The 115343-nt window shown below is 40.4% G+C and carries 103 protein-coding genes, 2 pseudogenes and 1 riboswitch (1 of these 106 only partly in view); of the genes and pseudogenes, 56 read left to right on the forward strand and 49 right to left on the reverse strand.

Annotated elements, in window-relative coordinates; genetic code table 11:
- Positions 1–106: 106 nt before the first annotated feature.
- Positions 107–1579 carry a D-alanyl-D-alanine carboxypeptidase/D-alanyl-D-alanine endopeptidase gene (gene dacB / locus I8751_RS17130; protein ID WP_404800436.1) on the reverse strand — a complete coding sequence of 491 codons (1473 nt, stop codon included), beginning with the start codon at positions 1577–1579 and terminating at the stop codon, positions 107–109.
- Positions 1580–2103: 524 nt separating this feature from the next.
- Between dacB and I8751_RS17135 the strand changes: the two are divergent.
- The 10 genes and pseudogenes from I8751_RS17135 to I8751_RS17180 form a co-directional block, all read left to right on the forward strand.
- Positions 2104–2235: pseudogene (locus I8751_RS17135) on the forward strand (transporter substrate-binding protein); the annotation flags it as partial.
- 746 nt (positions 2236–2981) lie between these two features.
- Positions 2982–3341 (forward strand): VOC family protein, encoded by a 360-nt coding sequence (locus tag I8751_RS17140; RefSeq protein ID WP_214440336.1) that lies wholly within the window; start codon positions 2982–2984, stop codon positions 3339–3341.
- Positions 3342–3849: 508 nt separating this feature from the next.
- Positions 3850–4452, forward strand: a complete 603-nt coding sequence (locus I8751_RS17145) for an acyl-CoA dehydrogenase family protein (protein ID WP_214440337.1) — start codon at positions 3850–3852, stop codon at positions 4450–4452.
- Between the two features lie 5 nt (positions 4453–4457).
- Positions 4458–4994 carry an acyl-CoA dehydrogenase family protein gene (locus tag I8751_RS17150; RefSeq protein WP_214440338.1) on the forward strand — a complete coding sequence of 179 codons (537 nt, stop codon included), beginning with the start codon at positions 4458–4460 and terminating at the stop codon, positions 4992–4994.
- Positions 4991–6034: an AMP-binding protein gene (locus tag I8751_RS17155; RefSeq protein WP_214440339.1), complete on the forward strand. Its 1044-nt coding sequence runs from the start codon at positions 4991–4993 to the stop codon at positions 6032–6034. The genes I8751_RS17150 and I8751_RS17155 overlap by 4 nt, the downstream gene beginning before the upstream one ends.
- 9 nt (positions 6035–6043) lie before the next feature.
- A complete protein-coding gene (locus I8751_RS30460) occupies positions 6044–6202 on the forward strand; it encodes an AMP-binding protein (protein WP_214440340.1) in 159 nt (52 codons plus the stop codon).
- Positions 6189–6470, forward strand: a complete 282-nt coding sequence (locus I8751_RS17165) for an AMP-binding enzyme (protein ID WP_214440341.1) — start codon at positions 6189–6191, stop codon at positions 6468–6470. The genes I8751_RS30460 and I8751_RS17165 overlap by 14 nt, the downstream gene beginning before the upstream one ends.
- A gap of 58 nt (positions 6471–6528) precedes the next feature.
- Entirely contained in the window at positions 6529–7350 is an 822-nt protein-coding gene (locus I8751_RS17170) for an alpha/beta fold hydrolase (RefSeq protein WP_214440342.1), read from the forward strand.
- A 6-nt stretch (positions 7351–7356) separates the two neighbouring features.
- Positions 7357–7653, forward strand: coding sequence for an alpha/beta fold hydrolase (locus I8751_RS17175; protein ID WP_214440430.1), 297 nt, complete (start codon positions 7357–7359; stop codon positions 7651–7653).
- A 5-nt stretch (positions 7654–7658) separates the two neighbouring features.
- The gene (locus I8751_RS17180) at positions 7659–8060 is read left to right on the forward strand and encodes a class I SAM-dependent methyltransferase (RefSeq protein ID WP_214440343.1); all 402 of its coding nucleotides are present in this window, start codon (positions 7659–7661) and stop codon (positions 8058–8060) included.
- Here I8751_RS17180 and I8751_RS30465 read toward each other — a convergent pair.
- Complete coding sequence (locus I8751_RS30465) at positions 7954–8268, reverse strand: carboxymuconolactone decarboxylase family protein (RefSeq protein WP_214440344.1); 315 nt, start codon at positions 8266–8268, stop codon at positions 7954–7956. The two genes, I8751_RS17180 and I8751_RS30465, sit on opposite strands and share 107 nt — an antisense overlap.
- A gap of 1374 nt (positions 8269–9642) precedes the next feature.
- Here I8751_RS30465 and I8751_RS17190 point away from each other — a divergent pair.
- The 8 genes from I8751_RS17190 (at position 9643) to I8751_RS17225 (ending at position 20025) form a co-directional block, all read left to right on the forward strand.
- On the forward strand, positions 9643–10878 hold the full coding sequence (locus I8751_RS17190) for a sedoheptulose 7-phosphate cyclase (protein ID WP_214440345.1): 1236 nt from the start codon (positions 9643–9645) through the stop codon (positions 10876–10878).
- Positions 10878–11711, forward strand: coding sequence for an O-methyltransferase (locus I8751_RS17195; protein WP_214440346.1), 834 nt, complete (start codon positions 10878–10880; stop codon positions 11709–11711). The genes I8751_RS17190 and I8751_RS17195 overlap by 1 nt, the downstream gene beginning before the upstream one ends.
- 7 nt (positions 11712–11718) lie before the next feature.
- Complete coding sequence (locus I8751_RS17200) at positions 11719–13110, forward strand: ATP-grasp domain-containing protein (RefSeq protein WP_214440347.1); 1392 nt, start codon at positions 11719–11721, stop codon at positions 13108–13110.
- A 903-nt stretch (positions 13111–14013) separates the two neighbouring features.
- Positions 14014–15726, forward strand: coding sequence for a putative bifunctional diguanylate cyclase/phosphodiesterase (locus I8751_RS17205; protein WP_214440348.1), 1713 nt, complete (start codon positions 14014–14016; stop codon positions 15724–15726).
- An 85-nt stretch (positions 15727–15811) separates the two neighbouring features.
- Complete coding sequence (locus tag I8751_RS17210) at positions 15812–17257, forward strand: cytochrome ubiquinol oxidase subunit I (protein ID WP_214440349.1); 1446 nt, start codon at positions 15812–15814, stop codon at positions 17255–17257.
- 8 nt (positions 17258–17265) lie between these two features.
- Positions 17266–18279, forward strand: coding sequence for a cytochrome d ubiquinol oxidase subunit II (gene cydB, locus I8751_RS17215; RefSeq protein ID WP_214440350.1), 1014 nt, complete (start codon positions 17266–17268; stop codon positions 18277–18279).
- Positions 18280–18311: 32 nt separating this feature from the next.
- A complete protein-coding gene (locus tag I8751_RS17220; protein ID WP_214440351.1) occupies positions 18312–18464 on the forward strand; it encodes a hypothetical protein in 153 nt (50 codons plus the stop codon).
- A 583-nt stretch (positions 18465–19047) separates the two neighbouring features.
- On the forward strand, positions 19048–20025 hold the full coding sequence (locus I8751_RS17225; protein ID WP_214440352.1) for a sucrase ferredoxin: 978 nt from the start codon (positions 19048–19050) through the stop codon (positions 20023–20025).
- Positions 20026–20227: 202 nt separating this feature from the next.
- On the opposite strand, the gene I8751_RS17230 is transcribed toward I8751_RS17225, so the two are convergent.
- Positions 20228–22108: an ABC transporter ATP-binding protein gene (locus tag I8751_RS17230; protein ID WP_214440353.1), complete on the reverse strand. Its 1881-nt coding sequence runs from the start codon at positions 22106–22108 to the stop codon at positions 20228–20230.
- 77 nt (positions 22109–22185) lie between these two features.
- Between I8751_RS17230 and I8751_RS17235 the strand changes: the two genes are divergently transcribed.
- The 5 genes from I8751_RS17235 (at position 22186) to I8751_RS17255 (ending at position 26395) form a co-directional block, all read left to right on the forward strand.
- Positions 22186–22704 (forward strand): GNAT family N-acetyltransferase, encoded by a 519-nt coding sequence (locus I8751_RS17235; protein WP_214440354.1) that lies wholly within the window; start codon positions 22186–22188, stop codon positions 22702–22704.
- Between the two features lie 364 nt (positions 22705–23068).
- Positions 23069–23446, forward strand: a complete 378-nt coding sequence (locus tag I8751_RS17240) for a sensory rhodopsin transducer (protein ID WP_214440355.1) — start codon at positions 23069–23071, stop codon at positions 23444–23446.
- 201 nt (positions 23447–23647) lie between these two features.
- Positions 23648–23998, forward strand: coding sequence for a phage holin family protein (locus tag I8751_RS17245; protein ID WP_214440356.1), 351 nt, complete (start codon positions 23648–23650; stop codon positions 23996–23998).
- Between the two features lie 49 nt (positions 23999–24047).
- Positions 24048–24869, forward strand: coding sequence for a superoxide dismutase (locus I8751_RS17250; RefSeq protein WP_318780343.1), 822 nt, complete (start codon positions 24048–24050; stop codon positions 24867–24869).
- 197 nt (positions 24870–25066) lie between these two features.
- On the forward strand, positions 25067–26395 hold the full coding sequence (locus tag I8751_RS17255; RefSeq protein ID WP_214440357.1) for a ferredoxin reductase family protein: 1329 nt from the start codon (positions 25067–25069) through the stop codon (positions 26393–26395).
- Between the two features lie 393 nt (positions 26396–26788).
- Here I8751_RS17255 and aroF read toward each other — a convergent pair whose 3' ends face one another.
- From aroF to scyA, 22 genes are all read right to left on the reverse strand, one after another.
- Positions 26789–27865: a 3-deoxy-7-phosphoheptulonate synthase gene (gene aroF, locus I8751_RS17260; protein WP_214440358.1), complete on the reverse strand. Its 1077-nt coding sequence runs from the start codon at positions 27863–27865 to the stop codon at positions 26789–26791.
- A 71-nt stretch (positions 27866–27936) separates the two neighbouring features.
- Entirely contained in the window at positions 27937–29034 is a 1098-nt protein-coding gene (trpD, locus tag I8751_RS17265) for an anthranilate phosphoribosyltransferase (protein WP_214440359.1), read from the reverse strand.
- 13 nt (positions 29035–29047) lie between these two features.
- Positions 29048–30274: a tryptophan synthase subunit beta gene (gene trpB / locus I8751_RS17270; RefSeq protein WP_214440360.1), complete on the reverse strand. Its 1227-nt coding sequence runs from the start codon at positions 30272–30274 to the stop codon at positions 29048–29050.
- Between the two features lie 170 nt (positions 30275–30444).
- A complete protein-coding gene (trpA, locus tag I8751_RS17275) occupies positions 30445–31272 on the reverse strand; it encodes a tryptophan synthase subunit alpha (RefSeq protein ID WP_214440361.1) in 828 nt (275 codons plus the stop codon).
- A 47-nt stretch (positions 31273–31319) separates the two neighbouring features.
- Entirely contained in the window at positions 31320–31505 is a 186-nt protein-coding gene (locus I8751_RS17280; protein WP_214440362.1) for a hypothetical protein, read from the reverse strand.
- Between the two features lie 35 nt (positions 31506–31540).
- Positions 31541–32368, reverse strand: a complete 828-nt coding sequence (gene trpC / locus I8751_RS17285; protein ID WP_214440363.1) for an indole-3-glycerol phosphate synthase TrpC — start codon at positions 32366–32368, stop codon at positions 31541–31543.
- Positions 32369–32468: 100 nt separating this feature from the next.
- Positions 32469–34688: an anthranilate synthase gene (locus tag I8751_RS17290; protein WP_214440364.1), complete on the reverse strand. Its 2220-nt coding sequence runs from the start codon at positions 34686–34688 to the stop codon at positions 32469–32471.
- Between the two features lie 374 nt (positions 34689–35062).
- A complete protein-coding gene (locus I8751_RS17295) occupies positions 35063–36448 on the reverse strand; it encodes an alkaline phosphatase family protein (protein ID WP_214440365.1) in 1386 nt (461 codons plus the stop codon).
- 93 nt (positions 36449–36541) lie between these two features.
- On the reverse strand, positions 36542–37786 hold the full coding sequence (gene eboE, locus I8751_RS17300; protein ID WP_214440366.1) for a metabolite traffic protein EboE: 1245 nt from the start codon (positions 37784–37786) through the stop codon (positions 36542–36544).
- Between the two features lie 85 nt (positions 37787–37871).
- Positions 37872–39047, reverse strand: a complete 1176-nt coding sequence (locus I8751_RS17305; protein WP_214440367.1) for a 3-dehydroquinate synthase — start codon at positions 39045–39047, stop codon at positions 37872–37874.
- Positions 39044–39682: a DsbA family oxidoreductase gene (locus I8751_RS17310; RefSeq protein ID WP_214440368.1), complete on the reverse strand. Its 639-nt coding sequence runs from the start codon at positions 39680–39682 to the stop codon at positions 39044–39046. The genes I8751_RS17305 and I8751_RS17310 overlap by 4 nt, the downstream gene beginning before the upstream one ends.
- 167 nt (positions 39683–39849) lie before the next feature.
- Positions 39850–40668: a bifunctional chorismate mutase/prephenate dehydrogenase gene (gene tyrA / locus I8751_RS17315; protein WP_214440369.1), complete on the reverse strand. Its 819-nt coding sequence runs from the start codon at positions 40666–40668 to the stop codon at positions 39850–39852.
- A gap of 18 nt (positions 40669–40686) precedes the next feature.
- Positions 40687–41976, reverse strand: coding sequence for a glycosyltransferase family 4 protein (locus I8751_RS17320; RefSeq protein ID WP_214440370.1), 1290 nt, complete (start codon positions 41974–41976; stop codon positions 40687–40689).
- 268 nt (positions 41977–42244) lie between these two features.
- A complete protein-coding gene (eboC, locus tag I8751_RS17325; RefSeq protein ID WP_214440371.1) occupies positions 42245–43153 on the reverse strand; it encodes a UbiA-like protein EboC in 909 nt (302 codons plus the stop codon).
- A 5-nt stretch (positions 43154–43158) separates the two neighbouring features.
- Positions 43159–44067 (reverse strand): TatD family hydrolase, encoded by a 909-nt coding sequence (locus I8751_RS17330; RefSeq protein WP_225894212.1) that lies wholly within the window; start codon positions 44065–44067, stop codon positions 43159–43161.
- An 83-nt stretch (positions 44068–44150) separates the two neighbouring features.
- Positions 44151–44843 (reverse strand): EboA family metabolite traffic protein, encoded by a 693-nt coding sequence (locus I8751_RS17335; protein ID WP_214440372.1) that lies wholly within the window; start codon positions 44841–44843, stop codon positions 44151–44153.
- A gap of 241 nt (positions 44844–45084) precedes the next feature.
- Entirely contained in the window at positions 45085–46266 is a 1182-nt protein-coding gene (scyF, locus tag I8751_RS17340) for a scytonemin biosynthesis PEP-CTERM protein ScyF (protein WP_214440373.1), read from the reverse strand.
- A gap of 173 nt (positions 46267–46439) precedes the next feature.
- A complete protein-coding gene (locus I8751_RS17345) occupies positions 46440–47846 on the reverse strand; it encodes a ScyD/ScyE family protein (RefSeq protein WP_214440374.1) in 1407 nt (468 codons plus the stop codon).
- Between the two features lie 93 nt (positions 47847–47939).
- Positions 47940–49223, reverse strand: a complete 1284-nt coding sequence (locus I8751_RS17350) for a ScyD/ScyE family protein (protein WP_214440375.1) — start codon at positions 49221–49223, stop codon at positions 47940–47942.
- Between the two features lie 67 nt (positions 49224–49290).
- Positions 49291–50262, reverse strand: coding sequence for a scytonemin biosynthesis cyclase/decarboxylase ScyC (scyC, locus tag I8751_RS17355; protein WP_214440376.1), 972 nt, complete (start codon positions 50260–50262; stop codon positions 49291–49293).
- A gap of 25 nt (positions 50263–50287) precedes the next feature.
- Positions 50288–51349: a tryptophan dehydrogenase ScyB gene (gene scyB / locus I8751_RS17360; protein WP_214440377.1), complete on the reverse strand. Its 1062-nt coding sequence runs from the start codon at positions 51347–51349 to the stop codon at positions 50288–50290.
- A 191-nt stretch (positions 51350–51540) separates the two neighbouring features.
- Positions 51541–53409, reverse strand: a complete 1869-nt coding sequence (gene scyA, locus I8751_RS17365) for a scytonemin biosynthesis protein ScyA (protein ID WP_214440378.1) — start codon at positions 53407–53409, stop codon at positions 51541–51543.
- A 1351-nt stretch (positions 53410–54760) separates the two neighbouring features.
- Between scyA and I8751_RS17370 the strand changes: the two genes are divergently transcribed.
- Entirely contained in the window at positions 54761–56716 is a 1956-nt protein-coding gene (locus I8751_RS17370; RefSeq protein WP_214440379.1) for a scytonemin biosynthesis sensor histidine kinase, read from the forward strand.
- An 86-nt stretch (positions 56717–56802) separates the two neighbouring features.
- A complete protein-coding gene (locus I8751_RS17375; protein WP_214440380.1) occupies positions 56803–57645 on the forward strand; it encodes a response regulator transcription factor in 843 nt (280 codons plus the stop codon).
- Between the two features lie 131 nt (positions 57646–57776).
- Here the strand turns inward: I8751_RS17375 and I8751_RS17380 are convergent, their stop codons facing one another.
- From I8751_RS17380 to I8751_RS17390, 3 genes are all read right to left on the reverse strand, one after another.
- Positions 57777–58070: a hypothetical protein gene (locus I8751_RS17380; protein ID WP_214440381.1), complete on the reverse strand. Its 294-nt coding sequence runs from the start codon at positions 58068–58070 to the stop codon at positions 57777–57779.
- Positions 58071–58463: 393 nt separating this feature from the next.
- On the reverse strand, positions 58464–59324 hold the full coding sequence (locus tag I8751_RS17385; protein WP_214440382.1) for a class I SAM-dependent methyltransferase: 861 nt from the start codon (positions 59322–59324) through the stop codon (positions 58464–58466).
- An 18-nt stretch (positions 59325–59342) separates the two neighbouring features.
- On the reverse strand, positions 59343–59849 hold the full coding sequence (locus I8751_RS17390; RefSeq protein ID WP_214440383.1) for a hypothetical protein: 507 nt from the start codon (positions 59847–59849) through the stop codon (positions 59343–59345).
- Between the two features lie 314 nt (positions 59850–60163).
- Positions 60164–60306, reverse strand: a riboswitch (cobalamin riboswitch).
- Positions 60307–60729: 423 nt separating this feature from the next.
- Between I8751_RS17390 and I8751_RS17395 the strand changes: the two genes are divergently transcribed.
- Both I8751_RS17395 and I8751_RS17400 read left to right on the forward strand, forming a co-directional pair.
- Positions 60730–61131: a phage holin family protein gene (locus tag I8751_RS17395; protein WP_214440384.1), complete on the forward strand. Its 402-nt coding sequence runs from the start codon at positions 60730–60732 to the stop codon at positions 61129–61131.
- Positions 61132–61279: 148 nt separating this feature from the next.
- Positions 61280–61471, forward strand: coding sequence for a YqaE/Pmp3 family membrane protein (locus I8751_RS17400; RefSeq protein WP_214440385.1), 192 nt, complete (start codon positions 61280–61282; stop codon positions 61469–61471).
- Positions 61472–61857: 386 nt separating this feature from the next.
- Here I8751_RS17400 and I8751_RS17405 read toward each other — a convergent pair whose 3' ends face one another.
- Complete coding sequence (locus I8751_RS17405; RefSeq protein ID WP_214440386.1) at positions 61858–62658, reverse strand: GumC domain-containing protein; 801 nt, start codon at positions 62656–62658, stop codon at positions 61858–61860.
- 263 nt (positions 62659–62921) lie between these two features.
- On the opposite strand from I8751_RS17405, the gene I8751_RS17410 reads away from it, so the two are divergent.
- The 4 genes and pseudogenes from I8751_RS17410 to I8751_RS17425 all read left to right on the forward strand — a co-directional run bounded on the left by I8751_RS17410 (position 62922) and on the right by I8751_RS17425 (position 64295).
- On the forward strand, positions 62922–63146 hold the full coding sequence (locus I8751_RS17410) for a hypothetical protein (RefSeq protein ID WP_214440387.1): 225 nt from the start codon (positions 62922–62924) through the stop codon (positions 63144–63146).
- Between the two features lie 39 nt (positions 63147–63185).
- Positions 63186–63521: a cytochrome c6 PetJ gene (gene petJ, locus I8751_RS17415; RefSeq protein ID WP_214440388.1), complete on the forward strand. Its 336-nt coding sequence runs from the start codon at positions 63186–63188 to the stop codon at positions 63519–63521.
- Positions 63522–63618: 97 nt separating this feature from the next.
- A pseudogene (locus tag I8751_RS17420) lies at positions 63619–63869 on the forward strand (aldo/keto reductase); the annotation flags it as partial.
- A 234-nt stretch (positions 63870–64103) separates the two neighbouring features.
- Entirely contained in the window at positions 64104–64295 is a 192-nt protein-coding gene (locus tag I8751_RS17425) for a hypothetical protein (RefSeq protein ID WP_214440389.1), read from the forward strand.
- Positions 64296–64492: 197 nt separating this feature from the next.
- On the opposite strand, the gene I8751_RS30265 is transcribed toward I8751_RS17425, so the two are convergent.
- Both I8751_RS30265 and I8751_RS17435 read right to left on the reverse strand, forming a co-directional pair.
- Complete coding sequence (locus tag I8751_RS30265) at positions 64493–65884, reverse strand: calcium-binding protein (protein ID WP_318780341.1); 1392 nt, start codon at positions 65882–65884, stop codon at positions 64493–64495.
- A gap of 107 nt (positions 65885–65991) precedes the next feature.
- Positions 65992–66792 (reverse strand): PhzF family phenazine biosynthesis protein, encoded by an 801-nt coding sequence (locus tag I8751_RS17435; protein WP_214440390.1) that lies wholly within the window; start codon positions 66790–66792, stop codon positions 65992–65994.
- A 165-nt stretch (positions 66793–66957) separates the two neighbouring features.
- On the opposite strand from I8751_RS17435, the gene I8751_RS17440 reads away from it, so the two are divergent.
- From I8751_RS17440 to pstB, 5 genes are all read left to right on the forward strand, one after another.
- Positions 66958–67179 carry a hypothetical protein gene (locus I8751_RS17440; RefSeq protein WP_214440391.1) on the forward strand — a complete coding sequence of 74 codons (222 nt, stop codon included), beginning with the start codon at positions 66958–66960 and terminating at the stop codon, positions 67177–67179.
- Between the two features lie 44 nt (positions 67180–67223).
- Positions 67224–68606 (forward strand): aminopeptidase P family protein, encoded by a 1383-nt coding sequence (locus tag I8751_RS17445; protein WP_214440392.1) that lies wholly within the window; start codon positions 67224–67226, stop codon positions 68604–68606.
- Positions 68607–69093: 487 nt separating this feature from the next.
- On the forward strand, positions 69094–70050 hold the full coding sequence (gene pstC, locus I8751_RS17450) for a phosphate ABC transporter permease subunit PstC (protein ID WP_214440393.1): 957 nt from the start codon (positions 69094–69096) through the stop codon (positions 70048–70050).
- Between the two features lie 45 nt (positions 70051–70095).
- A complete protein-coding gene (gene pstA, locus I8751_RS17455) occupies positions 70096–70986 on the forward strand; it encodes a phosphate ABC transporter permease PstA (protein ID WP_214440394.1) in 891 nt (296 codons plus the stop codon).
- Between the two features lie 81 nt (positions 70987–71067).
- Complete coding sequence (pstB, locus tag I8751_RS17460; RefSeq protein WP_214440395.1) at positions 71068–71898, forward strand: phosphate ABC transporter ATP-binding protein PstB; 831 nt, start codon at positions 71068–71070, stop codon at positions 71896–71898.
- Between the two features lie 113 nt (positions 71899–72011).
- On the opposite strand, the gene recJ is transcribed toward pstB, so the two are convergent.
- Positions 72012–74324: a single-stranded-DNA-specific exonuclease RecJ gene (recJ, locus tag I8751_RS17465; protein ID WP_214440396.1), complete on the reverse strand. Its 2313-nt coding sequence runs from the start codon at positions 74322–74324 to the stop codon at positions 72012–72014.
- A 339-nt stretch (positions 74325–74663) separates the two neighbouring features.
- Here recJ and I8751_RS17470 point away from each other — a divergent pair, with 339 nt between their 5' ends.
- The 4 genes from I8751_RS17470 (at position 74664) to I8751_RS17485 (ending at position 77836) form a co-directional block, all read left to right on the forward strand.
- On the forward strand, positions 74664–76193 hold the full coding sequence (locus I8751_RS17470) for a sensor histidine kinase (RefSeq protein ID WP_225894213.1): 1530 nt from the start codon (positions 74664–74666) through the stop codon (positions 76191–76193).
- A gap of 354 nt (positions 76194–76547) precedes the next feature.
- A complete protein-coding gene (locus tag I8751_RS17475; protein ID WP_214440398.1) occupies positions 76548–76775 on the forward strand; it encodes a hypothetical protein in 228 nt (75 codons plus the stop codon).
- On the forward strand, positions 76772–77056 hold the full coding sequence (locus tag I8751_RS17480) for a type II toxin-antitoxin system RelE/ParE family toxin (protein WP_214440399.1): 285 nt from the start codon (positions 76772–76774) through the stop codon (positions 77054–77056). Before I8751_RS17475 ends, I8751_RS17480 begins: the two co-directional genes overlap by 4 nt.
- Before the next feature lie 99 nt (positions 77057–77155).
- Positions 77156–77836: a M41 family metallopeptidase gene (locus I8751_RS17485; protein ID WP_214440400.1), complete on the forward strand. Its 681-nt coding sequence runs from the start codon at positions 77156–77158 to the stop codon at positions 77834–77836.
- Positions 77837–78065: 229 nt separating this feature from the next.
- On the opposite strand, the gene I8751_RS17490 is transcribed toward I8751_RS17485, so the two are convergent.
- A complete protein-coding gene (locus I8751_RS17490; RefSeq protein WP_214440401.1) occupies positions 78066–79247 on the reverse strand; it encodes an MFS transporter in 1182 nt (393 codons plus the stop codon).
- Positions 79248–79333: 86 nt separating this feature from the next.
- Between I8751_RS17490 and I8751_RS17495 the strand changes: the two genes are divergently transcribed.
- The gene (locus tag I8751_RS17495) at positions 79334–80266 is read left to right on the forward strand and encodes an ion channel (RefSeq protein ID WP_214440402.1); all 933 of its coding nucleotides are present in this window, start codon (positions 79334–79336) and stop codon (positions 80264–80266) included.
- 58 nt (positions 80267–80324) lie between these two features.
- Here I8751_RS17495 and I8751_RS17500 read toward each other — a convergent pair whose 3' ends face one another.
- Complete coding sequence (locus I8751_RS17500; protein WP_214440403.1) at positions 80325–82592, reverse strand: RelA/SpoT family protein; 2268 nt, start codon at positions 82590–82592, stop codon at positions 80325–80327.
- A gap of 227 nt (positions 82593–82819) precedes the next feature.
- Between I8751_RS17500 and patD the strand changes: the two genes are divergently transcribed.
- The 3 genes from patD to I8751_RS17515 all read left to right on the forward strand — a co-directional run bounded on the left by patD (position 82820) and on the right by I8751_RS17515 (position 86954).
- Positions 82820–83158 (forward strand): heterocyst frequency control protein PatD, encoded by a 339-nt coding sequence (gene patD / locus I8751_RS17505; RefSeq protein WP_214440404.1) that lies wholly within the window; start codon positions 82820–82822, stop codon positions 83156–83158.
- Positions 83159–83558: 400 nt separating this feature from the next.
- On the forward strand, positions 83559–86102 hold the full coding sequence (locus tag I8751_RS17510; protein ID WP_214440405.1) for a penicillin acylase family protein: 2544 nt from the start codon (positions 83559–83561) through the stop codon (positions 86100–86102).
- Positions 86103–86510: 408 nt separating this feature from the next.
- Positions 86511–86954 (forward strand): hypothetical protein, encoded by a 444-nt coding sequence (locus I8751_RS17515; protein ID WP_214440406.1) that lies wholly within the window; start codon positions 86511–86513, stop codon positions 86952–86954.
- A 173-nt stretch (positions 86955–87127) separates the two neighbouring features.
- Here the strand turns inward: I8751_RS17515 and I8751_RS17520 are convergent, their stop codons facing one another.
- Positions 87128–87706, reverse strand: a complete 579-nt coding sequence (locus I8751_RS17520) for a hypothetical protein (protein ID WP_214440407.1) — start codon at positions 87704–87706, stop codon at positions 87128–87130.
- 533 nt (positions 87707–88239) lie between these two features.
- On the opposite strand from I8751_RS17520, the gene I8751_RS17525 reads away from it, so the two are divergent.
- Positions 88240–89121 carry an SDR family NAD(P)-dependent oxidoreductase gene (locus I8751_RS17525; protein WP_214440408.1) on the forward strand — a complete coding sequence of 294 codons (882 nt, stop codon included), beginning with the start codon at positions 88240–88242 and terminating at the stop codon, positions 89119–89121.
- On the opposite strand, the gene I8751_RS17530 is transcribed toward I8751_RS17525, so the two are convergent.
- A complete protein-coding gene (locus I8751_RS17530; protein ID WP_214440409.1) occupies positions 89118–89273 on the reverse strand; it encodes a hypothetical protein in 156 nt (51 codons plus the stop codon). The genes I8751_RS17525 and I8751_RS17530 overlap by 4 nt on opposite strands.
- On the opposite strand from I8751_RS17530, the gene I8751_RS17535 reads away from it, so the two are divergent.
- The 3 genes from I8751_RS17535 (at position 89264) to I8751_RS17545 (ending at position 92041) form a co-directional block, all read left to right on the forward strand.
- The gene (locus tag I8751_RS17535) at positions 89264–90727 is read left to right on the forward strand and encodes a glycosyl hydrolase family 57 (protein ID WP_214440410.1); all 1464 of its coding nucleotides are present in this window, start codon (positions 89264–89266) and stop codon (positions 90725–90727) included. The genes I8751_RS17530 and I8751_RS17535 overlap by 10 nt on opposite strands.
- A 5-nt stretch (positions 90728–90732) precedes the next feature.
- Entirely contained in the window at positions 90733–91266 is a 534-nt protein-coding gene (locus I8751_RS17540) for a GNAT family N-acetyltransferase (protein ID WP_318780342.1), read from the forward strand.
- A gap of 190 nt (positions 91267–91456) precedes the next feature.
- Positions 91457–92041 (forward strand): YdeI/OmpD-associated family protein, encoded by a 585-nt coding sequence (locus I8751_RS17545; protein WP_214440411.1) that lies wholly within the window; start codon positions 91457–91459, stop codon positions 92039–92041.
- 55 nt (positions 92042–92096) lie between these two features.
- Here the strand turns inward: I8751_RS17545 and I8751_RS17550 are convergent, their stop codons facing one another.
- Positions 92097–92333: a ribbon-helix-helix protein, CopG family gene (locus I8751_RS17550; protein WP_214440412.1), complete on the reverse strand. Its 237-nt coding sequence runs from the start codon at positions 92331–92333 to the stop codon at positions 92097–92099.
- A 118-nt stretch (positions 92334–92451) separates the two neighbouring features.
- On the opposite strand from I8751_RS17550, the gene I8751_RS17555 reads away from it, so the two are divergent.
- Both I8751_RS17555 and I8751_RS17560 read left to right on the forward strand, forming a co-directional pair.
- Positions 92452–93804, forward strand: a complete 1353-nt coding sequence (locus tag I8751_RS17555; RefSeq protein ID WP_214440413.1) for a histidine phosphatase family protein — start codon at positions 92452–92454, stop codon at positions 93802–93804.
- Between the two features lie 140 nt (positions 93805–93944).
- Complete coding sequence (locus I8751_RS17560) at positions 93945–95210, forward strand: dihydroorotase (RefSeq protein WP_214440414.1); 1266 nt, start codon at positions 93945–93947, stop codon at positions 95208–95210.
- Between the two features lie 2 nt (positions 95211–95212).
- Here I8751_RS17560 and I8751_RS17565 read toward each other — a convergent pair whose 3' ends face one another.
- The 4 genes from I8751_RS17565 to I8751_RS17580 form a co-directional block, all read right to left on the reverse strand.
- Positions 95213–95473, reverse strand: coding sequence for an OmpP1/FadL family transporter (locus I8751_RS17565; RefSeq protein ID WP_214440435.1), 261 nt, complete (start codon positions 95471–95473; stop codon positions 95213–95215).
- A gap of 206 nt (positions 95474–95679) precedes the next feature.
- Positions 95680–96180 carry a peptide-methionine (R)-S-oxide reductase MsrB gene (gene msrB, locus I8751_RS17570; RefSeq protein ID WP_214440415.1) on the reverse strand — a complete coding sequence of 167 codons (501 nt, stop codon included), beginning with the start codon at positions 96178–96180 and terminating at the stop codon, positions 95680–95682.
- Positions 96181–96263: 83 nt separating this feature from the next.
- Positions 96264–97319 (reverse strand): tRNA dihydrouridine synthase DusB, encoded by a 1056-nt coding sequence (gene dusB, locus I8751_RS17575; protein ID WP_214440416.1) that lies wholly within the window; start codon positions 97317–97319, stop codon positions 96264–96266.
- 202 nt (positions 97320–97521) lie between these two features.
- Positions 97522–98298, reverse strand: a complete 777-nt coding sequence (locus tag I8751_RS17580) for an Rpn family recombination-promoting nuclease/putative transposase (RefSeq protein WP_214440436.1) — start codon at positions 98296–98298, stop codon at positions 97522–97524.
- 244 nt (positions 98299–98542) lie between these two features.
- Between I8751_RS17580 and I8751_RS17585 the strand changes: the two genes are divergently transcribed.
- From I8751_RS17585 to I8751_RS17595, 3 genes are all read left to right on the forward strand, one after another.
- Entirely contained in the window at positions 98543–98767 is a 225-nt protein-coding gene (locus I8751_RS17585; protein ID WP_214440417.1) for a hypothetical protein, read from the forward strand.
- Between the two features lie 92 nt (positions 98768–98859).
- Positions 98860–100767 carry a molecular chaperone DnaK gene (gene dnaK, locus I8751_RS17590; protein ID WP_214440418.1) on the forward strand — a complete coding sequence of 636 codons (1908 nt, stop codon included), beginning with the start codon at positions 98860–98862 and terminating at the stop codon, positions 100765–100767.
- 168 nt (positions 100768–100935) lie between these two features.
- Positions 100936–101565 carry an acetoacetate decarboxylase family protein gene (locus I8751_RS17595; protein ID WP_214440419.1) on the forward strand — a complete coding sequence of 210 codons (630 nt, stop codon included), beginning with the start codon at positions 100936–100938 and terminating at the stop codon, positions 101563–101565.
- A 262-nt stretch (positions 101566–101827) separates the two neighbouring features.
- On the opposite strand, the gene I8751_RS17600 is transcribed toward I8751_RS17595, so the two are convergent.
- Positions 101828–102655 carry an SDR family NAD(P)-dependent oxidoreductase gene (locus I8751_RS17600; protein ID WP_214440420.1) on the reverse strand — a complete coding sequence of 276 codons (828 nt, stop codon included), beginning with the start codon at positions 102653–102655 and terminating at the stop codon, positions 101828–101830.
- A gap of 382 nt (positions 102656–103037) precedes the next feature.
- On the opposite strand from I8751_RS17600, the gene I8751_RS17605 reads away from it, so the two are divergent.
- Positions 103038–104228, forward strand: coding sequence for a pyridoxal phosphate-dependent aminotransferase (locus I8751_RS17605; RefSeq protein WP_214440421.1), 1191 nt, complete (start codon positions 103038–103040; stop codon positions 104226–104228).
- Between the two features lie 214 nt (positions 104229–104442).
- Here I8751_RS17605 and gor read toward each other — a convergent pair whose 3' ends face one another.
- Both gor and I8751_RS17615 read right to left on the reverse strand, forming a co-directional pair.
- Complete coding sequence (gene gor, locus I8751_RS17610; protein WP_214440437.1) at positions 104443–105795, reverse strand: glutathione-disulfide reductase; 1353 nt, start codon at positions 105793–105795, stop codon at positions 104443–104445.
- A gap of 94 nt (positions 105796–105889) precedes the next feature.
- Positions 105890–106438 (reverse strand): peroxiredoxin, encoded by a 549-nt coding sequence (locus tag I8751_RS17615; RefSeq protein ID WP_214440438.1) that lies wholly within the window; start codon positions 106436–106438, stop codon positions 105890–105892.
- 191 nt (positions 106439–106629) lie between these two features.
- Between I8751_RS17615 and I8751_RS17620 the strand changes: the two genes are divergently transcribed.
- Positions 106630–107052: a Fur family transcriptional regulator gene (locus I8751_RS17620; protein WP_214440422.1), complete on the forward strand. Its 423-nt coding sequence runs from the start codon at positions 106630–106632 to the stop codon at positions 107050–107052.
- A gap of 212 nt (positions 107053–107264) precedes the next feature.
- Here I8751_RS17620 and I8751_RS17625 read toward each other — a convergent pair whose 3' ends face one another.
- The 4 genes from I8751_RS17625 to hisG form a co-directional block, all read right to left on the reverse strand.
- The gene (locus tag I8751_RS17625; RefSeq protein ID WP_214440423.1) at positions 107265–109553 is read right to left on the reverse strand and encodes a hybrid sensor histidine kinase/response regulator; all 2289 of its coding nucleotides are present in this window, start codon (positions 109551–109553) and stop codon (positions 107265–107267) included.
- A gap of 5 nt (positions 109554–109558) precedes the next feature.
- Entirely contained in the window at positions 109559–109984 is a 426-nt protein-coding gene (locus tag I8751_RS17630) for a response regulator (RefSeq protein ID WP_214440424.1), read from the reverse strand.
- A gap of 202 nt (positions 109985–110186) precedes the next feature.
- Entirely contained in the window at positions 110187–112790 is a 2604-nt protein-coding gene (locus tag I8751_RS17635; protein WP_214440425.1) for a GAF domain-containing protein, read from the reverse strand.
- A 493-nt stretch (positions 112791–113283) separates the two neighbouring features.
- A complete protein-coding gene (hisG, locus tag I8751_RS17640) occupies positions 113284–113928 on the reverse strand; it encodes an ATP phosphoribosyltransferase (RefSeq protein ID WP_214440426.1) in 645 nt (214 codons plus the stop codon).
- Positions 113929–114051: 123 nt separating this feature from the next.
- Between hisG and rppA the strand changes: the two genes are divergently transcribed.
- Positions 114052–114750 (forward strand): two-component system response regulator RppA, encoded by a 699-nt coding sequence (gene rppA / locus I8751_RS17645; RefSeq protein ID WP_214440427.1) that lies wholly within the window; start codon positions 114052–114054, stop codon positions 114748–114750.
- Between the two features lie 68 nt (positions 114751–114818).
- Here the strand turns inward: rppA and I8751_RS17650 are convergent, their stop codons facing one another.
- Positions 114819–115343: the 3' portion of a 1-acyl-sn-glycerol-3-phosphate acyltransferase gene (locus I8751_RS17650; RefSeq protein ID WP_214440428.1), read on the reverse strand. It continues 504 nt past the right edge of the window; 525 of the gene's 1029 nt are visible here — the last part of the coding sequence; the start codon falls outside the window, past its right edge; its stop codon occupies positions 114819–114821.

Below are 115343 nucleotides of genomic sequence, written 5' to 3' on the forward strand. Positions count from 1 at the left end.
AATATCAACCTATTCTAAACGCAATTTTAACAACGGTGTAATTGCGTTAACAATAATACATTTTCTTTAGATGTATTAATAATATCAACCTATTCTAAACGCAATTTTAACAACGGTGTAATTGCGTTAACAATACTACAATTTCATCCATTGCTTGCCGCACAACACTTGCAGGCTGTTCAGATTGATTAACCATAATACTAAAAATTAATGGATCATATTGAGGCGAATTAATATATCCAGAAAGAGAAATTACACCATTCATCGATCCTGTTTTAGCTTGTACAATTCCTACAGCAGTTGTGTTCAAAAAGCGATTTTTCAACGTACCGTTAACACCTGCGACAGGTAGGGAAGCACGAAAAATTTCTGCTTGTGGTGATTTTGCCATCACCTGTAAAACTTGCACTAAAGCTTCTGGACTAATTAAATTTTTGCGAGATAATCCTGAACCATCTACTAAAACATAACTTGTAGGAGCGATTCCCATTTGGGTTAAAGTAGTTTTCAAAACTTTTAACCCTGCATCAGCAGTAGTTTGATTTTTTTCTGGTGGTTGTTTAATAGCTAAAGTTTTTAGTAAAGCCTCAGCATATAAATTATTACTATTAACATTTATTTCAACCAACAACTGAGACAATGGTGGAGATTCAACTGCTGCTATTTCTTGTACATTCTTAGCACCAATGCCGCTAAACATCTTTGTTACAGAAATTCCTTCTCTTGCCAAACTTTGACGGAAGTGTCGCAAAAAGTTTTCAATAGGATCAAAAACAGCGATCGCAGTTATGTCAGGCTGAGAATTCACAGCCAGTTGACCTTGAATCCGTAGTATCGGCCCTTTTAAATCACGACTAACTTCAACTGATCCTGGTGTATCTGTTTGAGTAGTTACAGAGTTATTTTCAATTTGCCACCGATATGCTTCTGTAGGTTCAGTCCACCTAAGCCGTAATGGTTGTCCTATAGTTTGAGGCAACAACGACAACACAGCAGCATTTTCATTTAAAATTAAGCTGTTGACTGGTGCGCCATAATAAGCCTGTACATCTTCCCATTGCCAACTGGGATTAATACTTTCTCCTTGAAAATAACTATCATCGGCAATCAGTTGCTGGACTTGACTAATACCAAGCTTGCGTAACTGTTTGGCTAATTCTGTTAAGTGGGCATTTTTGAGGCTGGGATCTCCCCTACCCACAACACGCAAAACACCATCACTGTCTTGATAAACAGAAGTGCGAATGCGAAAATTTGCACCTAATTGCTGTAATGCTGCTGCTGTTGTGAGTAACTTGGCATTGGAAGCAGGAGTAAAATATTTTTCAGCATCTCGACTGTAAAGAGTTTGGGCAGATGACAGCGACTTGGCAAGAACACCCCAACGCATCCGACTGAATTGAGGACGATTGATTAACACATCCACCGCTGATTTTAGTTCGGTAGGGCAAATTGACTTGGGTCGACTTGCCGATGCAACAGGGGTTTGTGCTTTAACACCAGTAAAACTAAAAGCTATCTGAGTAGTTAAAAATAACAGCAAAAAACTCAGTGGTTTGTTGAATGTGTTCAGTCTCACTCATACTCCTTCTACCAATCACCGATTTTGACTACAACTTCTGTTTTCCAACAGAGGTAGCTAAGTATAGTTACTTAATAAGTCTGATTAAGACGTTAACATATTTAGTAAGCACGCAGTTCTACTATACTAGTAACTTAAGATACCTAGATTGGGGTAATCGTTGCACCTTACTTGGTTGTTAAAAGGGTAGGGTATCTGAGTGCGATCGCGCTTTTTGCATTTTACACATCCAAGAGCCGCAGTTTTTAAGCCGCCACTTATCTACGCTAGTTAAAATCAAGAGTTACTTTTAATTACGTGTAAGATTTGGGGAATACTTAAATACTAGTAGTCTGCCAACCCAAAAATGCGCTTGTGAGGGCTGGGGAAAGGGGAAAGGGAAAAGGGTAAGGGATTTAAACCCTTTCCCCCTTCCCCCTTACCCTTTACCCCGCCAAGTTCCCTTGGCGTACTACTAGATAGGTTACAGCCTAAAAAACTTGTGAATAAAAAAATATTTTTTTTAGTAATAACTTTTGGATTCTGCTAACCGTAAAACCGTGAAGCCTGTCTTTGAAAAGTACAATCATCTGCTGATTTATCCTGTTCAGTATGAAGGACTGGAAGAGTCACCAAATATCGTCTACACAGGCGCAGCACCAAACCAACAAATTATATCGGCAAGTAGATAACAAGTATCGCAAATTTTTCACTAATTATTTAGAGATATTTGGTTATTCTGATATTTTATTAGTATCTCAGTTTGGAGATACTGTTTTTTCGGTTTCAATGGGTGTTGGCACTAAAAGAATTACAGAAGAATTTATAATTACCATTCCCTTATATCAACATTTTAAATAGAATAACTACGAATGATTATGGCAATCATACTGTATTTAATGTTCTAAATAATACTGCAATCGCTAAACTTAAGGCGATTCAGCTACCACAAAAGTAACTACAGCACTATTGTCAAAATTGTTATTGCATACCTGTAATTTTAAGTTCCAGTGTAATAACTGAAGTCTGCTCAAGTCGACTCCCATCCATACCTTGAATAGTCATGAAGTCGTGAAAATAGAGTAAAATGCCTTTTTAATATGGAAATAATGCTAAGATTTTTATACTTAAAACTAATAGTGTTAGCTAATGTTAAATTGGTTTGATAAAAAACTACGTAATAATAGGCAACTTAGATTATACAAGTAATAACTATATAAAAGATGTTGTGTCTAGCAAAGGGAGTAAGAATCAAATGGTATTTGATTGATCAATAGAAATAATACATTGATTTATGTGATCTAAAAGCTAAAGAGTTTTTTCAAACTAAATATTAGGGTGCATCTTGATTGATCTGAATCAACTCTTGTTGCTAAACAAGCATAATAAAATACACTAGCTACCTAGTAGAAAGGTTGCAATGCAAATTCTTAAAGTTCTAACAAGAGTCTATCTCAATCCAATAGATTTAGATGATGCGATCGCTTTTTATGAAAACCTCTTTACAGAAAGCTGCTGGTTGTGGTCTCAATATTCTGAAGCGGGATTGGAACTTGCTGGTGTAGGTTCTATTCTCTTAATTGCTGGTTCGGCTGAAGCACTCTCCCCCTTCGAGAGTACAAAAGCTACATTTCTAGTCGATTCACTTAATGATTTTCGCGAGGCACTGACTCAGCAAGGTGCAGTGATTTTAGCAGAACCGGATAAAGTCCCTACTGGAAGCAATATGCGAGCGATACATCCTGACGGAACAATTATTGAATACATTGAATTTCGCTAAGTGAACTATTTGCCCCGAATATTTAGTACTGACTACGGTAAGTGTTATTAGTCTGATTTATTTCAAAACTTCACTTTTATACGCAGTTATGTAAAGTTAGACAAAAGAGGATAAATCTCTTAATTATCTCGATTTACCGTATATTAGACAATATTTCTACCAATAGCGGGAATTAATTACATTATTCTCTGATGAGAGTGATGTATTTCTTTTGTAAAGCTCTCAAATAAATATTGATTTTTCTGAAATATGCAGGCATATTATATTTGTAACAATTTATAAGTTTTTTACGTAAAATTACTTGTTTGTCTAAGTAGCTTGCTTGCTCCTATTTTGTCTTTTTAAATACAAATACTGTTAAAAAGGAAATATTCAGTTTTTTGGCAGCAAAAAAAATAAGTAAGTAGATCCACGGTTGTCAGTTTTTATCAACGTGATATCTTCAGAAAATAATCTTAAGAAAATATAAAATTTTATATTCTTTATTTACAAAAGATAGGTAAAGTCAATGTACTTTAATTGGAGTCAAAAGCAGCAGCAACTATATGAGCAAACATTAGAGTTTGCTGAATACAACCTTAAAAAATTATTGTCTGAACCTGTTTATCAAAGCTTTTTTCCTTATAGTCAGTGGCAAAAATGTGGAGAAATAGGCTTATTGGGTTTATGTGTCTCTCCACAATATGGCGGCATGGGGTTAGATGCATTAACTACAGCTAGAGTTGAAGAAGCTTTGGGCAAAATATGCGAAGACGGAGGGTTTCTTTTCTCAGTTGCAGCTCATTTATGTGCTTGTGTGATGCCTATTTATGAGTATGGCAGTGAAGAACTCAAGCAGGCTTTTCTTTCTTCTCTATGTTCTGGAAAATTGGTTGGCGCAAATGCCATGACGGAAACAGAGGCAGGCTCAGATATCTCCCATCTTCAAACTCTAGCGGTTCGTGAGGGCGATGAATATATCCTCAATGGAACCAAAAGTTATGTGTCTAATGCCCCCATCGCCGATGTTTTTATTGTTTACGCAACCACCAATCCTGCTCATGGACACATGGGTATTAGTGCCTTTGTTGTTGAACGAAATATACCAGGAGTGGTGATGGTGAATCTTTAAAAAAAATGGGATTGCACACATCCTTAATTAGTCCTGTGACTTTCGAGAACTGTCGAATTCCCTGTAAGCAACGAATAGGAGAAGAAGGAAAAGGAACTACCATCTTTGCTCAATCTATGCAGTGGGAACGGAGTTGTTTATTTGCGACATATCTAGGCATGATGGAACGCCAGTTAGAGAAAACTATTGCTCATGCTTCAGCGCGAAAACAGTTCCGTAAATCTATTAGTAAAAATCAGGCTGTTTCTCACCGGATAGTCGATATGAAACTCAGGCTGGAAGCGGCTCGTATGCTGGTTTATCGGGCGTGTTGGTTAATGGATCAAGGTGAAGATGCTGTTATGGATGTCTCGTTAGCCAAATTAGCAGTGAGTGAAGCGGCAATTCAATCTAGTTTAGATGCAGTGCAAATTCACGGTGGAATTGGCTATTTAACAGAAACAGGTATGGAAGAGATGTTGCGAGATTCCATCCCTACAACTTTGTTTTCGGGAACTTCAGAAATTCAACGGGATTTAATTGCTAGGAGACTAGGTTTATGAATTTATCAGACCTAGTAATTGAATCTGCTCGCAAGCACCCACAGGCTTTGGCGGTGCGATCGCCTGAACAAAATCTTACATACAGCGAACTGGATGCTTTAGCTAATCGTCTGGCTCGCGCTCTAGCTGAACTTGGTGTCAGACAAGGAAGTAGAGTCGGAATTTGGTTAGATAAATCGGCTGTGGCGATCGCTTTGATGCAAGGGATTCTCAGACTAGGTGCTGCTTACGTACCTATAGATCCGTTGAGTCCGGTATTGCGAGCTGCAATGATTATTAGAGACTGTCAGCTCAGTGCGATCGCTACTACACACTCTCGCGCCGAACAACTTTTAAAAGATGATTTCGCAGATATTAAATGTTTAACTATCGATAAATCTTGGCCAGAAATACTGGTTTTTTCTGATCAACCTATAGAACGTTTACCCCAAGAGGATCATGAATTAGCTTATATCCTTTACACATCCGGTTCTACTGGTAAGCCAAAGGGAGTGTGTCTCAGTCACCAAAACGCTTTAGCATTTATTGAATGGGCAGCTGAAGAAATAAATGTCCAACCAACCGATAGATTCTCGAACCATGCTCCTTTTCATTTTGATTTGTCGGTACTAGATATCTATGTACCTTTTTTGAAAGGAGCTTGTGTTTGTTTAATTCCAGAAGGAATTGCCTATATTCCTCAGCGATTAGTTAACTTTTTACTTCAAGAAAAAATCACAGTTTGGTACTCTGTTCCTTCTGTTTTAATCTTAATGATGCTGCACGGTAGTTTATTAGAAGTGCAAGAACACTCCTTAAGAATCATACTTTTTGCAGGAGAAGCTTTTCCTCTTAAGTACCTAAAACAGTTACACCAGCATTGGCAAGATATCCGTTTACTTAATTTATATGGGCCTACAGAAACTAATGTTTGTACTTATTTTGAAGTAAAAAATATCTCTGAAAAGCAAACAGTATCAATTCCAATTGGTAAAGCTTGTTGTCGTAACAAAATTTGGGGAATTAATCATCAAGGGAAAGAAATTGCAATAGGAGAATAAGGGGAATTAATGGTATCTGGCCCTACAGTGATGTTAGGTTACTGGGGTCAATCATTACAGAAAGAGCAACCCTACGCTACAGGTGATATTGTTCGCTTACAGGATGATGAAAATTATGTACTTGTAGGTCGTAGAGATGCTTTAGTTAAAGTCCGTGGATCGAATTGAACTAGGTGAAATAGAAGCTGCACTGCTTTCTCATGCTGACATTGCTGAAGTCGCTGTTGTTGTTGTAGGTAAAGAAATGACAGCCCGCTTAGCGGCTTTTGTAGTTACCAAGAATCATGCTTTATCTTTGATAGATATCAAACAATATTGTTCTTCTAAATTACCTCGTTACATGATTGTTGATAAAGTTTATTTTTTAGATAGTTTACCTCAAAATCGCAATGGAAAAACTGATCGCTTGAAATTACTGGAATTAGCAGAAAAATAATTGCAATTCAGGACTTAAGTTCAGCAGTTTATTGATTTACTTACCTTACTTAAACAATATGACAACTATCACAAAAAATAATGCCAAGATTCAGGCAGAATTGATTACTTTCATCAATGCAGAAATTCTAGAAAGTGAAGATAGTGGTTTAGATTCGGATACTCCATTATTAGCTATTGGTATTTTAGATTCTTTAGCAATGGTTTCTTTAATTGCAAAAATTGAAGATGCCTTTGGTGTAAGAGTACCTGATGAAGCTGTAAACCCGGATAATTTTCAATCTGTTGCTGCTATTGCTCAGATGATAGATTCAATTCAAGAAAAAAATGCTCAATTATCACCTTTAGATAGTCATCTAGACCCGTACATTAAATCTTTAACAGATTCCCTAAAAATTTTAGAATCTGCTGGTATTAAACGCCATAAACTACAGTTAACCCAACAACAAGGAGAGTTACATTATCTTCAAGTAACAGGCAATACTGATTACAGTTATGTGTTTTTACCTGGGGTGGGAAACCCTTCTAGTAGCTGGGGAAATATGCTATTGAGTTTAAACGGTGAACAATCTGCGATCGCAGTTGATTTACTAGGATTTGGCTTGTCGTCTATAGCTAGCGATCGCCCCAATTATGCTGACAATATTCAAGCTGTTTTAACTCTACTAGAAACTCAGCAAATTCCCCAACCTTGGATTTTAGTAGGTAGTTCAGCCGGAGCTATGATTGGGGCAGAAATTAGCCGTTTAAAACCAGAGTCAGTTAAGGCTTTAATAATTACAGGATTTGGTTTTGTCCAAAATCCAACTGCATGGTGGGAATATTTGATGAATTTATCAAAATCTCCTCAAAAATTTCTGGAGGCTGCTTATTATCGTTAGCCTAAACTGACTAAATCCTTACAAAAGTTAGTTGATGGTGTTCTTTCTCGTCCTGCATATCAGAGTTTTTTAGATCAAGGAGGATTTGAATTTATGCAATCCTGCTTTGAAGATCTAAAAGTTCCGACATTAATTGTTGCTGGCGAAGAAGATAAAATTATTCCTCAAGCAGATGTGATCAAGCTTTCAGAAAAGTTACCAGATGCTCAACTGGATTGGTTAGCAAGATGTGGTCATTTTCCACCTAGTGAACAACCAGAAGAATTACTCTTTTTGATCCAAAACTTTCTCAAACACAATTAACTAATATGCTGACAGAATATCGTCAAAATTGGAATACATACTGGAGTCGTATTCAAGACTCTTCAGAAGTCTTGTGGAATGTATCACATCTTTTAGGTGTCAAACTTGATTTTGAACGTTTCCAGCCTTTTTTAAAAGATCCTCATTTACCACTGATTGATTTTGGCTGTGGAGACGGGACGCAAACTCAGTTTTTTGCCCAACATTTTTCCCAAGTTCTTGGTTTAGAAATTAGTCAAACAGCAATAGAACTGGCGCGTCACCAAGCACAAGATGCAGGATTATCTATTACTTATGAAGTTATAGATAGTTTAGAAACTGTACAGCATATTCATGAGCATTTCGGAGATGCCAACATTTATATGCGGGGTGTATTGCATCAAATTGATCTAATAAAACTTTTCTAGTAATAGCTTCGTGGGCTGTAGCGCAAAATTTACATTCATTTTGCAAAGATACATAAGTAGCAATCAATTCCCTCTCTCCAGCAGACAAAGGAGAATCTCCTTGTAGTAATGCCTCTGTCAATTCACCGATAAGTTTACCTGTATCAGATCGGTATTTCATTAAAGCAATAATGCCAGGGAACTCAGATGGTAGATCAATATAACTCATGTTTTACTCTTTTATTTTCAATGGTTTAGCTTGATGGAATTAGATATTAATAATAATAACTATATCTATAACATTTGTCATTTATTTTACTTGTAATTAGCAATAAGAATGAACAGATATGTACCTTTCTTATCCCAGGTCAAAAACCACAAAATTTTGAATATAAAATATGTAAATAATCATGTTATACATCAATAGTTTAAAGTTCTTTTAAGAAATATTTAAAGTACAAAATTATACTTTTTTAGTCGCAGTAAAAAATAAAAATCTATTTTCTATTACATTTTTTTGAGTAATTATACTCATTTTGTCTTAAAGTAGTTCCTGAGAAGCTTGCTAGGCTTAATTTTTACTAAATATCTTAGTTATTTAATTAACGATATACGAGTACCATTTTTTGAAATCTGTCTTTGGTTTAGGTGCAATAAGTTACAAACGATGATATGTTGAGAAATATGAAGGGAGCCTTAAGCAACCTAGAGCAGCTAAAATAACTACTCTCAATTGCTTACAACTCTTTATCCATAGGCTAAAAACTGAAAATTTATTCGGACTGTATCTGCCATGAAGGATTAAAAAATGAGAAATAATCTATGAAGTTTTATTGCATAAATTTGCAGAAAGCTTAAACTCCAGCAAAACTGATAATGTTTTTGCTGCGGAGAATAAACTAAATGCGCCCAATCTTCAGCGCAATTTTTTGATGCGCCTAAATTCATAACTATAATCAAATATTTATAGAAACTAACCTCTTTGGCTAATGCATCAAAAAAGTTTCAATTGCTGTTTACTTTTAGTAAACCACTCTTGTAAATCACCAAAATTTTAAATTTAAGCAAATACGGAAACTAACTTAAAACTTTCCTTTTTTCGTTAAAGGCAGAAATGATGGACATTCTCTCAGCCAAGTCTGAAACTATTAAAACAGCTTTTCGTTTACAAAATCAAAAAAATGGGTGCAATAATTTACAAACGATGTTATGTTGAAAAATGTAAATAATTCTGAAGCAACTTAAGCAAATTCAAATAACTGCTCTAGCTTACTTACAAGCTGCTAAAAGTCCATAACTTCCTGGATTATATCTAGCGCCATAAAGTTTAAAAACGAGAGAAAAATTCTGATTTTTCCGACTCTTGTTTATATAGTTTTTCAAGCTTATCAAAGACCTTGAAATGTTTTTTTGCACTTGTGAAAGTAGATGTGCCAAATATTTGGTGCGTTGTTTAGGCACACATAGCCTTGCAATGATCTAATTATAGTCTTCTCGAAATTACCTCTTGATTCTGAGTGAATTAAGGGTACTTCAGTTGCGCAATACTTTTGGCGAACAAAAAATCAACTCCACCTCTTTATTTCATCTAAGGAACACAAAAATGAGCATCGTTCAAGCTGAATTTAAAGCTAATGAAACCAGCTTTCACGTCAAAGGATACGAAAAGATTGAGTACGACTTAGTTTATGTGGATGGAGTTTTTGATATTAAAAATCAAGAGCTTGCTGATACATATAGAAATTTTGGACGTTGCTTAGCTGTTGTAGACGCTAACGTTAACCGTTTCTACAATCAGCAAATTGAAGAATATTTCCGTTATTACGGCATTGACCTGACACTTTTCCCGATTACGATTACCGAACCTAACAAGACTATTCAAACTTTTGAGAAAGTTATAGATGCATTTGCAGACTTTAAATTAGTTCGCAAAGAACCAGTCTTAGTAGTGGGTGGCGGTTTAATTACAGACGTTGTAGGTTTTGCCTGCTCTACTTACCGTCGCAGTAGCAATTACATTCGTATTCCTACAACTTTAATTGGTTTAATTGATGCCAGTGTTGCCATCAAAGTGGCAGTTAACCATAAAAAACTGAAAAACCGTTTGGGTGCTTATCATGCTTCCCAAAAAGTTTTCTTGGACTTTTCCTTCCTTCGTACTTTACCAACAGACCAAGTGCGTAATGGCATGGCGGAATTAGTCAAAATCGCCGTGGTTGGTCACAAAGAAGTATTTGAGTTGCTGGAAAAATACGGTGAAGAACTGCTGCATACCCATTTTGGCAACATTGATGCTACTCCAGAGATCAAAAAAATAGCTCATCAGGTGACTTACAAAGCCATCAAAAAAATGTTGGAGTTGGAAGTACCCAATCTACATGAGTTAGATCTAGATAGAGTAATTGCTTACGGACATACCTGGAGTCCGACATTAGAACTTGCACCCATTGTGCCAATGTTCCACGGACATGCAGTCAACATCGACATGGCTTTATCTGCAACGATCGCCTCATCCAGAAACTATATCACTACCGAAGAACGCGATCGCATTTTAGGATTGATGAGTCGTATTGGTCTAGCTCTAGATCATCCTTTATTAGATGAAGAACTCTTATGGCGCGCAACTGAATCTATAAGCTTAACTCGTGATGGTTTGCAAAGAGCCGCAATGCCAAAACCCATCGGTAGTTGTACCTTTGCTAACGACTTGACCCGTGAAGAATTGGCAGCAGTTTTACTTGAACACAAAGAACTTTGCACAAGCTATCCCCGTGGTGGCGAGGGTGTAGATATGTACCCTGTGAGCTATAAAACAGAACTAGTTGGAAGTACAAAATAATGTCTAGTACAATTGCAAAACCGACAGCTAGACCTGTCACACCACTAGGAATCTTAGCCAAAAAGCTAGAAACTGTTGTTCAAGAGATTAACCAACATCCAGACTTACCTGAATCTTTAGTTACTCAAATCCATCAAGCATGGCGTTTAGCAGCAGGTCTAGATCCTTACTTAGAAGAATGTACTACTCAAGAATCTCCTGCTTTAGCTGCACTATCTGAGAAAACAGCCACAGAAGCCTGGAGTGAACGCTTTACCCAAGGTGCAACCGTGCGTCCTCTAGAGCAAGAAATGCTATCTGGTCATATAGAAGGACAAACTCTAAAAATGTTTGTTCACATGATCAAAGCTAAAAAAGTTCTAGAAATTGGCATGTTTACTGGTTATTCGGCGTTAGCAATGGCCGAAGCATTACCGCAAGACGGAGTATTGGTTGCTTGTGAAGTTGATCCTTTTGCTGCTGAAGTTGCACAGGCGGCTTTTGGGGAATCTCCTGACGGAGGTAAAATCCGTGTAGAACTAGGTTCAGCTTTAGAAACCTTGCAAAAGTTAGCAGAGGCTCAAGAATCATTTGATTTGGTGTTTATTGATGCCGATAAAAAAGAGTATGTAGCCTACTTTCAGATGCTGTTAGATACCAATTTGCTAGCACCGACAGGCTTTATCTGTGTAGATAACACCCTACTACAAGGAGAAGTCTATTTACCAGCACAAGAACGCACCGCCAACGGCGAAGCGATCGCCCAATTTAATCAAATTGTAGCCCTTGATACAAGGGTAGAACAAGTTTTATTGCCATTGCGAGATGGTTTGACCATTATCCGCAGACGGTAATCGGTATATGGCACAATCTATTTCCTTTTCTTCATCGCCTGCTAAAGAGTCTCTTTCTAAAGAGGCAAAAATAGCCGCAATTATCCAAAATATCGGTACTTTGGTGCTGCTGTTACTAGCATTGCCCATTAATGCCACCATCGTTGTTATATCTTTGTTTTGGGGTATTATTTTGCGTCCCTTCCAGCGTTCAGCCAAGGTCGCAAACCCCAAAAACATTTTGATCAGTGGCGGTAAAATGACCAAAGCTTTACAACTAGCTAGGTCATTCCACGCCGCCGGACACAGGGTCATTCTGCTGGAAACTGATAAATATTGGCTATCTGGTCATCAATTTTCCCAGGCGGTAGATAAATTTTATACAGTTGCCGCCCCTCAGGAAAACCCAGAAAGTTATATTCAGGCACTAGTAAACATCATCAAACAAGAAAATATTGATGTTTACGTTCCTGTAACTAGTCCAGTTGGAAGTTATTATGACTCCTTAGCCAAACCAGTGTTATCCCAACATTGCGAAGTATTTCACTTTGACGCAGATATCACCCAAATGTTGGATGATAAATATGCGCTGGTTCAGAAAGCGCGATCGCTTGGTTTATCAGTACCGAAATCCTTTAAAATCACCTCTGCCGAAGAAGTCCTGAATTTCGACTTTTCTAGAGAATCTCGTCAATACATCCTCAAAAGCATTCCTTACGACTCAGTGCGGCGTTTAGACTTAACCAAACTCCCTTGCGCTACCCCTGAAGAAACAGCAGCCTTCGTCAAAAGCTTACCAATCAGTCCCGAAAAGCCGTGGATTATGCAAGAATTTATTCCTGGTAAGGAATTTTGCACCCATAGCACTGTCCGGGATGGTGAATTGCGATTGCATTGCTGCTGCGAATCTTCAGCATTTCAAGTCAACTATGAAAATGTGGAAAACTCTCAAATTAGAGAATGGGTGCGGCATTTTGTCAAGGAATTGAAACTAACTGGACAAATTTCCTTCGATTTCATCGTCACCGAAGATGGTACAGCTTACGTAATTGAGTGTAATCCCCGCACTCACTCAGCAATTACTACCTTCTACGATCACCCCGAAGTTGCAGAAGCCTATTTGGGAAATGAACCAATGGCTGAACCCTTACAGCCATTGGCCACAAGCAAACCCACCTATTGGACTTATCATGAAGTTTGGCGTTTAACTGGTATCCGTTCTTTTACACAACTAAAAACATGGATGCAGAATATTTGGCGCGGGACTGATGCGATTTACCAGTTAGATGATCCTCTACCATTTTTAATGGTGCATCACTGGCAAATTCCTTTACTCTTGCTCAACAACCTGCGCCGACTTAAAGGTTGGACACGCATAGACTTCAACATCGGTAAGTTGGTGGAATTGGGAGGAGATTAACTCGAATTTCTCACGCAGAGGCGCAAAGAAGACCGCAAGAGTCACTCTGTGTCACGGACACTTTGCTCAAGTCGGGAGACCCCTTCGGGTGACGCTCGCAAGCTCGCTACCGCTGCGCTAACGCCAGTTGCCTGCGGAGGGAAACCCTCCCGCAGCACTGGACTCACCGCCCACGCAAGTGTCCTCCTCTGTGCCTCTGTGGTTCATTAATTACAGGACTTACGCAAAAATCACCAAAAATCTTAATTTATCGAACCGCCAAGACGCTAAGAACGCCTTCGCGCAGCGTTTCGTAGAGAAGAATTTGTAGAGTGTGCGTAAGTCCTAAATTACTAAAACTATATTATTTACTCTTATGCTAATCAAGCATTTGAGATCATCATTCAACTTCATCCATCTCTGCGTAGCACTTATAGAGAAAAGCAAGCTCAGTTAGTACAGCAAGAATTAGAAAAAGTTAATCCTGAAATAGACCATTAACGAACTATTAACCACATATCAAGCTCTCCTAAATAAGACACCGATCAACTTACTTCATATTTATACTATGTACAACAAGAACTAAATTTGTTAATAATTTCGCAAATAATTTAAGACTGTTATAGGAGGTAGCAAAAAAATATCGCGGTTATTAGATAACTTTACATGAATTTTATTTATGTGAAAATTTATATAAATTAGCAATTTTACGTGGTGCAATTTTAATTAAAAAATAACTATCTAATCAGCTTTATCGAAAGTACATCTGAACATTGATCAAGTGGAAAGCAATATTGGGAAATATAAGATACAGCCTGATTTAGATTCACAATCTATTAGAGCTTATTGCCGTAGATGGTGAATTTAAAAAATCTTTTTATCAGGGTACTTCATAACCAATTTGCTAATTTTTGCTCAGAATCTATGAAGCTAAATCACAAACTTTTCCTGTACTCTTCCTTGGCTCATTTCAGATTACTCAAGAAAAGTTACACCGCCAAAATCATGTTGGTGGCATTTTTAGGCACACATGTACCACTTCTGACCTTATTATTCAGTTTCGTTATCTCTAACTCCTATTCTTTGGAGATGGCAGTACAAGTTTTGATCATTGCTTTGTTCGCTACGTTAGTGGGTACGGCAGCCACTCTCTATGCTCTCCGCCATCTTCTCGCCCCAGTTATTTTGACATCTGCTGCGTTACAAGATTATCTTAATACGAAAACATTACCTGAATTACCTACACAATTTGCCGATGAAGCAGGAACACTGATGGCAGATACCTCACAAACCCTGCACAAATTAGATGAATTAATTCACTACATTACTAACTATGACGACTTAACTGGTTTACCCAATCGAGATTTGTTCCGCGATCGCCTCAATGATACCTTATCTCAACCTCAAAACCACCAGCGACTTGTAGCAGTCTTTTTGCTGGGTATTGATGATTTTACTTCTATGAGTCATGCATTAGAGCATGAACAAACTAATCTCTTATTAAGAGCAGTTACCCAGCGTTTGACAACCTGCATAGCTCAAACAGATATTCTGGCTCATTTGAGTAAAGATGAATTTGCGATCGCTCAAATCGAGATTCATTCTTTTGAGAGCGTAATCAAATTATCTCAATTGCTATTAACTACCCTGGCAAAACCTTTTTCTATAGAAGGCAACTCGATTCACATCACAGTTAGCATCGGCATCACAATTAATGATTTCGACGCTTCCAATGGAGTGGATCAACTCTTACAACAAGCTCACATCGCACTTTATGAAGCAAAACAGCAAGGACGTAACCGATTCCAGTTTTATTCACCAGAAATTAATGCTCAGTTACAGCAGCGACTGACCTTAGAAAATGAATTACATGGGGCACTTGAGCGCAACGAAATGCTGGTATACTATCAACCCCTGATTGATTTACACAGCAGACAAATAATGGCTATGGAAGCGTTGGTTCGTTGGCAACATCCAACTTTGGGTTTGGTTTCTCCCGCACAGTTTATTCCCATCGCCGAAGCTAATAATTTAATCATCCCAATTGGTGAATGGGTTTTGCGAACTGCTTGCGCCCAAAACCGTGCTTGGCAGCTTGCCGGATTTTCCCCAATTCGCATTTCGGTAAACTTATCAGCTCGACAATTTGAACTGCCGAATTTAGTAGAGGTAATCAGCCAGATTCTGCAAGAAACGGGGCTAGAAGCATCTAAGTTAGAATTAGAAGTTACTGAAAGCTTCTTAATGGCTGATATTCAGCGATCTGTGAAAACCCTCAAACAATTGCGAGAACTGGGTATATCGCTGGCTTTGGATGACTTCGGCACTGGTTATTCTTCTTTGAACTATTTGAAACGTTTTCCTGTGAATATGCTAAAAATTGATCGGTCATTTGTGCAAGATGTAACGACCAATCCTGACAGTGCCGCTGTCACAGATGCGATCATTGCCTTAGCCAAAAGTTTGCGATTAAACATCACAGCCGAAGGCGTAGAAACTCAAGAACAACTTGAATATTTGCAAATGCGCGGGTGTCATGAAGGTCAAGGGTATCACATCAGCCGCCCTGCCCCTGCCGATATAGTTACTCAAATGTTGCAGGATAGTGTTCAGCCAGTAGAAGCGATCGCTGCATAACGAAAATCTTAATTGCATATTTATCCCTTTCAGATCTGGGTATGGGTCTATCCTGTTAAGTGTGGCTAACTAAGGGAGAAAATTCGTGGAATTTTTATCCGATTCTGTGGTGCTATCACGGATGCAATTTGCTCTGACTGCGATATTCCATATACTTTGGCCTGTCTTAACTACAGGGATGGGGATTTATCTGGTAATTGTCGAGGGAGTGTGGCTGAAGACTCGTAATCCAGATTATTATCTCCATGCCCGTTTCTGGTCTAAGTTTTACGTTTTGAACTTTGGGATTGGTGTAGCGACGGGTATCCCAATGGAATTTCAGTTTGGCACTAATTGGGCACCCTTTTCTGAAGCAGCAGGTAACTTTTTTGGTAGTGTCATTGGCTTTGAAGCTTCTTGGGCATTCATGCTAGAAGCTGCATTTTTAGGAATTATGTTATTTGGCTGGGAGCGCGTCAACCCTGCCATTCACTATCTTGCTACCATTTTGGTGGCTGTGGGGGCTAACTTATCAACCCTGTGGATTTTGACAGCAAATTCCTGGATGCAAACTCCCGCAGGTGGGGAAATGGTCAATGGCAAATTTATTGTCCACGATTACTTCCAGGCAATTTTGAATCCCTTTATGGTCAACAGTGTGCTGCACATGTTCTTTGCCACATTGGAGACTTCTTTATTTGTAATTGGGGGAATTAGTGCTTGGTATGTGCTGAAAGAACGCCATCCAGCTTTTTTTGCTAAATCTTTGAAGATTGCCTTAGCCGCTGCGATCGCAGTTGCTCCATTACAAATATACATTGGGCATTTAAGCGGCGAACAAGTTTTTCACTATCAACCAACAAAATTAGCTGCAATGGAGGCACAGTGGGAATCTTCTCGTGCTGGACAGCCTGCCGATTGGAGTCTTTTAGCTATACCCAACGAAAAAGCCCAAAAAAATGACTGGGAAATTACCGTACCCAATGCATTGGGATACATTCTGGAATTTAAAAAGAATCTTTCCGAACCCTTACGCGGTTTGAAAGAATGGAAACCAGAGGATCGTCCCCACATGGTTGGTTTGATTTACTACGCTTTCCGTACCATGATTGCTATTGGCTTTTTCTTTGCAGGATTAATGCTATTGAGTACGCTGCAATGGTTGCGGGGTAAGCTCTCAGGTGAAAATATTACTCAGCAAAAATGGTTAATGCGTGCTTGGATTTTAGCGGCTCCTTTGGGATACATTGCTGTAGAATCCGGTTGGATTGTGCGCTGTGTGGGTAGACAGCCGTGGACTCTCTACGGACAGATTCGTACAGTTGACGCTGCATCTCATATACCTGCTAGCAACGTCTTAGTCTCGCTGACTGGCTTTGCCACAGTCTACAGCATTTTATTTGTTGCGGTTTTGTACTTTGGAAGTCGCATTATCCGTAGAGGCCCCAATTTAGATTTACCAATACCAGGTATGGAAGTCTACAAGCCAGCTGTGGAAACTACCCCTGGAGAATTTGTTCCCGATAAACGTCCTGTAGAAGCACAAGAGTAGGAGATTATATGGAGACGCTAAGTTATTTTCTCCCCCAAGTATGGTTTGTGGTTTTAGCTCTCTTCTTATTCCTCTATGTGATGTTAGACGGGTTCGACTTAGGGGTAGGGATATTATCTCTTACCTCCTCTGATGATGAACGTCGGGGCATCTTAATGACCAGCTTGAGCAATATCTGGGATGCTAATGAAACTTGGCTGGTGCTGATGGCAGGAGGTTTGTTTGGGGCATTTCCTTTAGCTTACGGCACGATTTTAACTGCCCTATATATCCCTATTCTCATAATGGTGTTTGGGTTTGTTTTTCGGGGTGTGGCATTTGAGTTTCGTGAGCTTTCTAATCGCAAATTCTTTTGGAATTTCGCCTTTGGCGCTGGAAGTTTTTTGGCTGCACTCGGTCAAGGATTTGCTCTTGGTGCTGTACTCAAAGGTATCGCCGTTGATGAGGCGGGACACTTTATTGGTACAACTTGGGATTGGCTAAGTGTTCCTTCGGTGCTGGTAGCTTTGACGTTAATTCAAGCTTACGTGCTGATTGGTTCTACTTATCTAGTGTGGAAAACCACAGGAGAATTGCAGGTAACTCATTATAGAACTGCCAAAATTGCCGCTTGGACAACTTTAATGGGTGCTATTTTTATCACGATTACAACACCAATAATTTATGAAAGTGCGCGATCGCGTTTGTTTCAACAGCCCTTAGTTTACATTTTTGCTGTCATTCCCATTTTGGGAGTATGGTTAATTTGGCAACTTTTACAGAGTCTTGGCCGCCAAGAAGAAAGAGCGCCTTTCGTCTGGACAATTCTGCTATTCGTGTTGACGTTCCTAGGCTTAGGACTAATTGTCTTTCCTTACATTATTCCTACTAAGATCACGATCTATGAAGCCGCTGCTGATCCTAGTTCCCTGGTAATCATGATTATCTTTATTGGCTTCCTTATCCCTGTAATGCTGTTTTATAACCTCTACCAATACATTGTTTTTCGGGGTAAGGTAACAGGCGGTCAATATGGGGAATAGATCCCATTTTTAACAGGGAACAGGGACTGTCTGTGACGCGGGATTTAAGTCCCCGTCTTCTCTGCAAGACACTACGTGAACGTACAGCGTCTCGTAGAGAAGACTTACCACCTATAGGTGGGGGACTTAAACCCATTGGCGGTGAGAGGGAACGAACGGACAAACTGTTGCCTGTTGCCCGTTAAGAGTTCCCTCTGCCGTTGGTGCAGCCTCTCATAGAGAAGGGAGTTGACTTATAAATACTTGGTGTCTTAGTGGTTCAAGATTTTTTTACCACTAAGACACTAAGGCATAAAGGTTCTCATGAGTTCTGGTGTACGCAGTTCATGATGGCTATTTGTAGTCAACCAAAAAGGTTCTTTTAAAAAAAACGGATTATAGCATTTTTTCTAAAAAAATATATGGATATAAACAAAACTATGTTACAAAAAGTAAATAGAAATAAAATTCTTACCAATACCAATTGATAACTATTATCATTAAGGAAGGAGAATAAATACCCATAAATTCAGGCGTTCAGTGAACGTCAGTCAAACAGTGATTTAACAAGGGCACTTTTTTTTAAAGTTTATTTAGCTCTATTGTAGAGATTTTATTAATGGCAAAGACGTTTAGGGAAAATGATGTTATAAAGTGCCTACTTGGTATTAACTAGTAAATGCAGATTATTCTTTTTTGTTCTTTTTAATTTTATGAGAATGTAACCCAAAACACAATTTTAGTTTGTTGTATCTTTTGTCCCCAATGTAGACCTAATGAGTACGATCAATGAATACTTTTTTTTGTTCTGATTATGCACGGCAAGTAGGAGAAGATGTTATTGGTAGTGCGAATAATTACCAAACTTATGTTCTAATTGAATGTCCCCCACCGTGGATGCCAGAAGCTTTTAATTCCAAATGGATACCAAAAAATTTACAGACTTTGGTAAAAGAGGTAAACCGCACTAAATTACCGATTAGATTTCTTTTAATTGCTAATGATTTATCGCATAAGTCAAATCATACAACTTTGTTGATTTATCAAAAACAAATAGGTCTAAGCTACGGGTATTATAAGCACGAGTTTAAACTGCCAAATATTGAACAAGCATCTGAAGTAGTCAGACAATATTTACAGGGTAAATTATCGGAATATGAAATAGAAACAAATATAACTAGAGATATTTTAGTATGTACCCACGGGAGCCATGATCAATGCTGTGCTAGATATGGGAATCCTTTTTATTTTTATGCTAAAGCTACTATCTCTGATTTACACTTAGACAATATTCGAGTTTGGCAATCCAGTCATTTTGGCGGACATCGATTTGCACCCACAGCGATAGACTTACCAGAAGGAAGATATTATGGCATTCTGGAACAAGAATCATTCCGGTCAATTTTGACGCGTACTGGTGATATTCAATGCCTAAACAAAGTCTATAGAGGCTGGGGAATTTTGCCTCCACCAATTCAGATTTTAGAAAGAGAATTAATTCTGAACAAAGGATGGGATTGGTTCAATTATAAAGTTACAGGTAAAATTATTGAGCAAAGTTTAGATAATAACACCATTTTAGGTGAGCTAACTTTTGAAGACAAATCTGGTTCTCTCTACACTTACCAGGCTAAATTTGTCAAAAATCAAACAAAGACTCTACAGGTGAAGAGTTCTTGCAAGGCAACCGAAAAATCTGTATTTGTCAAATACACTGTCGATAGTCTTTGGCTTGTATCTCATAAAATCGTAACTTATAGTGCATGATTTTGTGAAATAAAAGGGTTTTCATCTACTAATTCGTAATTCGTAATTCGTAATTAAAAAACTCCGATTCTATGTAGGTTTCCAGGTTTATATTGATATTGCTGGCAAATTATCTAAATCTCAAGCTAGCTTTCCACTAAAAGCTGAGAAATTTTCTCTAGTTTCCTAGTAAAAACAAGAAAGCATCAAATTCTTAAATTAACTAACTTCCTAACATTTGCAAATTGTGCAAAGTGGCATACATTCCTCCTTGTCGTAATAATTCGTCATGGTTTCCCTGTTCGATTAATTCACCCCGCTTCAACACAAAAATCCGATCCACATTGCGAATTGTAGATAAACGGTGAGCGATAATGATTGCAGTACGTTTTGATAAAAGCTGGTTTAAGGCTTCTTGAATTAAGGCTTCTGTCACTACATCCAAACTAGCAGTTGCTTCATCTAGTATTAATATTTGCGGATTGCGAATAGCTGCACGGGCGAAGGCTAAAAGTTGCTTTTGACCACTAGAAATATTTGTACCTCTTTCTCGCAATTGAGTATCATATCCTAGGGGTAATTGTTCAATAAACTGAGCAACGTTAGTTTTTTGTGCAGCTTCTTGGATTTCTTCAAAGGTATAGCGATCGCCTAAAGTAATATTACTTTTAACATCGCCAGCAAACAAAAAGCCTTCTTGTAAAATTACTGCCAGATAGCGTCGCAGTTCTGCTTGGGGTAGTTCTCGAATATCTACGCCATCAACTAAAATCCGTCCTTGAGTAGGTTCGTAGAGGCGGCATAAAAGACGAATGATTGAACTTTTACCTGCGCCAGTGGGGCCTACCAATGCCACTTTTTCACCAGGATGAATAATAAAGTCTAAGTCTTTAATGACATAATCATCATTTTTGTAAGCAAACCAGACATGTTCAAAGCGGATTTCTCCTAATTCCGGTGTAGTTTCGAGATTTGGCGATTCTAAATCGGCAGCAATCTCATCGATGTAGCCAAATTTAGCATCAAACATAGAAAAACGCGGATTGGCGCGATCGCGGATTTCTATCGGTTCATCCAAAATATCACTTACACGTTCAATAGCAGTGAACCCAGCTTGAATGACAGTAAATTTTTCGGCAAAATCGCGCAAAGGATCAAATAATCTTTGGGCATATAAAACAAACGCAGATAAAGTCCCAAAAGTGAGATTATTTCCTAATAGTAACCAACCACCCATCCAAAGAACACCTGCAATGGCTACCAAGCCAATCCATTCCAGAGTTGCGGACACAGCTGAATCATAAAAAATGGTTTGATCTACTTGGTCGGTGTAACGTTCGTTGCTGTTACGAAACACTTGGGCATTAAACTTTTCTCGTCGGAACAATTGCACTACATTCATCCCAACCACATTTTCTTGTAGCTGGGAATTCAAAATTGAAAGTTCTTCCCGTGCTTTGTAATTGGCTTGGCGATACTGCTGCTGAAAGTAAATAATCATTGAGGTGATAGGTAAAAGCATCAACAACAGCAAGCAAGCAAGTTGCCATTGAATAGAAACCATCACGCCAATGATTACTAACATAGAAAATATATTGGATACAATCCCGATCGCCCCAGTAGAAAAGACATCTCCCAATACTTCTACGTCACTGGTCAGTCTAGTAATTAACTTACCTACGGGTGTGCGATCAAAAAAACGCACTGCTAGAGATGTTACGTGATGGAACAAGTCTCGGCGAATTGCAGCTGTGATTTGTTGTCCTAGCTTCTGTAGTAGATAACCCTGAACACCTGTTATTATCAGTCGTGTAGTAATTGCAACCAGCAGCAACCCTAAAAGAATGTTTAACCCTTGCCCCAAGGGGCGATTTTTGAGAAATTCGTAGGTGCTTGGTTCATTGCGAATTAGAGAAATAATCTGTCCAATTAGCAGAGGCTGTACAGCCCCTGCTATAGCTACCAGCACAAGTAAACCCATTACTAGTGCCAGTATTCCTCTGCTATTACGGACATAGGGTAATAAACGCAGAAATAACCGCCAGTCATTGCTACGCTCGCGGCTTTTTCTGTAAGATTTTTTGAAGGATTGGTAGATGCTCATAGTAAGAGCATTATATTAATTTTTGCAATCCGAAAAACACGTTTTTAATCTAGCATCCCCATGTTTATTTTGATGCCATGCCTGAGATAGAAACCGCAAGACTGCGGCTGAGACACTTCACCTTAGAAGACTTCAATGATTTGTTTGGGCTTTACACTGATGCAGACGTTATGAGGTATCTATCGCCTAGAACCAGAGAACAGACGGAAGCTAGCTTGTGTAAACATATTCAACATTGGCAAAACCATAACTTCGGGATGTGGGCAGTCATGCACAAAAATAGCGGTAAAATGATTGGCCGCTGTGGATTGGGCTTTTTAGAAAATACCCCGGAAGTTGAACTTGGCTATGTATTAAACAAATCTTATTGGAATCGGGGACTAGGTACAGAAGCATCTATAGCTACATTAAATTACGGTTTTTGGGAAGTAGGACTAAATCGAATAGTGGCGATCGCTCATCCAGAAAACATTGCTTCAGTGCGGGTGATTCAGAAAATTGGCATGAAATACGAAAAAGATGCCCACTTCTACAACACAGATGTGGTGTATTATGCCGTAACACTAGATTTATGGCAACAAAGTGGTCACAAGTAGTGTGTTTTTACTCTAAAAAATTGAATTATTGCTCGTCGCTGTCACTTTTTAATCACATTTATTGTTAATGCTAAAAACAGAGCAATAAAAATTGTCTGTTATTTATAGAAAACTATAAAAACTACTTCTACTGGCAGAAGTCGAAATCAATAATATTATTTAATCTTGTTCAGAGCTTGTAGCCAATCAAACATGAAAAACTTTTACATGGATTACGCAGTTTACATAACACAGGCGCACAAACTGCTGTAGATGATGATGTTGTTAGAAGTACATTCAATATTTTAGGAAATATAACTATTTTCTCGAAGGCACGACGAAAACTAATCAATAAAAGAGTGCGATCTTTACCAGGAGATTTTTAATGAGTCAGTCAATAGGAAGTACTTGTTGGGCGATAGCTGAAGGATACATCCCTGCATACAGCAACGGCCCAGAACCTCAATTTACTAGTCATGAAACTGTATGCATCCTCAATGCTGGTGACTCTGATGCCCATGTAGAAATGACGATTTTTTACAGTGACCAGGAACCTGTGGGCCCTTATCAAGTGACGGTTCCCGCTAGACGCACACGACACATCCGCTTTAACGACCTTACCGATCCAAAACCAATTCCTCATGACACCGATTTTGCTAGCGTGATTAGGTCAGATGTACCAATTGTAGTACAACATACTCGGTTAGATTCTCGACAATCAGAAAATGCTCTTCTCAGTACTATTGCTTATGCCAGTAATTGAGTAGCAGGGGTAGCCTCAATCAATAAAATGAGATTGGAGGAATTGTAATGGCAAAGTTTTGCTATCACGCCTTCCATGAGCAGTTTATTACAGTACGTTTAAGCTGCCGAACAAGCTGGTTTGACCGTCAAATTTTGTTCACATTCTTTGCTAATACTCTAAATAGAAACTTGATAAATCATTGAAATAAAGGAGTTTCTTATGGGTGGGCTAATACTTACTTGGCTAGTTACCACTGTCAGCTTTTTAATTATTTCAAAGCTGCCAATTGGAGTGGAGATTGATAACTTTGGTAAGGCGTTAATTTCTGCTACTGTTTTTGGAATTTTAAATGCTCTTTTGCTACCGATTTTGACATTTTTTACCTTTCCCTTTATTTTGATTACCTTAGGCTTGTTCTTTTTTGTTTTGAACGCCATTATCTTTGGTTTAGCCGCTGCTATAGTGCCTGGGTTTAGCTTAAGGTGGGGTTTTTGGAGCGCTTTGATCGGTTCAATCGCTTTATCAATAATCAATACTATACTTTTGCGACTTGTAGCACCAATCTTCTAAAATTAACAACAGCACCAAATAAAACTCACAATTTGATGAATAAGGAATGATGATGAATTTTTTACGGCAAAAAATCAGCTATTTATTGATGGGAGTAATGCTATTTATGGTGCTAGGTGCTTGTCAGCCAGTACCAACAGTTGAATCACAATCAGTCACAGGGACACCAATAGCCACATCCGTCGCAACTCAAACTCCTGCGACATCTTCTGTTCCCGTAGCTTATCCTGATCGGGAACTGAGCGCTTCTCCAGCACAATTGCCAAAACTACCTTACGCTTATAACGCACTAGAGAAAGCGATAGACGCGGAAACAATGAAACTGCATCATGACAAACACCATGCAGCGTATGTTAACAACCTGAATAATGCCTTGAAAAAGTATTCAGACCTGCAAAACAGAAGTGTGGAAGCTATACTCCGGGATTTGGAAAGTGTACCAGAAGATATTCGCACAACAGTACGCAACAACGGTGGCGGCCACCTCAATCACACAATTTTTTGGCAAATTATGAGTCCAAATGGTGGTGGGCAACCAACAGGAGAAATAGCAGAAGAAATTAACAAAACCTTCGGCAATTTTGAAGGTTTCCAAAAACAGTTTAATGCAGCAGGTAGCGATCGCTTCGGTAGTGGTTGGGTTTGGTTAGTGCGTAATCCTCAAGGTCAATTGCAAATTACAAGTACGCCAAATCAGGACAGCCCGATTATGGAAGGTTTGTATCCCATTATGGGTAATGACGTGTGGGAACACGCATATTACCTCAGATATCAGAACCGTCGTGCCGATTATTTAAATAATTGGTGGAATGTGGTGAATTGGTCGGAAATTAATAGACGCGCCCAAGCCTCATTGAAGCAGCCAGCCTAAGAATCTATCACATTAATTTGGATGGTGATACGTGTTTGTAGTAAGGGCTTTAGTCCTTGGTTTTTTAAGCACTGAAGTGTTTACTACAAACCTAGACGCTAAGGGAGACAAAGAAAAAACTATTGCTATTGAAGATTTATCCATCAAATTAACCTTAACGCTCTACTAGAAGGTCAGCGCTGATGAGAAGTTTGTTGATGAAAAATCCCGTAGCTATAGCGGTATCTTGGATAGGTGCGTATCTCGTGCTTATTCTGTTACCCCTACTGATTTTGCTGTTATACCCACCAACATCAAATGAACAGCGGAGTTTTTGGCTAGAATTTTCTGTCGCCCTTGGGTTCATTGGTTTAGCAATGATGGCAATGCAGTTTGCTTTGACTGCGCGCATCAACCGTATAGAAGCTTCATACGGCATTGACTTGATTCTTCAGTTTCACCGCTACACTTCAATAGTTGCATTTTTCTTCATCCTTGCCCATCCGTTAATCTTATTCATTGATAACCCCCAGACACTGCAACTATTAAATTTCATTCAAGCCCCCTGGCGAGCAAGGATGGCAGTTATTGCTACTTTGGCGTTAGTTGCAATTATTGTCACCTCCATTTGGCGAAAAGAATTGAAAATCCCTTACGAGCCTTGGCGCACGGCTCATGGCATCTTAGCTGTAATTGCTGTTGGATTTGGTTTAGGACACGCCTTAGGTGTAGGTAACTATCTGGGGCTGTTTTGGAAGGGAGTTCTCTGGACTGGGATTGCACTAATTGCCCTATGGTTGTTGATTTACGTCCGCCTAGTCAAACCTTGGTTGATGTTGAAAAAACCTTACTTGGTAGAAACAGTAATTCCCCATCAAGGCAATGTTTGGAATCTAGTTTTGCGTCCCAGAGGACATGAGGGAATACGTTTCCAGCCTGGTCAATTCGCTTGGCTCACCTTAGAAATTTCCCCGTTTAGAATGCGGGAACATCCATTTTCTATTGCTTCCAGTGCGGAAAATTCTGAACGTATTGAATTTGGCATTAAGGCTGTAGGAGATTTCACAAACACCATCAAAGATGTCAAACCAGGCACTAAAGCTTATCTGGATGGCCCTTATGGAGTTTTTACCACAGATCTTTATGAGAACACAGCAGGATTTGTCTTCATCGCTGGAGGTATCGGCATTACACCAATTATGAGTATGCTCGTTACTTTGGCAGAACGCGATGATGAACGCCCCTTGCTATTAATTTATGCAAGTAAGACTTGGGAAGACATAACTTATCGTGAAGAATTAGAAGCTCTTAAGAACACATTAGACCTGACAATTATTCACGTTTTAAGAGAACCACCAGAGGAATGGTCAGGGGAGACGGGGTACATTGACAAAGAACTGCTCGAACGCTACATCCCCAAGCGTCCTGCAACGCGAAATTACTTTATTTGTGCTGTACCCAAAATGATGGATCAAGTCGAGGTGGCTTTGCATGAATTAGGAGTCCCTGTCACCAACATCCACATGGAACACTACAACCTTGTTTAACAATTAATCATTTATAATTCAAAATTCCAATCTTATGCGTTACAGTATCATGCTTCAACTTGTGGCAACTATCACCTTGATTTTTCTGGGGACATCTGCGTTATTTGCTTGGTTACAATACCGTCCAGCACCAGATGAAAATAGTATACAAGGTAGTATTTCATATAATTAAGTATTTCGGGAGCGATCGCCAGACGCAACTATTAGATACTTTCTTGTTCAAGCGATCGCCTTAATAGATGCTGCCATTTTTCGCATTGCTAAGATTATTGCCCAAGTTGAGGCAATTTTATAATGGGGCATGGATAAGAAGGGCAAAGGGGAAAGGGTTTATTTCTTCATCCTTTACCCTTTACCCTTTAACCTTTTCCCAAGATTGTTGCTCCCTGCTACCTAAACGTGTAACAGTTCAGCAGTCTTCGCTGTCTGCGTAGACCAGCGGTCAATGACTTTGCCAATTACTGACATATCTTGAACCAAGCGGTCAAACTTATCAGGAGTGAGAGATTGAGGGCCGTCAGATAAAGCTTTTGCGGGATTGGGGTGAACTTCAATCATTAAAGCATCTGTACCAGCTGCGATCGCAGCCATTGCCATCGAAGGAACATATTCCGATCTACCAGTACCGTGGCTAGGATCGATCATGATTGGGAGATGAGTAAGCGATCGCAATACGGGAAGCACTGATAAATCTAAAGTATTACGGGCATATTTACCATCAAAGGTTCTAATTCCGCGTTCGCAAAGAATTACATTCGGGTTTCCTGATGCCAAAATATACTCTGCTGCCATCAACCACTCATCAATGGTGGCGGACATTCCCCGCTTGAGCAACACGGGTTTATCTTGAGCGCCGACTTTCTTTAGCAGCGAGAAGTTGTGCATATTTCTAGCACCTATTTGGATGACATCAGCAACTCTCGCTACTGCTGGTAAATCAGCAGCATCCATCAGTTCTGTGATGATACCCAAACCTGTAGCTTCACGGGCTGCGGCTAACAAATCTAAAGCGCTTTCACCATATCCTTGAAACGCATAAGGTGAGGTGCGGGGTTTGTAAGCTCCCCCACGTAGAAACTTTGCTCCTGCGGTCTTTACCCGCTTGGCTGTCTCTACAATCATCGCTTCATTTTCCACAGAACAAGGCCCAGCTACCACCACAATCGGATGATGTTCTCCGAAAGAAACGTGACCGTTGGGTGTGGAAACAACGACCTCGCTAGCTTCTCCATGTCGAAATTCTCGACTAACCCGCTTGAAAGGTTTTTCTACTCGCAATACTTGTTCAATCCAAGGGCTAAACTCCTGAATTTGCAGCCGATCAAGAGTTGCTGTTTCACCAATCATTCCTAGAACAACTTTATGCTTGCCGATGCTTTTTTCTACTTTTACTTCCCAAGTGTCACTTAGTTCTTTGGTTAGGCGAGTAATTTCCTCTGCAGGTGTACCAGTTTTAAGTACTACAATCATTTGATTTTTCCTTTGTCGGTTGTTAGTTGTCAGTTGTCAGTGGTCAGTTGTCAGTGGTCAGTTGTCAGTGGTTAAGAATCGTGCAAAAATTCGGCGAGTTGTTCTAATTTTGTCCAAGCAGCACCGCTTCGTAGAACTTCTTTAGCCAGGACAATACCTTTGATGCAACCTGCTAAAATATCTGTTTCGCCAGCGATCGCTTCACCAACTTGCAGGGCTAAGGCTGTATTTAAAGCGACTACATCTTGCTGCGCTTGAGTACCTTTTCCTTGCAAAACTGCCTTTAAGATTTCCGCATTTTCTTGGACATCTCCACCCCGCAATGCTGTAGTTGGTGCAGGACTCAAACCCAGTTCTTGAGGATTTAGTGTTAGACATCGTACCTTTTTTTCTTGGAGTACAGCTAAATCAGTGACATCCGCTAAACCAGCCTCATCTAAACGTTCGCGTCCGTGGAGAGCGATCGCACTTCGGCATCCCAACTGCGATAAAGCTTGAGCTATTTCTTCTATTAACAGCGGATCGTTCACACCAATAATTTGTCCCGTCGGTCGCATGGGATTAACCAAAGGCCCCAACAGATTAAAAATAGTCCGCACCTTCAAAGTTTTTCGCAAAGCAGCAACCGCCTTCAGTGCGGGATGCCAACCAGGAGCAAACAAAAACGTGATGCCAATTTCGCCCACTGCTGCTTGCACTTTTTCAGGGCTAGCATTGAGATTAATACCCAAAGCTTCCAACACATCAGCGGAACCAGTCTTACTAGATGCAGAACGATTACCATGTTTGGCAACTTTCACCCCAGCCGCCGCAGCCACAAAAGCTACAGCAGTGGAAATATTAAAAGTTGAAGCGCCATCTCCACCAGTTCCACAGGTGTCAATTAAAGGGAATGAAGACTGGGAACTAGAGGAAGAAGATTGAGATTGTAAGACACTGGCCATGCCTACTAATTCTTCGGCAGATACCCCTTTAGCTTGAATTGCCGCTAAAATCGCCCCTGATAAAACGGGAGGAATAGCATCTTGAAGCCAACCTTGCATTAAATCAGCAGCTTGAGTGCGAGTTAAAGATTGCCGAGCAAACAACTGTTGTAATAAACTTGGCCAGTCGTAATCATCAACAGTTACAGAGATATTATCCGGTGGAGTTTGAGTTGCAGCTATCATTACGAATTACGAATTATTTAAGGACTTTCGCCACAGTTTGTACATCTTTGTCACCTCTACCAGAGCAATTGATGACAATTTTGGGATTACCATCGAGCTGAGGACAAAGAATTTCTAAATAAGCGATCGCATGAGCAGTTTCTAAAGCTGGGATAATTCCTTCTAGTTGGGAAAGCTTCTGAAATGCATCTAAAGCTTGTTTATCGGTGACGCTGTAATATTCGGCACGACCCAGATCCTTTAAATAACTATGCTCAGGCCCTACGCCAGGATAGTCTAAGCCTGCACTAATTGAATGTGCTTCAATTATTTGACCATCATCATCTTGCAATAGGTAACTCATTGCACCGTGTAAAACTCCAACTTGTCCTCGTGTCAGAGTTGCTGCGTGTTTTTGGGTATCTACACCTTCACCGGCCGCTTCAACTCCAATCATCCGTACAGCAGATTCATCCATAAATTCATGGAATAATCCGATCGCATTGGAACCGCCACCCACGCAAGCAAGTAAAATATCCGGTAGTCCTCCCCATTTTTCTTGACATTGAGCGCGTGTTTCTTGACCAATGACGGCATGGAAATCACGCACCATCATTGGGTAGGGGTGGGGGCCAGCCACGGAACCTAAGATGTAATGGGTGGTTTCGACATTCGTCACCCAATCCCGAATCGCTTCTGAGGTGGCATCTTTGAGGGTTCCTGTTCCTGCTTCTACGGGGCGAACTTCTGCTCCCATCAACTTCATCCGAAATACGTTGAGGGATTGTCGTTCCATGTCGTGGATGCCCATGTAAATTACGCATTCCAGACCAAACAGTGCACATACGGTTGCAGTTGCTACTCCGTGCTGTCCGGCTCCGGTTTCGGCAATAATTCGCTGTTTACCCATACGCTTGGCTAGTAGTGCCTGAGCTAATGCGTTATTAATTTTGTGAGCGCCTGTGTGATTTAAGTCTTCGCGTTTTAAGTAAATTTGCGCTCCTGTGCCATCAGGTCTAGCGTAGCGTTTTGTGAGGCGTTCAGCAAAATATAATGGGCTGGGTCGTCCGACGTAATCTCGTAGGAGGTTTTGCAGTTGGGCTTGGAAGTTGGGGTCGTGGCGATATTGTTGATATGCTGTTTCTAGTTCTGCTAGGGCAGGCATTAAGGTTTCGGGGACGTATTTACCGCCGAATTTGCCAAATCTGCCTAGGGAGTCTGGTTGTTGAGTTGTTGTTTTGATGTCTTGTATGCTGACCACTGGTTAAAATCCTTGCTTGATATTTTTGAGAACTTACACTAAAGCTAAGATTTTCTTGGTGTTTCTTCCTTGGCGCTCTTGGCGTCTTGGCGGTTCGTTACTCTTTCTCTTTTTAGAAAAAGCTCACGCAAAGGCGCAAAGACGCAAAGGTAGAAAAATACCAAGATTTTTTACTTAGCAACACCAACTTGTTGCAGGGATGCGGGGGTTATTGCTGTTTTGAGTTCGCGACAAAGTTGTTCTATGGCTTGTAGTCCTTCGGTGGGAGTACCTTGGGCGAGGCGGTTGACGAAGGCGCTACCAACAATTACTGCGTCTGCACCCCATTCTTTGATTTGATGTGCTTGTTCTGGCCCTGAGATGCCAAAACCAACGCCGATGGGTTTGTCGGTGACGCTGCGTAAGTCTGTGATCAGATGTTTCACGCGGTTTTGGATTTGAGAACGTACACCTGTTACACCTGTTACACTCACGAGGTAGATAAATCCCTGAGATTGACGAGCAATCGCAATAATCCGATCTTGAGAACTGGTAGGAGCTACGAGTAAAATGACTTCAATTTCAAAAGATGCTGCGGTCTGTATTAATTGTTTTGCTTCTTCTAAGGGTAGGTCTGGTACTACTAACCCTTGCACTCCGGCGGCGGCAATTTCTGTTAAAAATGTCTTGATACCCCGGTGCAAAATGGGGTTGTAGTAAGTAAATAAGATGATTGGTGCTTTTAGGCTAGGACTCACAGTTTGCAACATCTGGAGAACTTGCTCTAATTTTGTGCCTCTTTGTAAAGCGCGAGTGGCGGCGGCTTGAATTACTGGCCCGTCTGCTAAAGGATCGGAATAAGGAACGCCCAACTCGATGAAGTCAGCACCATTGCGATCTAAGATGCGTAAAGCTTCGGCGGTGGTTTCTAAATTAGGATCGCCAGCGGTGATGAAGGGAATCAAAGCACACTTTTGCTGCTGACGTAAAGTTTGAAAGGAATCGGAGATAGAAGTCATTCTGAAAATTAGTTAATAGTTTTGGAATAATCAACAATTAGCAATAGCTACGCTATATTTTTTGTTGTTGAGGCTTTAAGCTTCATCGTTGAGGCTTTGAGCTTCATCGTTGATGCTTTAAGCTTCATCGTTAATGCTTTAAACTCCATCGTTGATGCTTTAAACTCCATCGTTGATGCTTTAAACTCCATCGTTGAGTCTTTAAGCTTCATCGTTGAGTCTTTAAGCTTCATTGTTGAGTCTTCTACCTCTCACATCAGTATTGAATTTAAACAAGGCTCAAAAGATTACGCACAGCTTGTTCTATATCGCTTTGCTTAATTAAAGACTCTCCTACTAAAACTGCACGTGCGCCAGCCTCAGCAACAACAGACAAATCAGCAGGTGTATATAATCCCGACTCACTGACAACGGTAATCCCCAAGTTTTGCATTTGTTGTTGCCGCTGTGCCAAAAGTAGCTGTGTTGTGGCTAAATCAACTGTAAAATTGTCTAAATTACGGTTGTTGATTCCTAATAAACGTAAGTCTTTAAGTTTCAGCACCCGATCTAGTTCAGCAATAGTATGGACTTCTACCAGCGCAGTCATGTCTAAATTGTGAATCACTTGCAAAAAGTCCTGGAGTTGTTGACCGCTCAAGATTGCAGCAATCAATAACACTGCATCAGCGCCAGCGGTTCGTGCTAAATAAATTTGATAAGGGTCAATGATGAACTCTTTACACAGTAAAGGTAATGCAACTTGCGATCGCACACTCCGTAGATTACCAAAACTGCCTTGAAAAAACTTCTCGTCAGTCAAAATTGATAAACAAGCCGCGCCACCTCGTTCATAAGCGGTAGCGATAGCCACTGGGTCAAAATCCTCTCGGATGACTCCGCGACTCGGTGAGGCTTTTTTAACTTCGGCAATTAAGCTAGGTCGGTGGGGATTTTGTTGCAAAGCAGTCAAGAAATTTCGCACAGGGGCGGCATAATCTAATTGATTTTGCAAAGATTCTAAAGGCAGTGCCTGCTGCATTTGTGCAACTTCCTGCTTTTTATGCCGCACAATTTCTTCAAGAATATGACTAGGAGGGGTAATTTTGTTCATCATAAAAGGGGCTAGGGGTTAGGGATTAGGGGCTAAGCCCATGCTTCGCTCAATGAAAAATCAAGAATTAAAAATTGAACTGATTCGATTTAATTTTTAATTTTTAATTCCCAAAGGGATGCCCCGTGCCCAATAACTCTCTAGTCTGCGTATATTTATGTACCACGTTTTGAATCATTGCCAAACCAACTTTACCATTTAAGGTCATGATGGATTCTGGATGAAATTGCACAGCAGCAATCGGAAGTGCTTTATGTTCAATAGCCATAATTACGTCATCATCAGAAATCGCTGTGACGTTAAGTTCTCTTGGCAACTGTTGTGGGATAGCAAACAATGAGTGGTATCTACCTACTGTAAAAGATTCTGGTAAGTTCTTAAAGAGAACAGAATCTGAGTCGGTGACGAAAATCCGCGAGGATTTACCATGTTGGGGATAGTTGAGAACTCCGAGTTGTCCGCCGAAAGCCTCGACGATGCCTTGTAGTCCTAAACAAACTCCAAAAATGGGAATTTGGCGACGGATACAAGCATGAACCATCTCTGGAACTAGAAAATCACTTGGTCTACCAGGGCCAGGAGACAATACAACTAAATCAGGGCGTTCTGTGTCGAATAGTGATTCGCAAAAGCCATGACGTAAGGTTGTGACACTTGCGCCAGTTTGGCGAATGTAATTGGCTAGTGTATGTACAAATGAATCTTCGTGATCTATTAGCAAAACACGTTTGTCAGATTCCACATTTGAGGAACTTTTACTTAATTTTATCGAAGTGCGATCACCTGTTTTCTCACTCGTTTGTTTTACGCGACGAATCGTTTCAAATAAAGCCGCAGCTTTGGTAATGGTTTCTTGTTCTTCGGCTTGGGGTATGGAGTCATAAAGGACTGTAGCACCAACTCGCACTTCGGCGATCGCATCTTTTAATCGAATTGTCCGCAAGATTAAGCCAGTGTTTAAGTTGCCGTTGAAGTTTAAATAGCCAACAGCTCCACCATACCAACGTCGGGCGCTGCGTTCATGCTGTTCGATAAATTCTATAGCAGCTCTTTTGGGTGCGCCAGTGACTGTCACTGCCCAAGTATGACTGAGAAACGCATCTAAAGCATCAAATTGCGATCGCAGTGTACCTTCGACATGATCGACTGTATGGATCAAGTGACTGTACAATTCAATTTGGCGACGACCAATCACTTGTACTGAACCTGGTTCACAAATCCGTGATTTGTCGTTGCGGTCAACGTCTGTACACATGGTTAACTCAGCTTCATCTTTGTGTGAATTGAGTAATTGACGAATTTGCACAGCATCATCAATGGCATCTTGTCCCCGGCTAATAGTGCCACTAATTGGACAAGTTTCTACACGTCTACCCTCAACCCGCACAAACATTTCTGGAGATGCACCAATTATGTATTCTCCACCTAAGTTAAAAATAAACCCATAAGGACTGGGATTGATTTGTTTTAAGGTTTCAAATAGTTTACTGGGTTCCTCTTCACAAGCTGCAAAAAAACTTTGACTCGGAACTACTTCAAATAAATCACCCCGGCGGAAATAATCGAGGGCACTTTCAACTTGCTGCTTGGCATACTCGCCTACTTTATGGTCAGCAATTTGAGTTGGAACTAAACGTTTGCCGCGATAATCAATAGATTCACCTGTTCTAGGCAAATTACAAGTACTGCCATACTTTGTTTCAAATTCGTATTGCAGACAAAATGCCCGTTGTTGGTAGTAATCGACTACTATTAATTCATCAGGTAAGTAAAGTAATAAATCACGTTGATCTGTAGGACGTTCTAAACATTGGGTAATTGGTTCAAACTGAAAAACTAAATCATAGCCAAACGCACCATACAATCCTAGATGTTCGTCTTCATGACTAGAGAAAGTATGGAGGATTTCGCGCACAACTGCAAATGCCGAAGGTTGTTTACTGCGTTCTTCTTCAGCAAAGAATTGTTTGGTAGGTTTTACCAATCCTGTGATGTAATCTTTAGCTTGGTTGACATCCTGAACTTGCTGTGATTGCGAGAGTTTCTCTAAAAATAAAGGTAAAAGAACTTGACCGCGATCGTTCAAGGCTGTCAATGTGAAAGTATTTTCTCTGGTTGTCAATTCTAGTGGCGGATTGACAAATCCAATTGCCCATCTTTTATATCTTCCTGGATATTCGTAGCTACTATTTAACAAACCTCCACGTTGAGAATTTAAGTAAAATAGAATATCTTCAAGGGCAGTTTCTATCTTTACTTCTGTGATGGAACGAGAAATACAAACACCACCAAGGGTTGTGTAGGAATGGGAGTCAATAATCATAGATGATTTCTCTGGAACAGTTATTAGTCAAAAGCCATTAATCATTAGATTATTAGTTAATTTAAGAACCAAAAAATTAGTATAGCTAGATAGGAATCTAACTACATTTGTCTTGTTTCAGTTTCTCTTTATTTAAAAAGTAATTAAAAAATTTGTGTTTGCTTTGTATGATTAAAGTTTACTAAATATCATGCAGATAACACATTGATAATTTTTTCGATTGAGGTATCAATTTATTCGTTGTTGATGATGCTTTTTTAGTAAAATTTATAAAATCCTTACTGGAAAATACCGCCTCTTCCTAAAGATATATAAAAAATCTATTTAGGGAAGATTTATCTCCTGAAAAAATGAGGAAACTAAAAACAGCAATATTATGTATTGCCATTTTTACTTAAATGTCCAAGAATTAATTGACAAACATCACTTGCTTGGATTGAATCAGTGTCTAATAAGTGAGCTTGATTGGTAATTAATAACGGCCCCTCAGCAGGAGAAGGCGCAAGACAACCATGAGAACCACGTACTAAAGAAGCATCCAAAGGAATAACATCCATCAAGTAGCGAAATCCTAGTTGTTTCTTTAAAAGTTTGAGTCCAATTTTTGCTTTAGGAAGTTTGATTTTGGGGTCAATAAAAAGTTCTACAGGATCGTAACCAGGTTTGCGGTGAATATCAACAGTATTGGCAAAATCTGGGGCGCGGCGATCGTCAAGCCAATAATAATAAGTAAACCAAGCATCAGGTTGGGCTACTGCAATTAATTCTCCCGATCTAGAATGAGCCAAACCATAAGCTAACTTGTCGGTATCATCTAAAACGTATGCAACTCCTTCAGTTTCTTCTAAAAGCGATCGCACTTTCGGAATATAAAACGGATCGTTGACATAAACATGAGCAATTTGATGATCGGCGACAGCAAACGCTTTACTCGCACCAGCATCTAATAATTCTCGTCCCAGTTCTTCACGTACTGTTAGCAAGCCTTGTTCTCGCAACATCCGATTGAGGTGAATCGGTTGCGATACTGATGTAATTCCATATTCTGACAAAACAATAACTTGAGCGCCGCGATTTTCGTAGTATTGAATCAAATCACCACAAACTCTATCAATTGCTTGTAAATCTTCAGCTACTTTATCTACATCAGGGCCAAATTTTTGTAAGCAGTAATCGAGATGTGGTAAATAAACTAGTGACAGCGTAGGGTTATGGCGTTCTTCAACACACTTGGCTGCATCTGCAATCCATTGGGTAGCACGAATAGATGTGTTAGGCCCCCAGAAATTGAATAAAGGAAATTGACCGAGTTTGGTTTGTAATTGCGATCGCAAATTTCCCGGTTGCGTATGAATATCAGGAATTTTTCTCCCATCGGCAGGATACATCGGTCTGGGGGTAACTGCATAGTCTACCGATGAGTACATGTTGTACCACCAAAACAAGTTGGCGCAGGTAAAGTTGGGATCTAGCGCTTTCGCCATTTCCCACATTTTGGGAGTCTGGACGAGTTTATTAGACTGTCGCCAAAATTTAATTTCACACTCATCTCGAAAGTACCAACCATTAGCGACAATTCCATGTTCGCTAGGTGACTTTCCTGTAAGATAAGTTGCTTGGGCTGTGCAGGTGACAGCGGGTAATATTGGTGTAATTGGGATGACTTGGCCTTTTTTTGCCCAGCTAGAAAGAAGGGGTGTGTGTTTACCTAAGAGGCTGGGTGTTAAGCCGACTACGTTGAGAACAACAGTTTTTTGCATGAAAACAATTAAGAGTAAAGCCTATCGAACCGCCAAGCCGCCAAGAGCGCCAAGAAAGGAAACTGAGAGTTTTATAATTAAAATATTTTGTGATTAATTACTAGTGACTAAGGATTTTGTTAACAATTTTGATAGCACCCATTCGTATTCGCGTTGTATTGATGCTGATAAATCGAGTTTCATGTCTTCTGGTAAGACTTCCCAGGTGTAGGTTTCTATTTCTAGATGGGTGCAAGTTTGGCGATTTTTTAAGAGATTTAATACGGTAATAATGTCATCTTGGGTAGACTGCAACAATTGGTAATCGCGGATAAAAAGCGGGACGTGGAAGTGAATCCGCCACTCTTCATCTATGGTATTTTTGAGGTTTGGTAAAGCAGTTTCTAAGTCTGAATAATGACGCGATCGCCCGTAAGAATCACGAGCAATTACTTGATGTAAATATGTTGATTCTGCAAAAGGATTTAATCGCTCTTCTAGCTGATGGCGTTGTTCAGCACTTTCGGGTATATTCACCTGCAATGCAGCACTAATTTGAATTTTGCCAACTTGAATCCCTGCTGCTTGAAATTGTTGGAAAACTGAAACAGGATTTTCATACTCGACAGCAAAATGGCAAGTGTCATAACAAACACGCACATGCTCTAGTAAGTAATTTTCAGCGGCGACTTGCGAAATTCCTAAATGTTTTACTAAATAAGCACCACCAATAGGTAATAAATGCATTTGGAAATAATCAACCACTTCGGTAGCGTTTTCAATTAATCCATCTGGTTCTGGTTCCAAATCCAGGTGTAAGAGTTTTCCTTGTTCAGCATGGATACGTATCATCCGAGACACAACCTCTGCTATGTGGAGACTAGCACTATCCATAACAGATGCTTGAACAAGTTGATTACCCTTGTACCAAGGTTTGTAAGACAACGGCAATGTAGAAATACTACCTTCAGTTTCATTTGGTAATAATGCCGCCAAAATATTCGTTAATTGTAAAGTGTAATCCAATCGCTCTTGCTGTGACCAATCCGGCGCATAAACTTGGTCTTTCACGACTTCTCGATGAAATCGCCCATAAGGAAAACCATTCAAAGTAAACACATATAAATCTTCTTCCTCCAACCACAATTGAAACTCACTTAAAGCATTTCCCCCTAACAACTCCCTAGCTGCTACCTCTGCTAAACGTAACCCAATCCCGAAAGATTTACCAGGTGCCAATCGTGCTTTAAGAGGTGGAATATACTGCTTTAAATTAGCAAAAACTTGACCCCATTCTTCCCCAGGATGAATATTAGTGCAATAAGTCAAATGAAAATTATTATTAATTCCAACCTTCATCTTTTGCCCACTTTAACTTAGTCTTTGTTTTGAACCACAAAGACACGAAGACAACTATCTTCTTTGCGCCTTTGCGTGAGAAAACTTATCCCTTACACAACAACAAAATAGCCTCCTTATACAAACTCAAATCCACCTCATGCACCTCAACTCCCTTGCCAACACCTTCCAACAAAGTCAAAGTTAACTCACCCCCCAAATGCTCCCGAAACTCACTCAAACCCTGAAACAAAGAGTAAGAATCTTCCAACTCTGGTAAATACAACATAAAACCCAATACTGTCAGTGTATGTAGTATTTGTTGCCATTCCGAGCCATCAAGCAGCCCTAAAAGATAAGAATAAGTACTATCCAAAGCAATACCGATCGCCACTGCTTCGCCATGACGTAAACTGTAATTCGTCAAATGCTCTAATTTATGCGCCGCCCAATGACCAAAATCCAAAGGACGGGATGAACCCATTTCAAAAGCATCGCCACTGTTGGCAATATGTTCTAGATGTAACTGGGCACAGCGATAAATCACCTGTTGCATAACATCCATATCTCGACGGACAAGGGCGGTGCTATGGCTGTGAATAAAATCAAAAAAGCTAGCATCCTTTATTAACGCTACTTTCAGCGCCTCTGCAATCCCAGAACGCCAATCGCGATCGCTTAATGTTGTCAAGAATGCAGAATCATTAATTACTGCATAAGGTGGGGCAAATGTACCGAGAAAGTTCTTTTTACCAAAGGCATTGATACCGTTTTTTACTCCCACCCCAGAATCATTTTGTGCTAGCACTGTCGTCGGAATCCGAATCAAACGAACTCCTCGGTGAGCAGTTGCGGCTGCATATCCTACCAAATCCAACACAGCCCCACCACCAATTGCCAATATATAGGAGTGGCGACATAATCCCGCGGCTTCAATTTGTTGATGGATTTGTTCTAACAAATTTGGATCATTCTTCGCAGCTTCACCAGCCGGAACGATCATCGGTTCAACAGCCAATGTTAGTACTTCTGCATAAAACTTGCTATAAACTGCTAATTGCTTCAGTAAATCAGGATAGAACGTTAATAATCCTGCATCTACTACTGCTAATACTTTCTTTGGCTTTTGCTCTCCATCGGCTGTAATTACTTGCGCCAACGTGGGGTTTTTTAATTCAAACAAATTATTAGTAAAGTAAATTTCATAGTTGAAACTCACTGAAACACGTTGATGGATTGGTTGTAGATTAAATGTCTTTTTTTGTCTAATCTCTAATATCATCTTTTTATATCCTGAAGTGCAGCATTATTTAAAGCTTGTAGAAAAACCTCAACAGAGTGAGAACCATTTACCTTGACTTTGTTGTTGATGATGAAGAACGGCACACTAGTAATACCATGCGATCGCACTAAGGTTGATTCAGTGACAATTGCCTTAACCGCAGCTTCATCACTTAACTGCGATCGCAATTCAATAGCATCCATTTGATAGGCTGTACCAATGGCAACCAAAACATCAATATCTCCAATGTTCAAACCATCTTCAAAATAAGCTTGATAAATTGCTTCTACAACATTATTTTTGACGTTTGTTGGTGCTAAAGCAATTAATCGGTGAGAAAGCTTAGTATTAACAGCCAAATCGATTTTATTAAAATCGAGCTTAATTCCAGCAGCCTCCCCTGCTAGTCGCACATAATCAAACATATACTGGAGTTCTTTGACTCCAATACCTTTTTTTGTTTGCATAAAGCTGCGAAATTCATGCCCAGAAGCAGGAACAGTATCATCGAGAAGAAAAGGATGCCAGTTAATTTGTACTGCTGCTTCTTGCCATTGTGCTAGAGCATCGAAAAGATGCTTTTTACCAATTCGGCACCAAGGGCAAACAGTATCATGAAAAATATCGATTAACATACTTATTATTTATAGTTTTCATCTCTCTTTATCGGTACTTATCTGCGGTTAATTATTTCTTCCTGTACTTTAGATAAGCCTTATAAACTAAATCTTTTTTATCCCACGCAGAGACGCAGAGGCGCAGAGAGTAAGAGTTTTAAAATGCTACTTTTTGATTTCATATTTTACTCAAAAAACTTTTGAGTATTTTTAAACTCTTCAATTAATGCAACTCTATCTTTCTTTGCGACCAAACTTGCTAAACGGCTATAATTATCAGCTAAAGAACTAATTGCTTGACATCTTTCTTGCGAAGCTAGCATAATATCAACGCATAAATTAGGACTTTGAGCAAACAAACGTTTTAGAATCTCAATTTCTTGGCGGTAGCTAGGAGTTGACATTGTTAAACTCCGACCAATATCGATGCTTGCTTCAGCCAAAAAAACGCCCATGCTAAATCTACAAAAATGCTGCATCGCTTGAATAATCACCATCATTTCGTCGTGTTCTTCAGGCGTACAAACAACTAACTCTCCACCCTGACCTTTAATAAAGTCTAATAACCATTCAAATGAATTATCGTTCCGTCCTGGACATACGACCACTTTTTGCTCTAAGAACGATGTGATATTGGGCCCAAACATTGGGTGTAAGCCCATAACAGGCCCACAATGATGTTCGAGCATTGCTTGAGTCGGCTGTATTTTAATACTTGTGATGTCACACAATGCCGTAGTTGGAGCTATATATTTAGTTGCACGCTTAATGACATCAACTGTATATGCAATGGGAACAGATACTAACACTAATTCTGCTGGACTTAACAGCTGTTCTGCATACTCCCAATCTTCTTGTTCGAGAACACTAACGTTGTGGCCTCCTGCTGTAAGTTGCTCTTTAAATAATTTTCCCATTCTGCCATGTCCACCGATGATAGTAATTCGTCGGGGTTTGACATGATTTACTAATGCAGCCTCAAGAGTGATGGCTTTCAAAGGCATTTTTTTTGTCCCCAATTTTCAAATATCAGCCAGTGATTCTTTGGAAATGAATTTGGGTAAAATATCCAAATTTGTAGCTCGATTGGCAACAACATCAGCGAATAATTTTTCATAACTATCCAGCGCTTGTTCAAAGGCATAGTTTTTAACTGCAAACTTTCTCCCTTTATTACCTAGCTGGGCTGCTAAAGCAGGATTTGCATATAAATGTTGCAGTGCATTTGCCAAAGATTCAGGTGATTCTGGCTCAACAACTATGCCACCACCACTTTGTTGAATGGCTTTGGCAGCAGTACCAGTGGCGGGAACTGAACCTACTATTGGGCGACCACTAGCCAGCAACAGTGGTATTTTGGAAGGCATATTGAAGGAAATTACATTGCGCTTTTGCACAATTAAGCCTACATCTGCTGCTGCCAACATTTGTGGTAATTTTTCTCGCGGTTGTAGCGGCACTAACAAAACATTATCTGCCCCACAACTGAGACAATGTTGCTGCAATCTTTCCAGCGCTTTCGATTCACCAGCAATCACAAAAGCAATATCTTTGATATGGCGCAAGCGAACTGCTGCTTCTACAACTGTTTCTAAACCTTGAGTGAGAGCAATGTTACCTGAATAAAGCACCACAAATTTATCATCTAATTGATGCGCCCTTCTCCAAGAGTTATTCTGCTTCGACAAAGGTCTGATGAAATTAAGATTTACCCAATTGGGAATACAGGCAATTTTATTGGCAGGTACACCTTTTTGTAATAAATTATCCACAAAACCGTCGGCAATTACACTGATAGTGTGGGCAGTGCGATAAGCAAATTTTTCTAAAGTTTCAAAAGCCCGAATTATTAATTTATTCTTGATTAATCCTACACGTACAGCAGCTTCAGGAAGAATATCTTGCACATTCAATACTACTGGGCAGTTGTATAACCAACCTAGTAAAGTTGCAGGTAAACAAACCAATAGCGGTGGTACTGTTAAGAGAATTACATCAGGTCGCTGCCCTTTAAGAGCTTGTGGCAAACTTGTAAAGACAAAGCTTAATTCTAATAACAGTCGGTCTATAAGGTTGGGTTTGGATTTTATCCGCAGGTAGCTACGTTGAATAGTAACGCCATTTTTTTGTTCGTTAACGTACAACTTACCCCGGTAGCCCTCGTAAATTTGGCGCTGGGGATAGTTGGGCATTCCTGTAATTACCCGTACTTCATGACCCCGTTCTACCAGGCCTTCTGCTAGTTCAGTCATCAAAGGCGCAATTCCAATTGGCTCTGGATGATAGTTGTAAGAATAAATCAGAATGTGCATGAGCTATTATTTTCCTAGAAGCACCTTGAAAATGTTGGCTTTACGCTATGAGGGTTAGTTGTCAGTTGTCAGTTGTCAACGATGCACTGAGCTTGTTGCTCTCTGTGTACTCTGCGTCCTCTGCGGTTTATTTTCCTTTACCCATGCGTAAGTCCTGACATCTTTACTACAAACCACTGACCACTGACCACTGACAAAATTCTATCCCCGTATTTTCTGCGGCAATCGCCAATAAATATCAATCAGTCCAAATTGTAAAATTTATGCTTTAAGTCACTGCAAACACTTGTGCCAGTTTGATCGAAATGAGTAGCAGGCTGAGAACTAGCAAGCCGTAGAAGAAACCTGCAAAACCCGCTGCTATAGTACTATCTAGAACAATCAGTGATAAAACTCCAGCTTTAACTGCAATACGGATTTGCTCTGGGGTAGGTTTGCGTACTGCTTGGATAAAAGGAAACAATACCCGCGCAGCAAACACAACTACAAATGGTAATGCTGTGAGAAGTCGATAATTTGTTAACAGCCCTAACCCTAACAGTCCTGCAATAACTATCAAAATTAGCGATAGCGCTACTAACGCAGTATTTAGCTTTGCGCCGTGTACTTCACCCCGACTGAGGATAGTAATCGCAGCAATATACACTATGGGAATCAAAGCTAAAAACCAATATTCTCTAAGTACCATTGGCAAGATACTTGCACCCAATAACAAGTTACCTCCACGGCAAACTCCCATATTGATGGGGCCAAGAATAGAGTGATGCTTGCCAAAGGCATCATACAACAGAGCAAAAGACGCGATCGCGATCGCCACAGTTGCACTTAACCAAGAGACTTGAGCCGCTGCTGCTACACCTACACTTAAAAGCATAATACCAAGTAAAGTTGCCCCGTTTCGAGACGCTCTACCACTAGGTATCGGTCGCTCTGGTCGTTCTTTGGCATCTAGTTGGGCATCAAATACATCATTAAATACAATTCCCCCACCGTATAAACCAGTAGTAGCTAGTAGCAACCATAGCAGTGGAATTATATTGAACTGATTATTGAGAACAAAATACCCCGAAGCAGCAAAGCCAGCCATGATATCTGCCCATGCAGTGATAATATTGGCAGGTCGCATCAATTGCAGATATGCCCACCAGGGGTAAGAAGTTAATGTTGCAGTGTTCATAATTCTCATTCAATTAGGGCGTAATCATGGCGCGACTCTACTAATGGTTGTTGTCCTCGCAGTACAGAATTATCATTGAACAACTGTCGCTGATCGATGGGAGTTGGATTCAACCAGTCAGATTCTTGGATTTGACCGCTTTGGCTGTAGGCTGCCAGAGCATTTTGATAACAAACTTTTTGCACATCAGCTTTTGCAATTCCCCGTTCCAACATTAATAAGGCAGTCTTAGGTACAGCTAAAGGATCGCTAACTCCCCAATCCGCGCTACTATCTACGATGATGCGATTACTTCCATACTCCCGAACAACTTCTACCATACGAGCATTCCCCATTTTGGTGTTGGGGTAAATTGTGAAAGCCGCCCAAAAGCCTCGCTCTAAAACTTCTGCAACAGTCTCTTCATTGTTATGATCTACAATTACTTGCGATGGCTTTAAACCATGTTCAATACACACATCCATACTGCGACTTGTACCCGCTTTTTTGTCACGATGGGGTGTATGAATCATCACTAACATATTTAGTTCTTTCGCCAGTTCTAACTGTAGGCGGAAGTACTTATCTTCGGCTGGTGTCATGTCGTCGTAGCCAATTTCACCAATGGCAACTACACCCTCTTTACAAGCATATAGAGGTAATAATTCCATTACTTGTTCTGCCAAAGCTTCATTATTCGCTTCTTTAGAATTTAAGCCGATTGTGCAGTAATGCTTAATACCAAACTGTGCAGCCCGGAATCTTTCCCAACCAACCAAACTACTGAAATAATCTTGGAAAGAACCAACATTAGTACGCGGTTGCCCTAACCAAAAAGCAGGCTCAATCACTGCTACAATTCCCGACTTCCGCATCATTTCATAATCATCAGTTGTGCGGGAACTCATGTGAATGTGAGGATCAATATACATCATAATTTTTAGTATTAATCAGGTAAATTCTTTGAGGTAAATTCTTTGTGCCTTTGCGCCTTTGCGCCTTTGCGCGAGACATTCATTCATACCACCAATCGCCAGAGTTCAGCAGGTATAGAACGGTTAGCGCTATGACGTTCATGAGCATAATCAACTACCATCCTCGCCAACTCTGGGTTAGCACGAGAATCCAACCCCTGAATTAAATGCAAAGGACTACCTACAAATAAAGCTTTTAATATCATCTGGTTCCATGCCAGAGTATCAAAATATTGCGCTGGATAGGGGTTTTGTAAAGCGATCGCATTAAAAACTGCTATCATATTGCTGCGGACTCCTTCAGCAGCCCTCTTTCGTAGCCGTTCTGGGTAAGGTAGCAGGGGTAAGGCTTGATATAGTGCGACTAATTCTCCGACATCAGCAGTTGTGAATACTTGTTCTAGGGTGTGTAAGTATTTCTCTACATCATTGTGTGGCAGAGTTAATACTAATAATGTCCGAGCCGCTTGATCCACACTCCAATTACCAGGAAACCAGCCTGTTTGAATTGCCGAAGCTGCTTTTAAGTCTTTTAAAGTTAGGTTTAGTTGTTTTTTGCCTGTGTAACGTGGCACAGCGCTGAATGCAGTGAAAAATACTCGCGTACTAGCACCTTTAGCAATCTGCTCTTGCTTTTCATCTAGCCAAGTGACAGCTGAGTGAGTAACTTGCAGTAAAATCCAGTGACGCAGTAAGTCGGTAATACTAGTTAAATTTAGATGAATTACAGCAGACATGACATTACAATTATTTACATAAATTTTGAGGGCTTCTTGTTCCCTGTCCGACGAGAACAAGAAAAATTACCGTTCTTGTTTAAGTCTTTACTCCGCGTTCCCTGTGTCTCTGCGGTTAAAAAAGATGAACCACAGAGACAAGGCAGCGTGTTAAGCGGGTTCTCGACTTGTAGCGATTGCCGCGCAAAGAGCCCTGAGACACCTAGAGAGCTACTTCTAAACTTTAAACACTAGTCTTTTTTTATGCTTTCTCTAAACTAACGATTGACTTTTGCTGACGACGTTTCCTTAACGTGACAGTAGTAGCTCCCAGCCCAAGTAACGTTAGACCTAATGCTGAGCTAGATTCAGGTACTTTAGCTCTGTCTTCTATGTTTAGCACTTGGACGCGACCTTGGAAGAAATCACCCACATAAAGCTTGTCATCTTTGAGGGTTGTACCACCCGTCCAGTTAAATCTGCCGGGAGTGAGGTCAAGGGGATTGCCAAAAGGAGGGCCAGTGAATGCTGGAGGCGGGACTGGGTTCCCTGACGCATCTAGGGCTGGTTGACCGAAGGAAGTCAAGAAATTACCGTTTTTATCAAACACCTGTACGCGGCTATTGATAGAATCAGCTACATAAATATTTTCTTCTTCGTCCACTTCGATGCCAATTGGCTGAAGAAACTGTCCAGGTTCGCTACCTGCTGAACCAAATGCCAATAGAGGATTACCATTTGGATCGAGTACTTGAACGCGGTTGTTATACTGGTCAGCTACAAAGATATTTCCACTAACTGGGGAAATTCTTACACCTGCTACACCTTGAAATTGTCCAGGTGCAGTGCCTCTAGTACCACCAATGGCACCAATTTGCTGTCCGTCTGATGTGTATTTAAGAATCCTTTCGCCGTTAAAATCACCAACGTACACGTTGCCATCCTTGTCAAATGTCAAACCAGATGGCCCAAAGAACAATCTACCTTCTACCAGAGGGGTAAATTCTCCATTTGCAAAAGATCTAATAAAGTTACCTTGAGAATCGAATTGATTGATGCGGTTGTTGTAAACATCACCTGAATACAGATCCCCTGTTACTGGACTAAAGTCTACAGTTGTTGGCTCGTCAAACTGCCCAGGTCCTGTGCCGCCGGAGCCAATTGCTCCAATATACTGACCGCTAGGATTAAATATTTCAATTTTGTTACCGAGGTCGTAGTTAGGAGTACCATCCGGGTTAACACCGCGTCCGTTAGCTATGAGGGTATTCCCTTGGCTATCCACCGCTATACCTTGGGGAACAAATAGTTCGCCAGGGCCGAAGCCAGGACTGCCGATACTTCTGTCGTAAGTTAATGTTACAGCATTGGCTTGGGCTGCTGTCGCCAGCACCATGAATCCAGTACCGAGAATGCCGATTGATAAGTTTTTGACTAATCCCATGAGTTTGAAGTCCTGGTTGTAGGAGTGTATACTCTTTCCTAGACTAATATTCGTTCCCAGTCCTAGTTCGGGAACCCTAATATTTGGGCTGCTGCCTCCTGTTTGAAATGCAACTTTCTGTGTGAGGCAGCAGCCTATTTTCTAACCATTACCTGACGCTAGGTAATGAGGAATTAGACTATCTCTGCTTTGGGTAGCAACTCTTCACCCAACTTGTCTTGGCGTTTACGCTTGGCGATCGCACTGGTTGCGCCTACACTAGCAAGTGCTAATAAACCAAGTATTGAAGTAGGTTCGGGGACTTTTTGGGTAACAAGACCATCCACCCGAACAACCTGCCCGTTTTCTGGGCCGACACCACGGTTGGTAATATAAATCTTGCCGTCAGGGCCAATATCTATTCCATCAGCCGAATCTAGCCCTTCACCTGCTGAAACCAGTGTTGTGCGAGTGCCGTCAGGAGCAACTTGGATCAGAGATCCAGGTAGATTTGTGATGTCACCGTTTAACTGGGACTCGTCACTGAACTGTAAGACCAGCAAATTGCCTTTCTCATCAAAAGTTAAGTCGGTAATGTGCGTAAACCCATCTAGAAAAACCTCTGGGTTCCCATCTTCGCCAATGCGGAAAATCCGTGATTGATCTTCTGGATAAGGAAAGCCCGTATATTCACCAACGTAGAAAGCTCCATCGGGGCCAATTGCGCCACCTGTTGGTACTGATTGAATCGCTACTTGTCCTCCAGGAAGTATCTCTACTAACCCTGGAAGTAATTCTACTAGGTCTGGAGGTAATTCTTCCCCTGGTGGCGCAGATGGCAACACTGAGGCACTAGTGATTTTCTTAGGAATTGCGATCGCTTCAGAGTCACTGCCATCAAGTTTAATTTTATAAGCAGCATTTCCACCTCCATCAACGACATAAGCAGTATCGCCATCGATAGTCAGATCGTAGGGATTGGTAACTACATCTTGACCATCTGGATTGTTGATAATTTCATACTTGCCAAAGTCGAAAATACTGTTGAGAGAGCCGGTATTCAGGTCAACTTTGTATAGTTGTGCTAACTTCGGGGCATTCAAAACTTCATCGGGTGCGGATGGCGGGAAAACGTTAAGTTGCGTTTCTGGGATAGGGTATTTGGAACCAAGTTCAAGTGTTTCTTTATCGCGGTTTCCAGGATATCCAGCAAACCCAGTTAAAAGATAAGCATTTCCTAAAGAGTCGAATTGCAGATCTTGAATACCAGCTCCTTGGTTGCCGGAGGGTTGTTCTGCGACAGACTGAAAGTTAGTGAGTAAACGCGTTTTGGTACCGTCTGGTGAGACTTTAACGAGTGAACCAGTATTGCCTACACAAAGAGGCTGAAATATTGTACTTGGAGATGGTTGGCAATTCCCGTTTCCTCCTATACCTGGTTCTGCCACGTATAGACTTCCATCAGGGCCAAAGCTATTAGCCCGTGCATTACTGATTCCATCGACAATTGTCGTTAGTGTTGCAGCTTGTACAGATGGCGTTCCACAAATAGCGGCAAAGCAAAATGTAACAGATGTAAGAGCAAATGATTTGAGCTTCATGTTTTTCGAGATTAAGAGTTAGTAGTTGGGGTAAGTTTTTATGGTTTTAGACACAACTAATCCCAGGTTTTGGGGAACACAAGGTGAAACTTTTTACTTGAGCGCCAGTACTTTATTTGCGAACATTTTGTTGGCTCTGTTTTTTTGCCAACAACCAATGCCCAAAGCGGCGATCGCGAGTAGACCTAAAGTAGAATTAGGTTCAGGTACAGATTTAATATTTTCAATTCTCAGAACTTGCCCATTTCCAGGACTACTGCCTCGATTGGTGACGTAAATTGCACCATCAGCACCAATAGTCAAAGCACTTGGCGACTCTAAACCGTTGCCACTTAAGAGGGTTGTCCGAGTGCCGTCAGTAGCTATTTTGATTAAAGAACCTTCTAAATTGCCCTTCCAAGCCGACTGATTGGCGTACTGCAAAGCATACAAATTACCTGCTGGATCAAACTCCAAGTCTGTGAGTTGAGTAAAATTATCTGCATAGATAGTTGTTTGACCATCAACACCAACGCGATAAATTTTTGCGCGACCTTCTGGAAAAGGGAAACCAGTAAATTGGCTGACGTAATAAGCACCGTCGGGGCCTTTGGCTACACTAGAGGGTACTGCTTGACTGGGAAACTGTGACGGCGGTACTGCTTCTTCCTGAGATGGTACTTGTGATGGTTCATTAGATGGAGAACCAGAAGGTGGGAAGACTGGATTCGTCAATATATCTTGGGGAAAAACAGTAACTGTCTGTAAATTACTGCCATCAGTCTGTACACTCAGCAAGTTGTTTGCACCCGCATCAACTGCAACCAAAGTATTGCCATCAATTAACAAACTCAAAGGATTGCTAGCTAAATCATTGCCGTCGGGGTTGTTAACGAGTTCATAGTTAGCTAAATCGGCAACACTTGTCCAGGAATTGGTGTTAAAGTCAGCAGTGATGATTTTTCCTAGGTCAGTGTCACCTAAATTGCGATCGCGAAAGTCTGGATTAGCCGAATACCCAACCAAAATATAAGGCTGACCTGTGGCATCAAATTGGATATCACGAGCCCCCCCGGCTCCAGTACCATCTGGTAATGCTAAAGAAGGAAGTCCTGTCAGTACACGCTCTTGCTTACCATTTTTAATCCTGGTAACTGCACCGTTTGTGCCATAACATAAAGGATCGCCTTGACCACTTGATGGTGGAACACAAGCTCCATTGCCTCCAGAACCCGCCTCTGTTACGTAGAGATTACCGTCAGGGCCAAAACTGAGACCTCCTGCATTGTTCAGACCATCAGCAATTACCTTAAATGATGCCGCTTCCGCAGCTTTCATTCCAGAAAAGGCGGCAATACAAAAAGCGAGAAAAGTAATTGTCAGTTGTTGCAGTTTCATATTTTATCTTTTGTCAGTTGTTAGTAGTCAGTTGTTAGTTGTTTTTCTACTGACCACTGACCACTGACTAGTGACTAGTAACTAACTCCTCTTGAATTTTTGGTAAATAGCTCATTCCCCGGTCGAATGATTGCAGATTGCCAGCTTTAGCTTCAAGCAAACGTTTAATGTTCATACTTTCAGCCCCAAAGTCTTCAATCTGAAGTTTGCCGTGGGTAACAGTTCCATCGGCTTTCCAGAATGTAATTCGGTGCAGGATAAAACCAGAAGCTTCTGGATCAGCGAAAGCATAAGCGGTGGGGATGAGTAACGCTACAGAGCGCTGATAATATTCATAATCTGGATAAAAGTGTTCTTGTTCAAGTAAGTAGTATTTACTCAAACTATGAACTCGCACAGAGACTTTTACCTTCTGGTCATATTCATCTTTGAATTCGCCTGATCCATCGGTAATGTTGCCATCTGGTCGTAGCAAATGCGCCCACTCATCGATGTTTTGTAAGTCTTTTAAGTATTCAATGCCAATTTCAATTGGGGCATCAACATAGATAGTATCAGTATCAATAAAATAGCGCCCTTTTGCGGCTGTGGTATGACCAGCTTTGCGTTCCAAATTACCTTTAAGAGAGCGACATTCGGAAGTGTGTACTGTGTGAATCCCCTGCATAATCATTTGAGTTTGACGTTTAGGATCGACAAAACTCAACCAATGAAAGTACACACCTTGTTCGTCTGTTCCTGGCTCAATGTAGTCGGTGGGGAATAGCAAAACAGGGTAAACTTGAAAATATTTTTGATACTCTAACCCGCAGTGCCATTCAATGCCGTAGAAAAGCGGATTCTCTAATTTCTTAACGTGATAGTAAAGATTTTTGTGATAACCAGATGCCGTGCCCAACCAAGTATCTTCGTCAACTTGCTCTTTCATCCGGCTATAAAGTGTCCATTCGTCTAAGTTCTTTAAACTACAAAGGTAGTCGAAGGCGCTCTTTGATGAAGTAGCGATATAAGCCGATGTTGCAAACGTATTTTTTTCCACTTCTCACTCCTGAATAAAATAAAAATTAAGCTGCGATCGCTTTAGTCTTGCTGCGTTTGCCGCTTTGAATGCGGTCTTCTGCTAATTGCCTAGCGGCATCATTAGTTGTAATTTCTTGTTGTTTAGCAATATCAAAAATTGCTAACAATGTGTCGTAAATGTTATGCACTTGCTGGAAAGCTTTTGCTTCGTCATAACCAATCATTTCGTTATAAACATTAATTAATCCTCCAGCATTAATTACATAATCAGGAGTGTATAGAATGTCTTGTTTTGCAAGCATTTGGCTATGCAATTGCTCATTACCTAATTGATTATTAGCTGCACCAGCAATAATCTTGGATTTCAAAAAAGGAATTGTGTGACTATTAAGAGTTCCTCCTAAAGCACAAGGTGCGAAAATATCTACATCAAGAGAGTAAATTTCTTCTGGCTCTACTACAGTTGCAGTAAATAGGTTTTTTATTTCTTCTGCTTTGACTGGATTGACATCACTCACATAAAGCTTTACGCCTTGTTCATGTAAGTGGCGACAAAGGTTTTTTCCAACATTTCCTAAGCCTTGGACGGCAACTTTCATCCCCTCAAGGTTTTCGCTTTGCCAACGGAATTTTACAGCGGCTTTAATACCTAAGAAAACTCCCCAGGCTGTGATGGGAGCAGGGCCACCAGACTTTTCAAATACGCCGACTACATGATTAGTTTCTTGGCTAATAGTTCGCACGTCTTCAGGAGTAATATTGACATCTTGTCCGGTAATAAAACGACCATTAAGGCTGTCAATAAAGCGTCCATAAGCTCTTAACAAGTCATCTGTTTTATTTTCAGGGTTAGCAATAATTACTGCTTTTCCTCCGCCGGCTGGAATGTTAGCACAGGCGGCTTTATAGGTCATTCCCCGACTTAAACGAAGCGCGTCTTTTAAAGCAGCTTCTTCGTTGATATAAGGAAATAATCTTGTTGCCCCCATTGCTGGGCCTAAGGTCGTGCTATGGATAGCGATAATTGCCCTAATATCTGGGTTTTTTCCATGACAAAAGAGAACTTGTTCATGACCCATTTCTCTAACAGTTTCAAATAACAGCATTTTGGTTTCTTAGCTATTGATGTGGGAGTAGTTGCAATACTGTTCGGTTAAGACAGTGATCTATCGAAAATACCTTAACCGAACCGTAATGAGAGTAGTTGGGATGGTTTATCTCAGGTAGAGAAGACACAGATGAATAAATAGGGTAAATCTATTCATCGGATATGGGTTTGTTTGATAGTGTCTGGATGTCAAACTGATGGGAATGAGACTGCTTTGGCTGGAGTTTTGGTTGGACTGGATTTAACTCCTTGGGCTGCCAAACTCTTGTTACGTCCACCAGAGGGTGCAAGTCTATCGGGATCAATTACTACATCAATTAAAAAGGGAACCTTTGCAGCTAGTGCTTGTTCTAATGCAGATTCGAGATCTGTCTCTCTTACAACTGCGATCGCTTCGGCTCCCATACCACGAGCAATCATGGCGAAGTTTGTCACTGGCATTGTGGCATCTGCACCTTTTAATCCCAGTATTTTCATCCCTTGATGGCACATGTTGTAGCGAGCATCGTTAAGTACAATCCAGATGGCAGGAATTTTGTATTTAACGGCTGTGCTAATTTCATTATTCATTAGCATTGCTCCATCGCCTACAATAGCTACGGCTTTGCCATTGCGTGCTTGCGCTGCACCTAAAACTCCTGTGACGGCGTGACCCATTGCGCCAACTCCGGTACTAACTCGGTAACGATTAGCTTGGGAAAATTGCAGGAAATGAGTTGACCAAGTAAAGGAGTTACCACACTCTGCCATAACTACAGCATCGCTACCCTCAACGATTACCTTTTGAATGGCTGCCATCAATACTTCTGGTCGGACGGGATAATCTATATCTAGATCTAGGGGAACTTCTTCGTGTTTTGGACGAGGTAATGTCTCTACAGAAGGCGAATCAGTCTCTGGCCAATGCTTTAATAGTTCCTGCAAATAGGTCTTGATATCAGACCGCACTGAGAAGGTTTCAGCGTAGGGATAAGCTACTCCTGGTACTTCTGGGTCTATATCTACATGTACGAAACCTCTGGGAGGAACCATCGCTGGACTCCAAAAAGAAGTCGGTTCACCAAGACGGGTTCCCAGTACAAGGGTGCGGAGTGGTGGTTGTTCTTGCATGTAGGTAAAGACGGAAGCATGACCGCCTAAACCTGTGACACCTATATATTGAGGATGATCTTCAGGAAAGATGCCTTTGGCGCGGGGTGAGGACATGACCGCTGCACCAGTTTTTTCGGCGAGTTGGCGGATTTCTTCTGCTGCTTCCCGCGCCCCAAAACCTACCCAGATCGCAAAGCGGCCAGCAGATAGTAACTCTACAGATTTAGCGATCGCTTGTTTATTCGGTGCGATCGCGCTATGGGGTATATCTAATTGCGGCCAGGATACATCTTCAAGCAGACTTGTTTGTACACCAGTAGGAATGCTCAAATGAGCTACGAATCCTCCTGGCTGGGCTAAAGCCAAAGCCAGTTTGCGGAAAATTTGCGGTAGTTGTGCAGCAGATTCGATAGTGATTGCATAGTTGAACAATGCTCCCGATGTAAACATTCCCCCACTGGGTAATGTGTAGCTGCTAGTCTCTTGAATTGCCCAGCGTCCGCGATTTTGTGCTGAGGTGCAAGCTGATACTAAAATTACCTTTGCACCTTCACCACGGGCAGCAAATAAACCTGTCAGAGAATTGGTGATCCCCGGCCCTGCTGTGGTAAATACTACGGTAGGGCGATCGCTAGCAAAATATGCCTCAACCGCTGCAAAAGCAGCTCCTGCTTCATGGCGGAAGTTCAACACTTCTATAGAGCTATTTGACAGTGCGCCCCACAAACTAGCCATTGCACCCCCAGCAACACCAAAAGCGTAGCTCACTCCCAAGTTTGACAACATTTGGGCAGTTGCATCTGCGACTGAAGGCGTTGGGTCGGTACCGTCAGGCAAAAAAGGCTGAATGCCATTCTTTCCTGACTTGTCCAGCTGATGAGATTCATCTAACGCAGATTCTACATATTTGCTGTATGGCTCAGTGGTGATGAGAGGAGAGTTTGAACCAGTATACTTTTTACTCATTGCTTTCACTTAATTTCAGAAACTTGCACAAAGATTGACTATTTCTTGCCCAGATTCTTTGTAATATCTAATACAAACAACTCTGTTGTTTTTGATGACTATAACCAAGCTTAGTTGATAGCAAAAATAGCTATGGCTTTTGATTGCTGCTTTATAGAACTGCTTTCAAGGCCATTTAAAAAACTTTATAAAAAGAGCAAAACAATCAAGTCTGTGCTTCTAGAAACCAGAATATCGGATGTGAACACTGATTTACAATGAAGAATCTGTTGATGGGGTTGGCAATTCTTTTGCTTTTGTTACAAAACTGGTCGAAATTCTCATTTAACTGCTGTGCAAAATTGAGACGTTGTGATTCTTAATAAAATAAACTCATATTTGCAATGAATAATCTTTTGACAAAATTATCAATTCTTTTGCTTTTGGCAAAATTGATGTTTGGGTATAGTTGTGAAGCTTTTTTATCCCATTGACATTAAGTATTCATTTATAAGCGATCGCTCTGAATTTCTACGCTTTACGTCCAGTAAATACTGATTTGATGTCAATCAAATCTGTTTGAGCTTAGGTAATAAAATTTGGCTAGACTAGAGTTGGCTACCACTAAACACCAGTATCGTAGCAGTCTTTACGCGATCACTAAATAGTCTTTACAAAATTTTGACATTTTCTTATGTCAATCAAAATGACTGATGTAAATATCTAATCTTTCCAAGGAAAAATTACTAAAAACTCAATACAGACCTGCCCAAAAATCTATTTCTAATGATAGATGACTAACACGTTATTACCATCGATGCCCGTACTTGATGTACGTTTTTTTGCAAAAATCTGCAAATACTGGTGCTTTTTTGCAATATAAATGTACTCCTTGTTACGGATGACTAGACACATTCTTCCATAGTTAAATTTCTGAGAGGGTAAATTAAGAAACGTTAAGTACTTACACTTAAGGAGTAAAACATGCAGTCGTAATCCAGTAATAACTAGGTCAGCAGACCTAAATTCACAATTTAAGTAGTTTTACATCGTTATTGCTTTTGGCCTAAATAAAGGTGAAAGGCTAAAAACTCTAACCACTAATTATTAGTTAGATCGATATTTATCTAAATAGATAGCATCAAATAGCATTATTTTTTAAATTTATATGTTCTGATACAAGTAAAAATATTGAATTTATTGGTATAGTTGTATCAAGCAAAAACCATCAATAACTTACTTTAATCCACAATATAGTTCATTTGTTTTTAACAAGCTCATACTGCACTAATAGTTGTAAAAAACAATGATTATCAGTTTATTAATGGCTGTGGTGCTGACTTAAAATACTGAGGAGTAAGTAAGTAGGGATATGAATTCTGGCGATTATAGGTTAGCTCGATCCAACTCTCAACGGGCAATGCAGCCAGAAATAGAGTTGAGGTTCGCTCATTTTCTGATCAATCAAGCTGTAGACGCTGCCTTCTGTTTGGGAGCCAACGGGCAGTTTCTCTATGTTAACGATGCCACTTGCCAGATGACTGAGTATTCTGGTGAAGAATTACTCTCAATGACGCTGCATGATATAGATGTAGACTATTCTCTACACAACTGGTTAGATATCCAATCACAGGATTCTTTTACCTTTAAATCTCGTTATCGGACAAAACAAGGTCGAATATTTCTGGTAGAAATATCCATTACCTATATAGAAGATCAAGGTAGGAAATTTGGCTGTGCTTTTGTGCGCGAAAAGAGTAATGAAGTGGTAGATGTGAGCGTGCAAAAATGGATTAATGAACTAAGGGAAAGCAAAAAAAAATTGCAGCAGGAGGTTTATCAACTCAAGGCTAAGGAAGTAGAACTGGAAACATCTATATCTATACTTCGTTCTACTCTTGAATCTACTGCCAACGGTGTGATTGCGGTTAACTTTGAGGGAGATATTCTCAGCTTTAATCAGAGATTTATAGATATGTGGCAGATTCCAGAGTCTCTGATACTCTCTAAAAAATGTCCTCGATGTAAAGCTTTTTTTGAGAACCAACTTAAAGATTCAGAAGCGTTTAATCGGCTTGTTTGGGAAGTTTCTAGCCAATCTGACTTTGAGAGCTACGACATTTTGGAATTAAAGGATGGCAGAGTCTTCGCGCACTACTCTCAGCCTCAGCGGATTGATGGGAAAATTATTGGCAGAGTATGGAGTATTTGGGACATTACTGAATTTAAACAAACTGAAAAAGCACTAAGGCTGAACGAGGCTAGATTTCGGACTCTGGCAGAGACTACCGATGCTAGCACTTTCTTGATTCAAGGCACACGGCTTTGCTATATCAATCCCGCAGTAGAGCTACTCACTGGCTACACAAGAGAAGAACTATTGACTGGTTTTGATCTTCGCCAACTAATTAAAAACAAAAAACGTAGACAAGTACGCAACCGCAATGAAATAGGTAACTTTGAATATCAGGAGATAAATATTCTCACAAAAAACGGTACAGAGCGCTGGCTGGCTTGCACAGTAGCAGTACTAGATGGAGTGCTGGATTTTGGGAATAAACCAGTGAAACTAGTTGCAGGGATTGATATCACCGATTACAAATATGCGGAATCAGAGCTTAACCAGGCTCTAGAACAAGCCAAACAACTAAGTGAACTGAGAGCGCGTTTTCTGTCTATAGTCTGTCATCAATTCCGCACACCGCTAAATATTGTTTCATTCTCTAATAGCTTACTCAAGCGACATATCTGCGAATGGACAGAGGAAGAAATACGACCGTTACTCGATAATATTCAAACAGCCACCGAACATATCAGCCAAATGGTGGATGATATATTGTTTTTTTCTAAAGCAGAGTCTGCAAAAATCAACTTTGAGCCAAGACCATTGGAACTGGTTCAATTCTGCAATGATTTAGTGGCACAAATGCAGATGAGTAGTAGTCAGTGCCAAATCAATTTTGGCAGTCAATTAGACTGCTTAGTAGCCTGCATGGATAAAAAATTGCTAGAGTCGATTTTAAAAAATTTACTCGATAATGCAATTAAGTATTCTGCATCCAACAATACGGTTGATTTTCAGCTTTGGTGCGAAAGGGAACACGTGATTTTTCAAATTAAAGATCAGGGAATTGGGATTCCAGTTGCGGATCAAGAGTGCTTATTTGAACCATTCTACAGAGGTAGCAATATTGATGATATTCCTGGTACTGGGCTAGGGTTATCAATCCTCAAAACTCTTGTGGACTTACATAAAGGTCAAATTAATGTAGAGAGTGAAGTTGGTGTAGGCTCTAAGTTTACTGTGATTTTGCCATTAGCTCAATGAAAATCTATCAACTTCATTCCCGCTGAATACTCAGCTTAGATTTGCGTAATTATTACCTGCCAAAAATTTTAGTGATAGCAATAATCATGTACGAATCTTCAAAAAAAATCCTCGTAATCGAAGACGATAACGTTACCCGTAATCTTTTCGTTAAGGGTCTTAAAGCTGAAGGTTTTGAGATCATCGATGCTAACAGCGGTCTTGATGGTATCCAGCAAGCACAAGAGCATGTACCTGACTTAGTGATTTGTGATATTGCAATGCCTGATATAGATGGTTATGACGTTTTAACCACGCTGCGTCAAGATCCCGTGACAACTATTATTCCGTTCATTTTTCTTACTGGTAGCAACAGTAAGACAGATGTTCGCAAGGCTATGGAATTGGGAGCAGATGATTATCTTACCAAACCTTCGACAGTAGACGAATTGCTCAGAGCGATCACTAGCCGACTCCAAAAGCAAGCTAGCATTCAAGACTGGTTTGCTGCTAAACTCCAAAAAGCTGCAAAACCAGTATCTGTAAATAAAATTCCTTCAAACACCCCTCCAAAGTCCATCTTTCCTTGCGTTCCACAATTAAAAGAAGTTTTCGACTTCATTGAAGCTAATTATGACCAAGGAATTACTTTGTGTGACGTGGCTGAAGCGGTAGGTTACTCGCCTGCTTACTTAACTAACCGAGTAGCAAGACAGACAGGCAAGACTGTCAACATCTGGATTGTCAAACGCCGGATGGCTGAAGCTCGAAAGTTACTTCAAAATAATAATCAGACAATCGAGCAAATTGCCAAAGCGTTAGGCTATCAACATGTCTGTCATTTTTCTCGCCAGTTTCGTCAACATCACGGTTTACCTCCCCATGCTTGGCGCAAAGATCAGCAAGCAGTTGATCAGGTTATGTTGCAAGAGTTAGAGACAGCTTTATAAAAGTAATTACAGGGTTTCTTGGTTGGATGTAGTACACCTCTTACGAAGAAAGGGTCTAGAGGCTAGAGTCTAGAGGCGAAAGTAATGTACCTCATCCAGATGAAATATGCTGTAAATATCAGCTAAACTAATTATTTTTCATGCTCTTGATGATGATTACTTACATCTTGATCAGATTCTAATAGCCGTGACATAAACACATCAGTTTTTCTACTCACAACAGACTTAATCTTATCAATAGCAATTACTTCACTGACTTTGACAACCATTTCCCACAGAGTATCTTCTTCCGTGTCTTTGTTGTAAGTTCTGTGTTTGAACCACAACAAGTCGTCCCAAACTCCGATAACTGTAGCGAAATACCACTTATCTCGGATTAGTATCCAGATTTCTTGTTCTAAATAGGTCTGTAGAATTGATTTCACAATGACTGAGATTAATTATGCAAATATATTGTGCTACATAATACACAGATACTAAAGTTTAGGTCGTCCGTCAAAACACTGAATTAATCAATAGTTTTTTAGTAATTATTAGGACTATTAAAAATAAAGTATAGTACCGCTATTAAGGCTAAAACCCAGTTGAAAAGAACTTTTACTTCTTGAGTGATTGGTAGTTATATGTAATTTCCTCAATGACTATAGTCTCATAAATGGTCAAATGCTGACTTCTTGATTGGTGAGTACCAAACTCAGACGTTTAGCTAATTCTTGTGGGTTTAAATGAGATATATTTTTGCCTAATAGTTGCACTTCACCGCATATTAGTGATTGCATTCCAGCGATCGCAGTAATTTAGATTTACCCTTTAATAATTTAAACTTTTTTTGATAACTGCCAGAGTTGGATAGAATAACACAGGTGGCTCTCAAAAATAGCACGCGCTGCTAACCCCTCGACAATCGACTTTTCTAGCCAGCGCTTAAATGCCCATTGACCAAGTGCGTGTAACGGTGGAACTGCGATCGCCACAACATCAGCAATATATTTAACAGTTGTTAGCCCAAAAGTACGGAAGTTATTAACACACAAATCAATCGTTGGCGCAATATGAGTTGAAATGTCTTCAGTCTTAATTAACTGAAAGCCAGACTGTTCTAACGCCGTTTGGAGTTCACTGGCGACATGACAATTAGAAAAAATACCTTTTTGGTATTCAGCATTGTAACGCATCATGTCTGCAAGCAACAGGTAGCCACCACTACCCAATAAACGAGCTGCACCTTGAGCTAAATCAAAAGATGCAATATATTGACTGCTTTCGCTCAATAAGATCAAGTCGTAAGAGTTTAATGTGTGAAAATCTTCAAATCTCGTTAAGTAGAAAGGTACTTGACCATTGGTATTTTTAACAAACCTCTCTTGCTGGAGTGCATCAGGTGCTAATCCTTCAACAGTGAAACCGCGATCGCATAAGTATACTGCGTTACCACCAATACCACAGCCGACATCAAGCACAGTTTTTATCTTTTCTGGAATAAAACTCAAAAGTTTAGCTGTATATGCTTCCTGAGCCACACGCAAACGAGTTATAGTTAATTCTTCACCCTGAGTAGGCAGTGGTTCCCAATATCCGTAATGGAGATAGGACGAATTTGTGAGTCCCATGTAATAATCTATCGCCGCATTTTGGTAGCGAGTTGGTTTCGGAATATTGATTGATTTTGTGTTGAGCATTAAGGAATAAAGTAGGTTTTAAGGCATTAAACTGGGTTGAAATTCTTCCCAGCGTTTGTAAACTTGTTCGTAGCAATCGGGTGGAGTAATTTTCAGATTGTGTAAAAAATTCACCTCAATCTGAGGCTCAGCCTTCTCAAGGTTCGCGTAGCGTGTTGCAGACAGACGCTGAGTGAACAGCACCAAAACAATGTCTTGATAGGGACTGTATGTTGCGACTGCTGGGATAATAGATGAAATTATTGATGAGTTAGATGATTGTAATATATCTTTACAATCTTGACGCGATCGCCAGTAAAAACCAATCAGATCAGAGGGAATAAATTGGAGGGTGAAGGGAACTAGATCAAACTTGGTAGTTGTCGAGTGAGTAACTTGAGTATCCACACCACAAATAACCACTCCTCGTCCAAATGACTGAAATCCTTTCCATGCTGTATAACCGATTATCAGCAGATTACTATGGATAAAACTGTTTTGCCAGTAGCCAAAATTTCCTTGCCAGACACTATCAGATGGTCGCATTCACTTGCTCCCAAATACTGCCACAAGTTGTACAGGCAAATAAAGTATGTTGTTTATTGATCATTGAGGTTGAAGTATGTAGGATTAAGTCCGAATCGCAGACATAGGATTATGTTGCAGTGGTGCAACTGCAACATAGCTACGAGTAGATTTTGCAAAAGCTTTCACCCCCGCATAAAACTAGCGCAACATGCCTATAACCTCATACCCATAAGTGAGCTATAGCTTATCTTTGGCACTACGAGAGCGTAAAACTGATGTATGGTGGAAATATTTATAGCAGTATTCACCTGTACCTCGCAGATGGGTGTGAGTTGGTCTTGTGACTTTCGGCGGGCATTCTGACTTTGAGGCATAAGGCTCATTACAGCTGCGGGACAGCGACGGATTTACACCGAACTTTCCCCCTTGCGTCTGATGGCTGACTCCCACCAGAACCGAGTTGATTACTGACCTAATAATAGCATAATAATGATGCTGAATTTCAGCAGTTACTTAAAACGTCAAGGTCATCCAAAGCGTATTAAAATTAAGAAAAGCTAGGGCGATCGCATAATTAGGATAAAAAGTAAGACTGAACACTAGGCATCGCCAAATACTTAGAAAAAATCTTAATTTTGTTTACCAAAACTTCAATTAATTAAATTTACTTGACCATTTAGACTTAACTTTTTTATCCCACGTTGTTGAATCAATTCGTACCAATGGCTACTGTTATTCCCATAATAATTAATAAAACTTGCTATAGATAAGTTTTTTCTATAATCATCCAAATGGTAGAAGCAAAATCTATCTTATAAGAGATGTTAAAACTTATAATATTTTCCAAAATGGTATAAGGATTCTTAGAAAACCTATCTGTAATTTTTAGGGAAAAACAATGTTGGGAACATTTCTAACAGCCATAGCTACGGCACTTAGTTTATTAATTGTTGATCTAGTTGTACCAGGCGTTAATATTGCTAATTTTCCAGCGGCTTTAATTGCTGCTTTAGTAATTGGTTTAATTAACGGTTCAGTGAAGCCTGTTCTTTCTACTCTTTCTTTACCACTAAACTTTCTGACATTAGGAACATTTTCGCTTATTGTCAACGGTTTGTGCTTCTGGTTAGCATCAGTCTTGGTTCCTGGGTTCGCAGTTCGTGGAATTATTGCTTTTCTTTTGGGGCCCGTGATTTTATCTTTTGCTAGCACGTTTATTAACAATTACTTTGTCGAAAAGAATCTTGCTTTAAACAGCAGCCAAGATATCAACACTAAAGGTGAACTACCCTCTAGATAAGTATGAACTTGGGTGGAAACCTCAGTTAAGTCAAATAAATATTCTACCCAAACAATCTCTAATGAAGATGACCACTTTAGGTTGATTTCTTAAGGTTACATCTGGAAGAGAATGTCATTAAACAAAGTCAAAACATCGTAATAAAGTCATGAAATTAGTTCGTTTTCTTTTAGGTTTACTTGTGCCTCCTTTAGGCGTTTTTCTGACTGTTGGAATTGGCCCAACTTTTGTGATTAATATTTTACTCACACTTTTAGGTTGGCTTCCCGGTAGTATTCATGCAATCTGGGTAATTGCTAAGCATGAAGAAAATATGAGTAGACAAGGAGATATCTACTAAAGTTCTCGGTTAGATTTAACGGGGAGGGAGAGGTCTGTCGAACTCACGTCAAGTTAATAGGTTGGGTAATATCCAACCTATTTTTATTTTATGAAGAAGGTAATGTAGAATCTTCTCTGAGAATAAGGTAACGTGAGTTCGACAAGTCTTATTTGACCTCTCCCCCAACCCCTCTCCGACACGGAGAGAGGAGCAAAAAGCTGAATTTTTCGTTGCTCCTCCCTTTCCGTTACGGAGAGTGAGGGAGTGAGAGGTTCATCGAACTCACGTTAAGGTAAAAGTCTAATTTTTTAATGGGCGAAATAAAAATAAAAATCCACAGACATACTTTAAGTCTTAGTAAAATCTGTGGTGAAAGTTCTTGAATTTGAGAAAGTTAAAAAGGCTTATTTATGAACATGATCTTTTTGTTGATCAGCAGGTTCTTTTTCTTTAAACAAATCTGCTGTTGCTAGCAGTAGTTCTCTGAGAGTTTGTTTTATTTGACGTTCTTTTTTAGCTAAAGATGTACCTGCTTCACCCAGTTTATCTTCTAATTGCGCCCGCTTTTGTTCTATCTGTATAGCTACCGATTCGGCTTGCGGACGAGCTTGATCATACCAGTTTTTTGCCTCGTCAAGATAGTCTTTAACTTCTTCAGAACGTCCACCATAACGGGCAGCTAAGTTAGCTCTAACAATAGCTAGTTGCGCTTGTAATTGAGCATAACGTTTCTTGAGTAAAGCTACTTCTTCACTGTTTTTGACACTACTGACAGCAGATTCAATTATAGTTTTATTATCCGCAGTTTCTTGTTTACCGGTTTCTTCAATTTCTGCTAAGATTCCATCAACTTCTTGCTGGAGTTGTTCTTCTTCGTTATCGAGTTGAGCTTGCAGTTTTTTGACTTCTGCTTGAGTTTCAACAATAGCCATGTGTCTTTTGCTATTAACTCCTTCCAAGGCACCTTCAATTGATGCTGTCACATCTTCTTTGAATTCTGTACCTTTGTCTTGTAAGTTTTCAACGACAGCAGAAACAGCATCCTTCACAAGGGTACGAATTTCGGTGGAGCCTGCTTTAAACTCTGAAGCCACCTGAGAAACTGCGGCTTTAACAATTTCACGAATCCGTTCAGTTCTTAACTGTCCAGTTTCTTTGACTTGTTGTAGGTCTGTTTGAATTTTTTCTTTGATATTATTAGGCATTTTCAACTCTGGCAATTTAGCTAATTTGGATAAAATTTTCTAGACATAATGTCACTCTTCTATTATGGCGTATGCCTTTTGGATCAGGAACTTCCTTTAGATAGAAAATATTTTTTATTTATCAATGTTGGAAAAATTAGTACATCATATACATATTCTTCGTGTTCCCTGTTCTATACCTACACATACAAGTAAGTTAAAAATTAAAGCAGGCTACTATATGAGATGATAAGTATTGGTTGTTAATAAGTGATAATTAATTTATGTGGCAAGTGAATATTTCTTGTTCAGGTGATGCGTGGAAGCGTTATGCAATTGACTTTAAAGCAACGGCAGAAAAGTATCAAGGCGAACTGATTGGTTCCAAGAAAATGCCAGACGGAACGCGAATTATGGCGTACAAAATTGAGGATGTCAGCGATGCCGAAGCTTTTCAGGAAGATTGTGTAAATTTTACAGGATTTACAGCAGATTTTGAATCCTTGTAGTATTAACTTTGGCACTTTATTAGGATCAGGAATAGCTAAATGAAAAAATTCGTTACCTTAGTATTACTAACGTTATTATTGTTAACAAGTAGTTTTACATTACCTGCGATCGCAGTTGAGCCAACCGATGGCGCACAAATATTTAGCGTACATTGCGCTGGTTGTCATATCAACGGCAGTAACATTATTAGAAGGGGTAAAAATTTAAAAAAGTCAGCCCTCAAGAAATACGGTATGGATTCAATAGAGGCGATCGCATCTATTGTCACTAATGGTAAAAATAATATGTCAGCCTACAAAGACCGCCTCACCAAAGAGCAAATTCAATCTGTCGCTGCTTATGTTCTCGAACAAGCTGAAACAGGGTGGCATTAAAAGTAGTTGACATTTAGAACTTGGTAGTTTTTGAATTACTATCTTTTTGAATTAAGAATTTATTTCTTAAGTTATACATAAAATAAGAATTTTTACAATGAATCTACCAGCCCAAAGCCGCCTTCAATTTATTCCCGATTTAAATATTTGTCGAACATTAATATGGTATGTGGCAAGTATCTGGTGGACACGGACGCATCAACCCACGAACTGCCATTCAAACTATGTTTCAGTATGTGGATGCAGGTTTTACTACTTGGGAATTTCCGCCGTCAAATGATTGCTAAGTGTGGACAAGAAGCGTTAGCTAACGTGCAAGCCTTTACAAAGTGGGTACATCGTCCCGGTAATAATGACGAATAACTGGTCGAAGAAAATGCTAAAAATAGCATCGCATAGATGCAATATCTCGCAAATCACAGGATTTATATCAAATAATCGGCGATTGTGGCAACGAATCTCGGCGATAAACAATACTTTCGACGTAGAGGTCAATTAGCTATAACCAGATTCTAGATAGATAAATTCACACCCTTGATCTTCTTATGATGATGCCAATACTAAATAACAGGAGTGTTTATTATGGCTGAAGAAAAAAAATCTAAGAATCAAGAGACACCCAGTGCTTCTGGTGGCTACCAAACTCCCATTGAGGAAGATATCCGCAAAACTGGCAACGCTGCTAAATCTGATGCTAAACCCAGCGCTACACCAGAAGCACCAGGAGAAGATAGTGTAGCAGGTAGCCCCAATCAGGGAACTGAATCACGCTAATTGGTTAAAACTGTCCCAAGTTGAAATCATCTAATCTGGTTCTTTCTAATCATCCCAATTCAGTAAAGTTTAAGTGGGTAATTGTGGTTCAAAACACAATTACTCATTTTTGCTGTTGGTATTAGAATCTTCTTGAGAAAGATTGGAGGATATTAGGTTGAATACCAGCAAATCTTGCATTTGCTGGTAGTAGTCTATTAGTAGATAGGGTCAACGATACGGAAATAGTTTTGGTCAAGACTTAAACCTGAAACTCCCTCTACAATCCCTATTAGAACATCCGTATTTAAGTCAAGATATATTGCCGTTCCTTCTGGTAAACCTTCAGGAGAAGAACCCAAAATATATTTCGCTGACCCGGAGTCTGAAGATCCATCAATTGCACTATAGAAACTATAGAAACCATCAAGTTGGATAACGTCTTGACTGCTGTTGAAGTCAGTAATAAGGCTGTATCTAATGACAGGGGTCTCTCCAGCGCCATTTTCAGTTGTATAATATATTATTATATAAAGCTCACCAGAACCCAAAATAAATTGGTCTGCCCCTGCGCCGCCTGTTAAGGTGTCGATCATACTTACCCCATCATTATACTGAACATCAGCAATCAGCACATCATTACCCGCACCACCGTCTAGAAAATCACTTCCGTAACCTGCGTTTAATATGTCGTCACCGGAGCCACCAATTAAGGTATCGTTACCTGAACCCAAAATCACGGTAACATCATCACCAAATAATGTATCGTTACCTGAACCGCCATCTAGAAAGTTATCATCAATACTGCCCTCAAGGTAGTCATCACCAGAGCCACCATAGAGGGTGTCGTTGCCACCGTCATAATATTGATATCTGCTCATAATAACTTCATAATTGGCAAACAGGCGATCATTGCCAGAGCCACCATACAAATAATCTGTTCCTCCAGCACCCTCCAACAAATCATTTCCGGAACCGCCATAAAGTGTGTCATTGCCAGTAAAGTTCTCAAGATATGTCAGGGAGATATCTGCATAAATTGAATCGCCGCGTAAGGTATCATCTCCTGATCCACCTATTAACAGATCGTCACCATAAGCATTGTTTAAGTATTCGCTAAATCCTAAATTTTCTTCAGCGTTATAACCACCCCATAAAACATCATTTCCCTTGCCACCAATTAAGGTATCCTTGCCAGCACCACCTTCTAGAAAATCATTACCAGAGCCGCCTAGCAAAGTATCCTCTCCCTCAAGGTTGAGTTTCAAAATCTCATCAATATTACTATTTTCTGTGTTTGAGCTAAAATCATAACTCGCCTCATACGGAATAAAGCGATCGCCACGCAAAGTATCATTTCCAGCATTACCAAATAGCCAATCCCTACCGTCACCGCCATTAAGGTTATCGTTTCCAGCTTTACCTATTAATATGTCGTTTCCGGCTGCACCACTAAGTGTGTCAGCATATTGAGCGCCAATTAAGATTTCGTTTTTTTGAGTTCCAGTAATTTGCAATCCAGTTGAAGAATCATCGCAAATATCGCCTGAAACGATTTGTTTAGAATCAATTAACGATAACCAATTCAAAGAATGGGAAAGGAATTTCATGGTAGTTAATTTCCCTAAAACTTAGTAGTTGTTAATTCCTCCTAATATCTACTGTGGAAACTTTTTACTTGGTCAAAAATTAAACCATTATTTAAAAATATTCATAATTAAAAATGAATTAATTCGCCTCGCAAAACTGTGACTGCTTGACCAGCCAGATAGACGCGATCGCCTCCTGTATAGCTTACCTTCACAACTCCACCGCGACTAGAAGCTTGATAAGCCAAGAACTTATCTTTGCCCAGGCGATCGCGCCAAAAAGGAGCAAGACAGCAATGGGCAGCACCTGTTACTGGGTCTTCATTAATACCTACTCCTGGGGCAAAAAAGCGAGAGATAAAATCGTATTGGGAATCAGGACGAGTCAGACTTGTGACAATCACATCTGTAACAGGTAATGTTTTCATCTGCTGGAAATTAAGCTGCATTTGCCGTACCAAATCTTCAGACTCTAGCTCAACTAAATAGCCTAGAGAATTTTGAAAAACAGATTTGCATGGTACACCCAAAACTTCGCTGAGTTCTGAAGGAGCAGTTATTGCTTGTGAGTGATTTACAGGAAAATCTAATTCAATCCACTCACCCTGCTGTTTGGCGATAAGTACTCCGCTTTTGGTGTGAAAACGCGCCGTTTCATCAGGGGATAAATGCCCTTCTGACCAAAGTACATGGGCACTAGCTAAGGTTGCATGACCACAAAGCGGTACTTCCACCGTCGGCGTAAACCATCGTAGATTAAAGCCATCATCTCGTCTGATCAAAAAAGCCGTCTCAGATAAATTCATCTCCTGGGCTACGTTCTGCATCCAAGTCTCATCTTGAGCAGTAGATAAAACACAGACACCCGCAGGATTCCCTGCAAAAGGTGTATTAGTGAAGGCATCAACTTGAGTAATGATGTGTCCCATAGATTTATTCTAGAATTGGATCAGCAAATTTATAGTTTTGTATACTTATCAAGAGTAAGTTAAAAATCTACACAACTATATTTAGTAACACTGTTATTTACTATCATTGGGAAGCTATAGCTGTACATTAGATATTAGTAATACAATTTCTTCAAGCTAGAGTCAATGTTAAACACAAAGGTCAGATTCATTGCAGGTATTCTTGCTGTTATCAACTTAGGAGTAATTTCTGGAGGATTGGTCAGTTGCGGTGCCCAAGAAAAGCAACCATTGGCTCCCCGTGAAGAAGAAAGACCAACCGAACGATCTAATGAAAGTGACGATGATGATGACGATCAAGAAAATGATCGTAGGGATGATGACGAGCAAGAAGATGATCAAGATTAAATCTAGGCAGCATAACCTTTATTTTTTGGTGTGAGTTTCCATTTATGGTTATCCACAAAACTTTTAATTCTCTAGCCGATACTCTACACTCCCGACGGCAACGATTAACCAGCCTAATTGATTTTCCCGCAATTCTATGGTCAGGAAGCATTAGTCCGCGCAATTTCCCAGCAAATCATTTCCCTTTTCGCGCCAGCAGTCATTTTCTCTATTTTGCCGGGCTACCACTGCCAAACGCGGCAATTCGCTTAGAAACTGGCAAGCTAGAATTATTTATGGATGATCCCCAGCCTAGCAGCGCCCTTTGGTATGGAAAAATGCCAACGCGTGACGAAATAGCCCAAAAAATAGGGGCGGATGCTGCTCGACCAATGACAGAATTAGAGTCCTGGCTAGAAGGTGCAGCCACAATTGCCAACCAGGACGCGGCGACTTGGACACAGCAATCGCAATTATTGAATAGATGGGTTTTACCGCAAAATCCTCCCCAAGGAATTGACTTAGAATTAGTCAAAGCAATTATTACTTTACGCCTCACCCACGATGCAGAGGCATTAGTTGAGTTGCGAAAGGCTGCTGCTGTGACTGTCGCAGCACACAAAGCTGGTATGGCAGCAACAGCCAATGCCAAACTAGAAGCAGAAGTTCGTGCGGCAATGGAAGGAGTGATCATTGCTCACAACATGACTACTTCTTACAACAGTATTGTTACCGTTCACGGCGAAGTATTACATAATGAGCAATATCATCATCCTATACAAGCAGGTGACTTGCTACTTGCCGATGTAGGTGCAGAGACTGAGATGGGCTGGGCAGCAGATGTTACTCGTACTTGGCCTGTTTCTGGCAAATTTTCATCTACTCAAAGAGACATTTATAATGTCGTATTGGCTGCCCATGATGTTTGCATTGCTAAAATATGCCCTGGTGTGGAGTATGGGGATATTCATCTGTTAGCTGCTGCTGTTGTAGCTGAAGGTTTAGTGGATTTAGGTATTTTACAAGGCAAGCCTCAAGACTTAGTAGAAATGGATGCCCATGCGCTGTTTTTTCCCCACGGTATTGGACATCTACTAGGTTTAGATGTTCATGATATGGAAGATTTGGGTGATTTAGCAGGGTATGAAGAAGGACGATTGAGGAGCGATCGCTTTGGCTTAGGTTACTTGCGTTTAAATCGTCCCCTACGTCCAGGAATGTTGGTGACAATTGAACCTGGTTTTTATCAAGTACCAGCAATTTTAAATGATATTAATCTGCGCTCAAAATATCAAAAGATAGTCAATTGGGAGCGCTTATCTCAGTTTGCCGATGTGCGAGGTATTCGCATAGAAGATGATGTTTTAGTGACAACAGAAGGTAGTGAAATTTTAACAGATGCATTGCCGAATAAAGCTAATGCTGTAGAAGATCTGCTGGGTTGCTAAAATGCACTGAATGCAACCGGGTATTATTTGTGTTTCGTTGTCATATTGTTCAAAGTAATTCCAAAAGTGTAAGCAATACTTCTGTATATAGAGTTGTTAAACAGAAAATTATGATTTGTTTAACAAATGGTTATATTAAACGTATTTAATAAAAATTCAACCTTAAGAAAGAAGCTTGTACTTTAATTTCTAAGACGAAATCTATCGCAAGTTGTAAAAAAGCCAGCAAGGCAAGCTATAGAATACTACGTGTTCATCATAAAACTAAATCAAAATTAAATTAAGTAACTATATTTACTTATTGGCTTTTTCAGCTTTAGAGAAATACAGTTTATGAAATAATTATTGTTTTTAATTAATTGTACATTAATTAAAAAAATCTCTTTTTATTCTCTATATTTGGTGAAAATATTTTAAACAAAAAATTCAATTAACTAAAAAACATTAATTACATACATTATTAACTTGGTTTTGATAGAGGTACTTCATGACTTTAACAGCAAGCGATGAATCTCAAATAGACTCTCAAACGGCGCGATCGCAGACTGAAAAAACGCTAGATCAAGGTTTTTTGTGGGGTACACGTATATTAGCGCTTGCTGTTGCAGCAGTCTTACTTTGGATAGCCGTACAAGTTGCTATAAACTCAATACCTGCTATTCGAGAGTTTGGTCTACAATTCCTTATTAACAGTGCTTGGAACCCTGTAGAAGATATTTATGGAGTGTTACCGATGATTTACGGAACACTCTTGAGTTCATTAATTGCCCTGCTTTTAGCTGTGCCAATTGGTTTAGCAAGTGCAATCATTTTGAGCGAGAATTTTTTACCGTTATCAGTTCGGACAGTACTAACTTTTTTAGTGGAATTACTAGCAGCTATTCCTAGTATTGTGTATGGACTTTGGGGTATTTATGTCTTGATTCCATTCTTGCAACCTATCGGTAATTGGCTTCACGATAACTTTGATTACATACCTCTTTTTTCCACTCGATATATAGGGCCAGGAATGCTACCTGCTGGGGTAATTTTAGCCATTATGGTTTTACCCATTATTACGGTAATCTCCCGCGATTCTCTGGCTTCTCTACCTTCGGAACTGCGTTGGGGATCTTATGGTGTAGGGTCAACTCGTTGGCAAACAATTTTCAGCATTCTGATTCCAGCAGCTTTTTCGGGAATTGTAGGTGGAATCATGTTGGCATTGGGTAGAGCCTTGGGAGAAACAATGGCTGTAACATTGGTAATTGGTAACAGTAACGATTTAAACTTATCTGTACTTGCACCTGCAAATACAATTGCTTCTTTGTTAGCCAATCAATTCGCAGAAGCTAGTGGTTTGCAAAGAGCTTCCTTGTTTTATGCTGGTTTAGTTTTGTTTGTAATTACACTCGTGGTTAATATGCTAGCCGAAGTCATTGTGCGTCGAGTTAAAAAATTTTAATAGCGAGAAAAATTGAATCGCAAATTTCAGCTTAGGTAAGCAATTATGACATCTAGTAGTCAAGGTAGACACTCTGCAAACACAGATGAAAGCATGGAATTTTCTTATGCTACTCGCCGAACATTAATTGGGACTGTGCTGACAGTATTAGCATTTGTCATGCTGGGTATTGCAATTTTGCCTTTAGGATTAGTCCTTGGTTATGTAATTCTCAAAGGAGCTAGTCAATTTAATTTAGAACTATTTACTGGACAAATACCAGCTGCATTACAAAAAGGTGGCGGTGTTGGTGCTGCCATTGTAGGAACATTAATTGTCGTGGGGATTGCTTCGGCATTGAGCATTCCTTTTGGGATTCTAGCAGCTATTTATTTATCAGAGTTCAGTTCCGGCACAATAGTTAAGTGGATTCGCTTTGCTACTAATGTACTGAGTGGTGTACCCTCAATCATCGTGGGACTGTTTGCTTATGGTGTGGTAGTTGCAACTACAAATCAATTTTCGGCCGTGGCTGGGGGTTTTGCCTTGGCAATTTTGATGTTACCAATAGTAGTAAGAACTGCTGATGAAGCCTTACAATTAGTACCTCAAGAAGTACGTTGGGCATCAACAGGTGTAGGTGCTTCTAATTTCCAAACAGTTTTACAAGTTGTTCTACCATCAGCGATGGGAGCAATTATTACAGGTACGACTTTAGCGATCGCTCGCGCGGCTGGTGAAACTGCACCTTTAATTTTTACAGTTTTGTTTTCACAATTTTGGCCTAGAAGTATTTGGCAACCAATTCCCACTTTATCGGTATTAGTTTATAACTTTGCCACCGTTCCCTACGAAAATCAACAACAACTTGCCTGGGCAGCTTCACTCATTTTAGTTTTATTAGTGCTAATTACTAGCATACTTTCTCGCTTGGCAGCACTTAAAAGTACCTATTGAAATAATACTCAACAATAAACTCTTAATTAGGTTGCCGAGCGAAGCCGAGGTACGAATTATTTTCATATAGGATTAACAAATATGTCTGCTCAAAATCAAACCAATAATCATCGAAATACTCAAAATTCAGGCGAAACTACAGCAGTTTTGCAAACAGAAAAACTGAGCGTTTACTACGGTGATACTTTAGCGCTACGCGATGTTTATATGGAAATACTAAAGCAAAGAGTAACTGCTTTTATTGGCCCTTCTGGCTGTGGCAAAAGTACGTTACTGCGTTGCTTTAATCGTCTAAATGATTTAATTGATAAATGCCGAGTAGAAGGCAAGGTACTTTACCGTAATAAAAACCTCTACTCACCTAAAATCGATCCAGTAGAGGTGCGGCGGCGGATTGGTATGGTATTTCAAAAACCAAACCCCTTCCCCAAATCAATTTATGAAAATATCGCTTATGGAGCCAGGATTCAAAACCGTAAAGATGATATGGATGAATTAGTCGAGCGATCGCTCCAACGAGCTGCTTTATGGAGTGAAGTTAAAGATAAACTAAAACAAAGTGGTTTATCCCTTTCTGGTGGACAACAACAGCGTTTATGTATTGCCAGAGCGATCGCCCTCAAACCAGAAGTAGTCTTGATGGATGAACCTTGTTCTTCCCTTGATCCTCTCTCTACTCAGCGAGTTGAAGAATTAATTCACGAACTCAAAGAAGAATACACAATTATTATTGTCACCCACAACATGCAACAAGCCTCGCGGGTGTCAGATTACACGGCTTTTTTCAATGCAGAAGAATCAGACAAGGGAAACCGCTTCGGTTACTTAGTAGAATATGACGAAACAGGGAAAGTTTTCGCCAATCCCCAAGCCCAAGCAACTAAAGAATATCTCAGCGGTAAATTTGGTTAAATCAAGAAGCAGGGATGCAGGGGAGAAGGCTTTTAGGTTTCTGCTGAAAAAAGGTAATATTTGCGAGTTCACAAGCGCTATTACGAATTACGAATTACGAATTACCCACAGCGTTACTGGCTATTAATCATCACAACAATAGTAGATAAAGGCACTTCTGCAAAATACTGTCGCTGAAATTGTTCTTCACTAATGGCGGCTAAAAATTTCGCAGCAGCAGTATCAGCTAAAGTTACCGACACATTTTTGGAATCATGGTTGATTCGCAAATTATTATCTTGTAATTTAACTGTGAATCCCAAACATTTTAAAGCTTTGAGTCCTAAAAGTAATGTTTGGTCACGAATGCCGAGTTTCTTTAAAAGTTGCACGCGAGTAACTGTATGATTAGTGCGACTGAGATATTTAGCAATCCCAACTAAGGTCAGCCAAATTTGGCTAGGTGGTTGTTGATTAGGTTTAGACCAAGCGATCGCTAGCTGTTGTTGATTGTAAAGCGATCTCTTCCACCAGACGCGTAAATCATCCCAATTTGTGGGACAATCTTGAATAATGAGTGCTGTTTTATTGAGACTGAGTGCTAAGTCTTTTTGATTTCGCCAGTCTAATATAGTTGCCGATTGATGAGTTGTCAGTTTCAAATTAGCAGCAGGACGCACAGCAATTAATCTAATTTCATAGCGTTTTTTGAAGGTGTTGTAATCGAGTTCGGCGATACAATCACATCGTCCTATTGGTAATTCATCTTTGTAATGTCCCCACCAAATCCCAGGAAAAGGACTTTTACAAGAATCATCCCGAATATCAAACTCGGCTTTAATATACTGTACTTTTTTTCCTTTCCAATCTTGTTGATTGCGATGCCAAGCATTATCAAACCAGCAATTTTGAATTAGCAGTTTCGGAACAGGATTTCCCATCCCGCAAGGTTCTAAAAGTTTCAATTCTAAAAATAACTCTTTGCCCAAGTCTGCGACTGTCACCGTTAAATCTGCTTGCACTGTTGGCGTGAGAGTTGTACCGCCTAAAGATTGTCGTAACTGTTGATTTATCGCCGCTGTAAATAAAGGAATATTTTCTATCGGTAAACTCAAACCTGCTGCAAAGGGATGTCCCCCAAAGCGATGTAACAAATGTGCTTGGTCTTTCACCAATTGATATAAATCGACGGAATTTATCGAACGGGCGGAACCACGGGCTAAAGCAGAGGGGCTAGTGTCTTCTGTACTTAACAAGATGGTGGGGCGGCCTGTTTCTTGTGCTATTTGTCCAGCGACTAAACCCAACACACCTGCGGGCCATTGGGCATCTTCTAAAACAATAACGCTGGTAGTTGATAAGTCTAATTGAGTAAGTTTTTGGCCTACTTGTGCTTGCACATCTTTTTGTAAAGACTTGCGGCGGGCGTTGGCGAGTTCTGTAACTTCGGCTAGTTCGTTACAACGTTGAATATCTCGACTAGTTAGTAATTCTACGCAGAAACTGGCATCACCTTGGATGCGGCTGACGGCATTAATGCGCGGCCCCAAACCGAAGGAAATATCTGTGGGGCGATCGCCGCTTTTCTGGCACAATTCTAATAATCGCCCTACTCCTGGTCGTCGTCGTGCTGCTGGTGGTTGTTTAAAGTCGGCTTGCAGTCGTTGGATTCCTACTTGCGCCAAATAACGACAATCTCCACTTAACTGCACCAAATCAGCAATTAAACCTATAGCTACTAAATCTAATAAATCTGTTACAGGATGTTTAGGAACATCAGGCAAAGTTTGATATAGGGCTTCTATTAATTTGTAAGCTACCGCTACCCCAGAAAGATGAAATAGCTGATGTTCATTGGGCAAATAACGAGGATTAATAATTGCTACAACTGGCGGACGTTCTTCAGGTAAGGTGTGGTGGTCTGTGACTATGACATCTATACCTAATTGTTTGGCATAAATAATTTCATTAATATTAGTGCTGCCCGTATCGCAAGTAATAATTAACTTACAATTTTGTTTGGCTAAATTATCAATTCCCTGATGGTTGAGTCCGTGGGATTCTTTCAGCCGATTGGGAATGTAAAAATTTAACTGGGTATTTTGAGCAAAAAACAGTCCTAAACCATCCCACAAAACAGATGTAGCAGTAATACCATCAGCATCAAAGTCTCCCCAAATAGCAATTTTTTCACCAGCATTACGTGCCTGTTGCAGCCGTGCTACTGCTAGATGCATTTCTTGCCCAAATTCAAAAGGACTCGCTGGTTGATAAACTTTATGGTTGATAAATGCTGCTAATTGTTGATGATCTTTAATTCCTCGTTGCCACAACAATTGTGCTGCATGTAATCCACTTGATGCAGGTGTATGCTGTTTCACCGCTTGGATAAACCAATCCGGCGGTTGTTCTGTTGCTGTTATTTTCCACTGTTGTTGTTCTGACATACCACATTGAGAGTTGGAGTTTTAGCACTGCCCTTTTCGCAAGACATTCTTAATGTTGGCAGTAGATATATTTTCTTATGATTGCGAACGATTTCGCTATAACTATTGATTGATTGTTCATATCTCAAATTTAATTTTTGAATAGTTAATAATCCCCTTTTTTATGTTCAGTATCTTTACTGAGTTTACCTTATAAAATACCGTGATATCTTGCTTAAGTACATTTAGTCATTCATTAATAACTCTGTTTTTATTTTTATGAATCAAATATTTCGTCCAGCATCAATAGTAGTTGCAACAGTTATCTTGACTATTTTCTTGTTTATCTCTGTAATTTGGATGGCACGACAAGAATATCAACAATTCAATCATCTCATCCAGCATGAAGTACCAATCAACACTATAACTGAAAAGATTATTTATCTAGATGAAGTACTCACTATGTCAGCAAATATGTATACGAATACAAGTAATGTTAATTGGAAAACTAGGCATGATTTATTTAGTGAAAAATTAGATTTAGAAATAAACAAATTTAGAAAATTAGCCTCTCATCATTTTGTAACTGAACGCGTTAAAACAATTGATGCTGCTAATCAAAAATTAACAAAAATAGAGGAACAATCTTTTATCTTAGTCGAACAAGGTAAAAATGCAGAAGCCCAAGCTTTATTATCTAGCGTTGAATATGGAACAGAGAAAATTAAATTAGGGGCCAGTATTGAAACCAGCCAACATTATATTTTCAAAGAATTGCAAGATGCTATTACATCTTATCGTCAAAAAATGTTTTTTTCTATTTTCTTTGCTATCGTAAGCTTAATCTTACTTATTCCTTTATGGATAATCGTACTGCGCTTGCTAAAAAAATATTTAAAGGCTAAAAATAATGCCCAATCTGCTTTAACAAAAGCCAATCAAGAATTAGAACTACGAGTTGAACAAAGAACACAAGAATTAAGTCATAAAAATATCCAACTTAAACAAATTGTCAAAGAGCTACAACAAACTCAAACACAGTTAATTCATGCAGAAAAAATGTCTTCTTTAGGTCAAATGGTAGCTGGTATTGCCCATGAAATTAATAATCCCCTAAATTTTATTTCGGGAAATCTAAAATACACGCAAACTTTTATACAAGACTTATTTAAGTTAATAGATATTTATCAGCAGCATTATCTCACTCCCCCTAAAGAAATTCAAATAGCAATTGAAGATATGGATTTGGATTTTGCCAGTCAAGATTTTACTCAAATGCTCAGTTCTATGACGCAAGGTGTAAATAGAATCCAGGGGATAGTAAAATCGCTGCGGACTTTTTCGCGTTTAGATGAGGCCGAACTTAAAGAAGTTGATATTCATGAGAGTATCGATAGTACGTTGCTCATGTTACAGTATCGATTGCAATCAACTCATAAGCAGTGTAAAATTTGCTTAATTAAAGAATATGCTGCGCTGCCATTAATTGAGTGTTATTCTAGTGAATTAAATCAGGTTTTTTTAAATATTTTGAGTAATGCAATTGATGCTTTAGAAGAACGGCGTTTACAATGTATGGTTGAACAAAAAAATACTCACATCAGCAATCTTTGCATTCGTACTGAAATAATTTCCAAATCATGGATAGCAATTCATATTATCGACAACGGTACTGGCATTGATGAATCTATCAAGCACAAAATATTTGATCCTTTTTTCACTACTAAAACTGTAGGTCAAGGCACAGGGTTAGGACTATCAGTTAGTTATCAAATTGTTGTTAACAGACATTCTGGAAAATTATATTGTAATTCGACAATTGGACAAGGCACAGAAATCGTTATTGAAATTCCTGTAACTCAAAAATCAGCGATGAAGGCAATTTTATAAATATTTTTCAGAAAATAAATTTAGTTTAGCAGACGCGATCGCACAGATACAATAAAGTGAAATAAGAGAATGCAAGTCAAATTGATAATCGAGTCGAGTTATAGCAGAAGCGATCGCACTTTACGAAAATTTACTAGAACAGCAGGAAAAAGCTCACAAAGAGACTCTAAAACAACATGAGGCTGATAAAGTGCTGATTTCCCAAAAACGCCAAGAACTTGAGCTGATACAGAATGAAGTAGAAATAATTTTTAGTAAAGATATATCGCTCTGCAACTGAGGAGATGAACGCTAGAATTTACTCAACTTCGTAAACTGAAACTACTTTAACCTCAGAGTTGACGGCCTAATTCTATGACCACCCTCAACCAAGTGCTGGAAAGTGCTTTGCTACTGCCCTACGAACAGCAGGAAATGCTAATCGAAATTCTGCAAAATCGCCACCACGAGAGTCGTCGTGCAGAAATGGCTACGGATGCCCAACAAACCTTAGCTGATTTTCGAGCAGGCAAATTTCAACATCAGTCAGCTGAGGATGTTATTGCAGTATTGCGCCAGTCTCTGGATGAACCAGAAGTATGAGATCACTGGTTTTGACTCCCAAATTTAAACGAGCATTCCGCAAGTTTGTGAAGCGAAATCCTGACCTTCAACAACGCATTGAAGATACCCTAAAACTAATGGAAGTTGACATATTTGCCCTAAGTTTAGGCACTCACAAACTGAGTGGCAAACTTGATGGTTTTCAATCCTGCTCTTGTGGCTATGACTGTCGTATTGTTTTTTCACTTGAACAAGATACGGAAATGACTAGTGAAGTCATTGTTCTACTTGATATCGGAACCCATAATGAGGTGTACTAAATCACTCACTCTTGCCAACTCAATGTCTAATCTCATTTCCATTACAACGAATCTTGCTTCATAATAAAGAAATATTAAGCTAGATTTAACAAACTCATAATGAGCCAGACTGCCCTAAATTTAGTCGCCATATCTATATTTCTCATGACCCTATCAGTACTCCTGGGGCCATTAATCCATTTATCCCCAACAGTACCAGCCCTTGCTACCTTCACTATTTTGGGCATAGCCACATTAGATAATTTTGGTTTGCAAGGTAAGGGAGGTACTATCTTTTTAGATTGGATTGCGAGATTTTCTCCTGAATACCGCGATCGCATTATCTACCATGAAGCTGGGCACTTTCTTGTAGCTCAGCTATTAGATATTCCTGTCACTGGCTACACTCTCAGCGCCTGGGAAGCCTGGAAACAAGGACAACCTGGACAAGGTGGCGTTACCTTTGATGATGGTGAATTAGCATCTCAACTAGAACGGGGTACAATCAGCGCCCAAATGTTAGATCGCTATTGCACTATTTGGATGGCGGGAATTGCTGCTGAAACTTTAGTATTTGATCATGCTGAAGGTGGAACTGATGATAAAACTAAGTTAGCAGGAGTCTTGTCAGCTTTAGGTTTTTCTGAATCATCTCGTCAGCAAAAACAGCGCTTTCATACCCTGCAAGCCAAGACTTTACTACAAGAAAATCAGTCTAGTTACGAAGTCTTAGTTCAAGCCATGCGAGAACGTGCTTCAGTAAAAGATTGCCAGAATTTAGTAAAGAATGCTGAATTTTAATTCTTTTCGCTACAAGTTCTGCACCGTCATATTTGTTATTTAAACTATAACGTTTATTTCTCTGCGTCCTCTGCGCCTTGGCGGTTCGTTAAAAAATTGACTTGGATAACAGAGTTTTAGCTTTAATTGAACCGTATTGGTTTAAAAGTAATTTATTTAATCACAGAGGCGCTGAGAGCGCTGAGAGAGAAAAGAAAGTTACAAGTCACCTTGAAAAGGCTAGTTCTATTTACTTGGATTGAGGTGCGTATTTTTTACGACTAACTATTGCTAAAAATAATACTAAAAACGTCAGGATTCCGGCTAAATATAAAGGATAGCCGTAGGTTATGGGATGTGATTGATGAATGAGTGTTCCCGCAATTACAGGGCCAATACCATTAGAGATACTTAAATAAGATGCGTTCAAACCCATAGCAGTTCCCTGGTCTTTTGCTTGAGCATTCAGAGAAATTAGTGTATTGATCATGGGTTGAACTAAAGAATTGAATAGAGAAAATAATATCGCAACTATCACAAAATAAATGATATTTTGCCAAATTGGCATGAGAATAAATGACAAACTGCGGATAAACAAACCTAAAAATAATATACTTACTATATTAAATTTACGGCTGAGAATAGAAACACCCCAAGTCTGCATGATCACGCCCAAAACTCCAAAAAGGAGAAACATCAGCGTCAAAGACTGGCTATTTTGACCCAATACATTAATAAAGTAAGGTTGAAAAGCATAGGTAAAAATGGTGAATGTAGTGCCAATAAAAAAGTTGATGATTAAAAGTACGCCAACTTTTGGCATAGCCAAACCGCTAATTAAATTTCCTAAACCTAGATCAAATATATTTTGCGCTTTGTCAGCTTTATTTTGCAGAGTTTCAGGTAAAAGAAAGATTGTCACTAAAAGTCCTACAAATGCAACTACGCCCGCAACTAAAAAAGCCGTCCCCAAAGAAATCTGCTGCACTAGCAAACTTGTAGCTGGGCCTAATACAAAACCCAAACCAAATGCTGCTCCATAAACCCCAAACCCTCTAGCTCGGTTTTCAGAAGTAGTGACATCTGAAATAATTGCTTGAGCAACAGAAGCATTTCCGCCAGTTATACCATCCAAAAATCGCGCTAAAAACAGAACACTTGCTGTTGTCGCAGTTCCCGCGATGAAGTTAGCAATTACAGTCCCGGCTAAACTGATAATCAATAAAGGTTTGCGCCCAAAGCGGTCAGAAAGTTTACCAATGACAGGCGTTGCAAAAAATTGAGCTACAGAGTAAATCGAAAATAACAAACTAGTCTGGAAATCGCTAAGACCAAATCGTTTGCCATAAAGATAGATAATAGGAATTAAAATTGTAAAACTCAGGGAGTTAATGAAAGCAATTAAGGCGGTAATCCAGAAATTTCGATTCATCAGCGATTTATAACCACCAGTTTTTTAGTTAGCAATTTGTCAACTCTAGTAATACTACCCACTCGCCGTTTTTTTAGCTACTTCCAATGAAACTTCGACTGACGAGACTTTCACGAAAGCAAAAACAGCGTCTAATCCCCCGGATTCACATTAAGATCCAAAATGGACTGTTCGAGATTATGGGTATGGGTGCATGGTATTCTTACTGGCGTGATCCCTACCATTTGCTGCTGACAATTCCTTGGGCTGGCTTTGTCCTCATAATTTGTACTTTTTATCTAACTATTAATATCCTGTTTGCTCTGGCTTACTGGGTAGGGGGAGATTGCATTGCTAATGCTCAACCTGGCTCGTTTTTAGATGTCTTTTTCTTCAGCGTGCAAACCTTAGCATCCATTGGCTACGGTGCAATGTATCCTAAAACCACTTACGCCAATATTATTGTGACGATTGAAGCGATGATTGGCCTGATGGGAATTGCTGTGATGACAGGATTAGCATTTGCTAGATTCTCTAGACCTACTGCCCGTGTCATGTTTAGCCGAGTTGTGGTGATTATACCTCATGAGGGAGTGCCTACTCTAATGTTTCGCACTGCTAACCAGCGCCGTAACATGATTTTAGAGGCACAGATGAGGGTTTACTTAATGCGCGACGAAGTAACCGCAGAAGGGCAATTTATGCGGCGGATTTATGACCTTAAACTGTTGAGGAATCAAACGCCTAGCTTCACATTAACCTGGTCTGTAATGCATGTAATTAATGAGCATAGTCCTCTATATGGAATGACTCCAGAATCATTAACCCAGACAAATGCTTTGCTGATTATCTCTGTGAGTGGTATCGATGAAACAGTTGCACAGGTCGTCCATGCTCGTCATACTTATGGTGCTAATGATATTTTGTGGAATAGTCGCTTTGTCGATATTATTCACCATACGCTTGATGGACACCGCTACATCGACTACAACCATTTTCACGATGTCCAAACTTTAGATGAAGTGGGGGATAGGGACTAGGGGCTAGGGGCTAGGGAAATGTACTTAATCCAAATAAAATATGCTGTATGTACCTGTATTATTCGTCTATCTGACCCACACGGCGGATATTGAGAATATCACTCATTTTTTTAATTTGGATAAACACTTGCTCTAATTGAGAGCGATCGCGTATATCTATTCCTAAGTCCATTAATGCTGGTTGACCAATAGCAGTTTTCACTTGAGCATGACGCACATTGATCCCTTGGTCACTCAACCGCGATAAAATATCCTTTAATACCCCCACACGATCAAGGGCTTCGATTTGAATATCCACTGGGTAAGTGTGAGGACGACCGCTATTTTCGACTGCTGAGTTCCAACTTACTGGTACTAAGCGCTCATATTCCACATTCTCCAGATTATGACAGCCTTGGCGATGAATTGAAATTCCCCTACCTCTAGTGACTACGCCAATAATTGGTTCGCCGGGAATTGGGCTACAACATCCAACGATATGATACACCAACCCTTCCACCCCAACAATAGGCGAATCAGTAGCGCGGGAACTAGCAGGAGGCGCTTCTCGTAAAGCTTTGGCTGTATTGGATTCCTTGGGAAGAAACGGAGGTGCAGTGGTAGCTGGTTGTTGTCCCTTCGCTACTTCTCGCCAACGATTTAATACCAAATTTAGCGTCACTTCACCGTAACCCAAACCAGCGAGTAAATCTTCCACGCTGTGATAGTTACATTTTTCGGCAACAGTCTGCATTGCTTCTGATTTCAACAAGCTCTCAAAACCTGTTTTACCCAATTCTTTTTCTAACAATTCTCGACCACGGGCAACATTTTCTTCACGGCGCGATCGCTTGTACCATTGTTTAATCCGATACTTCGCAGCCGATGTTCTGACAAAGTTCAACCAATCCAAACTCGGATGACCGTTCTTTTGGGTCATAATCTCTACAATGTCGCCATTGTGCAGTCGCGTAGATAGAGGTACCATTCGCCCATTTACCCGCGCCCCAGCACAATGATTTCCGACTTCTGTATGAATACGATAGGCAAAATCTACGGTAGTAGAACCAGGGCTTAAAGGTACAACATCCCCCTTAGGGGTGAAGACATAGACATCATCTTCAAATAGATTGTCTTTGACACTATCAAGATATTCTTGTGCGTCTTTAAGATCACTTTGCCATTCTAGGAGCTGCCGCAACCAAGTAAACTTCTCATCTGTCGTTGTTAATTGGCTATTAGAACCACCTGTTTCTTTGTACTTCCAATGAGCCGCAATCCCATACTCGGCAATATGATGCATCTCTACCGTCCGAATTTGTACCTCCAAAGGACGACCTGTCAACCCAATCACACCAGTATGCAACGACTGGTAACGGTTAGGCTTAGGCAATCCAATGTAGTCTTTAAATCTACCAGGAATTGGACGAAAGGCATCGTGAACTACTGCCAAAGCGCGATAGCATTCCTCATTGGTCTGGACAATAATCCGCAGGGCTGCCAAATCATAAATTTCACTAAATTCTTTTTGCTGTCGCTGCATTTTCTGGTAAATGCTATAAAGATGTTTGGGACGGCCGCTAATATCCTGGCAGTGAATCCCAGCTTGCCGCAAACGCTCCTGCAAAATCTCTGTAGCTTTGGCCAGTTTTTCTTCCCGCGCTGTCCGTTTTTCAGAAACATGGTGCTGGATTTCGCGGAAGGCTTCAGGTTCCAGGTATTTAAACGCCAAATCTTCCAATTCCCACTTAATCCGCCAGATCCCCAAGCGATTGGCTAGGGGTGCAAAGATATCTCGCGTTTCTTGAGCGCTACGGCGGCGACTACTTTCTGACATGTACTGTAAAGTTCGCATATTATGCAAACGGTCTGCCAACTTCACCACAATTACTCGGATATCTTGCGCCATTGCCAAAAACATTCGGCGGAAATTTTCGGCTTGGCTTTCGGTTTTGCTTTTGAAGTTGATTTTAGAAAGCTTGGTGACACCTTCTACCAACTGCCGCACTTCTGGGCCAAAACGCTCTTCTATTTCTTCAATTGTGACATCTGTATCTTCAACTACATCATGAAGAAATCCAGCTGCTATCATGGCAGGACTACCTCCCAAATCACGCAGCAATCCAGCTACAGCAACGGGATGACTGATGTACAACTCTCCTGATTTACGATATTGACCTTGATGTAGTTGGTAAGCAAATTCAAATGCTCGACCAATCAAGACCAAATCATGATGCCTCCGGTCGTCTTCTGTGACGCTGCTATTGGTGGATGACTCCTTCAAACATTTCTTTAACCATTCCGGAATGGCAAGATCACTGGAAGAACTTATAGCTATGCTGCTCATATAATTATGACTAAAGGGGATCGGTGGATAGGTAAGAAAAGTGATCAGTTATCAGTTACTGATTAATCATCCATTCCGGGGTTAAGGAATCATAATGCTGAAAATCCATTTATGGCAAACGAAGCCTCGAAGCATGACTTGAGGCTTGTGGTTTTAATAAGAAGCTTAGTAAAGTCTATTGTAAAAGAAAATTTTCTTGACATTAATACTATCTTAACTAGCACTGGATGTCTCTAAAACGTGAGAAATATCAGGCACTAGCAAAATTGCTAGAAAAATTACGCTCTGATGCCACTACTAACCAACTAGATGCAGCTGAGCTGCGGCAGCGTTTGGCTTCTTTACAGCAATTTTTTGGACAACAAGTTATCCCTTTGGCTGATGCAGACTCAAAAGAGCAGTCTTACCGAACGGAAATAAGTAAGCAACTGCGCCTGTTGGAAATAGATGTCATGTTTTTCCAAGGAGCGCGGCAGCCAGCTACTGTACAAGCTAGACTTCAGACAATAGGCGATCGCTTGACAACTCTCATTAAATATTGTGATGCTATCCTCCAACAAGAATAGAAGGGGGAAAACTAACAATTGCTCTCCTTTTTTTAGGTTATCTTATCATCCCACCTAATACTTGTATTGGACAGTTATTTTCGCCACAAGTCTAAAATCAGTAAATCTGATACAAAACATAAGATAAACATATCAATTAAGTCGGTACAAATAAAGTTAACTAGTGAGTGTCGTCAGTTGTTAGTTGTCAGTGGTCAGAGTTGAAGCAGCAGAATTAATTACACAATGTCATTGCGCTAAGCGAAGCCATGCCCGAAGGGCTTTATGGAGCGTTCGTCCTTGGCGTTCTCGCAATGACTGTAAATATTTTTGTCCATCTACTTAGTTATAATTAAATGCCTCATGCCCCATGCCCTAAAAACGGTATAATTTCGCGTGATTTCACATACGACACCCGCCGATGAAAAGCCCCAAAAAACGTTGGTTGCGAAAGGGACTCAAAATCACTTTAGTTATGTTACTGGTTGTGGGGCTGTCACTGTTGGGATTTACCATTTATATTGTGCGGCGTTCCTTTCCTGTAGAAAGTGGGGCGATCGCATTACCCAAAATTAAAGCTGAAGTTACAGTCCAGCGCGACAAATGGGGCATTCCTCACATTTGGGCTGACAACTCCCACGATTTATTCATGGCGCAAGGTTATATCCACGCCCAAGACCGCTTCTGGCAAATGGATTTCTGGCGACATATCGGTTCTGGGCGACTGGCAGAAATGTTTGGTTCTTCTCAAGTGGAAACCGATAGATATCTGCGAACAATGAATTGGGCGGGGATCGCTCAGCAAGAAATCCAGCAAATGGATGCACAGATGAGATCCAATTTGCAAGCTTATGCAGATGGTGTCAATGCTTATCTGGCAAAGCATCAAGGCAGTGCTTTGAGTTTAGAATATGCTGTACTCAAGTTCCTCAATCCGGGATACAAGCCAGAATCTTGGCAACCGTCACACTCCCTGACTTGGGGTAAGGTGATGGCTTACGACTTGGGCAGAAATTTTCAGAGAGAAATTGAACGTACTATCTTGCTCAAAACCCTCACTCCTGTTCAAGTAGAGGAACTTTTCCCACCCTACCCCCAAGACTTACCTGTAATTTTGCCTCAGTCCCCAGCTGTTATTGGCCACTCTACAAGCCAAGATAATTTGGATTTATCAACTCAGATCCCCGCCGAAGTTTTAACTCCTCTCAAATCAATTACCAAACCAATCATGGCTTTGGAAAAACTCATTGGTAAAACAGGAGTCAATGTTGGCTCAAATAGTTGGGTGATCTCAGGTCAACGCACAACTACAGGTAAACCGATTTTGGCGAATGATCCCCACTTAGCTGTGCAACTGCCTTCTATTTGGTACGAAGTTGGGTTGCACTGCACCCAAAAAAATGCCGAATGTCCCTACAACGTCACTGGCTTTTCTTTTGCAGGCATGATCGGGGTGATTGTTGGTCATAGCGATCGCATTGCTTGGGGTGTCACCAATGCACAAGCCGATGTGATGGATTTATACATCGAAAAAATTAATCCCAACAACCCCAATCAGTACGAAGTTAATGGGCAATGGGTAGATATGCAACTTGTCAACGAGACATTACAAGTTGCTGGCAGTCAGCCGATTGTCCAAACAATTCGCTACACCCGACACGGGCCAATTCTTTCGGATGTTTCACCCGATCTGAAGCAGTTTAACCAAAATCAGAATGTAGAACTACCACAAAACTATGCTGTTGCTCTACGCTGGACAGCCTTGGAACCTTCAAAACTGGTGTATGCAATTCTCCAGATGAATCGCGCCCAAAACTGGCAGGAGTTCCGGGCGGCTGCCAGCAATTTTGATATTGCTTCGCAAAACTTGGTTTATGCTGATGTTGCAGGCAATATTGGCTACCAAATGCCTGGTAAATTTCCAATCCGGGCTAAGGGACAAGGACGCTATCCCGTTCCTGGTTGGACAGATGCTTATGAGTGGCAAGGTTATATAGACTTTGAGCAGTTACCTACAAGTTTTAATCCACCTCAAGGTTATATTGCTACCGCTAACAATTCGGTTGCTCGTGAATATGCTGATTCAATTACTACTGACTGGGTTTACGGCTACCGAGCCAAGCGTATTGTTGAGATGCTAGAACAGCAAACCCAACCAATCTCTCTTAACTATGTGCAACAGATGCAGGGCGACAATCAAACTTTGAATGCACAGACGTTAGTGCCACTATTACAAAGTATCTCTTTGAATACTCCCCGTCAGGAAGCAGCGCGAAAATTACTGCTAAATTGGAATTTACAACTAGAAATGACATCGCCCACTGCTGCTTTGTTTGAAACATTTTGGAAGCACTTGCTAGCGGATACTTTCCATGATCAGTTGCCTCAAGAATACTTTCCTGACGGAGGCGATCGCTGGTATGCTGTAATTCAAAATATTGTTAAACAGCCTAATAGTATCTGGTGGGACAATCGCAACACCCCAAAAGTTGAAAACCGCGACCAAATTCTGCAACAAGCTTTTATCGAAGCTGTGGATGAATTGGAACGCCTACAAAGCAAAGACCCGAAAAATTGGCACTGGGGTAAGCTGCACACTATTACTTTTCGCAATGCAACTTTAGGTAAATCTGGAGTTGCACCGATTGAAGCTTTATTTAATCGTGGTGCTTTTATGACTACGGGTAATGGGGAAACTGTAAATGCTAACCGTTGGAAGACAAATCAATCTTCTTTTGAAGTGACTGATATTCCTTCTATGCGGATGATAGTAGATTTGGGTAATCTGGATAACTCACTTGCTATTCATGCTCCTGGACAATCAGGTCATGCTTTCCATAAACATTACACAGATATGGCTGATCCCTGGCGTAAGATTGAGTATCATCCAATGCTGTGGAAACAGCAGACAATTGCAGCCAATAATCCTGCAAAATTGAGGTTAATTCCTAAATCGGGAGATTGATTTAATGGTTTTATCAGACGCGATTTATCGCGTCTCTACATGAAGGTTTTTGGTTTAACGTGAGTTCGACAAGTCTTATTTGACCTCTCCCCCAACCCCTCTCCGACACGGAGAGGGGAGCAAAAAGTTGAATTTTTCGTTGCTCCTCCCTTTCCGTTTCGGAGAGGGAGGCTGGGAGGGAGAGGTTCATCGAACTTACGTTAGTTTAACTGAATGGTATTGACGTATATATACAATTTAAAGTTGATTTTTCAGTGTTATCACGTAGGCACTTTAGAAAAAATAAAGTATAAAGTAACAGGGCTGAAAGAAAGTCAGAAGCAACTTTATACTCATAAAGGTATTTTTGCCAATTACCTATCTCCTCTGCCCAATTTTTTTAGAACATCATCGGAGATTACATAAAAAATGCCAAATGTGCTTAAAAAAACGGCTATACTTTCAGCAACTGCTGCGATCGCATTACTATTTGCTGGTTGTGGTGAGAGTAAAGTTGCCCAATGTAATAAAGTAATCAAAGTTGCAAATCAGGCAACTGTATTAGGTCAAGAATTTGATAAAAATTCTAAGTCTGCAAAAGGCGCTAAAGGTTTAACCGAACTTGCTAATAAGATAGACCAAATAGGCACAGAAATGAAAGGATTAGAAATCAAGGATGAAAAACTGCAAGGTTTTCAGGGACGATTTATTAAACTCTATCAGGACATTAGCAAGAATTTAAACGAGACAGCAACAGCCATAGATAAAAAAAATCTCCCAGCTGCAAATAAATCTTTAGCATCCTTGAGAAAGAGTAGTAGCGAGGAAACTGCAATAGTTAAGGAGATTAATGGCTACTGTGCTGGTAAATAAGAAATTTTGTACCTGAAAGCGATATTAGCCGCAAACTTTTATCTGAGGTCATGCTTTCAGGGATCAATCAATTACTTTAAAATATCCAGTCGGAAGATATTGATAACCACAGATAATTAGGAAATCATAATATTTATCTGTGGCTCATTCTTCATAAAGTTTATTGAGAGCAATTATATTGAATGACCTCTTAAATAAAATCTAAAATATCCCATCCAGTAAAAGAGATTTACTGCAATTAGTAATCCTTTACTAAAGTGCGATCGCAAAATAGGAAATAGATGAATACTTGCCAGTAATACCAGGGAAATTTCTACCAGAGCGACGATCCCGCCGTAATGTTTACGATCCCAGTAAGAAATAGGGCTAATAAAGCGGTAATTGCTAAACGGAAAAAAGTGTCGGTGAGCATCGTTGTTGTGGACTGGTAGGTCTAAAAGACTATGTAAAACTGTACTCATAAACCCTATTTCTATTAGTTGCCAACTCAAAATATGGGCGATAATTAATCCAATTAGTGCTAAAGATATAGAATGAAATGTACTGATGATCCCTTGCCAAAACGGCTGATAGTATACTTCTGACCAAATTTGTTGTGGCGGCAGACGATACACAAATTTCATCAAAAAGTAGAACACAAATATAGGAGTATCTGGCAATATTGCACCGATAAAAATTGCACAGCTTGCGGAATTTTGCATCTGTTGCTTAAAAACAAACAGATTAAGAATGGCATGACTGGGAGTATTCATTATATAAATCCAGTAAATTTGCTGACGACAATCTGCTGTGCAATGTTTCTAGAACTATATGTCTTTTTTGGATCTTAAATATGACTTTAGGCATAACATTTTTCCAAGTTATTGTATACCTTGTTACTGATTGCGAAGAAACTCCTATATTTATCTAGCGGTATTCATAAAAACTTATTTCTCAAACCATTGTTTATATATATACTGTTTGTAAACAAGTATTAAGAAATACTTATTAAAAAATATTGCAATCTCTTGATTTAATTGTTAGCGTGTGTAGTGGCAGCGATACTGGTGAGCGCTCTAAATCTAAGAGAGGTAAAACCTATGAGCTATATCCATCCAAATAATGACGTGAAGTGTTGATTTTCAATCTGGGAAACGAGGCTAGTTTGATTTGTATGAGCAATGCAGATTAGCCGAGGAATTTCTCGTTGCCACAGGCTTATTTTCATGTTGATTGATTTGTCTTACCTGACCCAGGATGCAAGACGAAAAGTACGGTAAGACTTAGATTCTGGAGGTGAAAACCGATGAATATTCAAGGTAAAGTTGCCCTAATTACTGGGGCTTCTCGTGGTATAGGACGAGCGATCGCGCTGGAACTAGCACAACAAGGAATGCAGCGGCTGATATTGGTAGCACGCGATCGCCGCAAGCTAGTTGAGGTGGCCGATGAAATCGAAGCGATGGGTGTCCAAACTACAATATTGGCAATAGATTTGACTCGTACAGCTGAGGTCAATATTGCCATTGCCCAACTATGGCGCAATTATGGCCCGATTCATCTGCTGGTGAATTGCGCGGGAGTCGCATATCAAACTTCATTTTTGCGTTCAAAACTCCCCCAAGTTCAAGAAGAACTCTCTGTGAATTTATTGGGAATGTACACCCTCACTAGTCTCATCGCCCGGCGCATGGCTAGTCAAAAGCAAGGGACAATTGTGAACGTATCAAGCTTGATGGGGAAAGTTGCCGCGCCGACAATGGCGACTTATTCCGCTACAAAGTTTGCCATCTTAGGGTTTACCCAAGCTCTGCGGCGCGAACTAGCAGAATACAATATCCAGGTAAAGGCATTACTACCTTCTTTGACAGATACAGACATGGTGCGCGACTTAAAATTATTCCGCTGGGTGATCCCCATGAGTCCCCAACAAGTAGCGCAAGCATTGATCATTGGACTACAAAATGATGCACCAGAAATTTTAGTTGGATGGCAAAGTCATCTAGCTGTGTGGTGTCAACGCTTAGCCCCTTGGTTGCTAGAGTTGGTTTTACATATAGCAACTCCGCCAGCGTCAAAAAGACCACAACCTGAGCCAAAACCAAGTTTCTGGAGTAAAATCCAACGTTTCAGCGATTTCCTCTTTTCTAGAAACACGGTTCCCTTTGTGTTTGCACGGAAGCCCTAATTGCAAAATCCATAGATGAGGAGTGGTAAAACTGGCAATCCTACGGCTAAAACTCGTGGGATTGTTGAGTAATACGTATTTAAAATTAAGACTGCTGCTGCGATCGCATAATTAGACATACCTTGTTTCGGAGCAACCAGAAATGCTTTCATCACCTACTACTCTTTCTCCTTTGCCCGAAATCATTGATGGCTTCCCAAATATTTCTGGTTATGAAACAGAAGTACTCGCCGTTGTTAACCATGATGCGCCTGTATTCTTACCCTCGACGAATATCCGCCTAGAAGATGTCAAAGCTGTATTTGCGATCGCCTTGCACATGCATCAGCCAACTATCCCTGCGGGACATGACGGTGGATTGATTAGCAATCTGCAATATATGTTTGAACATCCCAACGAAGGAGATAACCACAACGCCGGGCCTTTTGCTTATTGTTATAGCCGCATGGGAGATTTCATTCCCGAACTTGTCAATCAAGGTTGCAATCCCCGTGTGATGTTGGATTACTCTGGTAATCTTCTGTGGGGACTCAGACAGATGGGACGAGTTGATGTCTTAGACAACCTCAAGCGGATCACTTGCGATCCCACCTATCAACCTTATGTAGAGTGGCTGGGTACAATGTGGAGTCATGCCGTGATTCCTTCCACACCCATACCAGATATTAAATTGCACATTTTGGCATGGCAACAGTATTTTGTAGCAGTTTTTGGCTGGTCTGCACTCGCACGAGTCAAAGGGTTTTCTCCTCCAGAAATGCACCTGCCAAATCACCCTGATACACTGTTTGAATTTGTCAAAGCCCTCAAAGAATGTGGATATCGCTGGCTACTTGTGCAAGAACATTCCATAGAAACTATTACTGGTCAACCTATTACTCATAAACATTTACCACACCGTCTGATTGCCCGTAATTCCCAAGGTGAAACAATTAGCATCACAGCTTTAATTAAAACCCAAGGTTCAGATACTAAATTAGTGGCTCAGATGCAACCGTACTACGAAGCCAAAACTCTATCTCAGCAACAAGTAGGTAGTGTGTTGATCCCACCAATCGTCAGTCAAATTGGTGACGGCGAAAATGGTGGTGTGATGATGAATGAATTTCCCAGTGCTTTCAAACAAGCTTGGCATGAGATGGCTCAACAAGGAGGAAAGTCAAGTGTTGTGGGGGTGTGTGGTACAGAATATTTAGAATTAATCGAAGCGGCTGGTTGTAAACCTGAAGATTACCCAACTTGTCAACCAGTGGGACAATACCAAATTTGGCAGCGAGTTTCACTAGAAAATTTGCACCCTAAAGCCGTAGAAAATGCTATTACAGAATTAAAACAAAGCAACTCTAATTTTCACATGGACGGTGCTTCATGGACGAATCATATTAGTTGGGTACAAGGATATGAAAATGTCTTGTCTCCGATGAATCAATTCAGCAGTTTATTTCATCAAAAACTTGATCAATTACTGCCAACTAATTCATTTAAATATCGCAATATTCTTCTGCATAATCTTTTGTTGCAAACTAGCTGTTTTCGATATTGGGGACAAGGCGCTTGGACTGATTATGCTCGTGAAATTTATCGACGCGGTGAAAATTTAATGTGATTAATATGATGGACAAAGCTGCGGTAAACTTGCGCCTAGAAAAGGTGAGAGAATATCACGCCCATCTGCTGTACTCTCGTTTGAGTGATCCGATATTATACGAATATCTAGAAGATGAGATCCCGACGCTCTCGGAACTGAAGCAAAAGTTCAAGTTCGCCGCATTAGAAAAATCGCCCGATAACAACACTATGACATGGCTAAAGTGGGTTGCGATCGCCCCAAAACACCAATTTGTTGGAGTTGTTGAGATCGGTATTTTCGATGATGCATACGCAGAAATCGGCTTTATGACTTTTGCCGACTGCCAAAAACGGGGGTACGCTCCTAGCTACTGCTCACAAGCGATCGCCTTAGCTAGAGAACGCTTCGACTTTCCTATATTGCACGCTTCGGTGAACGAGCAAAACCTAGCTTCTCGTAAGGTGCTTGAAAAGTTAGGGTTTGAACTGCATAAAGTCAATAAAAATGAAGAGTTGATTAAAGGAAAACTTTCAGATGAACTCATCTACCGTCTGATATTTGCCAACCCTAACTGAGCAAACAAAGTAAGCAGCACTGCTTATCCAATCCTTTATTAATCAATACATTTCAATTAAGTCTAAAGTGTAGCGACTGTTTTAAAAGTCGCTACTATTCTTATTAACTAAGAGGCTTGTTTAACTCAGCACTATATATTATAATTACCTGCTAGATTTACAATATTTAGCTTACCTACTGTCTCCAGTAATGCCAAAATTTGATGACCAACTGGAAACTATTTATGCCAGCGACCGCAAAGAATGGCGAGAGTGGTTAAAAAAGAATCATCTCACCTCTATTGGTATATGGTTGATTTATTACAAGGTCAAAAGCGATAAGCCAAGCGTTAAATACAGCGAAGCAGTCAAAGAAGCTTTATGCTTTGGTTGGATTGACAGTAAAATCAAATCATTGGATGAAGACCGTTATCAGCAAATTTTTACGCCTCGAAAACCAAAAAGTGTATGGTCAAAATTAAATAAGCAATATATTGAAGAGCTAATTGAACAAGACTTGATGACTGAGGTAGGCCTGGAAAAAATTGCAGTAGCCAAACAAAATGGCTCATGGAACTCCTTGGATGCGATTGAAGCATTAACAATTCCCATAGATTTGCAGCAAGCCTTAGAAGCGAACGCAACAGCCAAGGATAATTTTGGCGCATTTAGTAATTCATTGAAGAAGAATATTTTATTTTGGATTGACAGTGCAAAACGTCCAGAAACTAGGTTAAAAAGAATTGAGCAAACCATAATTTCAGCAGCACAAAACAGAAATCCATTGATGCGGTAATTGATAAATATCGCTTCTACAGATCAGAGGGATTCCAGTAATCAAACGTCAGTTGCTACAATTTGTCGTATTCTTCTGGTTCTATGTCAGGAACTTTATTCAAAATTTGCTGGAATTTCTCCCAACTGCCGCGTTTGGCTTTTTCTTCCAAATAGTCTTTGGTCATCCATGCTGAGACTTGTGCAGATAAGGCGATCGCTACCAGTTGTTCAATGGATATATTCTCTCTGGCTGCTAAGACTTCAATTTGTTTATATAAAGATTCGGGGAGTTGTACTTTTAAGTTAGTCATGAGTATTTGTACATAATTTGCCTACTAGCGATCGCGCAGATGCTAAATCTATCTAAAAGATAATTCTGCCAACAGTTTGCAGTAAAATTAGTCCTTTAGATAGAGGAGGGCAAAATAGATGGCTCGTGTCATCATTGTGCGTCACGGTCAAAGCACCTATAACACCGAACGGCGTATCCAAGGGCGTACTGATGTGTCCAGATTGACGGAAAAAGGTTGTGACGATGCCAGTAAAGTAGGCAAAGCCCTCAGTAATATCTTATTTAATGCAATTTACAGCAGTCCTCTCCAGCGAGCTAAACAGACAGCAGATATTATCCACAGTGAGTTAGAAATTGGTTCTGGACAGTCGCCTGTTCCCCAAATTTCTGATAATCTGCTGGAAATTGACCTGCCTTTATGGGCAGAAATGCTCTCTGCTGAAGTCAAGCAGAAGTTTACTGAAGACTACTGCACGTGGAAAGAACGTCCTCACGAATTGCGGATGCTGATTGATGATGCTGAGGGAAAAAAAGAACATTTCCCCGTCCTTGTTTTGTATGAACAGGCACGGCAGTTTTGGCAAGAAACTTTGTCTCGCCATGATGGCGAAACCATCCTCATAGTTGGGCACAACGGTATTAATCGCGCCCTCATTAGCACAGCGCTAGGCATTCCCCCAAGTCGCTACCATTCCATACAGCAATCTAATTGTGGTATCACCGTCTTAAATTTTGCTGGGGGATTAGGAGAAGCAGTTCAACTAGAGTCGATGAATCAGACGCAACACATGGGAGAAACTCTGCCCTCGTTGCGACCAGATCATCAGGGTGTGCGATTATTATTGGTGCGTCACGGGGAAACTGAGTGGAATCGCCAGACTAGATTTCAAGGTCAAATTGACGTTCCTTTAAACGACAATGGCCGCAAACAAGCGCAAAAAGCAGGTGAATTTCTCCAACACTTGCCAATTGACTTTGCTGTTAGTAGTACAATGGTGCGTCCTAAAGAAACAGCAGAGATTATCTTGAGCCATCATCCTAGTGTAAAGTTGGAGTTACAAAGTGGTTTAAGAGAAATCAGCCACGGGCTTTGGGAAGGAAAATTAGAAGTAGAAATAGAGCAAGAATTTCCCGGAGAGTTAGAGCACTGGCGAACAGAGCCAGGAGCAGTACAAATGCCTGAAGGAGAAAATTTGCAGCAGGTGTGGGAGCGTAGCGTGGAAACTTGGCAGTTGATTGTACAAGCGGCATTAACAAATCAACTCCAAACCGGATTAGTAGTAGCTCACGATGCGACTAATAAAACCTTGCTGTGTCATATTCTAGGTTTGCCAACAGACAATTTCTGGAATTTCCGTCAGGGTAATGGTGCAGTCAGCGTGATTGACTACCCTTGTGGATTAAATGGTTTACCAGTACTGCAAGCAATGAATATTACTGCCCACTTGGGTGGAGGTGTACTAGATAAAACAGCAGCTGGGGCATTGTAAAACATTTAGGAATTAGGAGTGAGGAATAAAGTCAGGAGCCAGGAAGAGACAGTCTCTCCAAGGAGTCAGGAGCAAATAACTCATAATTCCTAACTCATAATTCCTAACTCATAACTCTTAACTCATAATTCCTAACTTTTATGATTGAATTACTACAACAAGTACGGTTAATTGACCCAGTTTCTGAAACTGACCAACTAGCTGATGTGCTAATTTCTGATGGTAAAATCCAAGCGATCGCCTCTCACATTTCTGAGATTAGTTCTGATACTCAAATCAAAGATTGTCAAGGATTAATTCTCGGCCCTGGATTAGTGGATTTGTATAGCCACAGTGGTGAACCTGGGTTTGAAGAACGAGAAACTTTGTTATCTTTCTTAAAAGCTGCTGCGGCTGGAGGCTTTACCAGAGTTAGCATTTTACCCGATACATCTCCAGCTATTGATCACCCTGCGCTTGTGGCACAGTTGCAGAAACATAGGAGGGTAGAGGAAAGTTTGTATTCTACTCCTCTGCTGAATATTTGGGGTGCTATTACCTTAGATGTTGCTGGAAAGCAGATGACGGAATTAGCAGATTTAGCTGCGGCTGGAGTTGTTGGTTTTAGTGATGGTAAGCCGTGGGAAAATTTAGGGTTGGTGCGGCGGGTACTAGAATATCTCCAGCCAGTGGGTAAACCGATAGCATTTTGGCCTTGCGATCGCCAACTAATTTCTAATGGAGTCATGCGAGAAGGCCCAGATGCATTGCGCTTCGGTTTACCACCCATACCCGCTAGTGCTGAAACTACCGCGATCGCAGCTTTGTTAGAATTGGTCGCCGCCATAGGTACACCAGTACATATTATGCGTGTCTCCACAGCTCGCAGTATGGAATTAATCGCTTCAGCAAAGGCTGCTGGTTTACCAATTACCGCCAGCACTACCTGGATGCATTTATTGTTGGATACAAAAGCAATTAAAAGTTACAACACCAGCTTGCATTTAGACCCGCCTTTAGGTAATGCCAGTGATGTAACGGCATTGCGTGCGGGTGTACGTGCTGGGGTTATAGATGCGATCGCCATCGACCACGCACCCTATACTTACGAAGAAAAAGTCCAGGCTTTTGCCGAAGCACCCCCAGGAGCAATTGGTTTAGAGTTAGCATTACCTTTGCTGTGGCACAATCTCGTAGAAACAGGAAAATTTACAGCTTTAGAATTATGGGGTGCTTTAAGTACTAATCCAGCTAAGTGCTTACAACAGCAACCAAGTGCGATCGCTACTAATCAACCCGCCGAATTAACTTTATTTGATCCCCAAGTTAACTGGAAAGTTGAAAGGAAAAATCTTTATACACTTTCTAGTAATACACCTTGGCTAGGACAAGAATTAAAAGGTCGTGTTGTCCGAATTTGGTGTTAGTTCTAAAATTGCCAATTCAGTTGTACGCCGATGATATCCACTTCGCTGGCAAATTTACCCCTAACCGTCCCCGCAGTGGAGCTAGACTGATTAATGGGGCTATCCTCAGCGAAAACATGGGTATAACCTACGTCAAAACTCAGTGATTTAGAAGGCTGGTAACTGGCTCCAATTCCTACCAAAGTGCGATCGCTGCCAGGCAATCGGGCAGTCACAAATTCATCACTAATAGGGCTAGGATCGTAAGTAACACCAGTTCGCAGTGTTAAGCGATCACAGCGTAGTTAACTCCAAGCCCAAATCTCTGTGTTCTCCGCGTCTCTGTGGTTCATTTTTTTGGATAATTTATTTCTTGGAAATCCCTATTCCTGAAAAAATAATTAACCACACCCCAAATTTGACTTTGAGATGTGGATGAATTACGGTGGTTTTTTTCTACTGATGATTTAAGTTGAAGATGCGATATCTCTTAGGCGGGAATAAACTTCATGGCTACGCCATTCATACAATAGCGTTTGCCTGTGGGCGCAGGGCCATCATCAAACACATGTCCCAAATGTCCACCACAACGATGACAATGCACTTCAGTTCTGGTCATAAACAACGACCTATCTACAGTAGTATCAATTGCACCTGCAATTGGTTGGAAAAAACTAGGCCAGCCAGTGCCACTATTAAATTTGGTGTCAGATGTAAATAGGGGTAATTCACAGGCAGCACACACGTAAGTGCCATTCGTATATTCTTTATCAAGTGGGCTAGTGAAAGCGCGTTCTGTACCGTGTTTCCGCAATACCTTAAATTGTTCTGGCGTTAAAATTGTGCGCCATTCTTCTTCAGGTTTGGTAACTTCAAACTCAGTGTTAGATGCTGCCATGATTTTTGATCTCTGATTGTTGCTGATAAAGTGTGATAAGAAAGCTGTGCCAACTAATGCTGCGCTAGCTTCTAAAAAATAGCGTTTGTTCATATATCTATTATTACAAAGTCGCCGTAGTTCCTCTTGCTCAAAGTTTCGTAAGGAAAGGATGTGACCTTACATCCTGAAGCAATTTAAACAAAGGCAAGGTCAGATTCTATTTCATCTTCAAGCTCAAAACCGTTAGCTAGTTGTTCAATTGCTTTGTCAATTAAATCTAAGCCTTGCTGCACTGTTTCAATTAGACTCAATTGTCCACGTAATTCAGCAGCACCAACAAAACCTTTTGCATACCAAGTCATGTGCTTACGGGCTTGACGTACACCGCGATCGCCTTTATATTCCCATAAAGCTTGTAAATGATCTCTAGCACATTCCAACCGCTGAATCGGAGTTGGTGGCTGTAACATTTCTCCAGTTTTTAGGAAGTGGTCAATTTCTCCCACTAAAAAAGGATAACCCAAAGTCCCACGAGAACACATCACGCCATCAGCGCCAGTTTGTTCTAAACATTTCACCGCTGCTGCAACCGAAAAAATATCCCCATTACCAATCACCGGGATAGAAAGCACTTCTTTGACACGGCCAATCCATTCCCAACGGGCGTTACCATTGTACCCTTGAGCGCGGGTTCGCCCGTGTATTGTAATCATTTTTGCCCCGGCATCTTCCATCCGCTTAGCAAAGTCGAGAATAATAATTTCCTTATCATTCCAGCCAATACGGGTTTTTACTGTTACTGGTACATCAACAGCTTTCACTACTTCCCGCACAATCGCCTCGGCTATTTCCGGTTGGCGCAACAACGATGAACCACCACCATTTTTAGTGATTTTGTTTACCGGACACCCCATATTGATATCAACCGTATCAGCACCTTCTGCAACTGCCTTAACCGCTGCTTCTGCCAAAAAATCTGGGCGACAATCAAATAATTGAATACTGATTGGTCGTTCTTTGGGGTCTACCTCCATAATTTTTGGTAATTGCTTAACATAGTGTAAACCCGTAGCATTCACCATTTCTGTATACATCATCGAGTCTGGTGCATAACGGCGCACTAAACGGCGAAACACCATATCTGTAACGCCAGATAAAGGCGACTGAAGAACTCTGCTTTTTACCTCAAATGAGCCAATTTTTAAGGGTTGAGAGAGTTTAGCTTGGAGAATAGGAGACAGCGAAATCATAGAAATAATTTAAAAATAAAAATTGTTGGCGCTAGAGACAGTAAAGATATTTACGGGTATTGCCTAATATTCAGTTACGTATTTAATTTGTATATGAGACGCAAGCAAGATGCCTGCAATACGATAATTTTACGTTTTCGTATTGTGTGATTTAGCTGCACATCAGCTTATTAATTTTTATTTAAGGGTTTTAACTTGTAGGTTATTTTTGCATTGCTTGCTGCACTTCCTCTAAGCTCAAATCTATCTCTTTGCTTATTTCTTCAAAACTCAATCCCAATCTCAATAATAAAGGTATCATTCTCAACTTTTCTTGACGCGCACCTTCTTCTTTCCCTTCTTGATAAACTCGTGTTTGTTTTAAATCACTTAATCCAAACATACTTTCAATCTCCTTTCGACTCATTGTGGGAAACTTATAAACCAAAATCGTCTCTATTAATTCTAATAACTGGCGTTGTTGTAAGTCGGTGGTTATTTCTTGCTGGGTTCTGTCTATTAACAGTCTGGCAACTGTAATTACTGTATTTTCATTTTCGACTATTAATTTAATAGTAGCAATTCCAATTGGCAATGATGCAGTTTCACCTAACTCTTCAAGATAGATCCGACTAACACGCTGGCTAGTAAAAAATTCGTTGTAATTATTTATGTCTGCTGTATCTAGACTACGAGTAGGATAGATAACTACTCCTCGCCACGGATTATTAGGTTTATTTTGGTGCAGGTATAAAAATATTTCTGAAAACAGGTGGGAATAAATTTCTGTGTCTGTTTGAAATTGGACTTCTACAAAATAGATTGGATTTTGTTCACTTTGTGTTGGTAAAAAAACACCATCTATACGGAATGCAGTTTGCTTAATCTCGATTGATGAGAATTTATAAGCCTCTAGAGTTGGCGATGAATTACCAATCAATTCAAAAAATATGCCAGGAAATTCTTGAAAAAGTCGATAAAAGATGCTGTCTGTTTTCACGCTTGGTGCATTACTGAAAAGTTGCGCCATTGTGATTGTACCGTGTAGTGGATTCAGGAAAAAAACTCACACTGATTTGAAAAGCAATGTTTAAAATTTCATTATTAGTACTTAGGTACTATATGGCCATGCTGACTAAGATAACCGCAATTTAACTGAATTATCAGGGCGATCGCGCCTTTTATGGCCTGTTTTTTCTCAGTAAATCTTTAGTTTATTACTCCTAAAGACGGCAAACACCACTTTGACATTACGGTTCACCCTAATTGCTGAAGGTATTAATTCTCATACATTAGACAAAGTGAAAGCAAATCAATCCATGAACCAACTAGAAACACCATTTAGTTTAACCGTCCCCATTAAGGTTCGGGAAACCACCCTTCATGGAATGGCTACCACTGAGCTTCAGTATATATATCAGCATAACCTGGGATTAAAACCCCAGCGAAGCCGAACCAAAGGTTATTGATGCTGAACTGACGGCTTTTTCAACCAGTTGGTTCAAAAATTAGTCCTTTATATTCCCATTCATTTAGTAGTTATACGGAGCCAGCACTTAAAATGGCAAAAGTAGTTGGAATTGACTTAGGTACGACGAACTCCTGCGTAGCAGTGATGGAAGGTGGTAAACCCACGGTTATTGCGAACGCAGAAGGTTTTCGGACAACACCGTCTGTGGTTGCATTTGCAAAAAATGGCGATAACTTAGTTGGTCAAATCGCCAAACGTCAAGCGGTGATGAACCCTGAAAATACGTTTTACTCTGTCAAACGGTTCATTGGTCGCCGCTACGACGAAGTTAGTAATGAGGCTACAGAAGTTTCTTACAAAGTCCTTAGCAGTAACGGTAATGTCAAAGTAGATTGTCCCATAGCTGGGAAACCCTTTGCTCCCGAAGAAATTTCTGCAAAAGTCCTCCGCAAATTAGTTGAAGACGCTAGCAAATACCTGGGTGAAACTGTAACCCAAGCAGTAATCACTGTGCCAGCATACTTCAACGACTCTCAGCGGCAAGCCACAAAAGACGCTGGCAAGATTGCAGGCATTGAAGTTCTGCGAATTATCAACGAGCCTACTGCTGCTTCTCTGGCTTACGGCTTTGATAAAAAGAGTAATGAAACTATCCTCGTATTTGACTTGGGTGGCGGTACCTTCGACGTATCAGTTCTGGAAGTAGGTGACGGAGTATTTGAAGTATTAGCGACATCTGGTGATACCCACCTCGGTGGTGACGACTTCGATAAAAAAATAGTTGACTTCTTAGCTGAACAGTTTAAAAAAGACGAAGGTATTGAACTACGCAAAGACAGACAAGCCTTACAACGTCTGACTGAAGCCGCAGAAAAAGCAAAAATTGAGCTTTCTAGTGTTACCCAAGCGGAAATCAACCTGCCATTTATCACTGCTACCCAGGATGGCCCCAAGCATCTGGATACAACCTTGACTCGTGCTAAGTTTGAAGAACTTTGCTCTGACTTAATCGACCGTTGCCGCATCCCCGTTGAAAATGCACTCCGGGATGCCAAATTAAGCAAAGGTGATATTGATGAAGTGGTACTAGTTGGTGGTTCTACCCGTATTCCCGCAGTCCAACAGGTTGTGAAGCAGGTATTAGGTAAAGACCCCAACCAAAGCGTTAACCCTGATGAAGTTGTGGCAGTTGGTGCAGCCATTCAAGCGGGTGTACTAGCAGGTGATGTCACAGGTATCTTGTTGTTAGACGTAACTCCACTGTCCTTGGGTGTAGAAACCTTAGGCGGTGTGATGACCAAAATTATTCCTCGCAACACGACAATTCCTACCAAGAAATCGGAAGTATTTTCGACTGCGGTAGATGGTCAAAGCAATGTGGAAATTCACGTTCTTCAAGGTGAACGGGAATTTGCTAACGATAACAAGAGTTTGGGAACCTTCCGCCTAGATGGCATTCCTCCAGCACCACGCGGTGTCCCCCAAATTGAAGTGACCTTCGATATTGATGCCAACGGTATCCTTAACGTCACCGCTAAGGATAAAGGTACTGGTAAAGAACAGTCCATCAGTATTACTGGCGCTTCCACCTTGGATAAATCCGATGTTGACCGGATGGTTCGAGAAGCTGAACAAAATGCTTCTTCGGATAAAGAACGGCGTGAAAAGATTGAGCGCAAAAATCAAGCAGAAACCTTGGCCTACCAAGCCGAAAAACAGCTACAAGAGTTGGGAGATAAAGTTCCCGATGCTGACAAGACTAAGGTCGATGGTTTGGTGAAAGAACTGAAGGACGCAGTTGCTCAAGAAGACGACGAGCAGATTAAGAAACTGACTCCAGAACTACAACAAGCTTTATTTGCTATTGGTAGCAATATCTATCAACAAGCTGGTGGTGATGCCTCTGCTGGCCCAGGCCCAAGCCCTCAAGATAGCGGTTCTACTTCTTCTAACAGTGGTGATGATGTAATTGACGCTGATTTCACTGAGAGCAAATAATTCTGATTATTGTGTAGGGAATATTACCTATTCCCCTAACTCATATTACCCATCCAAGCATTTGCCTGGGTGGGGATTTTTTTTATCAGTTAAGAGTGATGAATTATGAGTGCCGAGTAATTAATATTTGAGTCTTTTGAAGTTTTAAGTTTCAGTGTGCACTCTTTTATGTCATACCCACCCACACCTTGGACACTTCAAGGCTACGCTATTCAAACTCTACATTTGGTTAATATAGAGCGATCGCGTCCCTTGATTCCTGCTGAGTTAAACATTCTTTCTATATGGCCGGGTAAAACACTCGGTGCTGTGTATTTATCTTTTTATGGTTCAGGCTCGGTGCTGGAGTACAGTGAGTTAATTGTTGTACCAGCTGTAGTTAGTTATCGCGGTAAAATCGGCCCTTGGATTTCCCATATTTATGTTGATAACCCCGACTCAGTGGCTGGTGGTCGAGAGATTTGGGGACTACCGAAGGAAATGGCTGATTTTACTTGGGAACAAGGAAAGCGTGTCACTGTCCGTCAGGGAAACCGGCAGTTATGTACTCTTAACTACAATCAGCAAAACTTAGCATGGCGACAGCAGTTAGCTGTATCTACCTTTAGTGCAATGGGTAGTAATTTGGTGACATTCCCGGCTGTTTGTGAGTCTTTGTTGGGTTTGGTTACTTCTGAGTTAGAAGTGCCTACTGAAAGTCCTTTTTCTGGAATGAATTTAAGCCAGCCTTTTTTAACTGTGCGTTGTGAACAGATGAAGTTACGAATTGGGAATACGAAAGCCGTAAGACAAAGGTAAGGAATCACTCTTCACAGATTCTTAGGCACGACTGGAGCCTCATTACACAGATACGAAAAAATCAACCACACAAATTATTTAGGTAAAATTCCCCTTATAAGTAAGTCAGTGCAATAAAACCAAACTGTGTGAATAAAAGTAAATAAGGCTCAAACTCTTTCTCCCCCTGCTCCCTGCTCCCTGCCTTATCCCAACAATAATTATTTACGCCGACCTACTTAAATTATAGTTTGTGTCCAGGTTTAACTCTTAACAAGACATCCTAGATTGGGGAGTCATAACGTTCACGCTGGTCACGCATAATCAATTTATTGATAAGCAACGACAACTGTGGACTTAGGCGATATATCCACCAAAATAGATGTACGTATCTGGGAAACGCTACAATTAACTGTCCACTTTCCACCCCACATAGTATATTTTTGACCGCAGTCGGCACATCAATAAACTTTAAAGGAATACGAGTTTTAATCTGCTCTGCATTGACGCTTTTGCCGTATGCACCACTTTTGAAAAGATTGGTATCAATATAGCCGGGACATACGAGTGTCAGCTTGATGCCAAGGTTTTTTGCTTCAGATGCCACAGATTGAGTAAGACCACTCAAGGCATGTTTAGTTGCTACATAAGGCGCACACAACAGACCAGGCATTAAAGCATACATAGAAGCAATATTGACAATGTGACCACTACGCTGGGATATCATCTGCTTATAGACTGTGTACATAACGTACACCACACCTAGTAAATTCACATCCACAACGCGTTGCCAGGTAGCTAAATCTAGTTCCTGAAATTCGCCACCTACTGCAATGCCAGCGTTATTAAATACATAGTCTATACGTCCGTAGCTATCTACAACTGTACTTATAACCTCTGCAACAGATTCTAGGCTTGTCACATCTAAACTCGCAGCTTCTACATTTCCTCCTGCTTGCTGCAAACGCTTTGCTAGTAAGTGTGCAGCTTCTGCATTAATGTCAGTAACTACGACTCTAGCACCGCGCCGCGAAAGTTCTTCACACAACCCTTCCCCCAAGCCAGAAGCACCACCCGTTACCAAGGTCACTTTGCCGGAAAAAATACTCATTTACGATTTTCCAACAGTGGAGGACTTCAAAAGTCTAGCTATGAAAATAGAAGGTGTCAACTATAAATTGAGCTTTTTTCTTAATTTCTTCCTTAGAAAAAATAATTATTATAAAAATAATATAAAGATTGTTTTTATAACTCATTGCTAACACTTTTAATAAGCGAATTGACGTATTAGAGTGATAAAAATAGAGTTTTACTGTCAACGAGCAAGTAACATCAGTCATTAAAACAGAAAACTACTTATAAAAGTCCTATTGTCGGTAGCAAAACATTCTAAAATTTAGAATATGTTTTACCGATTCATCGCAGTGCCAATGTGGAGCAATTCATTGCAAGATATCCGGTTTCCTCCACCCCTATCAGTGTAAAAATTCAATATGACATCTTTAATTTCCCGTATGCAGGCGGTACAGTCGCCAATTATCCCCATAGTTGGGGAACTGATTAAAAACTCTCCTGGAACTATATCTTTAGGGCAAGGTGTAGTTTCCTATAATCCACCACCAGAAGCAATAGAACTTTTGCCCAAATTCCTCGCCGAACCCACGAATAATTTATATAAAGCAGTGGAGGGTATTCCTCCTTTATTAGCAGCATTGACAGCAAAATTGTCAACTTTTAACGGTATTGAAATCAACGGTGAAAATTGTATTGTTGTCACCGCAGGTAGCAATATGGGGTTTATGAATGCCATTCTGGCTATAACTTCCCCAGGTGATGAGATTATTCTCAATACACCCTATTATTTCAATCATGAAATGGCGATCGCAATGGCGAGTTGTCAAGCTGTGTTAGTGGAGACAGACGAAAATTACCAGTTGCGTCCAGAAGCGATCGCTCAAGCAATTACATCAAAAACACGGGCGATCGTCACCATTTCCCCTAATAATCCCACAGGAGTTGTCTATTCTCAAGCATTATTACACCAAGTAAATCAAATTTGTGGCGAACTTGGCATTTACCACATTAGCGATGAAGCATACGAGTATTTTACCTATAACCAAGTTAAACACGTTTCCCCTGGTGCTTTTGCTGGCAGTACAGAATATACAATTTCACTCTATAGTCTTTCTAAAGCTTACGGTTTTGCTAGCTGGCGAATTGGCTATATGGTGATTCCCCAACACTTATTTATGGCTGTCAAAAAAGTCCAGGATACAATTTTGATTTGTCCGCCAGTAATTTCTCAGTATGCAGCTTTAGGAGCATTGCAAGCAAAAGATGACTATTTAAGAGAAAATATTGGTGCGTTGGCACAGCCCGCCGTAGGCATCGCTGAAGTACGTCAACTAGTAATAGTAGCCCTAAATGAACTAGAAAATCTATGTAGCATTATTCCTGCTAATGGGGCTTTTTATTTTTTTCTCAAAGTTCACACTCAGATGGATACTTTTGAATTAGTCAAAAGATTAATTCAAGAATATAAAGTAGCAGTGATTCCCGGTACAACCTTTGGCATGAACGACGGATGTTATCTGCGAGTTGCTTATGGTGCGTTGCAAAAAGATACTGCCAAAGAAGGTATGGATAGATTAGTGCAAGGTCTACAAACTATAGTGAAGGGTTAAGTACAGCTTTGCATAAAATTGTAGCGTTTAAAAACGCAAAGGAAAACGCAGAGGGGCACAGAGATTGGCCAAATTCATTCGCTATGAATTAATGAAATAGTGTACTTAAGGAAGTCTGAAGTATAAAAGAGAAAAGATGAAAAATCACGCGGTACTTGCAGATATAAGGCATTGGTAACTCTTCCCTATGCCCTATGCCTTATGCCCCATGTCCTCATCGCATAGTAACAAATTCTTCAGCAGAAGTAGGATGGATTCCCACTGTGGCATCAAAGTTTGCTTTGGTCGCACCCATCTTAACAGCGATCGCTACACCCTGAATAATCTCTGCGGAACTTGTTCCCACCATGTGCGCCCCCAACACCTTATCGGTATTTTGATCGACTACCAATTTCATCATGGTTTTTTCGTCTTTACCAGCTAAGGTGTAGTACATCGGTCGGAAACGAGTCCGATAAATCTTCACCGCATCACCGTATTTTTCTCTGGCTTCTGCCTCGGTTAGTCCGACAGTTGCAGCTTCTGGTGTTGTAAAGATAGCTGTTGGAATATTTTCATAACTCATGAACCGAGACTTACCACCAAATAAGGTGTCTGCCAACGCCCGACCTTCATTAATTGCTACTGGAGTTAGGTTAATGTTATCTGTACAATCTCCGACTGCATAGATACTTTCTTCAGCTGTTTGACTGTATTTATCAACAACAATTGCTCCATCGTGACGCTTGACTTTGGTGTTTTCTAAACCTAAGTTTTGGGTATTTGGTTTGCGACCAACCGCCGCTAAACTCACGACATCAACAACAACTGTTTCTTCAGATTCAGCACTCCCGCGGACTGTAACTTTGACTCCTTCTGAATCTTTTTCAATCGCAATCAATTCGCTGTTGTTAATAATTTTAATCCCGTGATTACCCATCGCTTGATGAATTTCAGTCCGCAAATCATCATCGAAGCCACGCAAAATTTTGTCCCCACGAATGACTTGGGTAACTTCAGTTCCCATGCCATTCAAGATGCAGGCAAATTCTGAACCAATGTAACCTCCTCCCAAAATTACCATGCGTTTAGGCTGTTCTTTGAGGTGAAAAATATCATCGGAGGTAATGGCATGTTCAATTCCCAAAATGTTTGGTTTAATGGGATGACCACCCACAGCAATCAGAATTTTATCTGCGGTCACTTGGCGTTCGCCAACTACAATTGTATGGGCATCAACAAATTTGCCATGTCCTTCTAAGAGTTCCACTTTGGATTTATCCAGCATGTTTTGATAAATCCCATTGAGGCGAATTACCTCATTGTTGACTGCCGTTATCATTTTTTCCCAATCTAGAGAACTTTTGACTGGACTCCAGCCATACCCTTGGGCATCCTCAAATAAATCAGGAAAATGAGAGGCGTAAACCATTAACTTTTTAGGGACACAGCCACGATTGACGCAGGTTCCGCCTAGTCTGTCAAACTCAGCAATCCCTACCTTGGCACCATATTCTGCTGCTCGTCTGGCGGTCGCAATACCACCTGAGCCTGCACCAATTACAAATAGGTCGAAATCGTAACTCATGTGTCCCCCAGGTTGAGATTTCTTGTAGAGGCGTGACATTACCACGCCTCTACATAATATTGATATCGTGTCGATTATTTAAATTCTGTCAAGGTTAAACAGCAACGGCAGTCTTAGCTTCTTTGAGGTAAGACAGCATAGTGTCAGCATCTGAGACTTCAAACGGATCTATGGCGCAAACATCTTCAAAACCTGGCTCAATGAATATTTTTTCGATGTTGCAGTCGTTAACTACCATTGAGTAACGCCAAGAGCGCATTCCAAAGCCCAGGTTAGATTTATCAACTAACATTCCCATTTTACGAGTAAATTCACCATTGCCATCAGGGAGCAAGAAAACATTCTTAGCATTTTGTTGCTTACCCCACTGGTACATGACAAAAGCATCATTCACAGATACACAGATTACTGCATCAACCCCTAAGGCTTGGAAATCTGCGTAAAGTTCTTCATAGCGAGGAAGATGTGAGGTGGAACAGGTAGGGGTAAAAGCTCCTGGTAGTGAAAATACAACAACGCGCTTACCACCGAAAATTTCTTGAGTGGTGAGATCTTGCCAACGGAAGGGATTTGATCCACCAATGGACTCATCACGAACACGGGTTTTAAATACAACGTTAGGGACTTTTGTAATCATAGCTATATTTAACCTCTCAATTAGTGGGTGTGTCAGTTTGCGGTTGCGTTTTGCAGCTCGTAAATCAGAATAATTCTGATTTAATAAATATTCAATAGTTATAAATACTTAAATATTTTAAAAAATTAAACATAATATTAATTTATTACTAGTATGGATTATAATCAAGTAACATATCATTAAATGCAGCAGCAAGTATGCAGCAACAAGCAAACGCAATTGTTCAAACCTTAAAGGCTAGGGGTTTGAGAGTGACCCCTCAGCGATTTGCGGTATATGCAAATTTGTTATCTCGTGCCGACCACCCTACAGTTGAACAAATCCTGACCGATCTCAACAAAGATTTTCCCGTCTCATCGCAGGCAACGATTTATAGTTCTTTGCAGGCTTTACGAGAAGTGGGTCTGGTGCGGGAAGTGCTGCTAGAGGAAGGGGTTTCTCGCTATGATGCCAAAGTTGAACCTCATCATCACTTCTGCTGTCGTCAATGTGGTGCTATTGAAGACATTGCTTGGAATAATTTTCAGTGCATAGAACTGAAAAATCTCCGCCCTGGTTTGCGTGGAGAAACCTACGAAGTTACAGTTCAGGGCTTATGCGATCGCTGTATCGTTGAGTAATTCCTGATTACGATAGATGAATTAGTGTGAAGCGATCGCGCGATGCTTTTTGAAATAAGGTCAAAGTATGCGTTTCCCTTTGACGCTTTTTGCAGCACTAGGCTGCGGGTTGGTAGCTCAACCCAACCTATAAAAAATGGCGGAAGTATTATACTACACAACTGACGACTGACAACTGACAAAACTCTATCCCCTTGTGGGTGGAGTTTTCATCACCCTTTTTGATTGAGTGCCTTTTGCAAAGTCAGCAATAATTCATTAATAGTATAGGGTTTCGATAAAAAGGTAGTTACACCAATATCAGCCAATGCTTTTAGCTTATTGCTCGACATTAGCCCGCTAGTGGCAACAATTTTGACTTTAGGGTTAATTTTCTTCAAGGTGCGGATAGCAGTTAAACCGTCTAATGTAGGCAACATGATATCTATTAGCACAGCACTGATTTGATCTGCGTGTTGAGCGTATTGTGCGATCGCCTCAATACCATCCCTAGCAATCAGAGTTTGGTATTGGTGAGTTTCTAGGGACGTTTTGGTAATATCCAGAATTGCGGATTCATCATCCACAACTAGAATTAGTTCTTCATCTCCTAAAAGTGGTTTAGTTGTTTCTGTGCTGAGTGTTTCTGTTCCTCCGACTGCTGGTAAATACACTTTAAAGTAAGTTCCACTTCCTACCTCACTGTAAACGTTGACAAAACCACCGTGGCTTTTCATAATCCCCAGTACAGTAGAAAGCCCCAAACCCGTACCTTGTCCTACATCTTTTGTGGTAAAGAACGGCTCAAAAATTCTATCTAAAACTTCAGCAGGGATGCCAACCCCCGTATCTGAAACAGTAATTACTGTGTATGGCCCTATCTTGGCTTCTAGGTTCATACGAACATAATTTTCGTCAATAAAAAGATTTTCCGCAGAGATGGTTAAAGTACCGCCATTAGGCATGGCATCACGGGCATTGACACACAAATTCATTAATACTTGATGGAGTTGAGTACTATCTCCAGAAACCAGCCACAAATCTTGTGGAACATCGATAGAAATTTCGATGGATTTGGGAAACGTCTCTTTGAGAATTTTGGCAACTTCTGTAATTAAGTGTCTGATTTGCAAAGTGATGTGTTTACCCTCTACACCCCGCGCAAACGACAAAACCTGCTTGACTAAATCTGCTCCACGTCTAGCATTAATTTCCAAAATCTCTAATAAATGCTGAGTTCGTTCGTCTGCATCCGGAAATTTTAGTGGTAGAAGTTGCGCCCCTGCTAAAATCGGTGTCAGGATATTGTTGAGGTCGTGAGCAATACCACTAGCTAGGGTACCAATGCTTTCCAAGCGTTGGGCACGAAACAACTGTGCTTCTAATTGTTTCTTTTCGGTAATGTCTGTATCTACAGAGAGAATTGATTTGGGTTTTCCCCAAGCATCGCTTACCAAACTCCAACGACTCGCAACTAATATTTCTCTATCAGTTTTGGTATTTTTTGTTAACTCGCCTTGCCAGTTTCCTTTGGTAATTACATTTAACAAAGCTGCTTCAAATTCTGGGGAAGGTTCGTTACATAAAACTTCACTGGCATTTTTACCATAAACCTCGTCAGCCTTCCAACCATAGAGATTTTCTGCGCCTTTGTTCCAAAAGAGAATTTTATTTTCTAAATCGCGCACACAGATAGCATCAGTAGTGACATCTAATAATGCTGCTTGTTGGCGGATTTTTTCTTCAGCTAATAAGCGATCGCGTTGCGCGGCTTGACGCTCGCTGATGTCAATACTGGCACAGGTTATGCCGATGATTTCTTGTGACTCATTCCGCAAGGGTTCGACGGTCAAATCGTAATATCGAATTCCTTGGGGAGTGGTGATCGATACTTCTTCTCTAGTACCTATACCGCTGATCAGCACACTATGTTTAATGGCAGTCAGACGTTCAGCATCTTTAACTGGGATCAAATCGAAATCATGTTTACCCAACATTTCTTCGACTGTCCATCCAGAAATAGGATTATAAACCCAGGTATAATTTAACTCTTTGTCTTGGTTGAAAACAAAAATTGGAGAATTTTTTAAGGCAACTCGAAAGCGTTCTTCACTTTGTCGCAATGCATCTTCTACGCGCTGACGCTCGATCGCATAACGCATGGAACGCACTAACAAGTCCCCAGTGACTTTTCCTTTGACTAAATAATCCTGCGCTCCTTCTTGCATTGCTCGCAGTGCTAAGGTTTCATCATCTAAACCTGTTAGTACAATAATGGGAGTTGCTTTCGCTTGACGAGTCGCCCTGACAAAAGTTTCCATTCCCTGACTATCAGGTAAAGAAAGATCTAACAGCATCACATCAAAGCTGTTGCTAACTAAGCACTCCAGGGCTTGGGATAGTTGCTCAACCGGCTGTAACTCCACCCTTACAGCAGTTACTTCCTTTAATAACTCTTGCAATAAGAAAACATCACCAGGGTTATCTTCAACTAACAACACTTTAATGAGTTCACCTGCCATTGCCATTACTCCGGTGGCAGTTTTACAATCGCAAACCAAAAATCTTCTATGGACTGTACAATTTTAACGAACTGATCGAAATCAACGGGTTTAGTTATATAACAGTTGGCAGCAAGGTTATAAGCTTTGAGAATGTCTTCTTCTGCTTGAGAAGTTGTTAAAACCACTACAGGAATTCGCTTGAGAGTAGGGTCAGTTTTGATTTCTGCTAGTACTTCCCGACCGTCTTTTCTGGGTAGATTTAAATCGAGCAGTACAATATCTGGATGTGGGACTCTAGCATATTTTTCTTGTTTTCGCAAAAATGCCATTGCCTCCACTCCATCTTCAACCACATTCAGATTAACAGAGATTTTGCTATCTTCCAGAGCGATTCGTGTGAGTTGGGCATCGCCGGGATTATCTTCTACTAACAAAACCTCAATAGGCATAATTGCTGATGTGATATTCACTATTGTTGACCGGGCTGGATATTTTTAATTCGTAATTCGTAATTCGTAATGACGCTCCTGCGTCGCTAACGCTGCGCTAACGTAATTCGTAATTCGTAATTAGTTTTTTGGGAGAATTTTAGGCATTTTTTATAGTGAGTCCAGCGTACTTCGCCGGGCTGGCTTACTTGGTTGGAAGTCCCTAATCCCCAATTCCCTGTAAAGCAGCTTGACCTGCTTGATCTGAAATAGTGAAATAGAAAATTGAGCCTTGACCTTGTTTTGACTCAACCCAGATACGACCACCGTGGCGCTCTATAATTTTCTTACAAATTGCCAAACCAATTCCAGTACCTGAATACTTACTTCTACCATGCAAGCGTTGAAAAATCACAAAAATGCGTTCTGCATATTGGCTTTCTATACCAATTCCATTATCGCTCACTGAGAACAACCATTCATTAGTTTGAGTGTTGAGCGAAGAATTTGGAGTGAGAAGTTCCCCTGCTCCCTGCTCCTCTGCTTCCCCCGTTCCCCTGACTGCTTTAATATGAATTTGTGGTGGTAGTTCCCTACGGAATTTAATTGCATTACCTATCAGGTTTTGGAAAACTTGTGTCAACTGGGTTGCATCACCCATGACTGTAGGTAAAGGATCATGGGTGATCAGCGCGTCACTCTCTTCAATAGCAAATTTCAGATTAGCGATCGCCCGTTCAAAAACTGCTGTACAATCAACCTGCTCGAAGGGTTGCCCACGGGTACTGACACGGGAATAGTTCAACAAATCGTTAATTAGAGACTGCATCCGCCGCGCCCCGTCCACAGCGTAGGTAATAAACTGTTCTGCGCTGTTGTCTAGCTGGCTCTTATATTTGCGTTCTAGTAGCTGTAAATAACTAGTCACCATCCGCAACGGCTCTTGCAAATCATGGGAAGCAACATAGGCAAATTGCTCTAATTCAGCATTGGAACGCGCTAATTCTTGGCGTTGACGAGTTTCTCGTTCTAATAGTTGTGTTTGAGATAGAGCAATCCCAATCTGGTTCGCTAGCTGTTGCAATAACTCCAACTCAAAGTTACTCCAATGTCGTGGTGAAGCACACTGATGGGCAACTAGCAAGCCCCAAATACCTTCCCTAACAAGAATTGGTACTACTAAATTAGCTTTAACACCAAACTGCTGAAGAAATTTCCGATGACAGTCTTGAATATTAGCATGTTCAATATCTACAATTGCACTGACTCTTCCTTGACGGTATTTTTCCACGTAGTCTTGTTGAAAGCAGGGATCGAGAATATTTCTTCCTAGAACTATAGGCCAACCGGGTAGCACCGCCTCTTGTACCACTGTTCCTGACCCATCAGACCAAAGTCTAAAAATCAATACTCGGTCAGCATGGAGTAGTTTTTGTACCTCTGTAACCGTGGTTTGCAAAACTTCTTCTAGTTGTAAAGATTCACGAATTTTCAGAGTAATTTCTGCAAATAATTGCGATCGCAGGTTTTGCTGTTTTAATTCCTCTTCTACACGCTTGCGATCGGTGATATCCATTGTTACACCAATTATGCGAGTGGGATTACCATCAGGGGAGTAAATTCCCAGACCTCTAGCTAAAATCCAATGAACACTGCCATCAGGCCAAATGCTGCGGTACTCTGCTTCATAATCGCACTTGTTCTTGAGAGCTTGTTTGATTAAATCTTGCATGTAAAAGCGATCGTCAGGATGAATACATGCCAGTAAATCATTGTGTGAACATGCCGCTTCGAGAGGCAAACCAAAGTTTTCTTTGCACTGGCTGGATGTAGACAACTCTCCCGTTTGCAAATTGAGTTGCCAAGAACCGAGCTTAGCAGCCTGAAAAGCCAATTTTAATTGTTGTTCGCTTTCTTTCAAAGCAGCTTCTACTTGTTTGCGCTCAGTAATGTCTCGTGTAAAACATCGCGTATGGATAAATTTACCATCTTCCCAATACACGTTCGAGTGAATCAGAACATGGCGAATTGAGCCATCTTTGCATCGGAGCTGAGCTTCATAATTTTGTAATATTTCATTTCTGCTTAGCCTTTGCAAAATGTCTTTAATCACATCGGGGTCAGCATGAAACTCAGTAATAGAATGTCCAACATACTCAGAACGCGTATAGCCTAAAAGATCTAGTTCTGCTTGGTTTGCCCAGACAATTGTGCCATCTGCTTCGACCCAATGCATCCCCACAGTAGCATTCTCTACAAAATCTCTCAGCTCTTGCTGACTGTGTTTTAATAATGCTTCTGTTTGCTTTTGTTCGGCAGAAACACGGCACACTTCAGCTAAATTTCGCCTTAGCTCTAATTGAGTGAGAACCTGACGACCGAGAGCTAGCAGTGCATCTATTTGTTTTTGGTTCAATTCTCGCGGAACATGGTCAATTACGCAGAGAGTTCCTAACATATCTCCCTTGGGAGTGATTAATGGTACGCCTGCATAAAATCGTATATATGGATAGTCAGTTACCACTGGATTAATGGCCAACTTTTCATCAGCCAACGTATCCGGAACTACTACAATGTCTCGTCGTTCTTGACAAAGGTAAGATAAACCTACATTACGGGGCATTTCTGGTACATCCAGCCCCAGTTTTGCCTTAAACCACTGACGATTTTCATCAATAAAATTTACCAAGGCTATGGGTGTACCACAAATAAAAGCAGCTAACTGGGCAAGATTATCATAAGTTTCTTCGGGTTCAGTATCAAGTATCTGATACTGGCGCAGAGCTGCAAGTCTCACCGCTTCATCGTTATTAAATTCAATTTTCATCAATTTATTTTTATTAAAAAGTTGTAAAAAAGGTTTAGTTAAGTATTTTGGATGCTTAATGACTGACTTAATCTTTGGTTAGATTGAATATCTTGTTACCTGTGACTTTTGGAGAAGTTTTTTGGAATTTTTATTAACAAGTACTTTCAAAAGAGGGAAGCATCTGTCCCACATTTTTGCTATACAGATAACTATAGTGTAAACAAATTAATCAGCACTTTTAGATAAAAAAGTCATTTACGATTATTGAGATATTTTTAGGAAGGTGAAATATAACAGGGAACTGGCATTGGGGCTAATTTTGTCTTCTCTGTTCCCTGTTCCCTATCTCCTGTTCCCGCAGGGCGAACGCACGGGATTTCCGAAACCCCTACTGGACAAGGATCTTGATGAAAAAATAGGCTAAATTAGAAAACGCCGAAACCCTTGCCATTGAAGGATTCTTATGCTTTAGATGCGTTTGCCCTGCCTGTTCCCGCCCCTTCAGGGCTTGTTAAATCGGCATTAAAACTGTCTCTCGCAGTTTTTCAATTAAATCACTGAGATTACCTGTATTCAGGCGATAACTCAGGGGATGGGCAATCAATCGCGCCGTGCTTTCATACAAGGTAGTAATCTCAATTAAGCCATTTTCGCGCAAAGTTCGCCCTGTAGAAACCAAATCTACAATCGCCTCTGACATCCCTGTAATTGGGCCGAGTTCTACTGAACCATACAAGGGGACTATTTCCACGGGTAAATCCAGACTATGAAAATATTCACGAGCGCAATTGACATACTTAGAAGCAACTCGACCATGAGCTGGTAAATCTAAAGGTGATTTATAAGCACTAGATGCTTTTACTGCCACCGACATGCGACAATACCCAAATTGCAAATCAACCAACTGTGCAACTTGCGGCTTTTTTTCCCGCAGCACATCATAACCAATAATACCCAGTTGTGCCTGACCATATTCTACATACACAGGCACATCTTGTCCGCGTACCAATAATCCTTTTGCTTGTCCACTAGCATCATGAATTTGAAGTTGGCGGTTTGTTGAATCTAAAAAAGCACTAAAATCCAATCCTACAGATTGCAGCAGGCGGATGCTATTTTTAAGTAGTTCCCCTTTCGGTAACGCAACAGTCAGCATTCTTTTTCTTGGTATCCTTAGCTATGGACACTTGGATCAATAGGAAAAACCCCTGGATGCAAGTGTCTTTGTCTTAGCAGTTCATTTATATTGAGAATATCTCTATTGCTTACCACAAGCAGCATGAGAATTTTATTAGTTGATGATGAAGTTGAATTAACTAACCCTTTGAGCCGTGTGTTAACTCGTGAGGGTTACACTGTAGATGCCGCTTATGATGGTACAAGTGGCAGTGAACTTGTGCAAGTAGGCAGTTATGACCTGCTAATTTTAGATTGGATGCTACCAGGAAAAACAGGATTGGAAATTTGCCAGGAATTACGTCGCCAAGGTAAAGCTACTCCTGTGTTGTTTCTCACAGCCAAAGATACTTTAGATGACCGTGTAAAAGGTTTAGATGCTGGTGCGGATGACTATTTAGTTAAACCTTTTGAACTGCGGGAGTTACTAGCTAGAGTCCGCGCGTTATTACGGCGTTCTGGTGTGGAAGTACACAACACTCCAACAGGACATTTAACTGTTGCTGACTTAGAACTTGATTTTGAAAACCAAATAGCTTATCGCCAAGGACGGATTATTGAACTATCTCAAAAAGAAAGCCTGTTACTACAATATTTTATGGAACACACTGGACAGCTTTTGACTCACGCCCAAATTATGCAAAATCTGTGGCATGATGGCGAACAACCAAGTAGCAATGTGATAGCAGCATTAATCCGCCTACTACGTCGCAAAATTGAGGTAGGTGATGAAACTCCAATGATTCACACAGTCTACGGTAAAGGTTATCGCTTTGGCACTGCTTCAGTAGAGTTAGTTTAAGACTCATCCCACCTCTAAAAGTGATGGAATTTCGCGTTTACTGATGACCGTTATTTGGTGACTGTTACTCAGTCATCAGTTAATAATTGATTGGTTTGAATTTGCATTTTTTCTCGTAATTGTTGAGCTTGCTGATAAACTGCTGCACGTCCTTTACCTGAATTAGTTTCTAAACTTGTTGATTCTAAAGGCTGAATAAAGTAACGCAGACGAGTTCTCATAGCCCAAACTCCCATCGAGGGAAATAAAATCAAGACCAGCATCAAAGGCGATATAGGTAAAAATGGTAACTTGAATAGTCGTTGTAATTTTTTAAAATTAATAGTCCAAGGATGCAAGGATTCATTACCAATGCAAACAACTGGCAAAATCGGAATATGATAGCGATCGCTCAGCTGAATAAAACTGACATCAAACTTTTCTAGTTGATAGCGTCTTTTCCAACCTTTTAGCGGACCGCGTACACCTTCGGGTGCGTATAGGAGAGTTTTTCTTTGGGCTATGGCTGCTTCAAAATCATTGAACTCTGCTCGCACACCGCCTAAAACTTGTGACCATTGAGATGGTAGCCACCAAATCACCCAAGGATGCTC

The sequence above is a fragment of the Atlanticothrix silvestris CENA357 genome (genome assembly GCF_016056295.1).
GTDB classification, from domain to species: domain Bacteria; phylum Cyanobacteriota; class Cyanobacteriia; order Cyanobacteriales; family Nostocaceae; genus Atlanticothrix; species Atlanticothrix silvestris.

Excerpts from the sequence above, each read along its gene's own strand:
- I8751_RS17295 (WP_214440365.1), bottom strand. The coding sequence starts at position 36,448 with ATGCAAAAAACTGTTGTTCTCAACGTAGTCGGCTTAACACCCAGCCTC.
- I8751_RS17140 (WP_214440336.1), top strand. The coding sequence starts at position 2,982 with ATGCAAATTCTTAAAGTTCTAACAAGAGTCTATCTCAATCCAATAGAT.
- I8751_RS17520 (WP_214440407.1), bottom strand. The coding sequence starts at position 87,706 with ATGAATACTCCCAGTCATGCCATTCTTAATCTGTTTGTTTTTAAGCAA.
- dnaK (WP_214440418.1), top strand. The coding sequence starts at position 98,860 with ATGGCAAAAGTAGTTGGAATTGACTTAGGTACGACGAACTCCTGCGTA.
- I8751_RS17405 (WP_214440386.1), bottom strand. The coding sequence starts at position 62,658 with ATGCCTAATAATATCAAAGAAAAAATTCAAACAGACCTACAACAAGTC.
- scyA (WP_214440378.1), bottom strand. The coding sequence starts at position 53,409 with ATGAGTAAAAAGTATACTGGTTCAAACTCTCCTCTCATCACCACTGAG.
- I8751_RS17335 (WP_214440372.1), bottom strand. The coding sequence starts at position 44,843 with ATGTCTGCTGTAATTCATCTAAATTTAACTAGTATTACCGACTTACTG.
- I8751_RS17535 (WP_214440410.1), top strand. The coding sequence starts at position 89,264 with ATGCTTTCATCACCTACTACTCTTTCTCCTTTGCCCGAAATCATTGAT.
- I8751_RS17500 (WP_214440403.1), bottom strand. The coding sequence starts at position 82,592 with ATGAGCAGCATAGCTATAAGTTCTTCCAGTGATCTTGCCATTCCGGAA.
- I8751_RS17445 (WP_214440392.1), top strand. The coding sequence starts at position 67,224 with ATGGTTATCCACAAAACTTTTAATTCTCTAGCCGATACTCTACACTCC.
- I8751_RS17605 (WP_214440421.1), top strand. The coding sequence starts at position 103,038 with ATGACATCTTTAATTTCCCGTATGCAGGCGGTACAGTCGCCAATTATC.
- I8751_RS17150 (WP_214440338.1), top strand. The coding sequence starts at position 4,458 with ATGGGATTGCACACATCCTTAATTAGTCCTGTGACTTTCGAGAACTGT.
- I8751_RS17280 (WP_214440362.1), bottom strand. The coding sequence starts at position 31,505 with ATGAAGCTTAAAGACTCAACGATGAAGCTTAAAGACTCAACGATGGAG.
- I8751_RS17155 (WP_214440339.1), top strand. The coding sequence starts at position 4,991 with ATGAATTTATCAGACCTAGTAATTGAATCTGCTCGCAAGCACCCACAG.
- I8751_RS17320 (WP_214440370.1), bottom strand. The coding sequence starts at position 41,976 with ATGCACATTCTGATTTATTCTTACAACTATCATCCAGAGCCAATTGGA.
- I8751_RS17230 (WP_214440353.1), bottom strand. The coding sequence starts at position 22,108 with ATGAGCATCTACCAATCCTTCAAAAAATCTTACAGAAAAAGCCGCGAG.
- I8751_RS17240 (WP_214440355.1), top strand. The coding sequence starts at position 23,069 with ATGAGTCAGTCAATAGGAAGTACTTGTTGGGCGATAGCTGAAGGATAC.
- I8751_RS17330 (WP_225894212.1), bottom strand. The coding sequence starts at position 44,067 with ATGATGTATATTGATCCTCACATTCACATGAGTTCCCGCACAACTGAT.
- I8751_RS17205 (WP_214440348.1), top strand. The coding sequence starts at position 14,014 with ATGAAGCTAAATCACAAACTTTTCCTGTACTCTTCCTTGGCTCATTTC.
- rppA (WP_214440427.1), top strand. The coding sequence starts at position 114,052 with ATGAGAATTTTATTAGTTGATGATGAAGTTGAATTAACTAACCCTTTG.
- I8751_RS17525 (WP_214440408.1), top strand. The coding sequence starts at position 88,240 with ATGAATATTCAAGGTAAAGTTGCCCTAATTACTGGGGCTTCTCGTGGT.
- I8751_RS17235 (WP_214440354.1), top strand. The coding sequence starts at position 22,186 with ATGCCTGAGATAGAAACCGCAAGACTGCGGCTGAGACACTTCACCTTA.
- I8751_RS17630 (WP_214440424.1), bottom strand. The coding sequence starts at position 109,984 with ATGCCTATTGAGGTTTTGTTAGTAGAAGATAATCCCGGCGATGCCCAA.
- I8751_RS17345 (WP_214440374.1), bottom strand. The coding sequence starts at position 47,846 with ATGAAGCTCAAATCATTTGCTCTTACATCTGTTACATTTTGCTTTGCC.
- cydB (WP_214440350.1), top strand. The coding sequence starts at position 17,266 with ATGGAGACGCTAAGTTATTTTCTCCCCCAAGTATGGTTTGTGGTTTTA.
- I8751_RS17560 (WP_214440414.1), top strand. The coding sequence starts at position 93,945 with ATGATTGAATTACTACAACAAGTACGGTTAATTGACCCAGTTTCTGAA.
- I8751_RS17470 (WP_225894213.1), top strand. The coding sequence starts at position 74,664 with ATGGCACGACAAGAATATCAACAATTCAATCATCTCATCCAGCATGAA.
- I8751_RS17540 (WP_318780342.1), top strand. The coding sequence starts at position 90,733 with ATGATGGACAAAGCTGCGGTAAACTTGCGCCTAGAAAAGGTGAGAGAA.
- I8751_RS17550 (WP_214440412.1), bottom strand. The coding sequence starts at position 92,333 with ATGACTAACTTAAAAGTACAACTCCCCGAATCTTTATATAAACAAATT.
- trpD (WP_214440359.1), bottom strand. The coding sequence starts at position 29,034 with ATGATAGCTGCAACTCAAACTCCACCGGATAATATCTCTGTAACTGTT.
- eboC (WP_214440371.1), bottom strand. The coding sequence starts at position 43,153 with ATGAACACTGCAACATTAACTTCTTACCCCTGGTGGGCATATCTGCAA.
- eboE (WP_214440366.1), bottom strand. The coding sequence starts at position 37,786 with ATGAAGGTTGGAATTAATAATAATTTTCATTTGACTTATTGCACTAAT.
- I8751_RS17170 (WP_214440342.1), top strand. The coding sequence starts at position 6,529 with ATGACAACTATCACAAAAAATAATGCCAAGATTCAGGCAGAATTGATT.
- I8751_RS17145 (WP_214440337.1), top strand. The coding sequence starts at position 3,850 with ATGTACTTTAATTGGAGTCAAAAGCAGCAGCAACTATATGAGCAAACA.
- I8751_RS17475 (WP_214440398.1), top strand. The coding sequence starts at position 76,548 with ATGACCACCCTCAACCAAGTGCTGGAAAGTGCTTTGCTACTGCCCTAC.
- I8751_RS17595 (WP_214440419.1), top strand. The coding sequence starts at position 100,936 with ATGTCATACCCACCCACACCTTGGACACTTCAAGGCTACGCTATTCAA.
- I8751_RS17400 (WP_214440385.1), top strand. The coding sequence starts at position 61,280 with ATGAAATTAGTTCGTTTTCTTTTAGGTTTACTTGTGCCTCCTTTAGGC.
- I8751_RS17250 (WP_318780343.1), top strand. The coding sequence starts at position 24,048 with ATGATGAATTTTTTACGGCAAAAAATCAGCTATTTATTGATGGGAGTA.
- I8751_RS17600 (WP_214440420.1), bottom strand. The coding sequence starts at position 102,655 with ATGAGTATTTTTTCCGGCAAAGTGACCTTGGTAACGGGTGGTGCTTCT.
- gor (WP_214440437.1), bottom strand. The coding sequence starts at position 105,795 with ATGAGTTACGATTTCGACCTATTTGTAATTGGTGCAGGCTCAGGTGGT.
- I8751_RS17395 (WP_214440384.1), top strand. The coding sequence starts at position 60,730 with ATGTTGGGAACATTTCTAACAGCCATAGCTACGGCACTTAGTTTATTA.
- I8751_RS17190 (WP_214440345.1), top strand. The coding sequence starts at position 9,643 with ATGAGCATCGTTCAAGCTGAATTTAAAGCTAATGAAACCAGCTTTCAC.
- I8751_RS30465 (WP_214440344.1), bottom strand. The coding sequence starts at position 8,268 with ATGAGTTATATTGATCTACCATCTGAGTTCCCTGGCATTATTGCTTTA.
- hisG (WP_214440426.1), bottom strand. The coding sequence starts at position 113,928 with ATGCTGACTGTTGCGTTACCGAAAGGGGAACTACTTAAAAATAGCATC.
- pstC (WP_214440393.1), top strand. The coding sequence starts at position 69,094 with ATGACTTTAACAGCAAGCGATGAATCTCAAATAGACTCTCAAACGGCG.
- I8751_RS17625 (WP_214440423.1), bottom strand. The coding sequence starts at position 109,553 with ATGGCAGGTGAACTCATTAAAGTGTTGTTAGTTGAAGATAACCCTGGT.
- dusB (WP_214440416.1), bottom strand. The coding sequence starts at position 97,319 with ATGATTTCGCTGTCTCCTATTCTCCAAGCTAAACTCTCTCAACCCTTA.
- scyB (WP_214440377.1), bottom strand. The coding sequence starts at position 51,349 with ATGCTGTTATTTGAAACTGTTAGAGAAATGGGTCATGAACAAGTTCTC.
- I8751_RS17495 (WP_214440402.1), top strand. The coding sequence starts at position 79,334 with ATGAAACTTCGACTGACGAGACTTTCACGAAAGCAAAAACAGCGTCTA.
- pstA (WP_214440394.1), top strand. The coding sequence starts at position 70,096 with ATGACATCTAGTAGTCAAGGTAGACACTCTGCAAACACAGATGAAAGC.
- scyF (WP_214440373.1), bottom strand. The coding sequence starts at position 46,266 with ATGGGATTAGTCAAAAACTTATCAATCGGCATTCTCGGTACTGGATTC.
- I8751_RS17370 (WP_214440379.1), top strand. The coding sequence starts at position 54,761 with ATGAATTCTGGCGATTATAGGTTAGCTCGATCCAACTCTCAACGGGCA.
- I8751_RS17255 (WP_214440357.1), top strand. The coding sequence starts at position 25,067 with ATGAAAAATCCCGTAGCTATAGCGGTATCTTGGATAGGTGCGTATCTC.
- I8751_RS17620 (WP_214440422.1), top strand. The coding sequence starts at position 106,630 with ATGCAGCAACAAGCAAACGCAATTGTTCAAACCTTAAAGGCTAGGGGT.
- I8751_RS17385 (WP_214440382.1), bottom strand. The coding sequence starts at position 59,324 with ATGCTCAACACAAAATCAATCAATATTCCGAAACCAACTCGCTACCAA.
- I8751_RS17225 (WP_214440352.1), top strand. The coding sequence starts at position 19,048 with ATGAATACTTTTTTTTGTTCTGATTATGCACGGCAAGTAGGAGAAGAT.
- I8751_RS17245 (WP_214440356.1), top strand. The coding sequence starts at position 23,648 with ATGGGTGGGCTAATACTTACTTGGCTAGTTACCACTGTCAGCTTTTTA.
- I8751_RS17180 (WP_214440343.1), top strand. The coding sequence starts at position 7,659 with ATGCTGACAGAATATCGTCAAAATTGGAATACATACTGGAGTCGTATT.
- msrB (WP_214440415.1), bottom strand. The coding sequence starts at position 96,180 with ATGAACAAACGCTATTTTTTAGAAGCTAGCGCAGCATTAGTTGGCACA.
- I8751_RS17480 (WP_214440399.1), top strand. The coding sequence starts at position 76,772 with ATGAGATCACTGGTTTTGACTCCCAAATTTAAACGAGCATTCCGCAAG.
- aroF (WP_214440358.1), bottom strand. The coding sequence starts at position 27,865 with ATGATTGTAGTACTTAAAACTGGTACACCTGCAGAGGAAATTACTCGC.
- tyrA (WP_214440369.1), bottom strand. The coding sequence starts at position 40,668 with ATGCCTTTGAAAGCCATCACTCTTGAGGCTGCATTAGTAAATCATGTC.
- I8751_RS17305 (WP_214440367.1), bottom strand. The coding sequence starts at position 39,047 with ATGATATTAGAGATTAGACAAAAAAAGACATTTAATCTACAACCAATC.
- I8751_RS17290 (WP_214440364.1), bottom strand. The coding sequence starts at position 34,688 with ATGATTATTGACTCCCATTCCTACACAACCCTTGGTGGTGTTTGTATT.
- petJ (WP_214440388.1), top strand. The coding sequence starts at position 63,186 with ATGAAAAAATTCGTTACCTTAGTATTACTAACGTTATTATTGTTAACA.
- I8751_RS17440 (WP_214440391.1), top strand. The coding sequence starts at position 66,958 with ATGTTAAACACAAAGGTCAGATTCATTGCAGGTATTCTTGCTGTTATC.
- I8751_RS17555 (WP_214440413.1), top strand. The coding sequence starts at position 92,452 with ATGGCTCGTGTCATCATTGTGCGTCACGGTCAAAGCACCTATAACACC.
- I8751_RS17510 (WP_214440405.1), top strand. The coding sequence starts at position 83,559 with ATGAAAAGCCCCAAAAAACGTTGGTTGCGAAAGGGACTCAAAATCACT.
- I8751_RS17310 (WP_214440368.1), bottom strand. The coding sequence starts at position 39,682 with ATGTTAATCGATATTTTTCATGATACTGTTTGCCCTTGGTGCCGAATT.
- I8751_RS17195 (WP_214440346.1), top strand. The coding sequence starts at position 10,878 with ATGTCTAGTACAATTGCAAAACCGACAGCTAGACCTGTCACACCACTA.
- I8751_RS17490 (WP_214440401.1), bottom strand. The coding sequence starts at position 79,247 with ATGAATCGAAATTTCTGGATTACCGCCTTAATTGCTTTCATTAACTCC.
- I8751_RS17545 (WP_214440411.1), top strand. The coding sequence starts at position 91,457 with ATGCCAAAATTTGATGACCAACTGGAAACTATTTATGCCAGCGACCGC.
- trpC (WP_214440363.1), bottom strand. The coding sequence starts at position 32,368 with ATGATGAACAAAATTACCCCTCCTAGTCATATTCTTGAAGAAATTGTG.
- I8751_RS17515 (WP_214440406.1), top strand. The coding sequence starts at position 86,511 with ATGCCAAATGTGCTTAAAAAAACGGCTATACTTTCAGCAACTGCTGCG.
- I8751_RS30265 (WP_318780341.1), bottom strand. The coding sequence starts at position 65,884 with ATGAAATTCCTTTCCCATTCTTTGAATTGGTTATCGTTAATTGATTCT.
- I8751_RS17350 (WP_214440375.1), bottom strand. The coding sequence starts at position 49,223 with ATGAAACTGCAACAACTGACAATTACTTTTCTCGCTTTTTGTATTGCC.
- trpA (WP_214440361.1), bottom strand. The coding sequence starts at position 31,272 with ATGACTTCTATCTCCGATTCCTTTCAAACTTTACGTCAGCAGCAAAAG.
- pstB (WP_214440395.1), top strand. The coding sequence starts at position 71,068 with ATGTCTGCTCAAAATCAAACCAATAATCATCGAAATACTCAAAATTCA.
- I8751_RS17485 (WP_214440400.1), top strand. The coding sequence starts at position 77,156 with ATGAGCCAGACTGCCCTAAATTTAGTCGCCATATCTATATTTCTCATG.
- I8751_RS17435 (WP_214440390.1), bottom strand. The coding sequence starts at position 66,792 with ATGGGACACATCATTACTCAAGTTGATGCCTTCACTAATACACCTTTT.
- I8751_RS17635 (WP_214440425.1), bottom strand. The coding sequence starts at position 112,790 with ATGAAAATTGAATTTAATAACGATGAAGCGGTGAGACTTGCAGCTCTG.
- I8751_RS17530 (WP_214440409.1), bottom strand. The coding sequence starts at position 89,273 with ATGAAAGCATTTCTGGTTGCTCCGAAACAAGGTATGTCTAATTATGCG.
- I8751_RS17200 (WP_214440347.1), top strand. The coding sequence starts at position 11,719 with ATGGCACAATCTATTTCCTTTTCTTCATCGCCTGCTAAAGAGTCTCTT.
- recJ (WP_214440396.1), bottom strand. The coding sequence starts at position 74,324 with ATGTCAGAACAACAACAGTGGAAAATAACAGCAACAGAACAACCGCCG.
- I8751_RS17425 (WP_214440389.1), top strand. The coding sequence starts at position 64,104 with ATGGCTGAAGAAAAAAAATCTAAGAATCAAGAGACACCCAGTGCTTCT.
- patD (WP_214440404.1), top strand. The coding sequence starts at position 82,820 with ATGTCTCTAAAACGTGAGAAATATCAGGCACTAGCAAAATTGCTAGAA.
- I8751_RS17375 (WP_214440380.1), top strand. The coding sequence starts at position 56,803 with ATGTACGAATCTTCAAAAAAAATCCTCGTAATCGAAGACGATAACGTT.
- I8751_RS17410 (WP_214440387.1), top strand. The coding sequence starts at position 62,922 with ATGTGGCAAGTGAATATTTCTTGTTCAGGTGATGCGTGGAAGCGTTAT.
- I8751_RS17390 (WP_214440383.1), bottom strand. The coding sequence starts at position 59,849 with ATGCGACCATCTGATAGTGTCTGGCAAGGAAATTTTGGCTACTGGCAA.
- I8751_RS30460 (WP_214440340.1), top strand. The coding sequence starts at position 6,044 with ATGGTATCTGGCCCTACAGTGATGTTAGGTTACTGGGGTCAATCATTA.